86 protein-coding genes and 2 pseudogenes (1 of these 88 running past the window's edge) are annotated in these 115,343 nt (G+C 61.8%); 58 read left to right on the top strand and 30 right to left on the bottom strand.

Going from position 1 to position 115,343, the window contains the following annotated elements:
• From H7B90_RS25195 to H7B90_RS25140, 12 genes are all read left to right on the top strand, one after another.
• Nucleotides 1-136 carry the 3' portion of a hypothetical protein gene (locus H7B90_RS25195; protein ID WP_185138658.1) on the top strand. The gene continues 113 nt to the left of window position 1, outside the view, so the window shows 136 of its 249 coding nt (coding positions 114-249); its start codon lies beyond the left edge, outside the window; its stop codon occupies nucleotides 134-136.
• Nucleotides 133-1,905, top strand: coding sequence for an ABC transporter ATP-binding protein (locus tag H7B90_RS25190; protein ID WP_185138657.1), 1,773 nt, complete (start codon nucleotides 133-135; stop codon nucleotides 1,903-1,905). Before H7B90_RS25195 ends, H7B90_RS25190 begins: the two co-directional genes overlap by 4 nt.
• 237 nt (nucleotides 1,906-2,142) lie before the next feature.
• On the top strand, nucleotides 2,143-2,688 hold the full coding sequence (locus H7B90_RS25185; RefSeq protein ID WP_221482157.1) for a DoxX family membrane protein: 546 nt from the start codon (nucleotides 2,143-2,145) through the stop codon (nucleotides 2,686-2,688).
• Nucleotides 2,689-2,850: 162 nt separating this feature from the next.
• Nucleotides 2,851-3,558 (top strand): metallophosphoesterase family protein, encoded by a 708-nt coding sequence (locus H7B90_RS25180; protein ID WP_185138656.1) that lies wholly within the window; start codon nucleotides 2,851-2,853, stop codon nucleotides 3,556-3,558.
• Nucleotides 3,559-3,628: 70 nt separating this feature from the next.
• Entirely contained in the window at nucleotides 3,629-5,314 is a 1,686-nt protein-coding gene (locus H7B90_RS25175) for an SWIM zinc finger family protein (protein WP_185138655.1), read from the top strand.
• A 200-nt stretch (nucleotides 5,315-5,514) separates the two neighbouring features.
• Complete coding sequence (locus H7B90_RS25170) at nucleotides 5,515-6,069, top strand: TetR/AcrR family transcriptional regulator (RefSeq protein ID WP_185138654.1); 555 nt, start codon at nucleotides 5,515-5,517, stop codon at nucleotides 6,067-6,069.
• A 12-nt stretch (nucleotides 6,070-6,081) separates the two neighbouring features.
• Nucleotides 6,082-6,504 (top strand): DUF3995 domain-containing protein, encoded by a 423-nt coding sequence (locus H7B90_RS25165; protein WP_185138653.1) that lies wholly within the window; start codon nucleotides 6,082-6,084, stop codon nucleotides 6,502-6,504.
• A gap of 969 nt (nucleotides 6,505-7,473) precedes the next feature.
• The gene (locus H7B90_RS25160; RefSeq protein ID WP_185138652.1) at nucleotides 7,474-9,597 is read left to right on the top strand and encodes an alpha-glucuronidase family glycosyl hydrolase; all 2,124 of its coding nucleotides are present in this window, start codon (nucleotides 7,474-7,476) and stop codon (nucleotides 9,595-9,597) included.
• Between the two features lie 226 nt (nucleotides 9,598-9,823).
• A complete protein-coding gene (locus H7B90_RS25155) occupies nucleotides 9,824-10,798 on the top strand; it encodes an ABC transporter permease (protein ID WP_185138651.1) in 975 nt (324 codons plus the stop codon).
• Between the two features lie 15 nt (nucleotides 10,799-10,813).
• On the top strand, nucleotides 10,814-11,686 hold the full coding sequence (locus H7B90_RS25150) for a carbohydrate ABC transporter permease (RefSeq protein ID WP_185138650.1): 873 nt from the start codon (nucleotides 10,814-10,816) through the stop codon (nucleotides 11,684-11,686).
• Nucleotides 11,687-11,802: 116 nt separating this feature from the next.
• Nucleotides 11,803-13,482, top strand: coding sequence for an ABC transporter substrate-binding protein (locus H7B90_RS25145; RefSeq protein ID WP_185138649.1), 1,680 nt, complete (start codon nucleotides 11,803-11,805; stop codon nucleotides 13,480-13,482).
• Between the two features lie 132 nt (nucleotides 13,483-13,614).
• Nucleotides 13,615-17,043, top strand: coding sequence for a glycoside hydrolase family 2 TIM barrel-domain containing protein (locus H7B90_RS25140; protein ID WP_185138664.1), 3,429 nt, complete (start codon nucleotides 13,615-13,617; stop codon nucleotides 17,041-17,043).
• Between the two features lie 501 nt (nucleotides 17,044-17,544).
• Here the strand turns inward: H7B90_RS25140 and H7B90_RS25135 are convergent.
• Nucleotides 17,545-21,978: an AAA family ATPase gene (locus H7B90_RS25135; RefSeq protein ID WP_185138648.1), complete on the bottom strand. Its 4,434-nt coding sequence runs from the start codon at nucleotides 21,976-21,978 to the stop codon at nucleotides 17,545-17,547.
• A 252-nt stretch (nucleotides 21,979-22,230) separates the two neighbouring features.
• On the opposite strand from H7B90_RS25135, the gene H7B90_RS25130 reads away from it, so the two are divergent.
• Nucleotides 22,231-22,410, top strand: coding sequence for a hypothetical protein (locus tag H7B90_RS25130; protein ID WP_185138647.1), 180 nt, complete (start codon nucleotides 22,231-22,233; stop codon nucleotides 22,408-22,410).
• Nucleotides 22,411-22,433: 23 nt separating this feature from the next.
• A complete protein-coding gene (locus H7B90_RS25125) occupies nucleotides 22,434-28,100 on the top strand; it encodes an invasin domain 3-containing protein (RefSeq protein ID WP_185138646.1) in 5,667 nt (1,888 codons plus the stop codon).
• Nucleotides 28,101-28,203: 103 nt separating this feature from the next.
• On the opposite strand, the gene H7B90_RS25120 is transcribed toward H7B90_RS25125, so the two are convergent.
• The 6 genes from H7B90_RS25120 to H7B90_RS25095 form a co-directional block, all read right to left on the bottom strand.
• Nucleotides 28,204-29,970 carry a sensor histidine kinase gene (locus H7B90_RS25120; protein WP_185138645.1) on the bottom strand — a complete coding sequence of 589 codons (1,767 nt, stop codon included), beginning with the start codon at nucleotides 29,968-29,970 and terminating at the stop codon, nucleotides 28,204-28,206.
• Nucleotides 29,971-29,990: 20 nt separating this feature from the next.
• The gene (locus tag H7B90_RS25115; protein ID WP_185138644.1) at nucleotides 29,991-30,809 is read right to left on the bottom strand and encodes a response regulator transcription factor; all 819 of its coding nucleotides are present in this window, start codon (nucleotides 30,807-30,809) and stop codon (nucleotides 29,991-29,993) included.
• An 87-nt stretch (nucleotides 30,810-30,896) separates the two neighbouring features.
• Nucleotides 30,897-32,525 (bottom strand): extracellular solute-binding protein, encoded by a 1,629-nt coding sequence (locus H7B90_RS25110; protein ID WP_185138663.1) that lies wholly within the window; start codon nucleotides 32,523-32,525, stop codon nucleotides 30,897-30,899.
• A gap of 36 nt (nucleotides 32,526-32,561) precedes the next feature.
• Complete coding sequence (locus H7B90_RS25105) at nucleotides 32,562-33,455, bottom strand: carbohydrate ABC transporter permease (protein ID WP_185138643.1); 894 nt, start codon at nucleotides 33,453-33,455, stop codon at nucleotides 32,562-32,564.
• A 25-nt stretch (nucleotides 33,456-33,480) separates the two neighbouring features.
• Nucleotides 33,481-34,341 (bottom strand): ABC transporter permease, encoded by an 861-nt coding sequence (locus H7B90_RS25100; protein WP_185138662.1) that lies wholly within the window; start codon nucleotides 34,339-34,341, stop codon nucleotides 33,481-33,483.
• Nucleotides 34,342-34,459: 118 nt separating this feature from the next.
• A complete protein-coding gene (locus H7B90_RS25095; protein ID WP_185138642.1) occupies nucleotides 34,460-35,602 on the bottom strand; it encodes a family 10 glycosylhydrolase in 1,143 nt (380 codons plus the stop codon).
• A 263-nt stretch (nucleotides 35,603-35,865) separates the two neighbouring features.
• Here H7B90_RS25095 and H7B90_RS25090 point away from each other — a divergent pair, with 263 nt between their 5' ends.
• From H7B90_RS25090 to H7B90_RS25055, 8 genes are all read left to right on the top strand, one after another.
• Complete coding sequence (locus tag H7B90_RS25090) at nucleotides 35,866-36,666, top strand: formate/nitrite transporter family protein (RefSeq protein WP_185138641.1); 801 nt, start codon at nucleotides 35,866-35,868, stop codon at nucleotides 36,664-36,666.
• Between the two features lie 103 nt (nucleotides 36,667-36,769).
• The gene (locus H7B90_RS25085; RefSeq protein WP_185138640.1) at nucleotides 36,770-37,684 is read left to right on the top strand and encodes an L-lactate dehydrogenase; all 915 of its coding nucleotides are present in this window, start codon (nucleotides 36,770-36,772) and stop codon (nucleotides 37,682-37,684) included.
• Nucleotides 37,685-38,218: 534 nt separating this feature from the next.
• Complete coding sequence (locus H7B90_RS25080; protein WP_185138639.1) at nucleotides 38,219-39,169, top strand: cell wall hydrolase; 951 nt, start codon at nucleotides 38,219-38,221, stop codon at nucleotides 39,167-39,169.
• A 686-nt stretch (nucleotides 39,170-39,855) separates the two neighbouring features.
• Nucleotides 39,856-41,610 (top strand): methyl-accepting chemotaxis protein, encoded by a 1,755-nt coding sequence (locus tag H7B90_RS25075; RefSeq protein WP_185138638.1) that lies wholly within the window; start codon nucleotides 39,856-39,858, stop codon nucleotides 41,608-41,610.
• Between the two features lie 134 nt (nucleotides 41,611-41,744).
• Nucleotides 41,745-42,284, top strand: coding sequence for a sigma-70 family RNA polymerase sigma factor (locus H7B90_RS25070; protein WP_185138637.1), 540 nt, complete (start codon nucleotides 41,745-41,747; stop codon nucleotides 42,282-42,284).
• 5 nt (nucleotides 42,285-42,289) lie between these two features.
• On the top strand, nucleotides 42,290-43,354 hold the full coding sequence (locus H7B90_RS25065; RefSeq protein WP_185138636.1) for a DUF4179 domain-containing protein: 1,065 nt from the start codon (nucleotides 42,290-42,292) through the stop codon (nucleotides 43,352-43,354).
• Between the two features lie 85 nt (nucleotides 43,355-43,439).
• Nucleotides 43,440-43,748, top strand: a complete 309-nt coding sequence (locus H7B90_RS25060; protein WP_185138635.1) for a DUF3817 domain-containing protein — start codon at nucleotides 43,440-43,442, stop codon at nucleotides 43,746-43,748.
• Nucleotides 43,749-43,853: 105 nt separating this feature from the next.
• Nucleotides 43,854-44,366 (top strand): acyl-CoA thioesterase, encoded by a 513-nt coding sequence (locus H7B90_RS25055; protein WP_185138634.1) that lies wholly within the window; start codon nucleotides 43,854-43,856, stop codon nucleotides 44,364-44,366.
• A gap of 73 nt (nucleotides 44,367-44,439) precedes the next feature.
• Here the strand turns inward: H7B90_RS25055 and H7B90_RS25050 are convergent, their stop codons facing one another.
• From H7B90_RS25050 to H7B90_RS25035, 4 genes are read right to left on the bottom strand one after another with little or no spacing between them, the layout of a single operon-like run.
• Entirely contained in the window at nucleotides 44,440-45,228 is a 789-nt protein-coding gene (locus H7B90_RS25050) for a PHP domain-containing protein (RefSeq protein WP_185138633.1), read from the bottom strand.
• Between the two features lie 26 nt (nucleotides 45,229-45,254).
• Nucleotides 45,255-46,064, bottom strand: a complete 810-nt coding sequence (locus H7B90_RS25045; protein WP_185138632.1) for an energy-coupling factor transporter transmembrane component T family protein — start codon at nucleotides 46,062-46,064, stop codon at nucleotides 45,255-45,257.
• Nucleotides 46,039-47,964 (bottom strand): ABC transporter ATP-binding protein, encoded by a 1,926-nt coding sequence (locus H7B90_RS25040; protein WP_221482156.1) that lies wholly within the window; start codon nucleotides 47,962-47,964, stop codon nucleotides 46,039-46,041. The genes H7B90_RS25045 and H7B90_RS25040 overlap by 26 nt, the downstream gene beginning before the upstream one ends.
• Nucleotides 47,957-48,838: a DUF8171 family membrane protein gene (locus H7B90_RS25035; RefSeq protein WP_185138631.1), complete on the bottom strand. Its 882-nt coding sequence runs from the start codon at nucleotides 48,836-48,838 to the stop codon at nucleotides 47,957-47,959. The genes H7B90_RS25040 and H7B90_RS25035 overlap by 8 nt, the downstream gene beginning before the upstream one ends.
• Before the next feature lie 197 nt (nucleotides 48,839-49,035).
• Between H7B90_RS25035 and H7B90_RS25030 the strand changes: the two genes are divergently transcribed.
• Nucleotides 49,036-49,878 (top strand): MurR/RpiR family transcriptional regulator, encoded by an 843-nt coding sequence (locus H7B90_RS25030; RefSeq protein ID WP_185138630.1) that lies wholly within the window; start codon nucleotides 49,036-49,038, stop codon nucleotides 49,876-49,878.
• A gap of 8 nt (nucleotides 49,879-49,886) precedes the next feature.
• Here H7B90_RS25030 and H7B90_RS25025 read toward each other — a convergent pair.
• The 4 genes and pseudogenes from H7B90_RS25025 to H7B90_RS25010 all read right to left on the bottom strand — a co-directional run.
• A pseudogene (locus H7B90_RS25025) lies at nucleotides 49,887-50,297 on the bottom strand (transposase family protein); the annotation flags it as partial.
• Between the two features lie 19 nt (nucleotides 50,298-50,316).
• Nucleotides 50,317-51,498, bottom strand: coding sequence for an MFS transporter (locus tag H7B90_RS25020; protein WP_185138629.1), 1,182 nt, complete (start codon nucleotides 51,496-51,498; stop codon nucleotides 50,317-50,319).
• Nucleotides 51,499-51,571: 73 nt separating this feature from the next.
• Complete coding sequence (locus H7B90_RS25015) at nucleotides 51,572-51,862, bottom strand: ArsR/SmtB family transcription factor (protein ID WP_185138628.1); 291 nt, start codon at nucleotides 51,860-51,862, stop codon at nucleotides 51,572-51,574.
• A gap of 66 nt (nucleotides 51,863-51,928) precedes the next feature.
• Nucleotides 51,929-52,435: a hypothetical protein gene (locus H7B90_RS25010; protein ID WP_185138627.1), complete on the bottom strand. Its 507-nt coding sequence runs from the start codon at nucleotides 52,433-52,435 to the stop codon at nucleotides 51,929-51,931.
• Nucleotides 52,436-52,585: 150 nt separating this feature from the next.
• On the opposite strand from H7B90_RS25010, the gene H7B90_RS25005 reads away from it, so the two are divergent.
• The 10 genes and pseudogenes from H7B90_RS25005 to H7B90_RS24960 all read left to right on the top strand — a co-directional run bounded on the left by H7B90_RS25005 (nucleotide 52,586) and on the right by H7B90_RS24960 (nucleotide 62,968).
• Complete coding sequence (locus H7B90_RS25005; protein WP_185138626.1) at nucleotides 52,586-53,284, top strand: hypothetical protein; 699 nt, start codon at nucleotides 52,586-52,588, stop codon at nucleotides 53,282-53,284.
• The gene (locus H7B90_RS25000; RefSeq protein WP_185138625.1) at nucleotides 53,277-54,617 is read left to right on the top strand and encodes an oligosaccharide flippase family protein; all 1,341 of its coding nucleotides are present in this window, start codon (nucleotides 53,277-53,279) and stop codon (nucleotides 54,615-54,617) included. Before H7B90_RS25005 ends, H7B90_RS25000 begins: the two co-directional genes overlap by 8 nt.
• Nucleotides 54,614-55,819, top strand: coding sequence for a glycosyltransferase family 2 protein (locus tag H7B90_RS24995; RefSeq protein ID WP_185138624.1), 1,206 nt, complete (start codon nucleotides 54,614-54,616; stop codon nucleotides 55,817-55,819). Before H7B90_RS25000 ends, H7B90_RS24995 begins: the two co-directional genes overlap by 4 nt.
• Entirely contained in the window at nucleotides 55,816-56,724 is a 909-nt protein-coding gene (locus H7B90_RS24990; protein ID WP_376701759.1) for a decaprenyl-phosphate phosphoribosyltransferase, read from the top strand. The genes H7B90_RS24995 and H7B90_RS24990 overlap by 4 nt, the downstream gene beginning before the upstream one ends.
• A gap of 466 nt (nucleotides 56,725-57,190) precedes the next feature.
• Nucleotides 57,191-57,967, top strand: a complete 777-nt coding sequence (locus H7B90_RS24985) for a pirin family protein (protein ID WP_185138622.1) — start codon at nucleotides 57,191-57,193, stop codon at nucleotides 57,965-57,967.
• Nucleotides 57,968-58,056: 89 nt separating this feature from the next.
• Nucleotides 58,057-58,203: pseudogene (locus H7B90_RS24980) on the top strand (oxidoreductase); the annotation flags it as partial.
• Between the two features lie 155 nt (nucleotides 58,204-58,358).
• Nucleotides 58,359-59,159: a hypothetical protein gene (locus tag H7B90_RS24975; RefSeq protein ID WP_185138621.1), complete on the top strand. Its 801-nt coding sequence runs from the start codon at nucleotides 58,359-58,361 to the stop codon at nucleotides 59,157-59,159.
• 63 nt (nucleotides 59,160-59,222) lie between these two features.
• On the top strand, nucleotides 59,223-59,834 hold the full coding sequence (locus H7B90_RS24970) for a flavin reductase family protein (protein WP_185138620.1): 612 nt from the start codon (nucleotides 59,223-59,225) through the stop codon (nucleotides 59,832-59,834).
• 139 nt (nucleotides 59,835-59,973) lie between these two features.
• Complete coding sequence (locus H7B90_RS24965) at nucleotides 59,974-61,284, top strand: family 43 glycosylhydrolase (RefSeq protein WP_185138619.1); 1,311 nt, start codon at nucleotides 59,974-59,976, stop codon at nucleotides 61,282-61,284.
• Nucleotides 61,285-61,579: 295 nt separating this feature from the next.
• Complete coding sequence (locus H7B90_RS24960; RefSeq protein ID WP_185138618.1) at nucleotides 61,580-62,968, top strand: MATE family efflux transporter; 1,389 nt, start codon at nucleotides 61,580-61,582, stop codon at nucleotides 62,966-62,968.
• Between the two features lie 83 nt (nucleotides 62,969-63,051).
• Here the strand turns inward: H7B90_RS24960 and H7B90_RS24955 are convergent, their stop codons facing one another.
• The 3 genes from H7B90_RS24955 to H7B90_RS24945 form a co-directional block, all read right to left on the bottom strand.
• The gene (locus H7B90_RS24955; RefSeq protein WP_185138617.1) at nucleotides 63,052-64,047 is read right to left on the bottom strand and encodes an aldo/keto reductase; all 996 of its coding nucleotides are present in this window, start codon (nucleotides 64,045-64,047) and stop codon (nucleotides 63,052-63,054) included.
• Nucleotides 64,048-64,629: 582 nt separating this feature from the next.
• Nucleotides 64,630-65,691 (bottom strand): BadF/BadG/BcrA/BcrD ATPase family protein, encoded by a 1,062-nt coding sequence (locus tag H7B90_RS24950; RefSeq protein ID WP_185138616.1) that lies wholly within the window; start codon nucleotides 65,689-65,691, stop codon nucleotides 64,630-64,632.
• Nucleotides 65,688-66,989 carry a 6-phospho-beta-glucosidase gene (locus H7B90_RS24945; protein WP_185138615.1) on the bottom strand — a complete coding sequence of 434 codons (1,302 nt, stop codon included), beginning with the start codon at nucleotides 66,987-66,989 and terminating at the stop codon, nucleotides 65,688-65,690. The genes H7B90_RS24950 and H7B90_RS24945 overlap by 4 nt, the downstream gene beginning before the upstream one ends.
• 295 nt (nucleotides 66,990-67,284) lie before the next feature.
• On the opposite strand from H7B90_RS24945, the gene H7B90_RS24940 reads away from it, so the two are divergent.
• From H7B90_RS24940 to H7B90_RS24850, 19 genes are all read left to right on the top strand, one after another.
• Nucleotides 67,285-68,148: a MurR/RpiR family transcriptional regulator gene (locus H7B90_RS24940; protein WP_185138614.1), complete on the top strand. Its 864-nt coding sequence runs from the start codon at nucleotides 67,285-67,287 to the stop codon at nucleotides 68,146-68,148.
• A 658-nt stretch (nucleotides 68,149-68,806) separates the two neighbouring features.
• The gene (murQ, locus tag H7B90_RS24935; protein ID WP_185138613.1) at nucleotides 68,807-69,721 is read left to right on the top strand and encodes an N-acetylmuramic acid 6-phosphate etherase; all 915 of its coding nucleotides are present in this window, start codon (nucleotides 68,807-68,809) and stop codon (nucleotides 69,719-69,721) included.
• Nucleotides 69,722-69,893: 172 nt separating this feature from the next.
• Nucleotides 69,894-71,366, top strand: coding sequence for an ABC transporter substrate-binding protein (locus H7B90_RS24930; protein ID WP_185138612.1), 1,473 nt, complete (start codon nucleotides 69,894-69,896; stop codon nucleotides 71,364-71,366).
• A gap of 79 nt (nucleotides 71,367-71,445) precedes the next feature.
• Entirely contained in the window at nucleotides 71,446-72,348 is a 903-nt protein-coding gene (locus H7B90_RS24925; protein ID WP_185138611.1) for a carbohydrate ABC transporter permease, read from the top strand.
• Nucleotides 72,349-72,364: 16 nt separating this feature from the next.
• Nucleotides 72,365-73,228: a carbohydrate ABC transporter permease gene (locus tag H7B90_RS24920; protein ID WP_185138610.1), complete on the top strand. Its 864-nt coding sequence runs from the start codon at nucleotides 72,365-72,367 to the stop codon at nucleotides 73,226-73,228.
• A complete protein-coding gene (locus H7B90_RS24915) occupies nucleotides 73,225-74,427 on the top strand; it encodes an anhydro-N-acetylmuramic acid kinase (RefSeq protein ID WP_185138609.1) in 1,203 nt (400 codons plus the stop codon). Before H7B90_RS24920 ends, H7B90_RS24915 begins: the two co-directional genes overlap by 4 nt.
• 6 nt (nucleotides 74,428-74,433) lie before the next feature.
• Nucleotides 74,434-75,405, top strand: a complete 972-nt coding sequence (locus H7B90_RS24910; RefSeq protein WP_185138608.1) for a GNAT family N-acetyltransferase — start codon at nucleotides 74,434-74,436, stop codon at nucleotides 75,403-75,405.
• Nucleotides 75,402-76,106 carry a PIG-L deacetylase family protein gene (locus H7B90_RS24905; RefSeq protein ID WP_185138607.1) on the top strand — a complete coding sequence of 235 codons (705 nt, stop codon included), beginning with the start codon at nucleotides 75,402-75,404 and terminating at the stop codon, nucleotides 76,104-76,106. Before H7B90_RS24910 ends, H7B90_RS24905 begins: the two co-directional genes overlap by 4 nt.
• A 29-nt stretch (nucleotides 76,107-76,135) precedes the next feature.
• On the top strand, nucleotides 76,136-77,287 hold the full coding sequence (locus H7B90_RS24900) for an exo-beta-N-acetylmuramidase NamZ family protein (RefSeq protein ID WP_185138606.1): 1,152 nt from the start codon (nucleotides 76,136-76,138) through the stop codon (nucleotides 77,285-77,287).
• A gap of 350 nt (nucleotides 77,288-77,637) precedes the next feature.
• Nucleotides 77,638-79,332 (top strand): glycoside hydrolase family 3 N-terminal domain-containing protein, encoded by a 1,695-nt coding sequence (locus H7B90_RS24895; protein WP_185138605.1) that lies wholly within the window; start codon nucleotides 77,638-77,640, stop codon nucleotides 79,330-79,332.
• An 87-nt stretch (nucleotides 79,333-79,419) separates the two neighbouring features.
• Nucleotides 79,420-80,346 (top strand): N-acetylglucosamine kinase, encoded by a 927-nt coding sequence (locus H7B90_RS24890; protein WP_185138604.1) that lies wholly within the window; start codon nucleotides 79,420-79,422, stop codon nucleotides 80,344-80,346.
• A gap of 492 nt (nucleotides 80,347-80,838) precedes the next feature.
• Nucleotides 80,839-81,939, top strand: coding sequence for a glycosyltransferase family 2 protein (locus H7B90_RS24885; protein WP_311772809.1), 1,101 nt, complete (start codon nucleotides 80,839-80,841; stop codon nucleotides 81,937-81,939).
• The gene (locus H7B90_RS24880) at nucleotides 81,936-82,571 is read left to right on the top strand and encodes a glycerol-3-phosphate acyltransferase (RefSeq protein ID WP_185138603.1); all 636 of its coding nucleotides are present in this window, start codon (nucleotides 81,936-81,938) and stop codon (nucleotides 82,569-82,571) included. Before H7B90_RS24885 ends, H7B90_RS24880 begins: the two co-directional genes overlap by 4 nt.
• 184 nt (nucleotides 82,572-82,755) lie before the next feature.
• Nucleotides 82,756-83,181: a YvaD family protein gene (locus H7B90_RS24875; RefSeq protein WP_185138602.1), complete on the top strand. Its 426-nt coding sequence runs from the start codon at nucleotides 82,756-82,758 to the stop codon at nucleotides 83,179-83,181.
• Nucleotides 83,178-83,735 (top strand): TetR/AcrR family transcriptional regulator, encoded by a 558-nt coding sequence (locus H7B90_RS24870; RefSeq protein ID WP_185138601.1) that lies wholly within the window; start codon nucleotides 83,178-83,180, stop codon nucleotides 83,733-83,735. The genes H7B90_RS24875 and H7B90_RS24870 overlap by 4 nt, the downstream gene beginning before the upstream one ends.
• A 166-nt stretch (nucleotides 83,736-83,901) precedes the next feature.
• Nucleotides 83,902-85,161, top strand: a complete 1,260-nt coding sequence (locus tag H7B90_RS24865) for an ATP-binding protein (RefSeq protein WP_185138600.1) — start codon at nucleotides 83,902-83,904, stop codon at nucleotides 85,159-85,161.
• A 984-nt stretch (nucleotides 85,162-86,145) separates the two neighbouring features.
• Nucleotides 86,146-87,258 (top strand): slipin family protein, encoded by a 1,113-nt coding sequence (locus tag H7B90_RS24860; protein ID WP_185138599.1) that lies wholly within the window; start codon nucleotides 86,146-86,148, stop codon nucleotides 87,256-87,258.
• A 195-nt stretch (nucleotides 87,259-87,453) separates the two neighbouring features.
• Nucleotides 87,454-88,830, top strand: coding sequence for a dipeptidase (locus H7B90_RS24855; protein WP_185138598.1), 1,377 nt, complete (start codon nucleotides 87,454-87,456; stop codon nucleotides 88,828-88,830).
• A 268-nt stretch (nucleotides 88,831-89,098) separates the two neighbouring features.
• Nucleotides 89,099-96,106 carry an Ig-like domain-containing protein gene (locus tag H7B90_RS24850; protein ID WP_185138597.1) on the top strand — a complete coding sequence of 2,336 codons (7,008 nt, stop codon included), beginning with the start codon at nucleotides 89,099-89,101 and terminating at the stop codon, nucleotides 96,104-96,106.
• Nucleotides 96,107-96,230: 124 nt separating this feature from the next.
• Here H7B90_RS24850 and H7B90_RS24845 read toward each other — a convergent pair whose 3' ends face one another.
• The 5 genes from H7B90_RS24845 to H7B90_RS24825 form a co-directional block, all read right to left on the bottom strand.
• Nucleotides 96,231-97,016, bottom strand: coding sequence for a glycosyltransferase family 2 protein (locus tag H7B90_RS24845; RefSeq protein WP_185138596.1), 786 nt, complete (start codon nucleotides 97,014-97,016; stop codon nucleotides 96,231-96,233).
• Nucleotides 97,013-97,954, bottom strand: a complete 942-nt coding sequence (locus H7B90_RS24840) for a Gfo/Idh/MocA family protein (protein ID WP_185138595.1) — start codon at nucleotides 97,952-97,954, stop codon at nucleotides 97,013-97,015. The genes H7B90_RS24845 and H7B90_RS24840 overlap by 4 nt, the downstream gene beginning before the upstream one ends.
• On the bottom strand, nucleotides 97,947-98,537 hold the full coding sequence (locus H7B90_RS24835) for a dTDP-4-dehydrorhamnose 3,5-epimerase family protein (protein ID WP_185138594.1): 591 nt from the start codon (nucleotides 98,535-98,537) through the stop codon (nucleotides 97,947-97,949). Before H7B90_RS24835 ends, H7B90_RS24840 begins: the two co-directional genes overlap by 8 nt.
• Before the next feature lie 170 nt (nucleotides 98,538-98,707).
• Entirely contained in the window at nucleotides 98,708-101,719 is a 3,012-nt protein-coding gene (locus H7B90_RS24830; RefSeq protein ID WP_185138593.1) for a DEAD/DEAH box helicase, read from the bottom strand.
• Nucleotides 101,716-103,326, bottom strand: coding sequence for an SWIM zinc finger family protein (locus H7B90_RS24825; protein ID WP_185138592.1), 1,611 nt, complete (start codon nucleotides 103,324-103,326; stop codon nucleotides 101,716-101,718). Before H7B90_RS24825 ends, H7B90_RS24830 begins: the two co-directional genes overlap by 4 nt.
• 137 nt (nucleotides 103,327-103,463) lie before the next feature.
• Here H7B90_RS24825 and H7B90_RS24820 point away from each other — a divergent pair, with 137 nt between their 5' ends.
• Complete coding sequence (locus H7B90_RS24820; protein ID WP_185138591.1) at nucleotides 103,464-104,516, top strand: SGNH/GDSL hydrolase family protein; 1,053 nt, start codon at nucleotides 103,464-103,466, stop codon at nucleotides 104,514-104,516.
• Nucleotides 104,517-104,594: 78 nt separating this feature from the next.
• Here H7B90_RS24820 and H7B90_RS24815 read toward each other — a convergent pair whose 3' ends face one another.
• Genes H7B90_RS24815 through H7B90_RS24795 form a run of 5 tightly spaced genes read right to left on the bottom strand, consistent with a single transcriptional unit; the run spans nucleotide 104,595 to nucleotide 107,853 of the window.
• Nucleotides 104,595-104,993, bottom strand: a complete 399-nt coding sequence (locus H7B90_RS24815; RefSeq protein ID WP_376701758.1) for a DUF350 domain-containing protein — start codon at nucleotides 104,991-104,993, stop codon at nucleotides 104,595-104,597.
• Nucleotides 104,981-105,697: a hypothetical protein gene (locus H7B90_RS24810; protein WP_185138589.1), complete on the bottom strand. Its 717-nt coding sequence runs from the start codon at nucleotides 105,695-105,697 to the stop codon at nucleotides 104,981-104,983. Before H7B90_RS24810 ends, H7B90_RS24815 begins: the two co-directional genes overlap by 13 nt.
• On the bottom strand, nucleotides 105,698-106,894 hold the full coding sequence (locus H7B90_RS24805; RefSeq protein WP_185138588.1) for a glutathionylspermidine synthase family protein: 1,197 nt from the start codon (nucleotides 106,892-106,894) through the stop codon (nucleotides 105,698-105,700). It lies immediately after the preceding gene.
• Entirely contained in the window at nucleotides 106,891-107,610 is a 720-nt protein-coding gene (locus H7B90_RS24800) for a hypothetical protein (RefSeq protein ID WP_185138587.1), read from the bottom strand. The genes H7B90_RS24805 and H7B90_RS24800 overlap by 4 nt, the downstream gene beginning before the upstream one ends.
• A gap of 18 nt (nucleotides 107,611-107,628) precedes the next feature.
• A complete protein-coding gene (locus tag H7B90_RS24795; protein ID WP_185138586.1) occupies nucleotides 107,629-107,853 on the bottom strand; it encodes a hypothetical protein in 225 nt (74 codons plus the stop codon).
• 151 nt (nucleotides 107,854-108,004) lie between these two features.
• Between H7B90_RS24795 and H7B90_RS24790 the strand changes: the two genes are divergently transcribed.
• The 3 genes from H7B90_RS24790 to H7B90_RS24780 are packed head-to-tail and all read left to right on the top strand — an operon-like array spanning nucleotide 108,005 to nucleotide 110,984.
• On the top strand, nucleotides 108,005-108,364 hold the full coding sequence (locus H7B90_RS24790) for a MerR family transcriptional regulator (protein WP_185138585.1): 360 nt from the start codon (nucleotides 108,005-108,007) through the stop codon (nucleotides 108,362-108,364).
• A 2-nt stretch (nucleotides 108,365-108,366) separates the two neighbouring features.
• The gene (locus H7B90_RS24785; protein ID WP_185138584.1) at nucleotides 108,367-108,696 is read left to right on the top strand and encodes a thioredoxin family protein; all 330 of its coding nucleotides are present in this window, start codon (nucleotides 108,367-108,369) and stop codon (nucleotides 108,694-108,696) included.
• Between the two features lie 47 nt (nucleotides 108,697-108,743).
• Nucleotides 108,744-110,984 (top strand): helix-turn-helix transcriptional regulator, encoded by a 2,241-nt coding sequence (locus tag H7B90_RS24780; protein ID WP_221482155.1) that lies wholly within the window; start codon nucleotides 108,744-108,746, stop codon nucleotides 110,982-110,984.
• Here the strand turns inward: H7B90_RS24780 and H7B90_RS24775 are convergent.
• Nucleotides 110,931-112,163 carry a DUF418 domain-containing protein gene (locus H7B90_RS24775; protein WP_185138583.1) on the bottom strand — a complete coding sequence of 411 codons (1,233 nt, stop codon included), beginning with the start codon at nucleotides 112,161-112,163 and terminating at the stop codon, nucleotides 110,931-110,933. The two genes, H7B90_RS24780 and H7B90_RS24775, sit on opposite strands and share 54 nt — an antisense overlap.
• Before the next feature lie 198 nt (nucleotides 112,164-112,361).
• On the opposite strand from H7B90_RS24775, the gene H7B90_RS24770 reads away from it, so the two are divergent.
• Together H7B90_RS24770 and H7B90_RS24765 are read left to right on the top strand one after the other, a co-directional pair.
• Entirely contained in the window at nucleotides 112,362-113,039 is a 678-nt protein-coding gene (locus tag H7B90_RS24770; protein ID WP_185138582.1) for a response regulator, read from the top strand.
• A 129-nt stretch (nucleotides 113,040-113,168) separates the two neighbouring features.
• A complete protein-coding gene (locus H7B90_RS24765) occupies nucleotides 113,169-113,756 on the top strand; it encodes a hypothetical protein (RefSeq protein ID WP_185138581.1) in 588 nt (195 codons plus the stop codon).
• A gap of 60 nt (nucleotides 113,757-113,816) precedes the next feature.
• Here the strand turns inward: H7B90_RS24765 and H7B90_RS24760 are convergent, their stop codons facing one another.
• The gene (locus H7B90_RS24760) at nucleotides 113,817-114,884 is read right to left on the bottom strand and encodes a ParB/RepB/Spo0J family partition protein (RefSeq protein ID WP_185138580.1); all 1,068 of its coding nucleotides are present in this window, start codon (nucleotides 114,882-114,884) and stop codon (nucleotides 113,817-113,819) included.
• Between the last annotated feature and the right edge of the window lie 459 nt (nucleotides 114,885-115,343).

Below are 115,343 nucleotides of genomic sequence, written 5' to 3'. Positions count from 1 at the left end.
CGCGCTATCGATCGGCTGGGCGCTGTCGGGGACCGCCTGCGCAGTCGGCGCGGCGGACATCGCGTATTCGATGATCCGCAGAAGAAGGACCCCGAAGCCGCAGCCGAAGCCGCCCGGGGAGGAGAAACCCCGATGAAGGAGATGCGCGCCTTCTGGCCGTACGTCCGGCGCGAGCGGAAGCTGTACCTGCTCGGGTTCGCCGGCAGCCTGTTCCGCTTCCTTATTCCGCTCTCCGTGCCGCTCGTCGTCAAATACCTCTTCGACGACCTGCTGCGAAGCGACTCGCTGACCCGGTCCGACAAGCTGGGGCAGCTGCTGCTCGTCGCGGCGATTATGGTCGGCGTCTTCTTCGCGGTTCGAGCGCCAATGGAATACGTTCGGCAGTATTGCATGAACCGGGCGAACAACCGGATTCTGACGGCGCTTCGCCGGGACGCATTCGCCAAGGTGCACGCCCTGGACGCCAAATACTTCGCCGACAACCGAAGCGGGGAGATCGGCGCCCGGTTCTTCGACGACGTCGAGAAGATCCGCGGCTACATGACCGCCGTCTTCTCCAACGTCTGGATCGAGACGATCGTCCTCGGCTGCGTCGTCGGCGTGATGGTGACGCTGAACGGGCAGTTGACGGCGTTGTCCGTCCTGCTTGTCGGCGTTCAATTCGCGCTGGCCCACCTGCTGTCGAAGAAGGTGAAGGCGGCGACGCGGAGCCTGATGGGCTATCGCTCCGTGATGAGCGGTTTCGTTTTGGAAAAGATTCAAGGAGCCCTCTGGGCCAAGCTGTTCCAGGCGGAGAAGCGCGACCGCGAGCAGTTGGACGGCCACCTGGAGCATTACGATCGGCTTGCGGACCGGCAGGCCTCCCGGCAGGCGCTCTCGCTCGCCTCCGTCAACGTGCTGAGCGATATCACGCCCTTCCTCGTCGTCGCGGCCGGCAGCCTGTTCGTCATCGACGGCTCCCTGTCGCTCGGCAGCCTGATCGCGTTCTTCGCCTACGTGGACCGCATGCGCGCTCCGGTGGCGGCTCTCGTTCAAGCGTTCCCGATCGTCGCCGAAGGGGGCGTCGCGCTCCAGCGCATCTTCGACTTCCTGGCGATTCCAGTCACCGTCGCGGAGAAGGAAGGCGCCCGAACGCTCGGGCGGTTCGCGGACGCGATCTCGTTCGAGCGGGTCTCGTTCGCCTACAACGGGAAGGACAAGGTGCTCGATAACGTCTCCTTCCGCATCGAGCGGGGGAAGACGTACGCGTTCGTCGGGGAGAGCGGCGGGGGCAAGAGCACGGTTCTTCAGCTCCTGACCCGAATGTACGACGCCGACGAGGGGACGATCGCGATCGACGGCATCGATATCAAGGATCTGTCTCTGGCGAGCCTTCGCGAGCGAATGGGCGTCGTGACGCAGGACAACTTCCTCTACAGCGTCTCGATCGCGGAGAACATCCGGATGGCGAAGCCGGACGCCTCGGAGGAGGAGATCCGGGCCGCCGCCCGGCAGGCGTACGCCCACGACTTCATCTGCGCCCTTCCGGACGGATACGAGACGGAAGTCGGAGAGAGAGGCGTGAAGTTGTCCGGAGGGCAGAAGCAGCGGATAGCGCTGACTCGCGTCTTCCTCAAGAACCCGGACGTCGTTCTGCTGGACGAAGCGACCAGCGCGCTGGACAACGAGAGCGAGAAGCGGGTGCAGGAGTCGATCGAGAGGATGCGCCGCGGCAAGACGATCGTCATGATCGCCCACCGGCTGTCGACGGTCGTGCATGCGGACCGGATTTTCGTCCTGAAGCAGGGGCGTATCGTCGAGAGCGGCAACCATCGGACGCTGCTGCAGGCGAACGGTTATTACAAGGAGCTGTACGAGAAGCAGAACGCGGAGCGCCCGTCTCCGTCGGAGAGCCGCGTGTCGTAGACAGTCGGCGAGGGGGATTGGTTTACTCGCTTGAGGTGGAGTTATCGAATAAAGGGCAATAACGGGAGTGTCGTGCCCAAAGTCAAGGACCACCGGAACTTAAGTCAACTTTGTGTCTAAATTCACAAACTATCCAATATTGTGATCTATTTCACATTTCTCGATCGCGGAATGCGCCATAATGAGGTCGTAAGGTTAACGAAGCATCCGATGGATGACAAAAAGGAGATGGCCATCATGCTTAGATGGTTCCGGGAAAACGTATGGGTCGCCGCCGCGATTACTTTGCTCAGGATCTATGTCGGTTGGCAGTGGATGTATCATGGGTGGGAGAAATTGACCGACGGCTTCGACGCGGGAGGCTTCCTGAAGAACGCCATAGCGAACCCGGTTGCCGACCGGGCGACGCAGGAAGTGCTGTTCCCCAACTACACGTACTTCATCGAACACTTCGCGCTTCCCAACGTGAAGCTGATCAACTTCTTGATTCCGCTGGGCGAGTTCCTGATCGGGGTCGGTCTCATCCTCGGCGGGTTGACGCTGACGGCCGCCTTCTTCGGAATGCTGCTTAACTTCCTGTTCCTCTTCGCCGGAACCGTAAGCACGAACCCGTGGCTGCTGGCGCTGGGAGTCGTCATCTTCACGGCCGGCGCGAACGCCGGACGGTTCGGACTCGACGGCTACGCAATGCCTTTCGTACGCAGAGCCTGGAATCGTATCTTCCATCGGACGGATGGCGAACCCGGCGCGGCCGATGCCGGCGGCAAGTTCGCCGCCCGATAACGGGATGGGGCCGTTCTCCAGTCATCGCAGATGACATGGGGGACGGCCCCTTCTTCATGGCCGGGCACTATCGGGCAAAAAGGGGGATTCCCGTCTCCGTCGAATAACTATATAAATGAAGGAACAATTTCGTTTTGCAACGCGGGGCCGGGGGATTCTTCGATGAGGAAGCTGTTTATAACCGATATCCATGGAGAGTTCGAGGGAATGCGGAAGCTGCTGGCGCATGCGCGCTTCGAGCCGGGAGAGGATCAGCTCGTGATCGGCGGGGACCTGGTGAGCCGCGGACCGGACAGCGCCCTTGCGCTCGAGGAAGCGATGAGTCTGGCGCTGCGGCATCCGGAGCATGTCCGGGTCCTGACCGGCAACCATGAAGAGATGATGGTCTGGCATTACGAGGGCAAGTCGGACCTGTGGCTGTCCCACGCGGGAAGCCGGACGATCGACGGCTTGAACCGGCTGCGGGACCGCGGCGCCGACCGTTGGCGGGACGTTCTGGATTGGTGCCGCGGACTTCCCCTGCTTTTCGAAGATGACGAGTTCGTGTATGCGCATGCCGGGCTGGACCCGCATAGCCCCTTGACGGAGCAGGATCGCGAGACGCTCTGGATGCCGGAATCGGACTTCTACGGGTACCCGCGGGAGCTCGTCCTGGAACGTACCGGGGGGAAGCCGGTCGTTCACGGACATACTCCATGCGAGTATATCTATTGCGACGGGGCTCGCATGAATTGCGATCTGGGGGCTCACACCTACTCGATCGAAGAGGAGAGAGCTCTGGCGTTGGTCGATCTGAGCAACCGCGTTTACTATGTATACAAGATTGCGACCGGCCGGATCTCCGAGAGGAGAATCTCCTTCTGGGGCTAGACGTTCGATCGGTTATAATGAATGGACGGAAAAAATAAGCAAGGGGCATGAAACCATTGGAGGCGGCGACATGAAGCTCGATGAACTGGAGAAAGCGATACCTTCCGTCATCTTGAAGAGAGGCCAAGCTTATCGTCTGGACGATCGTATCGCGGAGCTAGAGGAAGTCGAAGAGGGCGATTATCGGGCGGAGGTGGAAGGCAGCGAGCTCTACATAGTCGAGGTGCGGATCGGAGCGGAGGGCGAGATCGAATTCTCGAGCTGCGATTGCCCTTTCGCTATGGAAGCTATCTGCAAACACCAGGCCGCCGTGATGCTGGAGATCCGGGATCGGCTGCCAGCACCGGCTTCAAGCGGGAAGGGCCGGTCCCGTCAGCCGAAGAAGTCGCTGGCCGACCGGTTGGCCGCCTTAAGCAAGGAACAGCTGGTCGGGCTGCTGTCGGAATATGCGAAGGAGTTCCGCGAGGTCAAGAGCAGGCTGGAACTCTTCTTCATGAACGCGGAAGGAACGGTCGACGAGAAGCAGTTGATCAAGCTCATTCGCGGCTACGTGAAGAGGTACTCGGAGAGGGACGGCTTCGTTCCTTACCGGCATGTTCCGCGTGCCGTCGAAGGCGCGAGGATCGTGCTGGAGAAGGCGAGAGCGGCATTGGATCAAGGCAATGCTCTTCCGTCCATTCGGATAAGCTTCTGCGCGTTGAGAGAGCTGACGGACCTGATCCACTCCTGCGACGACTCCGACGGAATTGTCGGCGGGCTGGCGGAGGATGGATTGGAGCTTGTCGGAGAGGCCGTGGAGGAGATCGCCCCGTCCCTGACGGCGAGCGAGAGAAGAGATCTCTTGCGTTCGATTCTGCGGGAGACCGAGCTTCCGTTGTTATCAGATTGGCTTCTGGATTTGCTGCGAATCTCTCTTCAGCTCGTTAACGACGAAGAGACGAGAGCAATATGGGAAGCGAGCGCCGGGAAGCTGGAAGCGGAATATGGCGATTCCTATTCGGCATCCTTCTTCGCGAGAGAAATGGCTCCGATGAAGTACGATTTGGTCCGGCGGTTCGACGGCGAAGCGCGAGGGGCAGAATTCCTTCGGGAGAATATGGAAGTGCCCGAGATTCGCGAGAAGGCCATTCGGGAAGCGATCGAGAGTTCCCTCTACGAAGAGGCGCTAAGACTTGCCCGGGAAGGGGAGGACGAGGATGCCCGTAGGGGCTATCCGGGGCTTGTAGACCGTTGGCGGAAGCTAAGGTTGGAGGTCTATCGTCTGACGGGCGAACGGCAGCTGCAGCGCGAGCTGACGGAGGAGTTCGCGGTCTCGGGAGATTATTCGTATTACGAGGAGTTAAAAGGCTTGTACTCTCCCGAAGAATGGCCCGAAGTGTATGCCCGAGTATTGACGGCACAGGAGCAAGGGGGAGGTTGGAGAGCGCAGGCGATGTATGTCCGGTTGCTCGTCGAAGAGAAAGAGCATGACAAGCTGCTGGAGTACGTCGAGATCTCCCCCGGCCGTATCGTTCCGTATTATAAGGAGCTGGTCGGGCCCTATCCGGAAGAGACGTACCGCCTCTTCGAGCGGCATATCGAGGCCGAAGCCGCGGACGCTTCCAACCGGAAGCAGTACAAGCAGGTGTGCAAGATCGTCAAGGAGCTTCTGAAGGCGGGAGGCCGGGAGACGGCGGAGCGGATCGTAAGCGGATTGCGACGAACATACTCGAAGCGCCCTGCGATGCTGGAAGAATTGGACAAGCTGGGCCTGTGACGCCGGAACGCCATGATGACGAATGGGGAAAAGGAAGGAACAAGGGGCGCCGGGAACTCCCCTCATAAACGAGGGGGGGCGGCTGCCCTTCTTTGTCGCTTGACGATTTTCTGAACGATACCGTACAGACGTGACGAGCCCTATCGTTATGCCATATAATGGACCTATCTAGACGATATCGTACAGAAAGAGAGATGGGGATGCCGAAGATCGTGGCGACGGAAGAGCAGTGGATCCGGCTGGGGGCGGAGCGGTTCGCGGAAGGAGGGGCCGACGCTCTGGTCGTCGAGAGCATGGCGGCGGCTCTGAAGTGCAGCAAGAGCAGCTTCTACTGGTACTTCGCGAACCGCGGAGAGTTCGTGCGGAGAGTCGTGGACTACTGGGCGGGCAAGACGACGCGGGATGTCATGGCGGCTTCTTCGCGGCCGAAGACGGCGGAGGAGAAGATCTCCGAGCTGCTTCAGCAGATGTTCTCGGTTACGGGGAAGGGGGACTTTCTCTTCTATTTAAGACGTCTGGCCGAGAGGGAGCCCGAATACCAGCCCCTGATCGACGAGATGGAGCAGAGCCGGATGCGGTTCGCCGGGGAGTTGTTCATGGAGGCGGGCTCGACCGCCGAGGACGCCGGGCGCAAGGCCTGGCTTCTCTATCACTACTACCTCGGTTGGTACGAGAGGCACAAACGGACGGCCTTGACGCGCGAAGAGGTTCAGGAGCACGCGACTTGGCTTTGCGAGCATCTGATCCGACGATAAGGAGGAAGACGGATGGCGGAAGGATTGGCCTGGATGACGGGAATCGTCTTGTTCGCGTTAAGCGGGGTTCACGTCTATTGGGCGGCCGGAGGGAGGAAGGGGTTCCGGATCGCGGTCCCGACCCGCGGGGAAGAGCCGCTGTTCCGGCCGTCCAAGGCGGCTACGGCGATTGTCGCCGCTCTGTTGGCGATGGCGGGCGCCTTCGTTCTGCAGTTGGGCGGGATCGGAGAGCCGCTGCTGCCCGGTTGGCTGTTCGCGCTTGGGGGATGGGCGCTGGCCGCCGTGTTTGTCCTGAGAGCGATCGGGGATTTCCGATGGGTGGGATTATTCAAGAGCCGGAAGGGAGCCCCGTTCGCGTACTGGGACAGCGTCTTCTATTCGCCGCTCTGCCTGCTGCTCGGAATCAGTCTGATCTGCATTCGATCGGCCGCCTGACGGTCGAAGTCCGCCGCGTTCCTTCTCTTGCGGGAGAAGGGGCGCGGCTTTTTTTCTATGGTTGACCAACTCGCATACAGACTTGTGATCCGGGCTAGAGCCTCTTTGTGGAGTTTATGTTGCGTTGGGCTTCTATATTTCGCTTGGTTTCGTTTAGCATGGTTTCGCCTGGCTTCCGTCTCGATTGGGGGGGGACGGCTAACGAATCGAGGAGACGCTATTTGGTTGAAAATCGTGAATTTTCGGTTCTAACGAATCGTATAGACGCTATTTCGTGCTGGAAGCCCGTTTTTACCCTCGAAGGACCTAAATAAGATCGCTGGGGTTCGTTAGGGGTTTCAAAATGGGCTTTTGACGCTAAATAGCGTCTCCTGGGTTCGTTAGAGAACATGGGCCTACGAACCGGCGCCCTGTGATTCGGATTGAAACCAGGAACTAGACTTCCAAACTTCCCTATTCCCCAAGCGCTCGCAACTTCGCCGAATCTGCCTCAACCGCTGAGTCTCTTTGATCGCATAACCGCAACTTCACCGAATTTACCTCAGCAGCTGAGTCGCTTTGATCACATATCCGCAACTTCGCCGAATTTACCTCAACCGCTGAGTCACTTTGATCGCATAACCGCAATTTCGCCGAATCTACCTCGACCGCTGAGTCGCTTTGGTCGCATAACCGCAACTTCGCCGAATCTGCCTCAACCGCTGAGTCCCTTTGATCGCGGATCGCACCTCCACAGCGCGTCGGCAGGGCCCTGGCAGAGAATAAAAATACACCGGAACATGTTGAATAATTACAAATATTATTTAGTTGCTCTATAGAAAGTGTAAACGCTTAATTTTATAATATCCTCATAACATTGTAGCTAAATCAACGGGTCCGAGGCTTTCCGGAGGAGAACGCTCATTATTATCAGGAGGCCCAGTCGTTAAATAGCCGATTAATTGTTACAAGTGTCCCTGGAGGATTGAAATGAATAATAACACCAAGATCAAGAACGAGACGACCTCTCTCGGCGGGGTGCCGGCGGTTGGCGACGCTTATCGGGCGTGGCTGCGATACGCTCCGCTGCTTCCGGACCAAGCGAAGGAATATGCTCCATGGTGCGGGAAGATCGTCGTCGCCTCTTCCGGGACGGCGCCGTTGTTAGCACCGGCGGTCGAAGAGCTCGCGGCCGGCCTCGGCTCGATGCTCGGACGCGAGCCGAGGCGAGGGCAGGCCGCGGACGGCGAAGGCTGCCTCGTCGTCGGCACGCTGGACAGCGCGGAGCTTCAAGGCGTCGCGGACGACGCCGAGGCGAAGGCTCTGGGCGACGAAGGATACGTGCTCCGTACCGTCGACGAGCCCGGACGCCGCTTCATCGCCATCGCCGGACGAACGGACAGGGGCGCGCTGTACGGAGCGTTCCATTTTCTGAGGCTGCTGCAGACCGGTCGACCCATCGCCGATCTGCGGATCGCGGAGAAGCCATCCGGCAAGATAAGAATGATCGACCACTGGGACAACATGGACGGCAGCATCGAACGGGGGTACGCGGGGGAGTCGGTGTTCTTCCGCGAGGGAAGGTTCCTGGAAGACCCGGAAGACCGGAAGCGGCTCCGCGATTACGCCCGGCTCATGGCGGCGGTCGGCTTGAACGCCGTCGCCATCAACAACGTGAACGTCCACGAGATCGAGACGAAGCTCATCACGCCCGAGCTGCTGCCTTCGGTGGCGAAGGCGGCCGACGTTTTCCGAGAATACGGAATCCGGCTGTATCTGAGCATCAACTTCGCGAGCCCGATCGAGATCGGGGGGCTCTCGACCGCCGATCCTCTGGACCCCGAGGTGAAGAGATGGTGGGCCGAGCGGGCGGCCGACGCGTACCGGCACGTTCCCGACTTCGGCGGGTTCCTCGTGAAGGCCGACTCGGAGTTCCGGCCGGGTCCGTTCACGTACGGACGCGATCACGCGGACGGCGCGAACATGCTCGCCGAGGCGCTCGAGCCTTACGGCGGCATCGCGATCTGGCGCTGCTTCGTGTACGACTGCCTGCAGGATTGGCGCGACCGGACGACCGACCGGGCCCGGGCCGCATACGATCACTTCCGGCCGCTCGACGGGAAGTTCCGCGACAACGTCATCCTTCAGATCAAGAACGGCCCGATGGACTTCCAGGTTCGAGAGCCGGTGTCCCCGCTCATCGGCGGCATGCGGCACACCAACCAGCTGCTCGAGCTGCAGATTACGCAGGAGTACACCGGGCAGCAGAGACATCTGTGCTACCTCGTTCCTCAGTGGAAGGAGATCCTCGACTTCGACACGCACGCTCTCGGCGAAGGCTCGACGGCGGCGAAGGCGGCGACGGGGGAGCTGTTCGGCCGGCCGCTCGGCGGATTCGCCGCGGTGGCGAACATCGGCAGCGACCTCAACTGGACGGGACATCTCCTGGCGCAGGCGAACTACTACGGCTACGGCCGCCTGACCTGGTCGCCGGAGCTGACGAGTGAGCAGATCACGGACGAATGGGCGCGGATCTCGTTCGGCCACGATCCCGTCGTCATCGGAACGATCAAGCGCATGCTGCTCGAATCCTGGAGCATCTACGAGAGCTACACGTCGCCGCTCGGGATCGGGTGGATGGTCAATCCGGGCCATCATTACGGCCCGAACGTCGACGGCTACGAATATTCGAAGTGGGGCACCTACCACTTCGCCGACAGCAAGGGCATCGGAGTGGACCGCACCGTCGCCACGGGAACCGGATTCGCCGGACAGTACCACGACGTTCCCGCCGCCCGCTACGAATTGCCGGAGAGCTGTCCGGACGAATTGCTGCTGTTTTTCCACCACGTCCCTTACCGACATCGGCTGAAGTCCGGCAAGACGGTCATCCAGCATATCTACGACTCTCACTTCGAAGGAACCGAGAAGGCCGAGGAACTCGTGAAGGCGTGGCGCTCGCTGGAAGGCAAGATCGACGAAGAACGTTACGAGAGCGTGCTGGACCGCCTCCAGCTGCAAGCGGCGCACGCAGCGGAATGGCGCGACGTCATCAATACGTACTTCTATCGGAAGACCGGCATCCCCGACGAGCACGACCGGAAGATCTATTAAGAGCCGCGCGATCGCGGGCCCTGTCGGCCCGAGAGAAGAAGCAGATAAGAGAGAGGAATGGATAGATGAAGGCGTGTGCGTCGCGCTTTTTCTTTCACATCGAATGTAAGCGTTACCGGCAGGCATCGATTTCCAAGTGGTGATCCGGCCGGATTTGAGATAAATTGAAGCATGCAGCGGATTCATAGATTCGCAGGCGAATCTCCCGGAAGGAAGCGGTGAGGATATGGCAGCTGAAGAGCAGGCGCTCCAGGCCCCAAGATCGTACAGGAACTCTCTCTGGAAGCATGTTAGGAAGGAATGGAAGCTTTATTCGTTTATCGTGATCCCCGTCGTCTATTTTCTCGTCTTCAAGTACTTGCCGATGCTGGGGAACATCATCGCGTTCCGCAAGTACAGAGGCGGTCCGAACCTGTTCGGCACCGAATGGGTAGGGCTTCACTACTTCCGCATGTTCATGAAGGACCCCACCTTCTGGAGAGCCTTCTACAACAACCTGTTCCTGAGCATCACGTATTTGATCGTCCGGTTCCCCCTGACGCTGATCTTCGCCCTCTTGCTGAACGAGATTCGCAAGCTTCGGCTGAAGAAGTTCGTCCAGACGGTCTCCTACTTGCCCCACTTCATGTCGATGGTCATCGTGGCGGGCATGGTGAAGGAGATGCTCAGCTTGACCGGCCCGATCAACTCGCTGCTGGGGAACCTCGGCATGGAGAAAATTCCGTTCATCACGGTCCCGGAATGGTTCCCGGCCATCTATATCGGCTCCGGCATCTGGCAAGGACTCGGCTGGGGCACCATCCTCTACCTGGCGGCGATGACCGGCATCAACACCGATCTGTACGAGGCGGCTAGGGTGGACGGAGCGAACCGGTTCCGGCTGGCGTGGCACGTGACGATCCCCGGCATCCTGCCGACCATCATGACTCTGCTTATTCTGGACATCGGCGGCATCATGGGATCGAACTTCGAGAAGATCTTGCTGCTGTACAATCCGCTCACCTACGAGACGGCCGACGTTATCTCGACCTACGTGTACCGGATGGGGATCGGCGGCGCGAGCGGCGGCTCCAACGGAGCGGCGGGCGGGAACTTCAGCTTCGCGACGGCGGTCGGCTTGTTCGAAGGCATCATCGGTCTCATCCTGGTGACCACCGCCAACTTCATCTCCAAGAAAACGACCAAATCGAGTCTCTGGTAGGAAGGAGCAGATCCCATGAAGGCGACCCCCTCTTATCGGGCGTTCCAAGTATTCAACGCGCTCGTCATGACCCTCGTCGTGCTGCTGACGCTATATCCGTTCGTCTATCTGGTCGCGCAATCGTTCAGCTCGGAAGCGGCCGTGTACGCCGGGAAGGTCTCCTTCTTCCCGGTCGAATTCACGACGCAGACGTACGAGCTCGTTCTTGGCAAACCCGACTTCTATCGGTATTACGGCAACACGATTATGTACGCCGTGCTCGGAACGCTCATCTCGGTAACCGCGACGGCCGTTCTCGCGTATCCGCTGTCGAAGGAAAAGCTTCGCCTGAACAAGTTTTTCATCCCGTTCGTGCTGTTCACGATGTACTTCAGCGGCGGCCTCATTCCGAACTACGTGCTGGTCGCCCAAGGACTTCATCTTCGGGATACGATCTGGGCGCTCATTATTCCCGGCGCCATCAGCGCCTTCAACGTCATCCTGGTGAAGACGTTCTTCTCCAGCCTGCCGAACGAAGTGGAGGAAGCGGCGACGGTCGACGGGCTCGGCGTATACGGCATCTTCACGAGAATTACGCTGCCCTTGTCCAAGCCGATTCTGGCGACGATGGTGCTGTTCAGCATGGTCGCCATCTGGAACGACTGGTTCAGCGCCTCGCTCTTCCTTCAATCCAAGGAGAAGTGGCCGGTCGCCCTGTACTTGCGCCAGATTATCGACAGCGCCGTCAATTCCACCGAATTCGGGGCGACGGACGCTTCGTACGCCCAGATCGCGGCGACGATCAAGTCCAGCGCCATGCTGCTCACTTCCTTGCCGGTCATCTGCATTTATCCCTTCGTGCAGAGGTACTTCGTGCAAGGGATGATGATCGGAGCCGTCAAAGGCTGAGGCGGTGTATTTCAGAAGGGCTGCGGCAGCTTCTTACCGATAATTCCAGACATCCGCGAAGCGGCCCGTTCTGTTATATAAACTAAACAAATTATAAGGAAAGCGGGAGGTACGGTATGAACAGAATGACAAAAGCAACCGGGGTCATCTTGGCGGTATCGATGGCTGCGGGACTGACGGCGTGCTCCGGCAACGACAACGGCAACAACGCCTCGTCGTCCCCATCGGCCGGCGCCTCGGCGGGAGCGAGCGGGACGGAAGCGGCGGCCCTCGACTACACGTTCGGCGAAGGCCAGACGTTCCACGCGAACTCGCCGGTCACGTACTCCATGATGTTCAGCGACAACGAGGGCTACCCCTACAAGAAGGACTGGAGGCTGTGGAGCGCGATCACGGAGAAGACGAACGTCTCCTTCGACCTGACGGTCGTCGCCCGCGCGGAATACGAGAACCAGAAGTCGCTCCTGGTCAACAGCGGCGACGCTCCCTTCATCATTCCGAAGACGTACGAAGAGAGCGCCTACGTGGCCGGCGGCCAGATCGTGCCGATCAGCGACTGGGTGCAGTACATGCCGAACTACATGAAGGCCGTCAAAGAATGGAACATGGAAGACGACCTGAAGATCAAGATGCAGGCGGACGGCAAGTATTACGTGCTGCCGGGTCTGTGGGAAGTCGCGGGCGGCGGTTATTCCTTCATCATCCGCAAGGACGTGTTCGAGGCGGCCGGCGTAGACGTGACGGGCCAGGAAGGCAACTGGACGTACGAGGACTTCTATGAAGCCATGAAAAAGGTGAAAGCGCATACCGGCGCGAAGTACGTCATGTCCGACCGGTTCAAGGGCGACGCCACGCTGAACATCGCGGCCGTCCAATACGGCGTCACCGGCGGATGGGGGCTGTCCAACGGTCTCGTGTTCGACCATGACAAGCAAGAGTTCGCCTTCGCCGAGACGACGGATAACTTCAAAGCGTACGTCACTTACTTCAACAAGCTGATCAAGGACGGCATTCTCGATCCCGAATCGTTCACCCAAGACGACGATACGGCTCAAGCCAAGTTCTTCAAAGGCGATACCTTCGTCATCAACGGCAACTATCAGAACCTGGCCGACATGAAGGCGAAGATGCAGGTGCCGAACGCCGACCTGTACATGATCGTTCAGCCGGGCGGACCGAAGGGCAAGCTGCAGATCGAAGCTTCCCGCCTGGAGAACGGCGTCATGATCAGCCAGAACGCGCTCAAGAAGCTGGGCAAGGACAAGTTCATCGAGATGCTGCGCTTCGTCGACTGGCTGTGGTATTCGGACGAAGGCCAGACGCTCAGCCTGTGGGGCGTCGAAGGCGAGACGTACACGAAGGACGCGAGCGGCGCCATCAAGCTGAACCCGGACATCACGTACAACGGGCTCAACCCGACGGCTACGAAGAAGCTGAACGTGGACTACGGCTTCGGCGGCGGCGTGTTCGCTTACGGCGGCTCCAAGGCGCTGAAGATGTCCAAGATGACCGACGGCGAGAAGGACTACAACGACCGCATCCTCAAATACCGCGAGCCGCGCAAGCTGAATCCGCCGATCATGGCGACTCCGGACGAGAGCGAAGAGATGAACCTGATCTCCAAGCCGCTCATGGATTACGTCAAGACGATGACGCTGAAGTTCATCACCGGCCAAGAGAACATCGAAGCCGGCTGGAGCAACTACGTGGCTCAAGCGGAAGCCAACGGCAGCACCCGCTACACGAAGATGGCGAACGACATCTTCGCGAAGACGAAGAGCACTCTGGGCTACTAAGATTAACGCAGAGGGATCCGCGGCCCGGCCGGGCGCATTGGCCTGCGGCCGCGGGCCCTTCTTGCCATTTCACCGAGGAAAGCGGGTGTTGCGACCGTGAACAAGACCGAGAACAAGACCGAGAACAAAACCGTGAACAACAAGATTCTGTTTAACGACGGCTGGGAATTCGCCAAGAGCGGGCTCGACGCGGCGGATGCCGAATCGCTCTCCTTCGAGCCGGTGGACCTTCCCCACGACTGGCTTATCTACGATACGCTGAACCTGTACGAAGACGGCATCGGCTGGTACCGCAAGCGATTCACCTATACGGAAGAAGCCGATCAGGTCCTGCTGCATTTCGACGGGGTGTACATGGACTCTTCCCTATACGTGAATCGGCGTCTCGTCGGCGAATGGAAGTACGGCTATTCCTCGTTCGAGCACGACATCACGGACGCCCTGCGGCCAGGGGACAACGAGCTTCTCGTGAAGGTCGTCCACCGAAGTCCGAACAGCCGCTGGTATTCCGGCGCCGGCATCTACCGGAACGTCTGGCTGAAGACGCGGGGGCGAACCCATCTGGCGACGGACGGCGTCTATGTCTCCGCGCGGCAAGAGGAGGACGGCTGGAAGCTGGAGGTCGACACGGAGCTGAACGTCCATGAAGACGCGCTCCTGTCCCAGACGCTGCTGCATGGGGATCGGGTCGTCGCGACCGTCTCGGCCCGGGTCGCCGCGGGGGACGAACCCGAAGCGTTCCTGTCGCAGACGATGTCAGTGCACGATCCGTTGCTCTGGAGCCCGGAAGAGCCGAATCTCTATCGGCTGGTCACCCGGCTGCAATCGGCCGACGGGCAGGCGGTTCTCGAGACCGCAGTCCGGAACGTCGGCTTCCGGACGATCGAGTTGGTTCCCGAGCGGGGGCTTCTGCTGAACGGCGTCCGCCTGAAGCTGAACGGAGTGTGCGAGCATCACGACTTGGGGGCTCTTGGCGCGGCGTTCAACAAGGAAGCGCTGAGAAGGCGGTTCGCGATTCTGAAGGAGATGGGGGCAAACGCGATCCGGACGGCGCACAACATGCCGGCCCCGGAGCTGATGGACCTGGCGGACGAGATGGGCTTCCTGGTCGTCTCGGAGGCGTTCGACATGTGGGAGAGGCCGAAAACTCCCTACGATTACGCTCGCTTTTTCAAGGAATGGGCCGCCGTCGACGTGAGGAGCTGGGTTCGCCGGGACCGCAGCCATCCGAGCTTGCTGCTGTGGAGCATCGGCAACGAGATCTACGACACCCACGCGGACGAGCGGGGGCAGGAAGTAACCCGGATGCTCATGGAGGAAGTGCGGAAGCACGACCCGAAGGAGAACGCGAGAGTCACCATCGGCTCGAACTACATGCCTTGGGAGAACGCCCGGAAGTGCGCGGATATCGTCAAGGTGGCGGGCTACAACTACGCGGAGAAGTATTACCGCCAGCATCATGAGGAGCATCCGGACTGGATTATTTACGGCAGCGAGACGGCATCGGTCGTGCAGAGCCGGGGCGTGTATCATTTTCCGTTCGAACGGTCGATTCTGACCGACGACGACGAGCAGTGCTCGGCGCTCGGCAACAGTCCGACGAGCTGGGGAGCGAAGTCGGCGGAAGCCTGCATCATCGCCGAGAGGGACGCGCCGTTCTCCCTAGGCCAGTTCCTGTGGACCGGCTTCGACTACATCGGCGAGCCAACGCCGTACCATACGAAGAACTCATATTTCGGACAGATCGATACCGCTACTTTTCCGAAGGATTCGTACTACATCTATCAAGCCGCCTGGACGGATTACCGGACGAAGCCGATGGTGCACCTGTTCCCTTATTGGGACTTCAACGGCGGGCAGACGATCGACGTCCGGATCTGCTCGAACGCGCCGGTCGTCGAGCTTCTGTTCAACGGCGTGTCGCAGGGGAAGCAGAAGCTGGACCGGGAGACGGGAACGCATCTCGTCGGCTGGTGGAAGATCCCCTATGCGGAGGGAGAGCTGAAGGCGATCGCCTGCGACGAGACGGGCGCCGTCATCGCGACGGACGTCCGCCGATCGTTCGGGGACGCGAAGAACATCCGCCTGCGCGCGGACAAGGCCGGCCTGACGGCGAACGGAACGGATCTGCTGTTCGTCGAGATCTCGATGGAGGACGAGAAGGGCAACCCCGTCGACAATGCCAACAACCGCGTGCGCGTCGAGGTGACGGGAGCGGGGCGGCTGCTCGGTCTGGACAACGGGGACAGTACGGACTACGACCCGTACAAGGGACTGAGCCGGAGGCTGTTCGGCGGCAAGCTCATGGCCATCGTGGGTGCGGCCTTGGAGCCGGGGAGCGTGCGGATCGAGGTGTCCTCCGTCGGCATGGAGACCGCGGTTTTGGAGCTCGAGTCGGTACCGGTCGGGGATGCGGCGGCCCTAGCCGGCGTCTCCGCGCGGACGAGGAACCGGGAGATGCCTTGCGTCATGGGCTCGGAGCAGGGGGAAGTGCCTCTTCGGAAAATCGAGATTGTCAGCCCGGACGGCCAGTCGTTCGACGAGTCGAAGCGGGAGCTGGTCGTCGGCGCCCGGCTCCATCCGGCGAATACGTCCTACCGGGAGCTCGAATGGAGCGTCGTCAACGACGCCGGCATCGCTTCGAACATCGCCAAGGTGGAGGCGAACGGCCATGAGGCGAAGGTTACCGCGCTGGGCGACGGGGACTTCCGGCTTCGCTGCATGAGCAAGAACGGGACGGGCAAGACGAAGCTGATCTCGCAATTGGAGTTCAAGGCGACCGGTCTCGGCGTGGCGTACAAGGATCCGTACGGCTTCATCTCCGCCGGGCTGTACGACTACAGCAAGGGCGAAGTCGGCAACGGCAACGAGAGAGGAGTCGCGACGAGCCGGGACGGCGAGACGCAGGTCGGGTTCCGCGACATCGACTTCGGCCCGTACGGATCGGATACGATCACGATTCCGATCTTCGCGCTGATGAGCGAGGAATACGCCTTGCAGATCTGGGAGGGCATGCCGGACGAGGAAGGCAGCGCTCTGCTGGCCGACGTCGTCTACCAGAAGCCGTCCCGGTGGAACGTGTACCAGGAGGAGACGTACCGCCTGTCCAAGCGGCTGCGCGGAGTGAGCTCGATCTGCTTCGTCCTGCGGCAGAAGGTGCATATCAAGGGCTTCTCCTTCGAGCGGCAGAGCCGGGCGTTCGCGCTGAACCGGGCGGCGGAGTGCGACCGCGTGTACGGGGATACGTATGAGGTGGCGGGCTCGAGCGTCGAGGGGATCGGCAACAACGTCTCCCTTGAGTTCGAAGGGATGGACTTCGGGGACGAAGGCGCCTCGAAGCTGGTCGTGTACGGCCGGTCTCCGATCGACAAGAACACGATTCACGTCCGGTTCGAGGGGCCGGGCGGGGAGCCGAGCAACCAGCTGATCGAGTTCCTGCATTCCGACGGTTACGAGGAGCGCGTTTTCGAGCTGGAGAGGGTGGCGGGAGTGCGGAAGGTTACCTTCATCTTCCTTCCGGGAAGCCGGTTCGACTTCGGCTGGTTCCGGTTCGAGCGGTAGGGCGCGGCAGAACTGCGGTAGGACCGTGGAAGGATCGCGGAAGAACCGCGGAAGAACCGCACAAACGGAAGAGCCGTAGGCGGAGGGACCGCGGCAAAATGGAAGAGCCATAGAAGGACCGCGGAAGTACCGCAGAAGTACAGTGAAAGGACAAGCGGCAGAGCCGGAAGGTCCGTGTAAATTGGACAAAGGGGCCGTCCCGACAGTCATCAGCGATGGCTTCGGGTCGGCCCCTGCTTATTGGACCCCGATGCTCTAACGAACCCAGAAGTCGCTATTTGGCGCGAAAAGCCGATTTTGAAAATCTAACGAATCACAGCGACCTTATTTACGTCAATCGAGGGAAAATACAGGCTTCCGGAACGAAATAGCGCTTCTACGATTCGTTACAATTCCAAATCGCTTGATTTCATACAAATAGCGTCTCCTGGATTCGTTAGCCGCGTGAACCTTCTGATTAGGGAAAGAAGCCCATGGTCGAATTCGTAATTCGAGGCCGCGCTATTCCAGCAGCTTCAGCTCCGTCGCCTGCGCGATCGCGTTGATGCGGCGGTTCACCTTCAGCTTGGCGAAAATGTTCCTCACATGCACCTTCACCGTACCCGAGGAGATAATGAGCCGCTCGGCGATCTCCTTGTTGGACAGCCCCTTCGCCAGCAGGGAGAGCACCTCGAGCTCGCGATCCGTAAGCGGTTCGTCCAGCGCCCGCGGAGCGGAACTCGAGGCGGCGGGTTGGCCCGGCGGCTCCTCCGTCTCGTGCCCCGGTTCCAGGGAGGAAGTAGGCTCGGGCGCGTTCTGCAGCACGCACATGAAGATGCCGTTCGAGGCCATCGCCCGCAGCACGGCCGTCCGGTCCGGCGGGAAGACGCCGGCGGCCAGCTTGTTCTCCAGGTAGAGCACGCCCAGCATCGCGCCGTGAACCGACACCGGAATGCAAAGAGCCGACTGGGGACGTTCCCGCGCGATATACGGATTGTGGATGAGCCAGCTCTCCTCGCCGCCCGAGTAGCGAACGTCTTCTTGCGTCCGGAAGACGTAGCGGATCAAGCCGTCGGGCAGCGGCGAACTCTCGTTCAGCTCCCGCGGGGAGGTCGCGATCGGGCTCTCCGAGGCCGCGTAAGCCTGCACCCAATAGACGTCCCTGTCGTTCCCCGTGATCAAAGCGCCTTTATTCGCTCCGGCATAACGCAGAATGGTTCCCAAGATCTCCGCGAGCACCGAATCCAGGTCCATTCGGTCGTTCATGGCCCGCGTCGTCCTCAGAATGGCGGCCAGATCGATATTTTCCCAGAGCTCGAAGGTTCCTCGTTCGCCTCCCGGCCCCCCGTCTTCCCATCCCGCAGCCGTCTCCTGCTCCGCCCGACTCTCCTCCGCGGAACCCGCTGCCGCTTGCTCCGGACGAAGCAGGTTCTGCAATCGAACCGCCAACCGGGCAGCTCTCGCCTCCAACCCCCACCGTTCGAAGCCTTCGATGGCCAGCCGCAGATAATGGGCCGCGGCCGCCTGCCTGCCCCGCTTCTCGTAATAGTCGGCGGCCAGCTCGCCGGCGAGCGCGGCCGCGTGGAGATCGTCGCGCTCGCGCGCTTCGCGCAGCGCCCGGTCGTACAGCTCCTCCGCCGTCCGCTCTTGGCCCAGAACGCGGGCGTGCTCGGCTTCGAGAAGCCGCAGCCGCGCCTCGAAGTTGGCCGGGCCGGATGCCGCCCATCTGCGATAACGCCCCAGATGCCGCTTCAGCCGCTGCTTGTCTGCCGCGTCCTTTCCGGGCCGGTCGGCGTCGTGGACAGCCAGCATGGCCAGCGTCTCATAGAAGATACAGTACGGCAGATGGGGCAGATGCGTGGCGTAAGCCTCGTAAGCCTCCGCTTGCTTCGCCCAGCCGATAGCGTCTTCGTACCAGCCGGACAGGTAGCAGAGCTGGGTCTTGTACGCATGGTATTGATAGTTGGTCGTCGCCGCGGTCTCTTCCTTCCCGATCCGGCGCAGGAACTCCGCCTCCGAGAAGCCGGGCCCGTCGAACGAATCCGGAGCGTCCGTCCTCTCCCGCAGAGCCAGGATCAATCTCTGGTAGAGATAGAAGTTCTGGCGCACGAATTCGTCGTTCGTCGTGTCGAGGGCCGCCATGGAGTCGGCGATCGCCCGGGACAGCTCGCTTAAGGAGGCTCTCGTATAGAGGGAATTGACATAGCCGCCGAGGGCGTAGCTGGCGAACACGTAGTCCCCCGATTCCAGGCCGAACCGCAGCGCTTGCTGCAAATAGCCGTCACCTTCGCGCGCGTCCCCGGCGAATTGGCACAGCACGGCGCCGAAGACCGTATAGACCTTCGTCTTGACCGAAGCGATGTCGTATCGTTCGGCCAACTCGACGCCGGCCTTGGCCAAGGCGAAGCCCCTCTCGTAATCGGCGGAGCCGGTTCCGAGGAACATGCCGTAGGCGGAATAGACGGCCGCGGATACGGCCGTATTGCCGTATTTGAGCGACAGCTGGACGGCTTTGCAGGTCAGCAGGAAGAACACCTTTTTATTGGTGAAAAAGGTGGAAGGAACGATCGCGAAAATGAGGTTCATCGCCGCGATCCGGTCGGCGTCCGACATCTCTTCCATCCGCGCGATCCGATCGTGTCGGTCTCTCAGGATCAGTTCCGTGCGGAGGGCCTCCAGCTTGAGCGCAACCGGGGCGGGCTCCTCGGCGATGAAGATCCGGTGCTCCCGCAGGCTCGCCAGCCCGAGAGCGGTTCCCTCCAAATATTTGCCTTGATTGATGTGCTGCATGATCCGAATGAGCCGGGCCCGGCTTCGTTCGACGGCGTTGCGGGCCCGGCCGAGCAGGATGTCGACGGCTTCCCCGGACGCCTCGTGACTTCCGCACAGGAAGAGGCACTCCGCCTGCTGGGCGCGAAGCTCGAAGACGAGATCGAACTCGCGGTCCCATTCTTCCTCCGGCAGCCATTCGGCGCCCTTCGCGTAATAGCCTAGCGCGACGTCGTACGCCGAGGACGACTTGGCCCGGTTGCCCGCGTCGAGGTTCAGCCGGGCCAGCCATAGCAGCTCCTCCCGATCGGCCGGGTTCCGGATTCCCCGGTTTAACTGATTGATCGCGTCGAACGCGCTCGCCCCGTATTCCGCTTCCCGGCCGATCATCAGCCGGCCGATGCGCGCGTGGGAGTCACCCTTCACCTGATCGTCCAATTGGGCATACAGGAACTTCTGCACGTTGTCGTGCGCGAATCGGAACTTGTCCGGTCCGAAGGGCACGAGCAGTCCCGCGTTCTCGGCTTCGGACCATGCGGCGCCAAGATCGTCCCCTTCCCGGCCCGCCGCGCTTGCGATCAAGCGGATATCGAAGACGCTTCCGACGCAGGCAGCCAGAGGAAGCAGCTCGCGAATCTCTTCCGGCAGACGGCGCAGCCGGTGCCCGATCAGCTCGGACAAGGCATACTCGGGTCCCAGTCCGATCAATTGCCCCTCGTCCCACCGCCAGCGCCGAAGCCCGCTGTCATAGCGAAGAATGCGGTCTTCCTGCAGGCGCAGCAAGAGCTGCTTGAAGTGGAACGGGTTGCCGCCGGACGGGCTAAGCAGCAGCTCGGTCAAGGCCAGCGTATTCTCGTGCGTGCCGTTAAGCGTCTCCGCGGCGATCCGGCTCAGCGCCTCCAGTTCCAGCGGAGAGAGCCGAATCTCTCGAACGACGGCCTGTCCGGCGATGAAGCCGTCCGCTTCATAGCCCGGCAGCCGTCCGCGGTCGGTCTCGGCGGGCCGGAAAGCACAGACGAGCAGCAGATACTGGCATTCGGGATCTCCGAGCAGAGAATGAAGCAGCTCCAAGGAAGAGGCGTCCGCCCATTGCAGGTCGTCGATGAACAAGACGAGGGGCTGCTCGCGGGAGGCCAGCGCCTGAACGAACTTGCGGAAGGCGTAGAGGAACCGCTTCTTCGCTTCCCCCGCCTGCAACTCTTCCGAAGGAGAGACGCCCCCCATCAATAGCCCGGCCTCCGGAACGAGATCGGCGATGACACTGGCGCTGGCGCCAAGATTCTCCCTCAGCTTCGCCCCCCAGCTCTCGGCCTCCTCCTTCCGCAGGCTGAGCAGATGCCGCATCAGACCCCGGAAAGCTTGAAGGATCGGATAATAAGGACTCTCCCGCGGAATCTGTTCGAACTTCCCGGCGATAAAGTAGAACGGGCTCGAAGGCCGCTGGCGAAGGAACATCTCCTCGATCAGGCTGGTCTTGCCGATTCCGGCCTCTCCCGACACGTAGATCATCTCCGTCGATCCGAAGCAGGCGGAATAGAAGGCCTGGGTTAGAACGGCGAGCTCGCGGTCTCTTCCCTGAATGCCGGGTTCCGCTATGACGGCTTCGGGGGAACTTCCGATTTTGTCCAGATCGGCGATGAGCAAGCCGGCATTCGAATAGCGCCTGTCCGGATTCTTCTCGAGCAGCTTCAGGACGACGGCTTCATAACCTTCCGGCAGCTTGGCCGCGCGGCCGGTCATCGGCTCGGGGGGCTGGGTCAGATGCTTGTACACCCATTCCAGCGGATTATCGGCGGCGAAGGGCAAACGGCCGGTCAACATCTCGTAGAAAATGACGCCAAGAGAATACAGATCGCTCCGCTCGTCGACGCATCGCTGCATGCGGCCGGTATTCTCCGGCGCGCAATAAGGCATGCCCTCCGGGGAGAGGCTTAATCCCGCCGGGCGCGCGTTGCCGTCGGCCGTATGCCGGACGGCCAGTCCCGAATCGAGTAGATCGGCATCGCCGACGGCGCCGGGAACCGCGATTCGCTCGGGGCGCAGGTCAAGGTGAAGCAGCTGACTGCGATGGAGGGTCTCGACTCGGGCGGCGATCGTCCGGGCCAGTTCGAGGAACGCTTCCGCGCCGAGGGGCGCGTGGCGATCGATATATTTTCTTAGCGTGCCGGTGGGAGAGTGGGCGTTCATTGCGGGGTATCGATTCCTCCGAAAACTAGTAATTTGCATTTTATTGTAAGGGAAGTCGTTCGTCGGATACAGACAAAAAACGGCACCTCGATTAGGTAATTGGTCTCATTTTTCGCCAAGAGGGAGGCATGGAGGAGGATGCCGGCGTCGCGTCCTCAACAAATTACCCCTTTGTAGGTATGGAGCCGCGAAGGCTTTTTGTTTACTTTTGTTAACGTCATGAAATTATTCGGAGAGGCTGGCTGGAGTACGATGTATAACGGCTTTATCGGATTTATCAGCATTCTTATTCTCGGCGGCGTCATCTACGCCAAGCTATGGTGGGACGGTTCCGGAATGAGCTGGAAGTTCACCAAGTGGTATTCCCTTCTATTCCTTATCGCGGCGTTGGCCGTCGGGATCGGCATCTGGGTTACGGGGTCTGCCATTTGAACCCGGGGAGGAGGAGACGACTGGTGAAGGCCTTCTACGGAATTCGACGCGGGCTGGTGATGCTGCTCGCGCTTCTGCTGGTTATGGAGACGTTGCCGGTCGGGCACGCGAGGGCGGACGGCACGGCCGTCCTGGATCAGGCGCAGGAGAGCTATTACGGCAACGTGTGGGTTAATGCCGATACATCGCGCTATCAGACGTTTACCCCGGCGATTGCCGGGACTTTAAGCCGGATTGAGATTGCCGTGTTTGACAGCTTCGGCGCGCCCGGCGACATCAAAGTGTCGCTGTATAAGGAGAGCGATCAATCGACGGCGATCGCAACTGCTCAGGCGGCGATGCTTGGCCCCGGCTGGACGTCGGTCGACTTCGGCGGGAATGCGCCGTACTTAAAGAGAGGAACGATGTACCGGATGGTCGTCTCCACGCAGAACGGCGGTTCAAGCGGCATCGGATGGTATTTGAGCAGCAGCGACGTGTATGCCGGGGGTTTCTCCGCCGCTTTCGGCAGGGACTTCGCCTTCCGAACGTATATGGTTCGGGACGATTCCCTGTCGCTGACGGAGAGTGCGATAGCCAGTTCTTCGCCAAGCCTTGCGGCGGACGGAGCCAGCACCGCTACGGTTACGGTAACGGTGAAGGATGCGCAGGGCAACGTCATGACGGGGGGCGGGGCGACGGTCGTCATCGGCACGGATAAGGGAACGATCGGCCCGACGACCGACAACCATGACGGCACGTATACGGCGACGCTGAAGGCTCCGACGACGCTGGGCACCGCGACGGTGAGCGCGATGGTGAACGGGAGCGCTCTCGCATCGACGGCGAGCGTGGCGTTCGTGCCGGGACCGCCTTCGGCAGCGAAGAGTACGATCGAGACGGCCGATACCTCGCTGGCCGCGGACGGCGTCAGTACGACGTTGGTTACCGTGCGGCTGAAGGACGCGCAGGGGCATGCGTTGACGAGCGGCGGAGCGGCGGTCGTCATCGCAACGGACAAAGGCACGATCGGCCCGACGACGGACAACCACGACGGCACGTACACGGCGACGCTGAAGGCTCCGACTACGCTGGGAAGCGCGATCGTGAGTGCAAAGGTTGGAGGTACGGCGCTGACGTCGACGGCGAGCGTGACGTTCACGGTCGGTGCGCCATCGGTTGCGACGAGCACGATCGAGGCGGCTGACGCGGCGTTGGTCGCGGACGGCGTCAGTACGACGTTGGTCACTGTGCGGCTGAAGGATGCGCAGGGACATGCGTTGACTAGCGGTGGCGCATCGGTCGTCATCGCTGCGGATAAGGGTACGGTCGGTCCGACGGCGGATAAGGGCGACGGCACGTATACGGCGACGCTGAAGGCTCCGACTGCGTTGGGAAGCGCGATCGTGAGCGCAAAGGTAGGCGGTACGGCGCTGACGTCGACGGCGAGTGTGGCGTTCACGGTCGGCACGCCGTCGGTGACGACGAGCACGATTGAGACGGCTGACGCCGCGCTAGTCGCGGACGGCGTCAGTACGACGTTGGTCACTGTGCGGCTGAAGGATGCGCAGGGACATGCGTTGACTAGCGGTGGCGCATCGGTCGTCATCGCTGCGGATAAGGGTACGGTCGGTCCGACGGCGGATAAGGGCGACGGCACGTATACGGCGACGCTGAAGGCTCCGACTGCGTTGGGAAGCGCGATCGTGAGCGCAAAGGTAGGCGGTACGGCGCTGACGTCGACGGCGAGCGTGGCGTTCACGGTCGGCACGCCGTCGGTGACGACGAGCACGATTGAGACGGCTGACGCCGCGCTAGTCGCGGACGGCGTCAGTACGACGTTGGTCACTGTGCGGCTGAAGGATGCACAGGGTCATGCGTTGACAACGGGTGGTTCATCGGTCGTCATCAACGCGGATAAGGGCACGATCGGCCCGACGGCGGATAAGGGCGACGGCACGTATACGGCGACGCTGAAGGCACCAACGGAGCTGGGAAGCGCGATCGTGAGCGCAAAGGTAGGCGGCGTGGCGTTGACATCGACGGCGAGCGTGACGTTCACGGTCGGTTCGCCGTCGGCAATAACGAGCTCAATCGAAGCTGCCGACGCCGAGCTAACGGCGGACGGAACGAGCACGACGACGATCACTATCAAGCTGAAAGATGCGCAAGGCCACGACCTGACGGCGGGCGGCGCAACGGTCGTCATCGGCACAGACAAGGGCGCGATCGGGCCGACGACCGATAACCACGACGGCACGTATACAGCGACGCTGACGTCCCCAACGGAGCTGGGAAGCGCGATCGTGAGCGCAAAGGTAGGCGGCGTGGCGTTGACGTCGACGGCGAACGTGACATTCACGGTCGGTACGCCGTCGGTTGCGGCGAGCACGATCGAAGCGGCGGATTCCGAGCTAACGGCAGATGGAACGAGCACGACGACGATTACCGTCAAGCTGAAGGACGCGCAAGGCCACGACCTAACGGCAGGCGGAGCGAAGGTCGTCATCAGCACGGACAAGGGCACGATCAGCGTAACAACGGACAACCATGACGGCACGTATACGGCGACGCTGACGGCGCCCACCAATCTGGGCATCGCAACGGTGAGCGCCACGGTGGGTGGTACAGCTTTGACGTCGACGGCGAGTGTGACATTCACGGTCGGTGCGCCGTCGGTAACGACGAGCACAATCGAAGCAGCCGACGCCGAATTGACGGCGGACGGAACGAGCACGACGATGATCAGCGTCAAGCTGAAGGACGCGCAAGGCCACGACCTGACGGCAGGCGGCACGAAGGTCGTCATCAGCACGGACAAGGGTACGATCAGCGCAACGACGGACAACCATGACGGCACGTACACGGCGACGCTGACGGCTCCAACGGAGCTGGGCACCGCAACGATAAGCGCCACGGTAGGCGGCGCGGCCTTAGATTCCACGGCAAGCGTAACGTTCACGGCCGGCGCGCCGTCGGTAACGACGAGCACGATCGAAGCCGCCGACGCGGAACTGATGGCAGATGGAACGAGCACAACGACGATCACCGTCCAACTGAAGGATGCACAAGGCCATGACCTAAAGGCAGGCGGCGCGAAGGTCGTCATCAGCACGGACAAGGGCACGATCAGCGCAACGACCGACAACCATGACGGCACGTACACCGCGACGCTGACAGCTCCGACAACGATCGGGATCGCGAAGGTAAACGCTGCGGTTGACGGTATCGCGCTTACGGCGACGGCCGAAGTTCGCTTCGTCGCCGGCCTCCCGACCGAAGACGGCTCGATCGAAGCCGTCGACGCCGAGCTAACGGCGGACGGAACGAGCACGACGACAATTACCGTCAAACTGAAGGATGCGCAAGGCCACGACTTAACGACAGGCGGAGCGGCGGTCGCCATCAGTACGGACAAGGGGACGATCAGCACGACCGCCGATAACCAAGACGGCACGTACACGGCGACGCTGACGGCGCCTACAGAGCTAGGCACTGCGACAATAAGCGCGTCGGTTGGCGGCGCTAAGCTGAAGGCGACGACGGAGGTCCGGTTCGTTCCTGGTTCCCCCAGCTCCTCAAGCTCGACGGTGACGGCAAGCGATCTGGTCGTTCGGGCGGACGGCGTGAGCAAAGCGGAGATTGTCGTCACTCTTAAAGACGGCTACGAGCATGCGCTGCCGGGCCAACGGGTGAAGCTGCAAGCGCAGGGCGGAAGCTCGGTAACGGACCCCGAGTTCCAGCTCACGGACGAGAACGGCCGGGCCGTCTTCACGGCAACCGATGCGATAGCGGAGGAAGTGACGTTCGCCGCGATGGAGGAGACGAGCGCAACGGCGTTGGAGCAGACCGTTACGATCCGGTTCGCGTACGATGTGCCGCCGGTCATCGACTTCTCCATCGACCCGGCCGAGCCGACCTTCGGCGCCGTGACCGTAACCGTAGCGGCTTCGGTCTCCGGAGAGAGCAATCGCCTCTCCGCGCTGAAGTGGGCGCCGGGCAGCCAGTCGCTCGCCTTTTTCGAATCGGGGGGAACGGCCTTCGAAGACCGCTTCGTCGTAACGGCGAACGGGATCTACTCCGTCTATGCGGCGGACGCGGCCGGCAACGCCAACGTGCGGACGATCGAGATCGGCAATATCGTTCCTCTTAGCGGGGACGCGAATTTGAGCGGGTGGCAGCTAACGGGGACGGGCGGAACGATCGCATTCGAGTTCGATCCGGGGGCTGCGTCCCAGACGGCGAAGGTACGTCCTTCGATCCGAGGGTTGAAAATGCTCCTGACGACCGCGAACGATTACTCCGAAGTGTTCGTCAACGGGGAGCGGGTCGACGCCGGCGAATGGACCGGAGAGTATGCGCTGAAGACGGGTAAAAACAAGTTCGAGGTCGCGGTCCAAGCGCAGGACGGTACCTCCAAAACGTATCTGCTGACCGTCGTTCGCGCGCCGGCGGCCACGGGCGGTTCCTCTCCCGCAACCGAGAGTCCGCCTCCGGCCAACGATTCGTTCGTCATTACGATCAACGAACTGGGGGTATCCGGGACCGCCAAACGGAACGCCGGAGAAGGAGGCAGGACCACACTTGAAGTCCAGGCGGATACCGCTTCCTTGAAGAAGGCGCTCGAAGCGACGGCGGCAGGCGGAACGGGCGACTTCGGATTCTCGATCGGTGAAGCGGCGGACAGCATCGTCCTGACGCTGCCGGGCGAAGCCGTCGCGCTTCTCTCGGAGAAGGCGCGGGCGATCGTCTTGAACACCCGGGACGGCCAATACAAGCTGCCGCTGGAAGAGCTCGGCCGAATCGGCGGACAAGGCGCGCAGCTGGCGATCGAGATCGGCCGGGACGCGGCGACGGCCGGCTTGCGGGAGGCCGCCGATAAGGAGGGCATTCGGCTGTTGTCGAATCCGGTTCATTTCCGCGTTTTCTCCGGCACCGAAGAGATAACCGGGTTCAGCCGCTACGCGACGAGCCGGATCGATGCGGCGGCCGACGGGAATCCCGCCACGACGGTCATGATCTGGGACGAACGGCTGGGCATGCGTCCGGTTCCGACCGAGTTCGCCGAAGCGGGCGGGCGGAAGGTCGCCATCATCCGCAGCCTGGCGAACGGCGAATTCGTGCTCGTCGCGAAGCCGTCCGCGCTCGTCGACATACAAGGACATTGGGCCGCGGAGGAGATTCGCGATTTGAACGAGAGGATGATCGTTCAAGGCGCGGACGGCGGCCGGTTCGTCCCCGATGCCGAAGTCACGCGGGCGGAGCTTGCCGCTATGCTTGTCCGGGCGCTTGGATTGCCGCAAGGAGAAGCCGGGCAACCATCCTACGGCGACGTCGGCGAGTCGAGCTGGTATCGCGGCGCCGTGGCGGCCGCCGGCCGATACGGCGTCATGGGCGGGCTGAGGGACGGCACCTTCGCTCCCGAACGGGAGGTAACCCGGCAGGAAGCGGTCGTGGCCTTCGTTCGGGCGCTTAAGCTGGCGAATCCCGATTCGTTGGCCGGAGAGAGCGGGAAAAAGGTTAGCCTGTCGGCCTATGCCGACGGCGGCAAGGTAGAAGGCTGGGCGAGAGAGGCGTTCGGAATCGCCCTCGAAGCGGGGCTCGTGAACGGCTACGGGGGCGAATTGCTTCCGGACAAGCCGCTGACCCGCGCGGAGACGGCCGCCTTGCTCTACCGCCTGCTGCGTATAGCGGGATTCATAGACGGATAACCGTCGCGCGGAAGACGAGCCGAGAGGCTCGTCTATTTTTCTGTGCGCCCCCTTCGAACTTCGCGCGGTGTGAGCTGCATATGGCGAGTCCTTATCCTGAGGCCTAAGCCAAGAGCCGCGCCTTGCTTGTCGCCGGAATGCGAATCTCCACGCAGGTTCCGCCTCCGATCCGGCTCTCGATCGCGACCCCGTACGGGTCTCCGAAATACAGCTTGATCCGCTGCTCGACGTTGCGAATTCCATAACCCAGATACACCCCGTCGCTGGGCGTGAAGATCTGGGCGATCGTCTCCTCGCTCATCCCGGAGCCGTCGTCGAGGATGCGGAACACGATAAGGCCGTCCTCCATGGCGGCCCGGATCGTCACGCGAAGAGTCCCCTCTCCGCTCCAGGCGTGTTCGATGGCGTTCTCGACGAACGGCTGCAAAATCAGCTTGACCGTGTCATGGCTTAAGACCGACGGATCGACGTCGAAGTCGGCGGACAGCCGGTCCGTCAATTTGATCCGCTGGATCTCGATATAAGCCTTCACCTGCTCGAGCTCCTTCCCCACGGAGATCAGCGTCTCCCCGTTGTTGAGCGAATACCGATAGAACTTGGACAGCTCCATCACCATAAGCTTCAGCTTCTCCAGCTCCCCGAACTGGGCCAGCCGGCTGATGGAAGAGAGCGTGTTGTACAGGAAGTGGGGGTTGATCTGGGCCTGCAGCGATTCCAGCTCCAGCTCCTGCTTCTCGATTTTGCTCAGGTACGTCTCCTTGATCAGCCGGTTCATATGCTCGCCGAGCTGATTAAGCGCGGACGCGATATAGGCGAATTCGTCGCCGCCCCGGTACCGGATCCGCTTGTCGTATTCGCCCTCCTGGAACAGACGGAGCAGCGAGACGACCTTGCCGACGCGCTTCGAGAACACGCGGGAGATGAAGATGCTGGCAACGATACAGAAAGCGATGCTGACCAGGCTCACGAACACCGTCCAGTTCGCGAGCTTCTTCGCCTTTTTCTCGAGCGAATGAGTCGGGATGATCGCCGCCAGCTTCATGTTGATGCCCGGAATGTCCTGGGTGATGACGATCTTGTTCGGCGAAGGAGCGTCGGTCCAGGCCCGCTGGACGAAGCCTTCCTCCGAGGAGTACAGGATCCGGTTCTGGTTATCGATCGCGTAGACGATCGTGTCCGCGCCTAGCTTCCGGTAATCGAGACTTCGGAAGATTCCCGAGATCTTCGTCGTGATGCGGATGAAGCCGATCTGCTCGTGCGTGAACGGATCGCTCGAATCGACGAGCCGCCGCAGGAAGGAGATGTTGCCGTGCTCGCGGTCGTCGCCGATCTGCTGCCAGGACATCGTCAGGCCGAACTGCTCCTTGGGAAAATTCTTGTACCATTCCTCGTTCTCGATGCGGCGAATGTTGTACATCTCGAAGGAGTGCTTCTGCGAGACAAGCGGATCGATTCTCGAATCGGACTTCCCGTACACTTCGGGGAACGCCGGATTGTTCAGGTAGACGGTCAGCTGGATGTCTTGTCCGGTCGCGTTGATCGTGCTCTGAAACTTCGGAATCACGTACTTGACGGTGCTCTCGTAGCTCTCCCAGCCCATGTTGAAGTTCTGGATATCGCCCGCGAGAGTGTAATCGTTGTAGAGCAGATCGGAGATGCGGCGGATATCCTCCAGCTTGAAGGAGACGTTGTCCCCCACCTGGCGGAGCGTGTCGCTCATCGCGTCCCGGGTCTGCTCCTTCATGGAATTCATGTACGTGAAGTACGAGAATAAGCCGATCGCGAGGATCGGAACGAGACAGATCGCGATATACGAGATTAATAGTTTATAGCCGAAAGGAATATAGCGGCGGTTCCGTACGTCTTCCATCTGCCATTCCTGCCTTCCGATCAGCTTTGTCTTCTGAATTCGAGGGGGGACAGCCCGAAGCTGTCCTTGAACTGCTTGCTGAAGTAGTTCAAATTCCGGTAACCGACCCGGTCGGCGATCTCGTAGATCTTCAGGTTCGTGTCCCGGAGCAGCTCCTGCGCCTTCGTCAGCCGCGCCTGAATCACGTAATCGGTGAAGGAGATGCCCGTCTCCTCCCGGAACATGAGACCGAGATAGTTAGGGGTATAGGAAAAGGCGTTGGCGGCGTTCCGAAGCGTGATGACCTCTCCTAAGCGGGCGTGTATGTAGTCGATGATCTCCTGCGCGAGCTTCGAATTCTTCTTGGGCTTCCGATCCGAATCGGGGGGCCCGGGCTGCGGCTCGGACGGGGGAGGGACGGAATCCGGTTCGCCCCGCCGGCGAATGAGCTCCAGATAAGCCTGCTCCGTTCGCTTCCGCTCGCGCTCGTCGTCCAGCGACTCCTTCGCCTTCCCCAGCGCTTCGAACACTTCTTCATCGTTAACCGGCTTCAAAATATATGAGCAAGCGTTCAGGCTCAGAGCCTGCTTCGCGTAAGAGAAGTCTTCGTAGCCGCTGATGAACAGAATCCGCAGGCTCTTGTTCCTCTCCTGCGCCAGCTTCGCCAGCTCCAGCCCGGACATCCGGGGCATGCGAATGTCGGTCACGAGCACGTCCAGATCCGCTTCCGCGACGTACTTGGCGGCGGCCACCGCGCTGTTCATCGCGACGACCCGCATGTCCAGCCTCTCCCAGGGAATGAATCTCCGCAGCGCTTCCAAGTCCAGATCTTCGTCGTCCACCAGCAGCACATTGTACATTCGGATCCCCCTCCGTCTTCCGTCATAGGCAGAAAAGAGCATACTAGACACTAGTCTAGCATACTCTCTCCTGCCGTATGGATGGGTTTATTCGCCGCTCATTTTTTTCAGATTCGCCTGCCATCGGGCGGTCTCGTAATCGAGCAGCTTCTGGTAGCCGGCCTTGTTCGCCGCGGCTTCTCCGTCCGCGATGATCTTCTCGACCTCCGCGTCGCTGCCGGCATAGAGCGACTTGGCGATGACGCTCGTCTCGATGTCGGCGACCTTCTGCAGCGCTTTGCCTTCCGCGGTAGAAGAATCGGGCGCAAGGTTGGAGAATTGCGTCGTGTTGTAGGAGGTTTTCCAAGCGATCGTAAGCTGCGCTTCCGCGGCCCAGTCCCGCTGGTCCTCCGGAAGCTTCATGTTGTTGCTGGCCTTCGAGCCGTCGATGAAGCTCGTATTGCCGGCCCATTGGAAGCTGTCCGTGATCGCCATGAACTTCGTCCGTTCGTCCACGTCGGTCTTGAACTTCTCCGTCCAGTTCGGGGCTCCGTTCTCGTCCGTGCCCTGCCAGTACAGGCCTTCGGGCCCCCAGAAGATGACGCGCTCGCCTTCCTCCCCGGTCAGCCAGTCCAGGTAGGCGAAGATGCCTTCCGGATTGTCGGCCGCGGTCGTGATGACGTTGACGTTCCAGCCGATCGTGTCGTAGTTGTTCGGGTACACCTTGTTCGGGTCCACGCCCTCCTTGCGAAGCGGCCAGATCATCTCGTACCCGGCTTCGGGATCGCCCTTCTTCAGCTCGACCGTAGCCTGGCTGCCCAGATCCGAGGTGTCGTACGAGGCGTAGACGGCGACCTTGCCCGTATTCAGCTTCTCGACGACCTGGTCTCTCGTCTGCGTCAGCGCGTCCTGGGTGATGAGCTTCTCCCGGAACAGGGAGCTGGCGAACGTCAACGTCTCCTTGAAGGCCGGGTCGGAGAACAGGGAAGTCAGCTTGTCCCCGGACGGGACGAATCCGTAGGAGGTGTAGGCGCCCGTGCGGTCCTCTCCGAACCCGGAGAAGAGGATGCTGATGCCTTGGGTTCCGTAGCCGATGTCCAGCGGCACGATGTCCGGATACTTTTCCTTCACCTGCTTCAGATAACCGCGCAGATCCTCGAACGTCTCGAGCTTGGGGGAGCCGAGCTCCTTGTAGATCTTCTTATTGACCATATAGCCGCCGTTGCCCATCGGGGTCGACGTGTACCAGTTCGGGAACTGATAGAGCTTGCCGTCGTCGGAGCGGAGCATGTTCAGCGTCTCTTCGCCGGCGTACTTCTTCAGATTCGGATACTTGTCGAGATACGGATCGAGCGGAACGAGCTTCCCGGCTTGGCGCAGCTTCTCCACGAGCGGGCCGCGGTCCATGAAGAGGACGTCGGGGAGATCGTCGGAGGCGACCATCGTATTGAACTTCTGGACGGAAGCGCCTTGCGCCGGAACGGGGGTGACGGTAACCTTCTTGTTTTCCTTGATCCACTTGGTGGCGGGGTCCTCGCCCCAGGGCTGCATCGTGTACCAGTCGTAATTCCCATAGAAGGAAAAGGATAAAGGCGTCTCGCCGAACACGAAGGAGTCGTTCGCCGGGGAGGCGGAACCGTTCTCCTGCTTCTTGTCCGAACAGCCCGAGACGACGGCAGTAATTCCTAGCGTTAGGGCCAGCAGGCCGGAAGCGCGGCTTTTTTTCTTCCATAACATCGACATCCCTAGACACCCCTTCGATTCCCGATGTGATTATTCCTTAAGCGAGCCGACCATGACGCCCTTCACGAAGTACTTCTGCACGAAGGGGTAGACGAGAATGATCGGAATCGTGGCGACCATCATGGTCGCCATGGTCAGCGACTTGGTCGTGACCGAATGCGCTGAAGCCATGTGGCTCTGGGCGGCCGAGTTGGTCTGCATCATCTGCTCGGACATGATGTTTGAGCTGAGAATCTGCTGAAGCAGCGTCTGGATCGGGAGCAGCTTCGTGTCCGAGATGTACAGCGTCGCCGTGAACCAGTCGTTCCAATGGCCGACGGCCGTGAAGAGGGACAGCGTGGCGACGACCGGGCCCGAGATGGGCAGAACGATCCGGAACAGCGTCTGCCAATACCCGCACCCGTCGATACGGGCCGACTCTTCGAGGTTGTGGGGCAGCTGCTGGAAGAACGTCCGGAAGACGATCATGTTCCAGATGCTGACGAGGCTCGGGATCACCATGACCCAGAACGAGTTCATGAGGCCCAGCGAGCGAATCAGCATATAAGAGGGGATGAGCCCCCCGTCGAAGTACAAGGGAATGATGCAGAAAATCATGTAATACTTGCGTCCGACGAGCTCCTTCTTCGACATTCCGTAAGCGAAGACGGCGGTCGCCGCGATGGAGAGCGCCGTTCCGGCGACGGTCCGCAGAACGGAGACGAAGAAGGCTCGGAGCAGCCGGCTGTCCTGGAAGACGATCTCGTAATTGTCGAACGTGAAGTCCCTCGGCCAGAACGTGACGCCTCCAAGAGAGGTGTCCGAGCCGGTGTTGAAGGAGATGACGGCCGAGTTCCAGAAAGGGTAGAACGTGACGAACGCAAGCAGCGCCAGCAGCGCATAGATGACGACGGACGACATGCGTTCACCGTACGATAGTCTCATCGGGTTATCTCCGCCTTCGAATAAGTTACCATAAGCTGTTGCCGGACCTCCGGGCGAGCGCGTTCGCGACGGTCAGCAGGATGACGCTGACGACCGCCTTGAACAGGCCGACCGCGGCCGCGTAGGAGAACAGCGAATTTTTGATGCCGACCCGGTACACGTACGTGTCCAGAACATCGGAGACGTCGCGGACGATGTCCGATTGCAGCAGCAGAATGTCCTCGAACCCGGCGCTGAGCAGGTCCCCGATCGCGAGAATGAGGAAGATCGAGACGACCGGCATGATGCACGGAATCGTGATGGAGAAGATCTTCCGGAAGCGGCCGGCCCCGTCGATCGAAGCCGCCTCGTAGAGCTCCGGGTTGACTCCGGCGATCGCGGCGAGATAGACGATGGAGCCGAAGCCGATCCCCTTCCATAGGCCGGTCGCGATCAGGATGGCCCAGAAGTAATTCGGGATCGTCAGCCAGTTGACCGGTTCGTCGATCAGGTTCAGCTTCTCCAAGGCGATGTTCAAGCTGCCGTAATCGGCGGAGAGCATCGTGAGCACGAACCCGGACACGATGACCCACGACAGGAAGTGGGGCAGATAGCTGATCGTCTGAACGACCCGCTTGAAGATCGGAATTCTCACTTCGTTCAACATCAGAGCCAGTACGATCGGGGCCGGGAATCCGATCAGCAGCTTCAGGAAGCTGATGCCGAGCGTGTTGCGAATGACCGTCCCGAATTCGTCCGCATGGAGGAACTCCTTGAAGTTGTCCAGTCCGACCCACGGGCTCGAGGCGAAGCCTTGGAAGATGTCGTAATCCTTGAACGCGATCAGAATGCCGGACATGGGGATATAACTGAAGACGAAGATGAACATCAGGGCCGGTACCACCATCAATTGCAAATCCCATTGACGGATGATCGATTGTCTAGTCTTCACGCTGCGGCCCTCCTTGGGCGGCGCGTCCCGCGGGGCGAAGCCCGCCGCCGCGGAACGCGAAGAGTACTGTTCGTTACCAGTTTTTGCGGTTATCGATCTTCTTCAGGTCGTTGTCCGTCCACTTGCCGTAGAGGAAGAAGGCGAGATTCTGGACCTCGGCCTGCTGAGTACGGATGCCCGAGTAGATCTGATGATACTGCGCGTTGGTCCACCATACGTCGAGTCCGGGAATGATCTCCTTGTCGCCGACCTTGCTCCGGGTTTGGGCGAGAATCCCCGTTCCGTTATAGACCCAGGAGGGATCGAACCCCCAGTCGGCGAAGTAAGCCATAGGAGAGACGAAGTCGACATAATCTTTGAACTTCCCTGCATCCTGCCCGACTTCGGCGAATTCCGGGGGCAGAATGTAGACGCCGGTGAAGAGATCCGGAACGAGGCGATCGATGTCGTTCGCCACGTCCCTCACGTATTCGCCGATCCGGGTCGTCCGCCAGTCGTTCCACTGCCGCCTCTTGGCGTTGTCCGTCGCGAAGTCGATCGCGGCGGGGTCGTATCCGTAAGTGGCGCTGTACGCTTGTCTCGTATAATCGCTCAGATCCATGTTGTAATCGTCGAAGCGAAGCCAGTCCAATACGACTCCGTCGACATCGTAATTGGCCACGATCTCCCGGATGATCGAGCGTTCGTACGCCTGGACGTCCGGATGAAGGGGGTTCACGAAGTATTCGTTGCCGTTCGAGCCGGTGAACGGCGCGATCTGGCCGTCTTTTAAAGCCATCATTCTCCAGGCGGGGTCATGATCGAAGGCGGCTCTGTCATGGAACTGCGGAATCCAGGCCCGGACTTGGATGTCTCTCGCGTGAGCTTCAGCGATGACGTCGGCCAAGGCGTCGAACTGGGCATACCCGGGCGCGACCGGGGCGATCGAGCTGTCGTAGAACACGTAGCCGGAAGGGACCGCATCGTCCTCGTCTTCCTTGACGTTCAGATTGATGACGGAGACGTGGCGGTTCGCGGCGCTGTTCATGAACTTCACGACGTCCGAATGGTTCTTGAAGTTCTCGACCGTTCGGACGATCACTTCGGTCACGAACGCGCCGTCCGCCGCCTGGGCCGCATGCTGGCCCGGAATGCCGGCGGAGCTCGCCGCGATGACGGCGGCCAAGGCCAAGGCCAAGGCAAGTCTGGAGGAAGCTCTCCAAGTTCTCCTAACCATGTTCGGGAATCCTCACCCTCTCATCGATTTCGACCGGTCGATGCCTTAATCGTAAGCGTTCTCGCGGTTGAAAACCACAGCAATAACCAACAAAAAGTGCAAGAAATCAACGATGATGACAGTTAAAGTGACATGCCGGATCGCCGGCCGATGTGAGGAACTTCTCGCGCGAATTCGCGCGGTGTGACTTCCATCACAGCTAGAGACGGCTGCGATCGATAGTATCTTCTTCAAGAAGCTTAATGGTGAAGGAGGGGAGTCCGATGGAAGTCGCCGCGCTCGAGAAGGTCGAACAGCTGGCTCTGAAGAAGATCAAAGTCTTCAAGCAGAGCCGACTCCGGTATATCGCGCGTTCCGCCTTGGCGAGCATGTTCATCGGCTTCGGCGTCATCGTGGCGTTCAAGACCGGCAGCTTCTTCTACGGCGAGCATTCTCCGCTCACGTACCCGATGGCGGCGCTGACGTTCGGGGCGGCCATTATCCTTATCTCTTACGGGGGAGGGGATCTGTTCACGGGCAACACCTTCTATTACACCTACGCCGCCCTGCGCGGCAAGGTCCGATGGCCGACCGTGCTGAAGCTGTGGCTCTACACGTATGCGGGCAATCTGATCGGGGCGGCTTTTTTCGCCTTCCTGATCTTCACCACCGGGCTGTTCTCCGAATCGTCCGTGAACGGGTTCCTGCTCAGCGTCGTGGATAAGAAGATGAACCTGCCGACGATGGAGCTGTTTTTCCGCGCGCTGCTCTGCAACTGGCTCGTCTGCCTCGCCTTCTTCATCCCGCTCTCGCTGAAGGGAGACGGCGCCAAGATGTTCGCGATGATCCTGTTCGTGTTCTGCTTCTTCATCTCCGGCTACGAGCACAGCATCGCCAACATGTGCACGTTCGCGATCGCGCTGGTGCTGCACCATCCCGGGACGATCTCCTTGGGCGGTGTGCTTCACAATCTCGTGCCGGTTACGTTGGGCAATATCATCGGCGGTGCGGTGTTGATGGGATTTATGTATGATTATGTAAACAAGCCCTACCTGGAAGAACAGGAACTGGAACAGGAACCTTAACAGGAACCGGAACAGGAACAAGAACTGGAACTGGAACTGGAATTGGAATTGGAATTGGAATTGGAACGCCACCCATCCCATCCCCATACGGAGGTTGAAGAGAATGAGTAAAACGAAGATCGTCATTATCGGAGTCGGAGCCGTCGGAGCGACGACCGCCTACACGCTGCTGCTGAGAGAGCGCGCGGACGAGCTGGTGCTGATCGACGCCAACCAGGGCAAGGCGAAGGGCGACGCCATCGACATGAACCACGGCCTTCCCTTCCTCGGGAAGACGAAGGTATGGGCGGGCGATTACGAGGATTGCCGCGGCGCGAACATCATCGTCATTACGGCGGGAGCGGCGCAGAAGCCGGGCGAATCGCGGATCGATCTGCTGAAGCGGAACGCGGCCATCTTCGAGAGCATCGTCGGCGAAGTGCTGAAGGTCAATCAGGACGGCATTCTGCTGATCGCGTCGAACCCGGTGGACATCATGAGCTACCTCACTTGGAGAAAATCGGACTGGCCCGCGAGCCGCATCGTCGGCTCGGGCACGCTGCTCGACAGCGCGCGCTTCCGCTATCTCATCGGCGAAGAGCTGGGCATCGATCCGCGAAGCGTGCACGCCCACATTATCGGCGAGCACGGGGATTCGGAGCTGCCGGTATGGAGCCTCGCCAACGTGGCGGGAACGCGCATCGCCTTCGACGAAGAGCAGAAGGCGCGCATCTTCGAGAGCACGAGGGATGCGGCGTACGAGATCATCGCGGCCAAGGGCGCGACCTACTACGCGATCGCGCTGGCGCTCGACCGGATCTGCACCGCGATCCTGCGCGACGAGGGCGCCGTGCTGAACGTCTCGACGCTGCTCGACGATTATCACGGCGTATCGGACGTGTACCTCGGCGTGCCGTGCGTCGTCGACCGGACCGGCGTCCGCGAGGTGCTGAAGCTCGAGATCTCGGATTCCGAGCGGGAGCTGCTGCACCGTTCGGCCGAGAAGCTGAAGGGGCTCATTCAATCGCTCGAGGCTTAGCGCGCGTTGTTGGGGGCGCGTGCTTGGACGACTTCTTTTCCGCAATCTCGCGGGGGAAGTCGTCTTTTTTTCTGCTAAAGATCATCTCGCTAACAGACTTTTTGGGATATGAGGAGGGGGAAGTCTCGTTCATGGTTGCCATCGGAATCGGCAATCGAATCCGGAGTCACAGGGTTCCGGTCCAGAGGCCCTGTTCTGTAACGAACTCAGAAGACGCTATTTCGCGTCAAAAGCTCATTTTGAAACTCTAACGAACTCCAGCGATCTTATTTAGGTCCATCGAGGGTAAAAACGGGCTTCCAGCACGAAATAGCGTCTATACGATTCGTTAGAACCGAAAATCCACGATTTTCCGCAAAATAGCGTCTCCTCGATTCGTTAGCCGCCTCCCCCAACCGAAACAGGAACCATGAGGCGATTCCCGGATTCGTTCCCTCCCCTTCGATGAAAAAACGTTAATTTTTAAAATTTTCCTCTAACCAGCATGTATAATAGCGGACAGTAGGACGTTATGACTATCTTCCGTCAAAGGGGATGAACGGCATCAAGCAGTGGATTCGAATGGCCGCATTGACTCTCGCGTTGCTGGCGGCGGCGGGCGCAGGCTCGGCGTTCGCGGGTACGAACGGCGGCGGACTGTATATAGAAGATCAGAAGTCGGACTTGGGCCGACAATTGTGGCTTGCGGACGGGATGACATACGCTCCGGTCAAGGAGCTCGCGGAAGAGTTGGGCTGGACGCTGTCCTATGACGCCGACTCGGGCAAGATCGCCGTGAGCGACGAGTGGGGCGACAAGCTCGCGTTCCGGCCCGGACAATCGGTCATAACGTATAACGGCGAGATGTACGATATTCCGCAGGCGGTCAAAGTCCGGGATGGGAACGCTTACCTGCCTCTGCGCCTTCTGGCCGAGTCCATGCACGCCAGCGTGGGCTGGCAGAACGAGGAGCAAGCCTCCGTCGTCCGGCCCGTGGAGCCCTATGTCGTCCAGAGCGGCGACACGCTGGCCGGCATCGCGCAGGCCTATGGCACGACGGTTAAGGCGCTCATGGCTCGCAACGGGCTGGAGAGCCAGAAGGTCGAAGAGGGGCGGAAGCTGAAGGTAATCGTGCCAGAGTTCCTGGACCCGACCACCGCCGATCTGGCGCTGCTCGCCAAGATCATTCAGGTGGAAGCCGGCTACGAGCCGTATGAAGGCAAGCTCGCTATCGCCAATGTCGTCTTGAACCGCGTCAACAGCGGCAAGTTCCCCGATACGGTGCGGGGCGTCATCTACGCGGCGGGTCAGTTCCCTCCGGCGCTGAACGGGGACCTGCTGACGGAGACGGCGTCCGCCGAGTGCATCCAGGCGGCCCGGGCCGCTCTGGACGGCGAGAATAACGTGCCGGGCGCGCTGTATTTCTTCAACCCGAAGATGGAGCCGGCCAAGGCGAAGAAGGCCAAAGCCGTCAAGACGATCGGCCACCACATGTTCACGAAGTAATCGAATAGGCGAAGGCAGTGGAGTGAAGCATCGTGCGATATAGTACCGGAACGCGAAGAATCGTTTGTCCTTGTTGCCAGAATGACACTTTTGACAAAGACTATAGGCAATTAAATACAAGCGGCCTTTCCTTTTTCGGACTGGACTGGGCGAACAAAAGCGCGACCATCCTTGTGTGCAAAGAGTGTACCCATATATCTTGGTTTATGAAGGAACCGATGGCGATTAAAAACGATTAGGGCTGTTGACTATTAACTGAATCGGAGACCTCCGCGGAGGAGAGGCGCTGCAGCCCTGCTGCAGCCCTCTCCTTTTTTGCGTTTTACTTTCCGTTAGAGTTGGCGTTAACGCGTCTTAATCCAAAGTGGAACGCGATGGAATGACCGAGAAGAGGATGATCCCCTCCACGATAGAGTATAAGTCTCGGTCTGAATGAGATGAAGATTGCTGCGAGGCCTACCGTTCACGGGCGATCTCCTTCATCGCGTATCGCCATTCGTCGGCATCGCGTGCCCACTTCCAATCATCGGAGGACCCCAACCGCCTCGATTTGTTCAAAACTAGGAAAACATCCGGCAGGAAAACGTTAACAGTCTGTCGAATTTTGTAGACTTCATAGGAAATTCGAAGCACCCTATTGCACGCCGTTCCCAGAACCGTCACCCCAAAAAAGGAGAAAGAACTTCATGTCGCGATTCGGAAGCCGCTTGGCTTGGAAGCTGTCCACGATGATTTTGGCCCTGCTCCTCATTCTGTCTACCGTCCTGATATATATGCAGATCCGGAACACGAAGCAAGCCAGCCAGGAGGCAATCGGCAGCTTCAGCATGCGCCTGGCCGAGTCGTATGCCGGGCAATTCGACCTGAAGCCGTACGAGCAGTTCCTCGCGGACCCTCAAGAGACGGATCTGTACTGGAGCCTTCGCGAAGAGCTGAACCGGTACCGGGAACGGATCGGCGCCATGTACGTCTACACCGTGAAGATCGACGACAAGGGCGAGCCTATCCTTCTGATCGACGGCCAGCCCCGCGATTCGGATTCCGCCTCCCCGATCGGCGAGGTGACGGATATGCCGAAGGAGGCGGTCGAGGCCGTCCTGAAGGGACAATCCGCCAAGTCCGGCATCATCCGCAACCCGGAGTACGGCGATTATATCTCCTCCTACGCCCCGCTGCGCCGAGCGGACGGGACGGTGATCGGGGTGCTGGGCATCGATACCGGGGCGTCCGTGGCCAGCACGATTTTCCGTGACGTCATGTCCGCCAGCGTCCCGGCGTTCGTCGCCATGGGAGCGCTGACCCTGCTCGTGTTCCTGCTCATCGCCTGGTTCCTGTCCCGCGCCCTGCGTCCTCTCGGCACGGTCGTCCGCGGAGCGGAGGCCATCGCCCGAGGCGATCTGGCGGAGGCCAAATCCCGCCTCGGCGCCCGGAAGGTCCGCTCGAAGGACGAGATCGGGCAAGCGTACGCGGCGATGGACAAGATGATCGAACGTCTCGGCGTCACGCTCGGGGACGTCGTCCGGGACATGACGGCGACGACGAAGAGCCTCGTCGAATCGACCGAACGGTTCCGCTCCGAGACGGGCCGGATGGTCGGCTCGACCGAGCGGCTGGAGCACGCGGCGGCGGGATTGGCCGAAGGGGCCGAGCATCAGCGGACCGGGGCCGAGGAGAGCGCCAAGTCGATGGAAGAGATCACGGCGGCGATCCAGCGCGTCGCCGAAGCTTCGGCCAGCGTCTCGGGCGCTTCCGGCGAAGCGCTGGAGACGGCGGAGCGGGGAAGAAGCTCCATCGGATGGCTCCGGGAGCAGGTGGATCATATCGCGGGCGCCGCGAAGGAGACGACGGAATCGGTGCGGGTGCTAGGAGGCTACATGGAGGAGATCGAGCCGGCTCTCCAAGCGATTACGAGCATCGCGGACCAGACCAAGCTGCTCGCGCTCAACGCTTCTATCGAAGCCGCGCGGGCGGGCGAGCACGGAGCCGGCTTCGCCATCGTCGCCGGCGAAGTGCGCAAGCTGGCCGAAGCCTCGGCCGAATCGGTCGAGCGGGTCGCTTCGCTTCTGGAGCATATCCGGCAGGAATCGGCCCGGATCGGCGAGCGAATGGAGAAGGAGAGCGAGGAGATGGCGCGGGGAACGGAGCTGTCGAGCGAAGCGGAAGCCTTGTTCGGCCGCACGGTGGACAGGTTCGAGCTCGTGAACGGCCAGATCCGGGAGATCTCCGCCGCGGCGGAACAGATTCTGGCCGGCTCCGAGGAGGTGGCCGCGTCGGTCGAGCAGATCGCTCAGATCTCGGCCGCGTCCGCGGACCACACCGCCTCGATCCGGGAGATGTCCGCCCGCCAGCTGGAAGCGGCGAAGCTTATCGCCGAAGCGACGGAGCGGTTGGCGGAGAGAAGCTCCGGCCTGGAGGCGGCGGTGGCCAAGTTCAAGCTGTAAGGAACGACGAAGAGAGAGCCGTCCGGCCGGCGGGCGGCGGCTCTCTTTTTTTGTCCCATCCGATAGATTGTCGCCCTTGGATTCGTATTAACTTATAGGTTCGAACCGGCAACGAGTTAGGAGGGCGGCCGTCCGTGGTCATAACGGAACACAATGTCGCAGATCAGATCCGAGCCCGCAACGAGAAGGCCATCGCCTTCCTCATCGAGACGTACGGAGGGCTGCTGTCGGCCATCATTCGCCGCCACGTTCCCGACGACGAGCGGGAGGTCGAGGAATGCCTGGACGACGTGCTGCTCGCCGTCTGGCAGCATATCGACGAGTTCGACGGCAGCCGCACCTCGCTGAAGCAGTGGATGGCGGCCATCGCCAAGTATCGGGCCATCGACTATCGGCGGAGGATAATCAAGAACCGGCAGCGATTCGTCCGGGCGGACATCACCGACGAGCTGTACGGGAAGCCGCCGCCGGCATCGTCCGAACGGGACTTGGAGGAAGTGTTGGCGCACCTCTCGCCCGAGGAGAGGAGCCTGTTCGAGAAGTACTATCTGGAGGGCGTTCCGTCCCGCGAGATGGCGGAGCGGATGAACGTCAAGGAGTCTTGGATCCATAACAAGCTCTCGCGCGGGCGCAAGAAGTTAAGGAAGATGTTTATCCCGGAAAACGAGGTGTAAAACCGATGTCCTTCTACCAGGAATTGAACGACCTGAAGCTTGACCTCTCCGAATACGGCGAAGAGCCGCTTACGGAAGGGGAACGCCAACGCTGGAACAAGCGCGTGCTTCGGAAGCTCCCCCGCCGCCGCGCTGGCAGCCGCGCCCGCATCCGGCTTGGAATCGCCGCCGCCGCCGTCGCGGCCGTCCTGACGCTGGGGCTGGCGATGCCGTTCGGCCAGGCGACTCTCGCCCGGATCCCCTTCGTGGCCGGTCTGATCGAGCGCTATATGAACGGGGAGAACCCTCCTGATTATTCGCCCTATAAGACGGCCGTCGGCGAGACGGCCGAGAACGCCTTCGGCAAGCTCACCTTGAACGAAGTGCTCGTCGAAGCCGACCGGCTGCTTATCGGCTCGACCTTCGAGCCGGCCCCGGGCGTCCGCTTCAATTACCGAACCCATCTGACGCCGCGCGTGCTCGTCAACGGGGAAGACCTTCAACTGACGAGAGGTTCGCAATCGGTGAAGGAGAGCGACGGCCGGTATACGATCTACGGAGACGTCCAATTCCGCGACCTGCCCGGCGAAGGGCCGCTGAAGCTTCGAATTGCGTACGATACTCTCAGCACGCCGTCGCACAAGACGATCGCGATCGAAGAGCCATGGGTATTCGAGGTGGAGGTATCGACCGATTCGATCGCGCGGGATACGAGAACGATCGAGCTGAACCGAACGATCGAGCTCGAGAACGGGGAACGGGTGACGCTCCTGCGGGCGATCGTCTCGCCCGTGTCCACGCTGGTGTCCTTCGACGCGACGAAGGCCTCCGATTCGATCGGCTTCAAGCTGGTCTCCGCCGGCGGAGAGGAGATTCCGTATCGGGAAGCTCACGTGTTCGATGAGGGCGATGAGCTCTCGTACGTCCGGTTCGGGCCGATCGACGCGGAGGCGAAGAAGTACTCGCTCGTTCCGATCCGGACGCTGGAGCGCGATAAGGCGATAGGTCCCGCCGTGCCCGTCGAGCCCGTTAAGCCCGCCGCGCCCCTCGAGTTCGGCAAGCCCCTCGAGCCAAACGAGGCAATCGGGTAACCGATCGTCGCCGGCGAACGGGAACGGCTCGTCCCCCTGTTCCGTATAAGATAAGGGCTTAGATGAACAGGGGGAGGATTCGTCCATGAGAGCCGGAACGGCTTCCGTATTTCGCGTCGTTAGTTATTTAGAGGGTTTATCGTTTCTCGTCCTGCTGCTGATCGCCATGCCGCTCAAGTACGCGGCGGACATGCCCGAAGCGGTCGCCATAGTCGGAATGGCGCACGGCGTGCTGTTCGCGTTATTCCTGGCCGGCGTCGCGGTCATGGCCGTCCTGTTCCGCTGGAGGCTCGCGCGCATCGCCGGCGCCGTGGCGGCGGCCTTCCTTCCGTTCGGCCCGTTCGTTCTGGAGCGGCGAATCCGGAAGGACGGGAAGGAAGGGGAGGAAGGGTAGGAAGGGAACGAAGGCTAGTCCGACGCCGCTTCGCCCAACGGACATAAAAAAACGCCTCCCCGGGTAAAATTCTCCAAGAAGAACCGAGAGAGAGCGTGAACCCGATTGGAGAGCAAACGCGTGACGGAGACCCGCTGCTTCAAGGTGGCGAGAGTGTTCCCGACGGACGTAAACAACCATAATACGTTGTTCGGCGGCAGGCTGATGTCCCACATCGACGACATCGCGTCCATCTCCGCCTCGAAGCTGTGCCGCGTGACGGCCGTCACGGCCTCGACGGACTCGGTCGACTTCCTGCACCCGATTCGGCCGACGGATTCGGTGTCGCTCGAATCGTTCGTGTCGTGGACGGGCACGAGATCGATGGAAGTGTTCGTCAAGGTGATCCGCGAGGACCTGCGCACCGGGGAGAGACGGATCGCCGCGACGTCGTTCCTCACCTTCGTCGGCTTGGGCGAAGACAACAAGCCGATTCCGGTGCCGCGGGTCATCCCCGAGACGGAAGAAGAGAAGAAGCTGTTCGAGACGGCGGCTCACCGCAAGGAGATGCGGCGAATCCGGCGGGAAGAGAGCAAGAAGTTCGCGGATTATCTGCTGACGAAGTACCCGTGGGAGTAATCGGGCGACAACGGGAAGAGTCCCGGCTGCCGGAAGAGGCGGTCGGGACTCTGCTCTTTTCCTATAGGGGTTGTTACATGGCCCCCGCTGCCGCCGCCGTCTCGGCTTCGAACCGGGCGAGCTTCTTCAGCAGCTTCTTGAGCATGACGGACGCCTTGACCTTGATCGGCAGCTCGTCGGAGATCCGAATCCGGTACGCTCCCCGCCGAATCGCCTCCTTCAGCTCGGCGACGCTGCCGCAATCCGCGTCCAGCTCGTTGTACACGCTGCCGTATTGCAGGCATTGGTGCGTGTCGCTGCCCGCCGTCACCGGCTTGCCGAGCCTCGCGGCCAAGCCTTCCACCCGCTCCCGGTTCGCCTCGCGGCCGTATTCGTACAGGTCCTTGGCGTTCAGATCGAAGGCGTCGAGGCGGGACAGCTGGGCGTCGGACAGGTGATGGAGCGGGGTGCTCTCCCGGAACGGGTGGGCTCCGATTTTCAGAAGCGGCAGCGAATCGGCCAGATCCATCAGCTCGTCGAAAAGAATAAAGGAATCCTTGTCCGCATACCCGTCCAAGCGGCGGCGGGCTTCCAGAACCGTCTCCCTTCTTCCGATCAGCAGAATGTGGCCGGTCTCCCGAATATCCACTTCCATGCCCGGGAAGATTTTAAGCCCGTTCGCTTCGTAATAATCCCCGTTGTAAGGGAACATCCGATCCAGATTGTCGTACACCTCGTAGAAATTGCGAGTATTGAAATGCTCGGTCAACGCCAGCGCGTCGAGCCCGCTCTCCAGCGCCTCCCCGATCATCTCTTCGTAATAGGCCGCCGAGAAATCCGACGCCTTGGACAGCTTCGCATGGGTGTGCAGGTCGATCTTCATGGGAACACTCCTTGGTCTCTATATAATCAGCCGATCCAGAACAGCAGCGCGACGTATGCCGCCGTTCCGGACAGGAACGCGATATCCCGCGCGGCGACGCGCAGGTGGGACAGCTTCAGCTTCTTGGAAGCGGGATTGCGCATGCCGTAGGAGAAGCCGCGGGTCTCGAGAGCTTCCACCGTCGTCCGGGAGCGCTTGGCCGTGGCCAGCATGAGAGGGAAGAACGCCATCGTGAGCAGCTTCAAATAATAGGCGGCCATCCGCCAGTAGAGGAATCCGGGCCGCTCCGGCGACTGGCCCCGCAGCCGGTAGGAGAGCAGGACGTTGCGGAACTCCTCGAACAGGACCGGAAGAATGCGGTAGCCGTACGAGAGACTGAACGAGATCGAGGCCGGCAGCCCGAGCGCGAGCAGGCCGTCGCTGATCTTCTCGGGATCCATGCCGGAGAACACGGTGATGCTCGCGAGCGAGACGACGGACAGCTTCAAGGTCAGCTTCAGCAGCGGCAGCGCCGAGCCGACGTCCCCGCCGAAGAAGAGGGAGAGGACGAACAGCCATCCGACCTGCCCGATCAGTCCGAGGCACAGGACGACGATAACGAAGGGCGTCACCCGCGACAGGACGGTCGTGGCCGCCGTCAGCAGGAACAAGCCGGCCAGCACGACGAAGCTCGACAGGAACCAGGGCACGATGGCGAAGAACAGATACCAAAGGAGCAGGCAGCGGGGATCCAGCCTGGAGAGGGAGGCGTGCCCGCTGCCGTAGGCGGTGTTCATGAGCTCCAGTTGAATTCTCTCCAGCGAGATCCGGCTAAACCAATTGCGGACGAGCTGCATGGCTGTCGTTCTCCTTCCCGTGAGCGAGCATCCCGTAGATTCGCCCGGCCAGCTCGGCGGGCGAGGCGCAAGCCGGCTTCAATCCGAGCCTGGCCGATAAGTCCATGATCTGCGTCGGGGCCAGCCCCGCCCGGCGGATCAAGTCGGCGTCCGCGAAGACGTCGGCGGGAGCGCCGTCGCCCGCGACGACGCCTTCGTTCAGCACGACGACGCGGGTCGCCCACTGCCGGACGAGCTGCATGTCGTGCGTAGCGATGACGACGGTGCGAACGTGCGCTTCCAGCTCCTTCAGCGTGCCGATCAGCTCTTCGCGGGTCGCCAGATCGAGATTGGCCGTCGGTTCGTCCAGCAGGATGATCTCGGGACGGATCGCGGCCCCGATCGCGAGCGAGACGCGGCGCTGCTGGCCTCCGCTGAGAAGACGGGCGTCGCGGTCGCGCAGCGGCTCGAGCCGGAAGGCGCGCAGCATGCGCTCCGCCGTCTCCTCGGCCTGCGGGTACCGGCGGCGCTTCAGGCAATAGGCCACTTCCTTGTACACCGTGTCCTCGATGAACATGTCCTCCGGATTCTGGAACACGTAGGCGATCCGGGCGGAGATCCGCTCGACGGACAAGCCCTTCGCGTCCTCGCCCAGAACGCGGACGTCCCCGCCCGTCGGCCTCGCGATTCCGGCGATCAGCTTCAGCAGCGAGGACTTGCCCGCGCCGTTGTTGCCCACGAGCGCGATCCGTTCGCCTTCGTTCAGCGCGAGATCAAGGCCGCGCAGCACCTCGCGCTTCTCCTTGCGGACGGTGCGGTAGCTAAGCTCCGTTCGGCGGAACTCGATCGCCGGACTCGGATTCGAGGGCGGGGCCTCGCCGGCGGACGCCCCTCCCCCGGCCTCCTTCCCCGGCGAACCGGTCTCCGCGGCCCTCCGGCGCAGGATGGCCCCGAAGTAGGCTTCGGCGTCGTCGGCCGTGACGGGGTAGGACGAGGCGGCGGACGGCTTGCCCAGCAGCTCCGACAGCTTCGCCGCCGCTTGGGTCACCTCCGGCGGCTGGATGCCGAGGCGATCCAGATCGGCGAGCCGGTTCAGCGCCTCCGCGGCAGGGAGCTGCCACAGCACGCGGCCCTGCTCCATCAGGCACACTTCCTCGCAATAGTCCGCGATGAATTCCGTGTGGTGCTCGATGACGATGATCGTGATCCCATGCTGCCGGTTCAGCCGCCGCAGCACCTCGTACGCTTGGCGGGCGTGGCGGGGATCGAGCTGCGACACCGGCTCGTCGACGACGAGGACGTCCGGCTCCAGCGCCAGCGCGCCCGCCAAGGCGAGCAGATGCTTCTGGCCGCCGCTCAGCTCCCAGACGTAGCGGTCATGCAGATGCGAGATTCCGCACAGCTCCAGCGCGCGCTGTCCCATGGCCCGGTACTCGGGCAGCCCGTAATTGAGCGGGGCGAACACCGCTTCGTCGAGCACGGTCGGACGGACGAGCTGATTGTCGAAGTCCTGGTACACGTAGCCGACCTGGCGGGAGAGCTCGGCGACGCCGCGGCCTTCGGCCGGCCTGCCGCACACCTCCACCGATCCGGAGAATTCTCCCGAATAATAGTGGGGGATAAGCCCGTTGAACAGCTTGCAGAGGGTGGACTTGCCGCAGCCGTTCCCGCCGGCGATCGCGGCGAAGCTCCCCTTCCGGATCGCGAGGGACGCTTCGCGGAGTACCGGCTGCTCCGAGCCCGGGTAAGCGAAGGTGACGTTCGAGACGCGAACGGCGAATTCGCCGGCGGACGGGGCTGCGGAAGCGGCGAGCGATGACGCTGAAGACGGTGAAGATAATGAAAACTGTGAAGATAATGAAGACGGTGAAGATGAAGAAGACGATAGGGCCGGCGAAGACGGGGAGATCGGCTTAGACATAAGGCGACTCTCCCGGCGCTTCGGCTTGCGGCCCGCGGTTCTTCCTCATCCGGAAGAAGGCGAGCACGACGAGGGCGACGAGAGCGGCCGCAGCGATGCTGATCCAGATCGCGCCGGTGCCGAAGCGGTCCTCGAAGCCGCTGTCCCATTCGGCGAAGTTCCAGTCCGTCTTCGACAGGGCGGCCGCGCCGAACGAGACGACGGCGAGGAGAATGCCCGTCGCGACGATCTTGGCCGACACGCCGCCAGCTTCGTAGGCGGCTTTGCCGCGAGGCCGGATGCCGAGCAGCGGCTCGATTTTCCCATACAGTCTCGGTACGAGATAAGCCGTCGGCAGCAGGGCGAACAGAATGCCGGAGAACAGCACGTCGTTCAGGAAGCTGAAGCCTTCCACGACGACGACGCTCTCCGCCAGTCCCGGGATCGTGTCGAAGTCGTCGACGCCGACCCATACCTTGCCGATGTCGATCAGCGAGCTGCACGCCTGATGGATGATGACGCCGGCGATGGCCGCGACGCCGACCTGGACGCGGTTCAGCGGATCGCGCACCATGCGGCCGGCGACGTACATCGCGAACGAGAACGTCAGGAACTTCTCCAGCTCGCCGAGTCCGCCGAATTGGCCCAGCATCAGCTCGCCGAAGATGACTTCGCCGAGAGCGGCTCCCACGGCGGCGTGCAGAGGGGAGAACAGCATGCACAGGGTGAGGGGGATGAAGGCGAAGTACTCGACGGACAGCTCGACGGGCCCGATCCGGAACTCCGGGATGAGCTCGGTGAACATGTTGGACAAGCCGTACAAGGACATCGACAGGACGAAAATCATCATTTTCTGCGAAGAGGTCAGGGTGATTGCTCGCGAATGGCTAGCCATGGCGTTGGCCTCCTTGATAAGGGATTTGCCCTCATTGTAGGAGGCGATTATTAAAACCAGCGAGGCAATGTGTCAACGGAATGTAATATTTTTTACATTCGATTAATCATGAAAGAAAATTTACATAACAATCATGAGGTAGGATGGAGACGGAATCGAATTCGAGAAAAGCGTCTATGTAAAGGAGAGCGACCCGCATGATGAGCCTGTTCGCCGACAAATCGGGATTCTCGCCCAGCCAGCTGAAAATCGCGGATTTCATCGAACGATACCCCGAAGAGATGCTGTTCATGACGGATCAGGAGATCGCCGACCGGCTCGGCACGAGCATCGCGACCGTCTCCCGATTCTGGCGCTTCGCCGGGTACGACAACGCCAAGGCGTTCAAGCAGAAGCTCCGCGATCCCTCGCACCCGACGCCCGCCGTGAAGCTGGCCGAGACGATCTCCCGGATGGATCCGGGCAGCCTGCCGCTTCGGATGCTGGAGCAGGCGATCCGCCATCTGCAGGATACGGCGGACAAGATTCATCCGGACGAGCTGGAGCAGGCGGCCGGTCTGATGGCGGGCGCCCGCCGGGTATACGTCTACGCGCCGGGGCCTTCGCTGTCGCTGGGCCATCTCCTGTCGTACCGCCTGTCGCGGTTCGGCCTGTCGATCCGGATCATGGCGGGGAGCGGCCACGAGCTGCTCGAATCGCTGGCGAACGTGACGCGGGAGGACGCCGTGCTCGTCTTCAGCTTCGCCCGGATGCTGCCGGAGACGGAGGTCATCCTGGACTGCGCCGGCCGGGTCGGCTGCCCCGTCATCCTGGTGGCGGATCGGGAGGACTTCCGGTTCGGCACGTCGGCGCAGGTCTCGTTCTACGTCAGCCGGGGCGACATGGGCGAATTCCATTCGATGATGACGCCGCTGCTGCTGGTGGAGCAGCTCATCCTGAGCATCGGAATGCGCAACAAGGAAGAGGTGCTGGAGCGGCTCGGCTACCTGGGCGAATTGCGATCCCGGTATGCCGACAAGCTGCCGCGGGGCAAGGCTTGAGCGGATGATAGACGATTTAGGTAATCTCGATAAATGTTGCGTATCGTTTTCTCATGCAATCCAACTTCCTCGGATAGGCTGACGAACGTGCGGGTAAGGCTTTGCTTCTCGATATAAGACAACAAACGCTTGGTGCAATTCCGCTTCTCGTCCAGGGTGTGGTCCAGGTGCTCCCAGAAGGTTCGATGGCAGTCTCTGCAGCGATATCTCCGCCGCTTGATAAGAAGCCCTACGCGCTTGCCGCGAATCGGCAAGTCCATGCAGATCTGTTCCCTGCTGGCGTGCTTGTAAAGGTTGGCTCTGCATCCGCAATGAGGACAAGACAAAGGCGGAGAGTTCGGCGCCACTTGGATGAGAAACTCGAATTCATTCTCGCGAATACTTAGGACGTTGAATTTCGGAAGATTTAGACTATCCATCTGAGATTCTTCCATGGATTTAGGCTGCGGTCTCCTTCTTTGTTCTCGCATCGCCGGCCAAAATACCGCTGAATATAAACAAGAACAGCGAGCCGGCAAAGCAAATAGCGGCAAACAAGCCAACGGCGGAAAAACCGTTAAAAGACGCGTAAATCAGACCCGCGATCCAAGAACCGAGCGTTGTCGCGGCGTACATGATCGAATTGGCCAAGCTGGAGATCGTGCCGCGAATGGCCGGGTTTAAAGAAGTCAGCAGTCCCAAGATTAGCGGAAAAGCGATCCCCATGGTAACGAATATGAAAAAATAAACGCTTTCGAAAGCCGCAACCGATGGCAAGTGGGGCAAAACGATAAAACAGGCAATAGAGACAAGGAAGCCCGCAGCCAGCGTGTTGAAACGGTTCCATTTTTTGATCGCATAGGCACCGCCGAGGCTCCCGACTATATTCCCGAGACCGAGAAAAAACATCGCATATCCCGCTTGGTCGATCGACAGGTCAAAGCGATCCGTCACCCATTTGCCGATGAAAGAGAAGGAGGCAAAGAATCCGCATTGAAACAGGAAATGAGCGAAGAAAGCTCTTCTCGCCATGGGGCTCTTCATTAGCGGAATGTATCTGCCGAAAATAGGAGATTTGGTTATTTGGCCTTGATCCGGCTTCATCTCGGGCAAGGCATAGTAGATGAATAGGGCCACGAATAACGCGGCTGCTCCGATTGCAAAGAAAGAATAAGACCAATGGATGGAGGCGAGCAGACTTCCGATAGGGATGCCGAACGCTTGGGAAGAAGCCACGCCGGCCATGACGATTCCGGATACTTTGGCGATCTTCGGCGTCGGGATCAGGGCGGGGATGGAGGCCCAGACTTGTGGAGCCGTAAATGCCGCGCTGACTCCGGCCAACCAACGGAATAAGAACATCGTCCAAAAATCGGCGGCAAAGCCGCATAACAGGGTTGAAACCGCGAAGGCTGTCATGCCGTAAAGCATGACCTTCTTGCGATCCCAACCATCGGATAGCGGTCCGGCAATCAGCGCGAACAGGGCATAACCTAAAGCGTAGGCTCCGACCATCCAACCGGCAGCTTCGGTCGGGATATCGAACAATTGCTGAAGCGTGGGGATGAGCGGAGAGATCAAGAAAGTATCCGTGCCGATGACGAACATGACGAGGAAAAATAAGATCGTTAATCTGAACATGGGACCCGTCCTTTTCATTCTTGTTCTAAAGTTCAATAACATTTGAACTAATGAAGAAAAAAGAGATTTCCTTCTACAGCGTATCCAGAAATCCAGGCAAATAAGTTTGAAAAGTCTCCAAATCTAGACTCGTATATTTGATTTGGGCATCTTTGCGTACGTTGATTAATTTCGCCTCCTTCAAAGTGCGCAAGTGATACGAAGTATTCGATTTGGAAGTATCGCGAATGTTGCCTACTTCTCCGCAATTCATTTCCTTCTTGCCGGCGTATAGAGCCCGTATGATGTCCAATCTGGTTTCATCGGCTAGCGCCTTGAAGATTTTGACTCTGAGCTCATCGCTTGTTATTTTTGGAGTAGTCATAAAACTATTGTACTAAGACGGCGTTGCAAATCAAGTCTCTAGAACAATTCCACCACATTCTCCGATTTAGTCGGGCCGCGGCTGCAGCTTATACTCGCTCCAGGTCGAATACCCGTCGATATTGTCCGCCGAAGTGTCCGACGCGTCGAACGTCTTGTAGTAGCTCGCCCCGTACTTCCGATAAGGCTCGTCCCGGGATTCGTCGTACAGGACGAGAATCACCTCGGAGATGCGGTCGTTCCACTTCACCGACTTGGCGATCTCGTCCATCGCCTCGACCGTCGCGAAGTCCTTCGCCCGCGCCAGCACGGCATCGATCGTCTCCTCGCCGGGGCTGTCCGTCTCCGTCTTCACGTAGATCGTCAATTCCGGCCGCGCAAAAGAAAAGTCGACCTTGCGGACCGCCTCCACCTCGGCCAGCCGCTTCGAGAGCGCCTCGGCAGCCGGCGTCCGGACGGAGTGCCGGACGCTGCAGCCCGACGCGGCGAGGACTGCCGCCAGCAGAAGAAGAAGTACGAGGCCGAAGCGGAGCCTCCGTACATATTCTCCTTTTCCGCGAAATCTTGGGTTCATGCGGTCATCTCCTCCAAATCCGAATGACAAACGAACATTTCCCCTTAAATATACACGAATGGCCGGTCTGGAAGAAGAATGGGAATGAGGGGTCAGGCATAATCTGATGAGGTGTTCTTAAAGTTATTCTAAAATTTAGGAGGGACTTGGATGGAGTTGATTCGCAAACGGTTGTGGCTCTGGTTCTTGCTGCTCGGGATCGTCGGCTTCCTGTACGTCTGGCTGGCCATTCCCCGGGAGCCGGAGATCGAGAAGCTGTGGCATCTGTACGTCAAGCTCGCCAGCTACGGCTGCATTCTCGGCTGCATCGCTTTCTTCCCTAACAAGCTGAAGCACGGTCATTTGTTAGTGTATTTGCCTTTCCTTGTTTTCCTCGGTTATCTCATCCCCCGCGTCAGCTTCTTCGGCGTCACCGGCAACGTTATCGTCACGAACTTCGAATCGGTCGGGGAATGGTACACGCTGCTCTACCTGCTGGTCGTGCAGATGATCAACTTCTCCGTCTCCTTCGCTTACCGGATGGGAGGGGGGACGCCGGGCCGGACGATCAAGATCTCGCTGCTGGCGACGATCACGCTGTTCTCCGGCTTCCTCGATCTGGCGTTCTACACGATCAATCCGGTCGAGATTCCCGAAGGCGGGCTCATCTACGCGCATCATATCATCGTGTTCCTCGGCCATGCCCCTTCGTACGACCAGACGATCTGGTTCGCTCTCTGCCACATTCCTCTCTTCCTGCTCGTCCTGTTCGCCCCGTTCGACAAGTGGTTCGAGCGCATCTCGCGGCGGGTGCAGGACCGTCATCGGCGGAAAACCGACGCGATGGCGACGATCGCGAACCGTGGATGAGAACGGCGCGTCCGCGACCGGCCTCATCGGGCGACTGACCGCCGCCGCGGGGAAGGGCGCGATGGGGGCGAGAAGCCCCGGAATCGCTCGGTTCCTCCGGAACATCGGCGTCACCTTCGTGTTCAAAGCCGGTTCCCTGCTGCTCACGCTGGTCGTCTACGTTCTGTGCGCCCGCGAGCTCGGAGCCGCCGTCTGGGGGCAAGCCGCCCTGATCGTCAGCGCGGCCAATCTCGTCGTCATTCCGCTCACGTTCGGGCTGTACAACGGAGTCGTCCGCTTCGTCCCCGCCTCGACCGAGGAGGAGAGCCGCGAATGGATGGGAACGGCGCTCGCCGCCAACCTGATCCTCTCGTCCGCGCTCGCCGTCCTGCTCGGCCTCTCGGGACCGATAGTCGAGCGGCTGATCGGGTTCCCCGTCTCTTCCTGGCTTCCGGCGATCGCCATCGCGATGAGCGTCAACCTGTACATTCTGACCGAATCGTTCCTGCGCGGTCGGCAGCGATTTTACCGATTGGGCCTCTACAAGCTGCTAGGCTCCTTCGTCTTCCTGGCGGGAGCGCTGCTCGGCCTGTACGGGCTCGGAGCCAAGTCGATGTACAGCTACTTGATTCCTCTGGCCGGCCAGAACCTGGTCTTCTTCGCCGCCGTTCTGCTCGGAGGCGGACTGGGCCATCTGCGCGCGACGATGAGGACGCTGCGGCGGCTGTTCCTGTTCGGCTTCTTCATGATGCTGTCCTGGCTGATCTCCGCGCTTCTGTTCACGAGCGACCTGTTCTTCGTGGCGCGATTCGTCCCGGACGATACGCTCGGCGTCTATTCCGTCTACCAGAACACGATCCGCGGGCTGTGCACCGTGCTGTTCCACGACGTGTTCGCCGTCGTGTTCGTGCCGATGATCGCTTCGCTCGACAAGCGCCGGATCGACCGGATTCTCGCTCGCTATTCGATTCCGATCGCCGCATGCATCGCCCTTGCGGCCGCCGCGATGACGACCGCGCTCGTGCTGCTGTACGGCGAGGCTTACCCGCTCGATTGGCGCTACGTCGGACTCACTTCGTGCGGAATCGCCTTGAACATGCTGTACTTGCTGTACACTTCGGTGCTCGCGCTGGAAGGGGCCAAGGCGGCGCGGCTGACGTTCCTGGCCTTGCTCGTTCCGATGCCGGCGCTGCTGCTCATGCAATACCTGCTGGCCAGGCAGTGGGGGATGACCGGCGGCATGGTCTCGGTCGTCGCGCTGAACGCCTGCCTGCTAATCGCCTACCGGCTGGCGATCCGATGGTTCTATCGGCTGCCGTCGGCCGAGGAGAAGGGAGCGCTGTCTCATCGATGAAGTACTCCTTCGTCATTCCGACGTACAATAACAAGTCGCTGCTCCGCAATACCCTCGAATCCCTCAACTGCCAGATCGGCTTCGAGCAAGGCGGCTACGAGGCGATCGTCGTCGACGACGGCTCGGACGACGACACGCTTGGCGCCATCCGGGACATTCCTCGAACGTACGAATTCCGGTATGTCTATCTGGAGCGATCCGCCGATTCGTGCCGGGCGCGCGTACGCAACATCGGATGGAGGGAGGCGCGGGGGCGCTTTATCGTTTTTCTCGATTCCGACATGATCGTGAACCGCGACTATCTTCGAGAGCTCGACCGTTATCTGGATCGGGATCCGGAGCTGCTCGTCGTCTCCTTCCGCTACATGCTGCAGGAACCGGTCGCGTACGAGGACGTCCGGTCGGGCCGTCTGTTCGAGAGAGACTTCACGGAGTTCCGCTCCATCCGCTTCATGGAAGCCCGCCACTTCGACTGCCAGGTGCACTCGTTCAATCTGTCGGCCCTTCGTCATCCATGGCATTGCGTGCATTCGTGCAACATGGCGCTGTCCAAGGAGAAGCTGGAGGCGCTGGGCGGGTTCGAGGAACGCTTCAAGGGCTGGGGCTTGGAGGACACCGATCTCGGCTACCGGAGCCACCGGCTCGGAATCCGGACGGCGCTTCATCTGGGAGCCGAAGCTCTGCACCAGTATCATGGCGAGGTGTTCGGCGACGCGAGAACGTTGAAGAAGATGATCGAGTGGGACCGGAACATTACGCTGATGTACAAGATCCGCCCCGACCTTCGCCGGGAGCTGCCCCGTTGGCGCATCAATGCGGCTTACTTCACCCGGCGGGTTCCGCAGCTGCTCATGAGGCGGGAACGGAAGCGGACCGAGCATCGGTTCGTCGTTCGGCGGGAGGAGGAGATTCCGGCGTTGAAGGAGCGGATCGCGGCCTTATCGGCGGAGCCCGGGAACCTGATCGTCGTCCGGGACGAACTGGAATCGGCGGACTTCCATCTCTGGGTTCAGCGGCTGGGCTTCACGCCGGGCGAGATCCGTTATTTTCCGAATTCCTATACGCTCGACCGCCGGGAGATCCGACGTTACTTCGGGGAGGTCTTCACGTGGCGCAAAAAAATCGTCATTCTGTACCGAAGCCTGCGGCTGCTCGGCCGCAAATTCGCCCGGTCCCTGCATCCGGCCAAGGAGGCGGGATGAGAATGGAAGCGGGCGAGGAACCCCTCCGGCTGCCGAAGAGCCCGGCACCGCCCGGAGAGACGCTGCGGCTGCTGTTCCTTCAGCTTCGGCCCCGCCAGTGGACCAAGAACCTGCTCGTGTTCGCGGCGCTCGCGTTCTCGGCGGACCGGATGAGCCTGGAGAGCGCGGCGGCGATCCTGACCGCGTTCCTGCTGTTCTGCTTCGTGTCGGGCTGCGTCTACATTCTGAACGATTACGTGGACCGGGAAGCCGATCGCCAGCACCCGGACAAGGCGAGGCGCCCAATGGCTTCGGGAAGGCTGAAGCCCGCGCTCGCGCTGTCGTTCGGCGGCGTCCTGCTGGCCGGCTCCCTGCTCGCGGGATGGTACCAGAACCGGCTGTTCGGGCTGCTGCTGCTCGCTTACTTCGCGATGAACGTGCTCTATTCGCTAAGGCTGAAGCACATCGTCATCCTGGACATCATGGTTATCGCGGCCGGCTTCGCCATGCGGGCGGTGGGCGGCGGACTCGCCATCCGGGCGGGCTTCACCTCGTGGTTCCTGCTGTGCGTGTTCTTCCTGTCGCTGTTCCTCGCGATCGGCAAGCGCAGGCACGAGCTGCTGCTGCTGGAGCACAACAAGGGCTTGCACCGGAAGGTGCTGATGAATTACTCGGAGCCGCTGCTCAATCAGCTGTCCAGCGTCGTGACGGCGATGACGATCGTGAGCTACTCGCTCTACACGTTCCGGGACGGCCAATCCGCCCCCCTCATGTGGACCATTCCGTGCGTCATTTACGGCCTGTTCCGCTACCTGTACCTGATTCACGTTCTGGGCAAGGGAGGCAAGCCGGAATCGCTCCTTTACGAGGACAGAGGCATCCTGGCGTGCGTGCTGGTGTTCGGTGCCGCCGTCGTTCTCATCTAGGCGTCGAATCGCCGAATGGAGGGCCGAATGAGGGCTTGATGGAGAGACGGAGAGATGGAGAGATGAAGAGATGGAGAGGGTCCATGGCGAAGCGTTTCGTTCGGCCTGGATGTAAAACGTTTTCCGTATCGGCATGAAGGTAAACGCGAGAGACCCCGGCATACAAGGCCAGGGTCTCTCGCCGTTACGGCAATTGCCGGCAATGGGAGTCGATGGTCTCCGCGAGTTGCTGAAGTTTTGCATGCGGATTCTGCATGGTTCGAGCTATATGAGGATATGGACTTGAACATGCGGCACAGATTCCGAATGTGAATGGGGCCAATGCAGAAATACGTGAAGTTCCCGTTGACAAAGATGTAATCATGGTATATATTTATCTCAAATTAAAGATAATAAATTTCGAGATAACAGGCGGGCGCTGCCATTAAACGGCGACAGATCCGCTTCCTAAAGGAGAGTGTTCCGCATGCAAGCCATGGTATACACCCCCGCGATGCAGGGGGCGGGCGAGTTCGACGGCGGGAAGATCAAGGAGCGCAAGCCGATCGGGTTCTCCGGCGAAGGCTCGGTGATCAAGCGGGTGGGCCCGCTGTTCTATTGGGCTTGGGCTTCGGCGAGCGAGGAGGCCCATATCGGCCTGCACCCCCATCAGGCGTTCGAGATTATGACCTACGTGCTCGAAGGTCATTCCCATCACGGCGATACGCTCGGGACGTCCAGCACGGTAGGCGCCGGAGGGGCGCAAGTGATGCAGACCGGCTCGGGAGTCAGCCATCAAGAGCATCTGAGCGCCGGGACGGAGATGTTCCAGATCTGGTTCGAGCCCGAGTATCTGGAAGCGGTGAAGCGGCAGCCGACTTACCGGCAATACGAGCACGAGGATTTCCCGGAAGCCGTCGACGAGGCGGGCAATCGCGTCAAGACGGTGATCGGAGACGGCGCTCCCGTCGAGCTGGTCGCGGACGTGCGGATGTGGGACGTCGAGATTCCGGCCGGCGCCGTCTATCGGCATCCGGTCGCGAACGGAGATGCGCTGACGGCGGTAGCCGTGCAAGGGCGGGGAACGTGGGGCGAAGCCGGTTCCGGGATGCCTTCGGCCGCTTTCCGCCAGAAGGACTTCATCGTCGCTACCGCCATATCGGATTCGGAAGCGGAGATCGCGAACGCCGGCGAAGACCCGTTGCGCCTCGTCTTGATCCAGGTTCCGACCGCTCCGGGATACCCGCTCGTTCGGAAGAGGTAAAATTCGGAGGTATCGCCTCCGGCGCAGCTCGTATAGAATTCACGCGCTGCATATCTTAATTTTAAGATTTGTACCCTGATAAAATGCTGGCCGGATTGGCGGAGCTGCTCGGCGGCGCCTGGTTCGCGGTCGGGCTGTTCACGCCGCTGGCCGCCGTGCTGATCGCGGCGGCGGTCGGCATCGCCCTGTCCGGCGCGGGCGATTATTCGCTGGACGCTCTGCTCGGGATTTTCTGAAGCGGATATTGAATCGGCCGGTCTATCTCCGCCATTGCCGGTCGTCTCTCTCTCGATGAGCATCCTTCGGCAAAATAAGCGGAAGCCCGAACGCTTGTCCGCCGCAAAAAGTGGTAAACTGGTGCTATATGAGGATAGAAAGGCGGAATCGTACCATGGCGTATTCGTTCGTCATCGAACCTCCTCCGCTCTTTATCGAATTCGATAACGAGACGGAGCAGCTGGAGAAGTGCAAGGAATGGGGCCTGCTGTCGGAGAAGGCGACCAAGACCAAGACGTTCTACTACAAGGGCAACGGCCTGAACGAGCCCTGCCGCATTATCGGGTACGTCGACCGGATGACCGCCGTCATCGAATTCGACAACAAGCGGCAGCACTGCATCCATCCTTCCTATCTGAAGGAGATGCAGGCTTCGACTTACGGGCAGAGATACGGGGCCCGGGCGGATTCCGAGGAGGAAGCGGCGGCTCCGGACGAAGCCGAAGTCGCGGCGCCGGTCCCGGCGGACGAGGAGACTCCGGCGGCGGCGGTCGTCCCGGACGAGGAGCCCGCGGCGGCGCCCGAGCCGGCGGAGGCGAAGCCGGAAGCCGAGCCCAAGCCGAAGGCGGCGGAACCGGAGAAGCCCAAGGCCGCGAAGGGCAAGTCCAAGAAGATCGAGCTCCCGGAGGAAAAGGTGAAGATGACCGCGACCGTCAAAGAGTTCACGACGGTGCCGAACCACTTCTCCGACAACGACGACGAGGTCGTCATCTACGAAGCGGCGACTATCCTGGAGCCGGAGCCGATCGAGCTCGGCGACGCCTGGTCCAGCTACAGCGCCACCTTGAAGAAGCTGGAGCTGGCCGTCGGGGACGCGATCGCGTTCGAAGCGAAGGTCATCGCCAAGAAGCTGACGAAGCATCCGGTGCCCTACAAGATCAACAACCCCTCCAAGATCCAGAAGGCGGAAGCGTAACCCGCGGCCCGCGAATCGTTAAGTTCGAACCGGACAGAGTCGGAAAAAAATGGAGGGGCAGACATGGCCGTTATCGATCCATCGAACCAGAGCGAGAGTGACAACTACAAGCTGCTGATCGGAAGCATTCTGCCGCGGCCGATCGCGCTCGTGACGACCCTGTCCGAGGAAGGCGTCGTGAACGCGGCTCCGTTCAGCTACTTCAACATCGTCTGTTCGAATCCTCCGATGATCTCGGTGGCGGTGCAGCGCAAGAACGGCGTTCCGAAGGACACCTCGCGCAACGCGATGTCGGCGGGAAGCTTCGTCGTTCACATCGCCGACGAGTCGAACGTCGGGGCGGCGAACGAGGCCGCGGCGCCCCTACCTCCCGACGAGAGCGAGCTTCCGGCAGCCGGGTTGACGCAGGTGCCGAGCGAGAAGATTCCCGTGCCCGGCGTCGCGGAGGCCAAGGTGCGAATGGAATGCGTGCTGGAGCGAAGCCTTCCGCTCGGAGGAACGGAGGGGACGCCGCAATGCGATCTGCTGATCGGCCGGGTCGTCTGCTTCCACGTCGCGGACGAGCTGCTGCACAACGGCCGAATCGACGCCTTGAAGCTGCGGCCGGTCAGCCGGCTCGCCGGCAACAACTACGCGAAGCTCGGCGAGATCTTCACGCTCGACCGGCCGGAGTAGACGAAGTTATCGATTCGCCTGGATTGTTTAATATCGCCTCATGGCAGCCTCTTGGCCGGTCGGGGTATGCTTGAAGCGGGCGGAGCTGGCGCGCCGCCGCTCTGCATCTCGATTCAAGGAGCACAGGAGGAACTTGGCGATGAGCGATCCGGGCATCCCCGCCGGCAAGCGGAAGACGGCTTCCGGCAACCCCGTTATGACTTCGATTTATACGGCCGACCCGTCCGCCCATGTATGGGAAGACGGGAAGGTCTACGTGTACGCCTCCCACGACATGGACCCGGCCCGCGGCTGCGACTTGATGGACCGGTACCACGTGTTCTCTTCAACCGACATGGTGCATTGGACGGACGAAGGAGAGATCCTTCGCTCGGACGACGTGGCATGGGGCCGGCCGGAGGGCGGCTTCATGTGGGCGCCCGACTGCGCGTACAAGAACGGCACCTACTACTTCTATTATCCGCATCCGAGCGGCTCCGATTGGAACGACACGTGGAAGATCGGGGTCGCGACGAGCGACAAGCCCGCTTCCGGCTTCGTCGACCGGGGCTACATCGAGGGGCTCGGCGGCTTCGCGATGATCGACCCGTGCGTGTTCGTCGACGACGACGGACGAGCCTACATGTACTACGGAGGAGGCGGCCGCTGCGAAGGCGGCGAGCTCGGCGAGGACATGATGTCGATCAAGGGCGCCATGCGGGAGATGGAAGGTCTCGAGGACTTCCACGAAGCGGCCTGGGTGTTCAAGCGGAACGGCCTCTACTACTTGACCTACGCGGACAACCTCGAAGAGAACAACCGGATGAGGTACGCGACCGGCGAGCATCCGCTCGGCCCGTGGACGTACCGGGGCATCTTCCTCGAGCCGACCGGCTGCTCGACGACCCACGGCTCCGTCGCGGAATTCAGAGGGCAATGGTATCTGTTCTACCATAACCAGGCGATCTCGGATCAAGGCAACCTGCGAAGCGTGTGCATCGATTACCTGGACTTCGAGGAGGACGGCTCGATCCGGACCGTCGTCCAGACGAAGGAGGGCGTGAGACCGGTCGGATCGCCCCCGGAACCGGACCTCGGCGAGAGGACGTATCCGGCTTCGGAAGCGGAGGTCGGCGGCGGCGCGGAGGTCGACGAGACCGGCATCGCCGGCCGGCTGTCCGGGGCGGGCGCGTATTGCCGGTTCGGCCGGGTAGACGGCGGAGCGGGCGGACGGGCGGCGATCGCCGTGCGCTACGCGACGGCGGAACGCCTCGCCAAGCTTCGGCTTATCGTCAACGGCCGCGATTATTCGCTGCTGAACGCGCTCTCGACCGGAAGCGCTTCCGCCTTCGAAGGCTGGACGACGCTGACGGTGCCCCTGCGCCCGGGAGAGACGAACGCGATCCGGCTCGAGGGCGGGCATGGGGACGTTCGCGTGGAGAGCCTCGTCGTCCGTCCGCTCGGGGACTGACAAGGAAGCATGGGGATGCTTGCGGCATTCCCATGTTTTTTTGCGCTCTTTTCCCCATTCCGAGGATCTTCGAGCAATCCCGCCTTATCCGGAGCTATCCGCGGGAGGGCCCGGCTCCGGCCGCGTATCGGCGAATTCCGCCTTCTAACCGGCGTTGACAGCCCCTCACCCCGGTGATAGTATCTAACCCGAAGTCAACGGGCTTCTTCGCGATTGGCCGCACCTTCATAAGACAACTAGCAGAGCTCTTCTTACGGAAGAGTTCTTTAACTTTCAGAGAAGAGAATGTGATGATGTGGTTCCGTCCAAAGGGTTAAGCCGCAAGCAAGCGTTCCTGGACAAATACTTGTCCGGAGAATCGACCGATTACCGGCAGATCGTGGCGTTATTCCTGCCGATTCTGATCGACCAGGCGTTCATCGTCGGTCTGAACCTGCTGAACACCGCCATGATCAGCTCGTCGGGAGTGGCCGCGGTCGGCGCCGTGAATATGGTCGACTCTCTTAATATTTTTCTGATCAGCGTGTTCGTGGCCATCTCCACCGGGGGGACGGTCTTGGTCGCGCAGTACAAGGGCAGCGGCAATCCGCAGATGGTGTCGAAGGCGGCCGCCAGCACGGTGTCTTCCGTCTTCCTGTTCGCCGCCGCCATCAGCCTGCTTATGATCGCGTTCCACGGACCGACCTTGAATCTGCTGTTCGGTTCGGCGGCTCCGGACGTTCTCGCCAATGGCCGGACGTACTTCATCGGAAGCTGCGCGTCCTATGCCGGGATCGCGATCGTGGAGGCGGTGTGCGGAGCGCTGCGCGGAATCGGGAAGTCGCGCGCGTCGCTGGCGCTGTCCTTGATCATGAACCTCACTTACGTGGCGCTGAACGTCGTGTTCATCAACCTGCTGCATATGGGCGTTCTCGGGATGTCGATCGCCGTGAACGTCTCCCGCTATGCGGCGGCGGTCTGCGCGATCCTGTACCTGGTGCGAATGGACGCGAGCCTGCGCTTCCGAATTCGGGACGCGTTCTACGTCAATCTGGCGATGTTCCGGAAGATCCTGTCGATCGGACTCCCGTTCGCGGCCGAGCAGATGTTCTTCAACGGGGGCAAGCTGCTGACCCAGGTGTTCATCGTCAGCATGGGCACGAACGCGATCGCGACGAACGCGATCTGCTCCTCGCTGGCCGGCGTGTTCCAGATCCCGTCCAACGCGCTGTCGATCGTGACGATCACCGTCGTCGGGCAGTGCATGGGAAGCCGGAACGTCGCCGACGCCCGCAAGTTCACGAAGTCGTTCCTGTGGACTTCTTCGCTGTTTTTCACGGCGATGCTGCTCGTTCTTATGCCGCTGTTCAAGCCCATCGTCGGCTTGTTCCATCCGCCGGCCGAGATCGTGGACGACATCTTCACGGTGACGCTTATTAACGCGATCGCCCAGATTCCGCTCTGGGCCGTCAGCTTCCTGCTGCCGTCGGCGCTTCGCGCGGCGGGCGACTCGAAGTTCACGTCCGTCATGTCGATGCTGTCGATGTGGCTGTTCCGGATCGTGCTCGGCTACATTCTGGGCATCGTGCTGGACTTCGGAATCGTCGGCGTCTGGCTGGCGATGAACTGCGAGTGGGGCGTGCGCGGGCTGATCTTCCTCTGGCGCTTCCGCGGGGAGAAGTGGTACCGGCGACGGCTGGTTTAGGGCGAATGCAGGAAGAAGGAGAAGAGCCCCATGATCCCTGGGTAGGGACATCGGGCTCTTTTTTTTGTTGCGAAGATCGCCGGCTATTTGAATCGATAGGCGCGGGGCTCCTGGAACCAGAAGCTGCCGTCCTGCGAGAAGTCCCGGTAAGGACTCGGGGACACGAGGTCGACCTGCCGAAGATCCTCGTCCGTCAGCTTCGCCTCGAGCGCTTGAAGATTCGATTCCAGCTGCGCCTCGCTGCGGATGCCGACGATCGGAATGACGTTCTTCCGCAGCAGCCAGGCCAAGGCGAACTGCCCGAGCGTCATCCCGCGCGATTCCGCCCACTCCGCGAGCCGTTCTACCTTCTCCAGCTTCGCCTTGTTCGCTTCGGAATCGACGTCCATGCGCTCTCCGCGGGAGTTGTCCGGAAGGGGACGCCCGACCCGATACTTGCCCGACAGCCAGCCGCCGTCCAGCGGCGAGTACGCGAGCGTGGCCAGACCGTGCCGGTCGCACGCGGGAAGAATCTCTTGTTCGATGTACCGGTTGAAAATATTGTAGCTCGGCTGGTTCGAGACGAACCGCTCCAGGTTCATCCGGTCGCTGACCCAGAGGGACTCGACGATTCGCCACGCCTCGAAGTTGGAGCAGCCGATGTAGCGGACCTTGCCTTGGGTCACCAGGTCGTCCAGCGCCCGCAGCGTCTCGTCCAGCGGCGTGTACGGGTCCGGCCGGTGCACCTGGTACAGGTCGATGTAGTCGGTGTTCAGCCGCTTGAGGCTGGCTTCGACCTGCCGCATAATGCGATAGCGGCTGGCGCCTTCGCCGTTCGGGCCTTCCGCGGTGCGGACCTTGAACTTCGTGGCGATAATGACGCGGTCCCTGCGGCCTTGGATCGCTTTGCCGATGATCTCTTCGCTCGTTCCTTTCCCGTAGGTGTCGGCGGTATCCAGGAAGTTGATGCCGGAGTCGAGCACCCGGCCGATGATCGACAGCGACGTCCGTTCGTCGAGGTCCCAGTCCCCGTACGTCATCGTGCCGAGACACAGGCGGGACACCTGCAGGCCGGTCCGGCCCAGATAGGTGTATTCCATGATGGCGAATCTCCTCCTCTTGGCTAGGGTGGACATGCGTTCGAATCCTATTATAGCGCAGTTCGGGAAGGAGGATGGGAGGGCGAGGACCGGCAAGCGGCGATCTTGGGGATGGGATTGGAGAGTGGTTATACGCTTCGGCGGGGGAGCGAGTGGAAGAATCCGACTTGCCGAGGCTGCGGGAAAAGGGATTCTCGATTAGGGCGGCCTTTTATTGCCTTCTAAATCAGCAACCCCGCGACAGCCCCGGCTTACCGTCTTCCGTTAGTGCCTTTTTATCAGTAACTTCGCCTCATCCTCTCCTCTCAGTCTCCACGTTAGTCCCATTGGCTGAGACACTTGAGCGGGAAAACGGGGGGGAGAGGGCGAAAGTGACTCAATGGCTGAGGTAAATTAGCGGGAAAACGGGGGAGAGGGCGAAAGTGACTCAATGGCTGAGGTAAATTGGCGGGAAAACGGGGAAGTGGGCGAAAGTGACTCAATGGCTGAGGTAAATTGGCGGGGTTGCGGGGCGCGTGCAAAAGGAAAAGCCCATCCCCGGGGATGGGCTTTAAAATGAAACGGCCATAGGCAAAGCGGGCCTTACAGACCGAGCCGCTCGACGGCCTGGATGACCCGGCGGCGCAGCGCCGGGTCCAGCAATCGAGCGGGAGCGGCGCCCCCGCGGGGCGAGTCCGCGTCCGCCGGCAGGCCGCGCGCGAGCTCGAGCGCCCACAGCACGGCGCCGGTCGCCGGGGGCACGCGCAGCGTCACGAACCGGCAACGCCGGCCGGTCAGCGAAGCGACGTGCTTGCGGTAGAGATCCGCGAGCACGGGGCTCTCCGCCTTGGCCCAGACGGAGCCGGCCAGCACGACGTCGACCTCGGAGTCGCCGAAGTCGAGGCCGTTCAGGCAGCCGACCGTGGACAACGCGAGCTGGCGGGCCGAGTGGTCGACGATGCCGAGAGCCGCGGCGTCGCCAGCTTCGGCGGCGGCCAGCAGCAGCCGGATGAGCTCGGTCGTCGGGAGCGTCCGCTCGATCAGCCCCTCCACCGCGAAGTCGATGAACAGCTCCTCCGAAGGAACGCCGAGCAGCCGCATCACGGGTTCCGCCAGCCTTGTGGCCGGGCCCAGCCGGTAGAACGAATCGTACACGGCGCGAAGCGTCCTTCTCGCCAAGTAATAGCCTCCGGCTTCGTCGCCGGACAGATCGCTGCCGACGCCGCCGACCTGCAGCCTCGCTCCGCCAGGAGAGATGCCGCCGGTCACGGTGCCGGAGCCGTTCACGGAGCAGATGCCGAACCCTTGCTCGCTTCCGGCCTTGATGCCGAGGAACGAGTCGTTGTCCACCGCGTACCGCGAGAACCCGATCCGCTCGACCACCCGGCGCAGATTCCGCTTCTGGGACGCGATGTCGGCGCCGGCGAGGCCGAACGCCCCGGCCGCCACCTGTTCCATCGACAGCCCGTTGCGCTCCAGCAGCCGCCGGATCTGCTCGTCCATGATCCGATACGCGCTCTCGTAGCCGTCCGGGAACCGCTCATGGCTGCATGTGCCGGACCGGATATGGTCGACGAAGCTCCCCTCCGCGTCGAACAGAAGGTAGTCGGTTTTGCTGTTGCCGCCGTCGACACCGATGACATACGACGCCGATGACGCGGTCATGCCGGGCTCGTCTCGCCCTTGAAGAATTGGGGAAGATACGCCTTGTGGGCTTCCTTCAGCTCCCGGAAGCAGGCGAGCGCCGTATCGTAGTCGCCGACGAGCGGGTTCATCATCAGCGCGCGCATGGCGGCTTCCTCGCTGCCGGTGACGGCCGCCTGGACGGTCTCGCGCTCGTAGGCCTTGACCATGCGCATGTAGTCGATGATATGCCGGTTGGCAAACCCGGGCAGCGCAATCGGCTTCGCCCCGTCCTTGCCGATGACGGCGCCGATCTCGACGGCGTCGGTGTCCTCCATGAACTCCAGCGCCCCGCGGTTCAGCAGGTTGACGACGTGTACCTCTTGCTTGTCGTTGTAGATGGCGTCGACCAGGCTGATCGCCACCTCCGAATAGTTGGCCCCGCCGCGGGACGACAGCAGCTCCGGCTTGACGTGAAGCTCGGAGTCCGCGTAGATGCCGAGCAGCTCCTCCTCGATCCGGATGCACTTCTCCCCGCGGGACAGCTCGCTCTCCCGAAGGATTCGCAGCTTCTTCTCCTTGAAATAATAGTATTCGAGATAAGAGGACGGGATGGCGCCGACCGTCTGGATCAGCTCCCGGCTAAATCCGCTGGACGGAATGTTCTTCATCGCTTCGCTATTGAGTCCCATCGCGAGAGCGCCCTGGAGGTAATCCTTCCCGTCCTGCTCGATCGCCGTGATCCAGCTCAGATGGTTAAGCCCGACGTAGGTGATCTCCGCCCGCTCGAGGCCGAGAGAGGACCGGATACTGCGGAACATGTTGTACGGAACGTTGCACAATCCGAGCATCTTCACGTCGGAGTGGTTCAGCAGCGCTTCCGTGAGAATGCCGGCCGGGTTGGAGAAGTTGATCAGCCAAGCGTCCGGGCACAGCTCCTTCATCCGCTTCGCGATGTCCAGCATGACCGGGATGGTCCGCATGGCCTTGAAAAAACCGCCGATTCCGCACGTCTCCTGGCCGATAAGGCCGTAGCGAAGCGGAATCTTCTCGTCCAGCACGCGGGCCGGCAGCTTGCCGACGCGGATCTGCCCCAGCACGAAGTCGGCGCCCTCCAGCGCCTCGTCCAGATTCTCCGTCAGCACGACGCGGCACGACAGGCCGGCGGCCTTCAGCATCCGGGCGCCCAGCTCGCCGACGATGTCCAGCTTGCGCCGGTCGATATCCATCAGCGCGAGCTCGGTCAGAGGGAGAACGTCCTTCCGTTTGATGATCCCTTCGATCAGCTCCGGGGTATACGTGCTGCCGGAGCCGACGATCGCGATTTTCAGCTTCTTCATCGGTCTTAACCACCTCTCGCGATTGCGCGACTTGCGCTTCCAGATGCCGTCATTATAGCACGGGCTTCAAAATTGTAACAATAAATTTACAAAATAAAATTTCATGATGATAATATTGTTTTAAAATAAATAATCATATTCTTGCGATTCGATTGCCAATATTTATCAAGAGCTTTCTTGTGTTTTCAGAGAATTGCGCTTAAGATTAAAGTGATTTTGCTAAGAGAGACGGCTTATTCAGACCAGTCATCCGCGGAGAAGGCGAATAAAATACGAGGACGAGTAGGGGCACGAGATGGCGATCCATAACAACATTCTGATCAAGATCCGGGACATGAGGGACAGCTTGACTCCGGTGGAGAAGCTGGTGGCGGACTACGTGCTGGCGAACGTGGAAGAGGTGCCGCACCTCTCGGTCAAGGCCCTGGCGCAGCTGAGCAAGACGAGCGACGCCTCGGTGCTCCGGTTCTGCAAGACGATGGGCTACAGCGGCTACCGCAGCTTCATCGTCAGCATATCGGCGTCGCTCGGCTCGATGGAGGAAGAGGAGCGCGACCAATACACCGACATTCGTCCGGGAGACGACCTGTCCGTCATCATCGCGAACATCGCGCTGAACAACAGCAAGTCGATCGAGGACACGCTCAGCGTCATCGACCGCAAGGAGGTGGCCCGGGCCGTGGAAGCGATCCGGTCCTGCAACCGCCTCGTGCTGTTCGGCGTCGGCGCGTCCGGGATCGTGTGCCGGGACGCCGAGCAGAAGTTCACGCGCATCAACAAGATCTGCCACGCCTATACGGACGGCCACAGCCAATTGACCGCCGCGACCCTGCTCGGGAAGGGGGACGTCGCCGTCTTCGTCTCGAATTCCGGAAGCACGGCGGACATCCTCGATTCGCTGGAGATCGCGAAGAAGAATCGCGCCGTGACGATCGCCATCACCAAATACAACAAGAGCGAGCTCGCCGACAAGTCGGACATCGTGCTCGGCATCTCGACGCCGGAGCTGACGTTCCGGAGCGGGGCGATGGGGTCGCGCATCGCGATGCTGACCGTCGTCGACATGCTGTTCGCCGGAGTGGCCAGCGCGGAGTACAAGAACGTGAAGAAGCATCTGACGAAGACGCACAACGTCCTGGCGGGCAAGTACCGCAAGTAGGTTCGCAAGCGACATTATCGTGCTTCCGCGAGCCCCGTTCGCTAGCTTCGGGAGTCTAGTTCACGGGTTTCGATCCGAATCGCATCGTTCCGGTTCATAGGTCCCGTTCTCTAACGAACCCAGGAATCGCTATTTCGCGTTATAAGCGATATTTTGAAGCTCTAACGAACTCCAGCGATCTTATTTAAGGCCATCCGGGGGAAAAACGGGCTTCCGGCACGAAATAGCGTTTATACGATTCGTTAGAAACGAAAATCCCCGATTTTGGGCAAAATAGCGTCTCCTCGATTCGTTAGCCGTCCCGCCGTTAAGCGCCCCCTCCCCTAACCGGTACGGGAACCGGCTGCGAATGAAGAAGCTCTGCGCTGCACGCCCCCTAAAGATAAGCGATTCCGAGCCCGCAAGTCCGTATATGAGCGGGGCGGTTTTGGGCGAAATACCGCAAACATCGGTCAGCTAGCGGCCGATGTTTTTTATTGTCTTTTCATAAATGTTTACTCCAAAAAATATATTCACAATAAAATTAAATTTCAAAATGTATTGACGATCCGTTGATCTCCCCTTAATATGGACCTAACAACCAAGACGACGTTGCACAGCGGCCGCGATAGACGAGTGCACGACCGACAACTAACTTGGCAGGAGAGAAGGGAACGACATGAACGAATATCTCGCCGGACTGGTGACGGAAGAGATCAATCCGAACACGCGGATGATTGACGAATGCACGACCGAGGAGATGCTGAGGCTCTTGAATCGCGAGGATGCCAAGGTTCCGGCGGCGGTGGCGGACGAGATTCCCCAGATCGTGAAGGCGGTAGACATTCTGCACCGGCTGCTGAAGAACGGTGGAAGAATGTTTTATATAGGGGCCGGCTCTTCGGGACGGCTGGGCGTTCTCGACGCCTCGGAATGCCCGCCCACCTTCGGCGTGGATCCGTCGCTCGTGCAAGGACACATCGCCGGCGGGGACATCGCGCTAAGGGTAGCCGTCGAAGGCTACGAAGACGACGAGGAGGAGGGGATCGCCTTAATCGAGCGGTGCGGGGTGACGGACAAGGACGCCGTCATCGGGATCTCCGCCAGCGGCAGCGCGGCGTTCGTCATCGCGGGGCTGCGAAGGGCTTCCGAGCTCGGGGCCGCGACGATCGGGGTCGTGAACAACAAGAATTCGAAATTATCGGAATTTTGCGATGTGTGCATCGCCCCCGTGGTCGGCCCGGAAGTGATCATGGGCTCCACCCGGCTGAAGGCGGGCACCGCCCAGAAGCTCGTGCTCAACATGCTGACGACGGGCACGATGGTGAAGCTCGGCAAGACGTACGACAACCTGATGGTCGATCTCAAGGCCAGCAACAACAAGCTGTACGACCGCTCCGTCCGAATTATCCAGGCCGCGACGGGCGTGGGCGAGGAACAGGCGGCCGACTACTTGAACCGGGCATCCATGAGCGCCAAGCTGGCGATTCTGATGATCCGGACCGGGCTGGAAGCTTCGGCGGCCGAGGAAGCGCTTACGCGGCATGACGGCAACCTGAAGGCGGCGATTCGCGCTTACGCGGGCTCCGTCTGATCGGCGGGAGCGCGCCGGATACGCGTCTAAGCGAAGCGCGAAGCAAGAAGTGCGAAGCAAGGGGCAAGGGGCAAGGGGCAAGAAGCTTGAAGCACGAAGCAAGGGGCAAGATTGCTAGAAGCAAGATGCAAGACCGTGGCAGATGGACAATCAAAGGGGAGGATGATTGGCAATGGCAAAGAAACGTCTTACTCTGGCATCCGTACTGGCATTCACCTTATCCGTATCCGCATTGACCGGCTGTTCGTCGGGAGGCGGCGACAACGAGAAGAACGCGTCCCCGAGCCCCTCCGGTTCGGCGAGCGCGCCCGCTTCGTCCGGCGCTTCCGGCGAATCCGGCGCCAAGGACACGATCACGGCGCTGCTGCCTCCGGTCTCCGCGACGTATCAGGACAACTTCGAGCAGATGGCGAAGGACTTCAACGCCCTCTATCCGAATCTGACGCTCAAGATCGAGCCGGCCAGCTGGGAGGACATGACGCAGAAGCTCGACACCCAGGTGAACGCCGGCAGCCCGCCGGACATCGCCTTCATCGGCTCCGACGGCATCTCCAAGTACGTGCAGCAGGGCATGCTGATGGACATCAGCGACACGGCGACGCCGGAGATGATCGCGGACTACGAGCCGGCCCCGCTGGAATATATGAAGAACGGCAAAGGTCTGTACGGCTTCCCGGCCTACATGGAGATCCACGCGATCGGCGGCAACAAGCAGTTCCTCGAGGAAGCCGGCATCGACTGGAAGAACGTGCAGAAGAACGGCTGGACCTACGACGAGTTCCGCGAGGCGATCAAGAAGGGCGTCGTCAAGGAAGGCGACAAGACGAAGCGGTACGGGTTCGTCTTCGCCACCGCCGGCGTCGCGTCCAAGGATTACCTGAACATCCTCGTCAAGAACGCGGGCATGCCGTCGGCGTTCACGAAGGACCTTAAATACGCTTATACGAGCAAGAACTACCTGGAAGTGCTGAAGGACGTGCGCCAGCTGATCGACGACGGCTCGATGCCGAAGGAGCTGAGCTCCATCGACGCGGGCAAGCGCTGGAACATGTTCCTGACCGGCCAGACGATGATCACCGGCAAGGGGCTGGCGACGTTCGAGAACTCCGCGAACAAGAACAACTCGAAGATCGACGCCAACGACGGAAGCGCCGTGGAAGGCAGCATCAAGGCCGACTACATCGTCCTGCCCGTGCCTTCGTTCCTCGGCCAGCCGGCCGTATCGACGCCGGCGGTGGACGGCTACGTCACGTTCCGCGGCAAGAAGGAGCCGACCGCCGAGCATAAGGCGAACGTCGTCAAGGCGGCCTACTTCCTCGCCAGCGGCAAGATCGCGGCCCAGACCAACAACGAGCTGTTCGTCGCCCACATCACGAAGACCGGCAAGGAAGCGGCCGCCAGCATGACGGTGAACCGCAACCCGGACAACCAAGCGGCCGTCGAAGTGCTTCTGTCCCACGCCGCCCCGGCCCGCCCCGACATTCCGACGGAGCTCGGCGCCAAGGCGATCAAGCTGGAGGACGAAGTCATCATTCCGAAGCTTCAGGCGCTGCTCGCGAACGAGATCAAGCCCGAAGACATGTACGAGGCGGTCAAGAGCGCCGCGATCAAGGAATTCGGCCAGGACGGCGTCGTAACGGATTAACGAGAGCCGGCTCCGGGCGGCCGCGGCACCCCGCGGCCCTCCGGAGCCCGCTTCGGAACGGGGAAAGGAGTCAGGCCCTATGGCACGGCTGGCCAGAACGAACAAACGAAGAATCTTCCATGCGGACGGGGCTTGGGCCTACGGCTTCATCGCGGTCGCGCTGCTCGTCTACGCGATGTTCACGGCCTATCCGGTCGTCAGCGCCTTCTTCATCAGCTTCCAGGAATACAAGCCGCTCGGCTCCGTCTACGTCGGCCTCGACAACTACAAGAACACGTTCGGCGAATCGCTGTTCTGGAAGTCGATCCGCAATACGATCGTCTACACGGCGCTGACGGTGCCGATCTCGCTTCTGATCTCGTTCGCGATCGCGATTCTGATCCTGCCGTTCAAGAAGCGCCTGCAGACGGCCTTCAAGGCGATCTATTACTTGCCGGCCGTCGCCTCCGGCGTCGCGATGTCCGTCGTCTGGCTGTGGATCTACGATCCGCTGCCCTCCGGCCTCATGAACCGGCTGCTGGACGTGTTCGGCATCCCGAACCAGAACTGGCTCGGCTCGAGCGCCACGTCCATGTTCTCCCTCGTGCTCATGGCCTGGCTGTCCAGCCACGGCACGAGCATCATCATCTACCTGGCCGCGCTGCTCGGCATCGACAACAGCTACTACGAAGCGGCGGACCTGGACGGCGCCTCCTTCTTCCAGAAGCTGTGGCACATCGTCCTGCCGTTCCTGAAGCCGACGACGCTGTTCCTGCTCGTCACCGGAGTCATCGGGTCGTTCCAGGTGTTCCAGAACGCGTACCTGATGACGGGCGGAGGCCCGGATAACGCGACGACGATGGTCGGCCTGCTTATTTTCAACAACGCCTTCAAGTACTTCGAATACGGCGAAGCGGCCGCGCAGTCTCTCGTGCTCGCGCTTATCATCGCTATCGTCTCGTATTTCCAATTCCGATTCCTGGGCAAGGACGTCGAATATTAGGGGAGGAGCGAACGGCATGGCGCTATACAAACAACATTCCGGCGGCAGACCGGCCGCCCGGGTCGCTCGGAACTCCGCGATCGCGGTCGTCCTCCTCGTATTCGCGGCGGCGACGCTGTTCCCGATCTACTTCATGCTCATCTCTTCGTTCGGCGATCCGATCGAAGCCGGCGCCGCCAGCTATCGGCTGTGGCCGGGCAAGTTCACCTTCGCCTCCTACAAGTTCTTCTTCGACTTCAGTCCGCATTCCTATCGCTGGCTGCTCAATTCGATCATCGTGGCCGGATCGGTCATGGTCACCAACGTCGTCTTCGCCAGCCTGGCGGGCTATGCCTTCTCGAAGATCCGCTTCGCGGGACGCAACGTCCTGTTCTCGCTGCTGCTGAGCGCGATGATGATTCCGTACCAGGTGACCCAGGTGCCCCTCTACATTCTGATCGTGAACGTCTTCCACATCGAAAATACGTACAGCGCCTTGATTCTTCCCGGCCTGGTGACGGTATATAACATTTTCCTTGCGAAGCAGTTCATGAGCTCCATCCCGAACGAGATCATCGAGAGCGCCAAGGTGGAGGGATGCAGCCAGTTCCAGATCTTCACCAAGGTGATCGCGCCTCTGTCCAAGACGGTATTGGCCGTCATGGCGATTCTGACCTTCATGGACAGCTGGAACACGTTCTTCTGGCCGTTCCTCGTCACGAACTCGATGGATATGCAGACGATCCAGGTCGGGCTCAAGAACTTCCGCTTCGCCAACACGACGTACTTCTCCCCGATGATGGCGGGCGCGGCCATCTCCGCGATTCCGATGTTCATTCTGTTCTTCAGCCTGCAGCGGTACTTCCTCGAAGGCGTGACCGTAGGCGCGGTGAAGGGATGAAGACGGCGACGGAGGACACTCGCGGGCGGCGGCGCTATGCTGTCGGGCTCATGTCCGGCACGTCGGTGGACGGCATCGACGCGGCGGTCGCCGAGATCTCGGAGGACGAGGGCGGACGGGTTCGGGCAAGATTGCTGTCATTTGAAAATAAGCCGTACCCCGCGCCGGTCCGGGAAGAGATCTTCCGGCTGTTCGAGCCCCGGGAGGCGACGGTCGACCGGGTCGGACGGATGAACGCGCTGCTCGGCGAGCTGTATGCCGAGGCCGCGCTGTCGGCGATCGCGGCGGCCGGACTCGAGCCCGGGGACATTGCGGTCGTCGGCTCGCACGGGCAGACGATCTATCATTCGCCGGAGCCGCAGAACGCCGAAGGCTACGAGCTGCGCTACACGGTGCAGATCGGCGAAGGCTCCGTCATCGCGGCTCGCACGGGCATTCCGTGCGTGACGGATTTTCGCGCGGCGGACATGGCGGTCGGCGGGCAAGGGGCGCCGCTCGTTCCGTTCACGGAGTATCTGCTGTACCGGGAGGAGATGAGGACGCTGCTGCTGCAAAACATCGGCGGCATCGGCAACATCACCGTTCTCCCCGCGGGCTGCGCGCCGGAAGAGGTGATCGCCTTCGACACCGGGCCGGGCAATATGCTCATCGACGGGCTCGTCTCTCGGTTCTGCCCGGGCAAGGCGATGGACGAAGGCGGGGCGATCGCGAGAAGCGGGAGCATGGACGAAGCGTTGTTGGAAGCGCTTCAGCAGGAGCCGTACTATCGGCTGCCGCCTCCGAAGTCGACCGGCCGCGAGCTCTTCGGCGCCGCTTACGTCGACAAGCTGCTGGACATGGGGCGCGAGCGCGGCCTGAGGCCGGAGGATCTGATCGCGACGGCGACGCAGCTGACGGCCTGGTCGATCGGCGATGCGTACCGCCGCTTCGTTCTCCCCCGCCATCCGGCGGAGGCGATGATCGTCGGCGGCGGGGGGAGCTACAACCCGGCGCTGCTGGACGGGCTGAAGCGGGAGCTGGAGCCGATGGGCGTGCGCGTCCTGACGCAGGAGGAGGCCGGCCATCACAGCGACGCCAAGGAGGCGGTCGCGTTCGCGCTGCTTGGGTTATGCGCATTGGACGGCAGGACGGGCAACCTTCCTTCGGTGACGGGAGCGAGCCGGCCGGTCGTCCTCGGCAAACTATCGGACTCGAGGTGAAGCCGCATGATCGCGTCGTGGAACGACTCTTATATAGAAGGAACGATCGCGCTATGGAACGGGGAAGCGACGAAGGACGGCTATAAGGAGATGACGGCGGAGAGCTTCCGCCGCGTGATCCTGGATCACCCGTACTTCGATCCCGAATCCGCGTTCGTGCTGCTGGCGGACAGACGGGTGAAGGGCTTCGCGTGCGGCTGCGCGGGCGACGATCTGCCTCTCGGCGACGTCGCGGGTTATATCACCTGCATCGTCGCCTCCGAAGACGTTCGCGGCGAGGAGACGTACGGCCTGCTGCTGGACGCCCTGGAGCGCCGCTTCAAGGAGCTGGGCAAGCGGCAGGCGGACGTTCTTTTTTTCAACCCGATGCAGCTCCCCTGGTACATCCCGAATACGCCCGGGCACGAGCATAACAATGCACCCGGCGTACCGGTGGACGGACCGCTGTATCCGTTCCTGCTCGGCCGGGGCTACGTCGAGCGGGCCCGCGAGAACGCGATGTACTTGCCGCTGGCGGAATTCTCCCTGCCGGCCGAGACCGCCGCGAAGGAAGCGAAGGCGGCCGCGGGCGGGTACGAGGTCGGGCTGTACGATCCGGCGATGCACTCGGGGATCGAGGAGATGCTGGACGGATTGAACAATCCGTTGTGGCGAAGGGAGATCGCGGCGTGCGCCCGGGAAGGGAAGCCCGTCGTCGTCGCGTCGAAGGGAGGGCGGGCCGTCGGCTTCGCCGGCCCGGTCATCCGCCAGGAGAACGGCCGCGGCTATTTCTCCGGCATCGGGGTGCACCCCGACCACGAAGGGCACGGCCTCGGCACGATTCTGTTCTACCGGCTGTGCGAAGCGTTCAAGGACATCGGAACGACGTACATGTCGCTGTATACGGGCAGCACGAATCCGGCTTTGCGGATCTACGAGAAGGCCGGGTTCGCTACCGTCAAACAATTCGCGGTTCTGCGGAAGGAGCTTCTAGGATGAGCGAGCATAAGCAAACGATATTGGCGATCGGCGGGCATGTCGGGGATATGGAGCTGACGGCGGGCGGAGTGCTGGCGAGCCACTCGCTGAAGGGCGACCGCATCGTCACGCTGGCGCTGACGGCGGGGGAGCGGGGCGTGCCAGAGGGCCGCGAGGTCGGCGAATACCGGCGGCAGAAGGTTCGGGAAGCGGAGGAGTTCGCGGAGCTGCTGGGCGGCGAGGCGATCGTTTTCGACGTTCCCGACGGGGAATTGCGCAACGACGAAGACATGCGGCTTCGCGTCTGCGACGTCATTCGGCGGGTTCGGCCGAACGTCATTATTACTCATTTTAAAAGCAGCATGCACAAGGACCACAACACGACCCACCTGATCGTGAACGACGCGCGTTATTACGCGGGTCTGAAGCCGCTGGAGCGCGAGCGGCCGGCCCACTTCGCTTCGCGTCTCTACTACGCAGAGAACTGGGAGGACGCGGTCGATTACAAGCCGTACCTCTACGTCGACTTCGACCAGGAAGCGTATGACCTGTGGGTGAAGGCCGCCTCCCGGCACTGGTTCGTGACCGGCAGCAAGTCGTTCCCGTACCTGGAATACTACAAGCATCTCGTCCGGGTTCGCGGCATCGAAGCGCGCAAGGCATACGCCGAGACGTTCATGATTCCGCCGGAGACGATGCGCGTTCTGAAGTCGGAGCTATAGGACGGGACGGGAAGGGGCTGGGGTGTCCGATGACCGCGAGGGTGCGCAACGGGATCGACAATATCGGCAAGTACGGGCGTCTGTTCGAAGGCAAGCGGATCGGGCTGATCACGGCGCCGACGGGATTGAACGCGGACTTCGTTCCGACGATTCAAATCCTGCACGAGAACTGGCGTCTTGAGGCGCTGTTCTCCCCGGAGCACGGGGTGCGCGGCAACATCGAGGCGGGCGGGCTGGTCGATACGTACATCGATCCGCACACGGGCGTGCCGGTGTACAGCCTGTACCGCCCGGATTCGAAGCGGATGACGGCGGAGATGCTGGACGCGGTCGACATCGTCGTCTACGACATTCAGGACGTGGGCGTTCGTTATTATACTTTTATCTATACGATGTTGTATGCGTTGGAAGACTGCGCGAAGGCGGGCAAGGAATTCGTCGTGCTCGACCGGATCGCCCCGCTGGACGGAGTGACGGTGGAGGGCAACGTGCTGCGGCCGGAGTATCGTTCGTTCGTCGGCAACTATCCGCTGGCAGTGCGCTACGGGCTGACGGCGGGGGAAGTGGCGACGATGGCGAACGACCGGACGGGGTGGAACGCCAAGCTTCACGTCGTTCGCTGCGAAGGCTGGGAGCGGAGCATGCGGTTCCCGGACACGGGCCGGCTGTGGGTGCATCCGTCGCTCGGCATCCCGCGGTACGAGACCGCGTTGCTGTACGCCGGGACGTGCCTGTTCGAGGGGACGAACCTGTCGGAGGGCCGGGGCACGACGTTCCCGTTCGAGATGATCGGCGCTCCGTTCGTCGAGCCTTATCGGCTGGCGGACGAGATGAACCGTCTGGGGCTGCCGGGCGTCCGGTTCCGGCCGGTCTACTTCAAGCCGACGACGTCCAAGTTCCGGGGCGAGACGTGCGGCGGCGTGCAGCTGTACGTGACGGACGCGCTGGCGATTCGGCCGCTCGAGACGGGGCTCTCGCTTCTGTATACGATTAAGCGGGAGGTTGAGGGGTTCGCTTTTCTGCCGCCCATGAAGGAAGGTTCGCGCCCGTTCATCGATCTGCTGTGCGGGGACAGCCTCTATCGGGACGAATCGGTCGGCCTGGCGGACGTGCTGGAGCGGTTCCGCGAGGAGAGCCGGCGGTTCGCGGAGGAGAAGCGGCGGTATCACCTGTACGAGTAGCGCGGGGCGATTGTGGAGGCTAAACCGGAAACGATGCGGCGGCTCTAACGGATTCAGTTGACTCTATTTTGGCCGAATGGCCTGTTTTGAACGCGTAACGGACCGGAAAGATCTTATTTGCCGGATTCCATGGTTTTTTGGGGCGCCTTGGGTGAAATAGCGATTCTCCAGTCCGTTAGCCGCCGGTAAACGGGCGCATGAGCACAAATAGCGATTCTGGAGTTCGTTACGACAGGCCGGATCGGGAGGAGCCGCCGCCGAACGGAGATGGGGACAGGAATCTGCACGATAAGACGGGCCGGTACCTGCCGACATTCGTCCATACATTATAGAGGCTTGGAGAGATCGGAATGGGAGCACGGAGAGACCTAACGCTGCGGGAGAAAATCGGCCAATTGATCGTCACCGGCTTCCCCGGCCCGGTTCCGGGGGAGGAGCTGCGGAGCCTGATCGCCGATTACGGGATCGGCAACGTCATCTTGTTCTCGCACAACGTGGAGAATGCCGCGCAATTGAAGGCGCTGTGCGACGGACTGCGGCGCGAGATCGGGGAGCGCACCGGTTATCCGCCGCTGATCGCCATCGATCAGGAGGGCGGCCGGGTGACCCGCCTGCCGGCGGACGCGACCAACGTTCCCGGCGCGATGGCGATCGCCTCGACCGGCCGCCCGGAGCATGCATATGCCGCGGGAAGGCTGACGGCGCGCGAGCTGCGGGCGCTCGGGATCAACTTCAATCTGGCGCCGGTGCTGGACATCAACAACAATAAGCGGAATCCGGTTATCAACGTCCGCTCGTACGGCGATACGGCCGAGACGGTGGAGCGGTACGGCTTGCATATGCTTCGGGGGCTTCGGGAAGAGGGCGTTCTGGCTTCTGTGAAGCATTTTCCGGGGCATGGGGATACGGCGGTCGATTCCCACTTGGGGCTTCCGGCGATCGGGAAGACGCTGGAACAGCTGCGCGAGCTTGAGCTGAAGCCGTTCGCGGCGGCGTTCGCGCAGGGAGCGGAAGCCGTCATGACGGCGCATATCCTGTTCCCGGAGATCGAGCCGGAGCGGGTTCCCGCCACGATGTCGCGGACGATCGTCACGGAGCTGCTGAAGAAGGAGCTCGGGTTCGGCGGGCTCGTCGTCTCCGATTGCCTGGAGATGGACGCGATCCGGAAGTTCTACGGAACGGCGGAGGGCGCGGTCGGGGCGCTGAAGGCGGGCGTCCACTTGCTGTTCGTCAGCCATACGCCGCGGCTTGTGAGGGAAGCGGTGGAGAGAATCGAGCAGGCGGTACTTGGCGGCGAATTGCCGATGGCCGTCGTGGATGAAGCGGTGGAGAAAGTTCTGTATTATAAGAAGAAATATGGAGAGAACGGGGCGGGCGAAGCAGGCGAGGAGGAAGCGGAGGCGGGGATTGGCGATAGCGGCGCGGGTTCCTCGGCGGCTCGCCTGGCAGTTCTCTCGGCAGCTTCCATGGGAGCTTCCTCGGCAGCTTCGGATTCGGATTCGGCTTCGGGGCTTGCCGTTGTCGGCTGCGAGGCGCATCGCCGGACGGCGGAAGCGATCAGCTTGGAGAGCGTCTGCCTCGTCGGCGGGAAGCTCGAGCCCTTGGCGAAGGGGGCCGGGGATACGCTCTTCGTCGGCTGCTCTCCGTACCGGGCGGACCAGGCTTCAAGCGGCGCCGGGGGAGCGTTCTCCTTCCCGGCCGCGATGGGAGAGGCGTTCGGGGCGGCGCATCGGGTCACGGGCATCGACCCGGACGAAGAGGAGATCCGGCAGATCGCGGAGCAGGCGCAAGGCTATGTGCGCGTCGTAGTCGGGCTAGCGAACGGACGGGATTATCCGGGTCAACTGAAGCTGCTCGAACGTCTGCGGGCGGACGGCCGCCGGGTGACGGCGGTCGCGCTCGGCAAGCCCTACGATCTGGAAGGGTTGGGCGAGGACGTCTGCGCTCTCGCGGCTTTCGAGTATACGCCGCTGGCGCTTCGGTCGCTCGCGAGGATCTTGAGCGGGGAGACTGTGCCCGTCGGGAAGCTGAGCTTATCGCTCTGAGTCCGACCGCCGGATGACCGGGACTGATCGCGGCGTGATCGGAAGGTTGACGCGGACCATGGGGAACGATGAGGAAGGGATGAGACCATGAAGTATGTGGCCGGGCTGGACGGAGGCGGGACGAAGACGGCGGTCGCCGTGGCCGATGGGGCGGGAAGGATCGTACGGACGTTCGAGTCCGGGGCGATCAACTACAACGGCCGGGACGAGGAGAGCGTCCGCACCAGTCTGCGGGAGATGATGGCGGCGATCGCGGACATCTGCGGCGGCCTGGCGAACTGCGGGCACGTCTGCATCGGCGCGGCCGGCGTCAGCAACCCGACGGTCGCCGCCCGGCTGACCGCCGAAGTCCGCGCGTCCGGCTTCGAAGGCGGCCTGACCATCACGGGCGATCAGGAGACCGCGCTGCAAGGCGCGCTCGACAGCCCGTTCGGCGCCGTTCTGATCGCGGGCACGGGCTCGATCTGCTACGGCCGCAACGAGGCCGGCGAGACGCACCGCGCCGGCGGCGGCGGCCATCTGCTGGACGACGGCGGCAGCGGCTACGCCATCGGCCGGGACTTGCTCGCCGCCGTGCTTCAGGCGAGCGACGGACGAATTCCGCCGACGGCGATCGCGGAGCTCGTGTACCGGCGGCTGCAGGCCGATTCGGTGCGGCAGCTCATCGGCTTCGTCTACGATCCGTCGACGAGCAAAAGAGACATCGCGGCGCTCGCTCCGCTTCTGTCGGAAGCCTGCGAAGCCGGCGACCGGGCCGCTCTCGCTATCGCGGAGGCGAGCGCCCGCGCCTTGTTCGCGCTGGTCGTCCCCGTCGTCGGGAGGCTGCGTCTCCAGGACGGAAGCCTGGCGCTCGCGGGAAGCGTGCTGCGCAACAACGCGCACGTGCGGAATGGCTTGCTCGGCCTGCTGGCCGAGAGCTATCCCAAGCTCCGCACGGTCGTTGCTGCGCCGGACGCCGCATCGCTCGGAGCCGTGCGAATCGCCCTGCAAGAGAGCGGTCCCCAAGGGTCATAAAGCCCGGGGAACCGCTCTTTTTTACGCTGCATTCGCCTGCATCGCAGCAGGTCCGCCTAAGCGCCCCCTAATTTTAATCATGGAGGGAAAATAGAGGTTTCTCGATAGCCTGACGAGATTACTCACATTCGCAGAATTCCGAAGTCCGGGTCAAAAGAGAGGAACGCGGTTACTCACATTCGCAAAATTCCGAGGTCCGGGTCGAAAGAGAGGAACGCGGTTACTCACATTCGCAGAATTCCGAGGTCCGGGTCAAAAGAGAGGAACGAGATTACTCACATTCGCAGAATTCCGAGGTCCGGGTCAAAAGAGAGGAATGAGGCCCACTGATATGCATTTCGCCCGCATGCCGCAAGCGAGAAGGCTGAGCCGCCGTTCGGCCGCTGCCGAATCCCCTCTGCAATTACCCATATCCGCCCGAACTTCCCTTTGCTAAAATAAGGATGTCTGAATATTCTTACTTACATAAGGGTATGAGGGGGAAGCGGCGTGGTGGAGACGGTAGTGGCGACGCTATTGGCGCTTGGGTGTGCGGCAGGGTTCGTTCTGTTCCGAAGAAGCACGGTACCGCTCGCAAGCCGCTCTCCCTCCGCCTCGGAGAGACTGTCGGTCATTATTCCGGCCCGCAACGAGGAGGGGAACTTGCCCCACCTGCTGGAATCCCTTCAGGCCCAGAGCCGCCGGCCGGACGAGGTCATCGTCGTCGACGACTGCTCGGAGGACCGGACGAGGGCCGTCGCCGAGAGCTACGGGGTGACGGTCGTCGAGGGGACGCCTCCGCCTCCGGGCTGGACGGGCAAGAACTGGGCGGTGTGGAACGGCTATGCCTGTTCGACCGGGGATCTCGTCGCCTTCCTGGACGCCGACGTCCGGCTGGCTCCCAAGGCGCTGGAATCGCTGCTGGCCGCCAGAGAACAGGCGGGAGGCGTCGTCTCCGTCGTTCCCTACCACTGGACGGAGAAGTTCTACGAGAGGCTGGCGCTCATCCCGAACATTCTGGGCATCTTCGCCTTCACCTCGCCGTTCGAGGAGGCCAATCCCCGGAAGGGGCTGTACGGCTCCTGCATCCTCGCGACGAGAGAGGATTACGAGAAGGCCAAAGGCCACGAAGGCGTCCGCTCGGAGCTGCTGGACGACCTGAACCTGGGAGCCCGGTTCACGGAGTCCGGCGTCCCGGTCCGCAACTTCATCGGCCGCGGCCTGGTGAGCTTCCGAATGTACCCGGGCGGCATCCGCAGCGAAGTCCAGGGCTTCGGCAAAGGCGCCGTCCTCAGCACCGGCAAGCTGTCCGCTTGGACTATCGCGCTCGTCGCGGCCTGGCTGGTCGGCCTGATCGTCTCGGAAGCGGCCCCGTTCCTCCTCGGCACGGCCCTGGCGCTTCCCCTCGCCGTCGGATACCTGCTTTATACGCTGCAAATCTTTTACTTCGTTAAATACGCGGGCCGCTTCGGCGCCGTTTTGCCGGTTCTGCATTTGCTGAGCACGGCTTTTTTCCTCTACGTCATGCTGTACTCGCTGTATCGGGTGTCCGTCACGGGGCGCGTCGCTTGGAAGGGCAGGCATATCGAAGTGGGAGGCAATCACGACCGATGACGATCATCCTATGGACGGCCTTATCCTTCTTGTCGGGTTCCCTCATGTTCTCTTACTGGCTCGGTCTCATCGCCCGGCGCAACCTGAGGATGGTCGGCGACGGCAATCCGGGAGCGCTGAATCTGTGGCGGGCCGCCGGCTTCGCGTATGGACTAACCGGCATCGCGCTCGACTTCCTCAAGGGCTGGGCGCCGGTCTTCGCCTTCTCGGCCGTTCAAGCCGATCCGCCGGGCTACGGCGTCATTCTCGTCGCCTTGGCCCCGATCGCCGGTCATGCCTTCTCGCCGTTCCTGCGCGGGAAGGGCGGGAAGGCGATCGCGGTCACGTTCGGCGTCTGGAGCGGGCTCACCGGCTTCGCCGCCTCGCTGGCCTACGCGATCATCTTGGCCGCGCTGCTGGCGACCGCCCGTTGGCTGGTGAACAAAGGCAAGCCGACGTCCTCGGAAGCGGACGCTTTCCAGGTCGTGTTCGGCATGCTGCTGCTCTCGGTCTACCTGCTCGGAGACGGATATTCGGCCGACGTGCTCTGGTTCTGGCTGGCGAACTTCCTGCTGCTCGTCTACACGCACAGGCGGGGGCTGCGGCTGTTCCTGAAGCGCGTGCCGGCGTACCGAAGCAAGCCGAAGCCATAAGCGGCAGGCCATAGATCATAGATTCGGAGAGAGACGGAGGTCCCTCTCGCCGCCCGGCGGGAGGGACCTTCGCGCGTTCTCGCGTTGACTTCCGGAAGGATCGGGGTTAAGATGTTGGAAAACATAGAAAACAAATTGTTTTCCAATGTTTCCGCGAAAAAATGCGCCCCGAGGAGGAGAGAGCTTGAGCAGAAGCTTGAAAGGATTCATGTGGGCGACGGACATCGGGTTCATCGTCTATTGGCTCGTCACCGCCAGCCATCTGCTTCCGGCGGAATACTTGTACCAGGATTACGAGAACGAGCTGCTCGTCGCCTGGAACTGGTCGTTCGTTCCGCTCGATCTGGCGATATCCGCGACAGGGCTCTGGAGCTTGAGCCTCTACCGGAGAAGGAACCCGGCATGGCCGGCGCTCGCCGCCCTGTCGCTCGCCCTTACGTTCTGCTCCGGGCTGCAGGCTATCGCCTTCTGGGCGATCCGGGGAGACTTCGATCCTCTCTGGTGGGGCCCGAACCTCTTCCTCCTGATCTACCCTCTGTTCTTCCTTCCGGGCTTGATTCGAGTACAGAGAGAAGGAATCCGGACTTCGGAGAGGGGGCCGGCCCAGTGAGGGAGAGAATCGCGCAAGCGGCGGCCGAGGAGATCGCAAGCCGCGGCCTCCGCTTCTCGATGCGGGACGTGGCGGCTCGGCTCGGCATCAGCACGAAGACGCTGTACCAGCACTTCGAGTCGAAGGAGCGGATCATCGAAGAGCTGATCGACCGGGCGATCGGGGAGATGAAGGAAGCGGAAAACCGGCTCGCGGCCGATCCTTCCTTGACCGTCAAGCAGAAATTCCGTCAAGCGCTCGTCATCCTGCCGCGGGGATTCGCCTACCAGACGATGACGGTGCTAAGCGAGCTCCGAACGCGCTATCCGGAATCCTGGGCGAAGGTCGACGCGCACTTGAACGAGGGATGGAACCGGATCCGGCTGCTGGCCGAGGAAGGAATGGCGAGCGGAGAATTCCGGCCGTTCGATATCGAACTGTTCATTCAAGCCTACGTCGGCGCCTGGTACCGGCTGATGGAAGATCGCCCGACGGCGGGCCGCGCGCTGTCGATGGGGAAGGCGCTGGAAGGGCTGGCCGACCTGCTGACGGAAGGCGTTTACGCTTCCCGATAGACTTGCGAAGACGGCCGATAGGACTTTGGAATCGGCGCAATCCGCATCCGTTTTCCCCCTCTGCCCGGACTCTTTTTATAGTATGATAGAGAAGATAAGTACACGGTCCGCAAGCCTGGGGAACCAGCGTCCGGGGGGAGCTATGCTCGCGCATATCAAGGATTTCATGTTGAATATCTTTATTATTTTCGCCCCGCTGCTGCTGTACCCGCATCTTCTGAAGCTGAGGAACAAGCCGAGGGTGCAGAGGTTCCTGGTGTTCGTCCTCTACGCCGGCGCCCTCGTCGCCACGATGTCCTTCCCGATCCAGCTGGACGGCGCCACCTACGACTTCCGCTCCATCCCCCTGACGGTCGGCGCCTTATACGGCGGGTGGCCCGTCTCTATCATGCTCTACGCGACGCTCCTGGCGATCCGTTATTATTCCGGGGCGCCGCACATCCTCCTGTACTGCCTGTCGCTCCTGCCCACGTTCCTGCTCGCCTTCCTCGCCGTTCGCCGGTTCGGGGAATTGCGTCTCGTTCCGAAGATAGCCGTCGCCGTCGCGCTATGCACCCTGATCAAGCTGGTGGCGTTCATCATCTACTTCTCCGGAATCGGCCAGCTTCGCACGTTCGCCTTCCACTTCTGGGAGACGGCCCAGACCTACCTTCTTCAAGGCGTTATCGTCGCCCTGTGCGTCTATCTGATCGAATCTCTCGATCGTCACCAGCAGATACAAGAAGAGCTGATTCGCGGCGAGAAAATGAAAATCGTCGGGGACATGGCAGCCTCCGTCGCCCACGAGATCCGCAACCCCCTGACGACCGTCCGAGGCTTCATTCAATTGCTGGCGACCGTCCCGCTGACCGAGACGAAGAAGGCCGAATACAAGAATCTGTGCCTGGAGGAGCTGAACCGCGCCGAACGGATCATCTCCGATTATTTGTCGCTCGCGAAGCCCGATCCCGAGCAGATCGAGACGATCGATCTGAACGAGGAGCTCGATTACCTGTCTAACGTTCTTCTGACCTACGCGAACTACAACGATATCCAGATTCGGGTTCACGCGTCGAGAGAGAGCGGATTGACGGCGACCGGCGACCGCTCCAAGTTCCGTCAGGCTCTCGTCAATATCGGCAAGAACGCGATCGAAGCCATGGAGAACGGAGGTACCTTGGAGCTTCGGACGGACAAGCGGAGCGACGGCCCCGCAATCGTTGTCAGCGACTCCGGGGTCGGCATGACCGCGGAGCAGATCAAGCGCCTGGGCACTCCCTACTACTCGACCAAGACCAAAGGCACCGGACTCGGGACGATGGTGTCGTTCAGCATCATCAAGAAGATGAACGGACGAATCCGCATCAAGAGCGACGTGGGCAGAGGGACGGAATTCGCCATCGTGTTCCCGGAACGATCGTGGAGCGAAGAACGTCAATCGGGTTGAAAAGCACAATCGTAAGCGCCGCCGACCCCCGGCCGGCGTTTTTTTTCTTGGGATGACGATTTGACTAACGGAACTTGTCCCGGAATCGTTGGATTCGGATGCCAATATCGACGTTACTATCGGAACCCATCCCACGGGTTCGTCGGTACAAGCTCTAACGGATTCAGGAGTCGCTATTTAGCGCCAAAAGCCCATTTTGAGAATCTAACGGACTCAGGCGTTCTTATTTCGGCCAATCGAGGGGAAATGCGGGCATCCGGAACGAAATAACGTCTGTACGATCCGTTAGAATTCAAATTCGCCCATTTCCAACGAATTAGCGTCTCCTGGGTCCGTTAGCGCACGTTAGCGCCTGCCGCCCGCCTTCGGAAACCGGAATCGACAGAATCCCGTTGGACCCCGCCAATCTGTATGTGAATTGGACATTCGCAGTTTTTTTGCGAGCTGCCGAAGCCCGTTCGCCATACTTCCGCCATGTTCGGATGCTCTCGAATGAGCGATGATAGGAACGGGCCGACGAGAACGGCCATCCTGCGAAGCTTGGGATCTCGGAACGGTCCCGCGGTGCCGGGGCGATCGCCTTCGGCATGCCGCAGAGATGGGCGGCGCGGCTCTACCATATAGGAGGTTCGACTCCTCCGTCACTCTGTCAAGTGAAGCCGTGGCAGGCACTCGATTAGGGATCGAGGAATTATTTTGCGAAGCGCCACGCCCCGGAATCCTCGGCGGCCCGCCTTCGGGCGGCCGCGCCCGCGCCGAGCCTTGAAGTCCGCGAACGCCGGACGAAGCCGAAGCTCTTCCTTCCTCCGCTAGCGCCCCCTTGACGCCGCCGATTCGAAGTCGGAATCGGAGCGGCATGGGCAGCCTGCGGAACGTAGGCCGGGCCGAGCTTCCTCCCGAAGCGAGACTCCGCATCGCGCGCCGGGGAGGGTTCCGGCGCAAGGCCCCCCCTATTTTCCGCTAATGAAAGAGAAGGTGAAGAAGATGACCAAGTTCATCATACGCGAGGACGAGAGAGGCCTCCTGTTCCGGGAGGGGCGCTACGTCAAGCCGCTCGCCCCCGGCACGTACCGGTTCTGGTCCTTCGCGAACCATGAGATCGCGACGCTCAAGACGAACCAGCCCTTCCGCGTTCCCGAACGCGACATCGAGCCGTTCCTGCAGGACGATCGGCTGCGCGCCGAGCTGACCGTCGTCGACGTGCCGGATTACGAATACGCGCTCCACTTCGAGGACGGCAAGTTCGCGAGGCTGCTGACGGCGGGCAAGCACGCGTTCTGGAACGTCTGGAAGCGGCACGAATTCGTCCGGGTCGACGCGCGCGATCCGGAGATTCCGCCGGAGGTCGACGTCTCGGTGCTGACCCGCATCGGCTCGGCTTACGTGCAGAGCTACGAAGTCGCCAGCCACGAGGCCGGCCTGCTGTTCATCGGCAACGAGTTCGAGCGGACGCTGAAGCCGGGCGTCTACCGCTTCTGGCGGGGTCCCGTGCCGGCGCTCGTAAGGACGGTGGATATGCGCCAGCAGCAGCTGGACATGACGGGCCAGGAGATGATGACGGAGGACAAGGTGACGCTGCGCCTGAACTTCGTCTGCCAATACCGGATCGTCGATCCGCTCAAGTCGCTGGAGATCCGGTCGTTCGAGGATCAGGTCTACGTGCTGCTGCAGCTGATTCTTCGGGAGTACGTCGGCACGATGAAGCTCGACGAGCTGCTGCGCGCGAAGCAGGAGGTCGGCTCCTATGCGCTGGGCAAGCTGAAGGAGAAGGCCGGGGACTACGGCGTCGAATTCCTGTCCGCGGGAGTGAAGGACATCATCCTTCCCGGCGACGTGAAGGAGATTCTGAACACCGTCCTGATCGCGGAGAAGAAGGCGCAGGCGAATCTGATCACCCGCCGCGAGGAGACGGCGTCCACGAGAAGCCTGCTCAACACGGCCAAGCTGCTCGACGAGAACGAGACGCTGTACCGGCTCAAGGAGCTGGAGTTCATGGAGAAGATCTGCGACAAGATCGGCAGCGTCTCTCTCTCGAACGGGGGCAATGTGCTGGAGCAGCTGAACTCGTTGTTCTCGGTTCGGGGAACGAGGGGATAAGGGGGGCGACGGGGAATCCGCGCCCGCCTTTTTTTTTGTCCGCGCTCCGTTTGGAAGGCGGTTTGCTTGGGAGAGCGGCATGGGGCTTCCGGTTCGGCCTCGGGAGGCGCCGCTTCTTCTTCCGAAGGTTAGGCATTCGGGCCGCGCAGTGGTAAAATCGGGGAAGAAGCCCATTGAAGAAAGGAATCCATGCCCATGAGCAGCTATAACGAGTATTTCGCCGGCCGTCGCGACGAGCATCTGAACGAGCTGAAGGAATGGCTGTCCATTCCGAGCATCTCCGCCTTATCCGAGCACAAGCCCGACGTGAACGCCGCCGCCCGCTGGCTGGCCGACGCGTTGACCCGGGCCGGCATGGAGAAGGTCGAGGTCCACGAGACGAAGGGCCATCCGATCGTCTACGCCGAGCATCTGAAGGCGCCGGGCCGCCCGACGGTTCTGATCTACGGCCACTACGACGTGCAGCCCGTCGATCCGCTGCACCTGTGGACGACGCCGCCGTTCGAGCCGGACGTGCGCGACGGGAAGATCTTCGCGCGGGGAGCGACCGACGACAAAGGCCAATTGTTCCTGCACGTGAAGGCGGTCGAAGCGATTCTACGCCAGGAGGGCGAGCTTCCGGTCAACCTCAAGTTCTGCGTCGAGGGGGAAGAGGAGGTGTCCGGCGAGAGCCTGCCCGCCTTCCTCGAAGCGAACCGGGAGAAGCTGAAGACGGACGCGGTGATCATCTCCGACTCCTCCTTGCTCGAGCCTGGCAAGCCGTCGATCTGCACCGGCCTGCGCGGACTCTGCTCGCTGGAGGTGACGGTGACGACGGCCAAGACCGACCTGCACTCCGGCCTGTACGGCGGCGCGGTGCCGAATGCCCTGCACGCGCTCGTCGCCCTGCTGGACACGCTGCATGACGACCAAGGACGCGTAGCCGTGGAAGGCTTCTACGAAGGAGTGCCCGTGCTGAGCGAGCTCGAGAAGGCGGACCTCGCCAGCTACAACCCGGACGAGAAGAAGCTGGCGGCGGACCTCGGGCTCGACGCGTTGTACGGGGAGGAAGGCTACTCGTTCACCGAACGCACCGGCGCCCGCCCGACCCTGGAGCTCAACGGCGTATGGGGCGGCTTCCAAGGGGAAGGGACGAAGACGGTCATTCCGAAGGAGGCGCATGCCAAGATCACGTGCCGCCTCGTCGGCGCGCAGGATCCGCAGGCGACGCTGGACCGGATCGAGAGCCATCTGAGGAAGCACATTCAGCCGGGCGCGAAGCTGCGGATCGTGCAAGGCGAGAAGGCGCTGGCGTTCACGTGCGATCCGTCGGACCCGATGCTGCAGCTCGCGGCGGACGCCTACGAGGAAGTATACGGCGCCCGCGCGGTGTTCACGAAGGATGGCGGGTCGATTCCGGTCGTCGCCACCTTCGCCCGGGTTCTCGAGGCTCCCGTCGTCATGATGGGCTTCGGGCTGCCCGACGAGAACCTGCACGCCCCCGACGAGCACTTCAGCCTGGACAACTTGGACAAAGGGTTGCTTACGATCGTCAACTATTTGCATAAGGTCGGGCAAGGCGCTTCCAAGTAAAAGATGCGCGCGATCAGGCCCCTCCGCCCATGCCGGCGGAGGGGCTTTTTGGTCTTTCTGCAGGGTTGCTAACGATACGTTGTGTATATAGTCCTGGTTCTTACGGGCTAGAGGCGAACCGGCAGAAGAAGCGCGATATCCCGGACAAGCCCGGTCCTGACTAATCACGTGACCGTCACCTTGACCCCGGTCACTGGTCATATGACGTTACAGTTCGTTACATTCAAGTGGATATCCAATGCTGAACCTGCGGAGAGGAGAGCGTATCGTGTCGCGTCTCGTAAAATGGATTTTATGTTTATTGCTTCTTATGCCTTATGTGCCTTGGACGCAGGGAAGGCCGGCGTATGCTACGTCGGCGCTTCCCTGGATCGCGTCCGGCTATGTCAATAATCTGGCGATCAAGCCGGACAACTCGTTGTGGATGTGGGGCAGAGGCGATGCCGGACAGATCGGGAACGGCTCGAAGGCGAGCCAGACGCTGCCGACTTTCGTCATGCCGGACGTGGCGACGGCTTCCGGCGGCTCCTTTTTCACGCTGGCGGTCAAGACGGACGGAACGGTATGGAGCTGGGGGACGAACACCTACGGCCAGCTCGGGGACGGGAACGACACCGGGGTTCGGCTGACCCCCGGGCAGGTCATCGATCCCTTGGATCCGAGCGGATACTTGACCGGCGTAACCCAGGTCGCCACGGGAATGGACTATGCCGCCGCTCTGAAGGAGGACGGCACCGTATGGACGTGGGGCCGCAATGCGCTCGGCGCCCTCGGATACGACGGCGAGCAGCGGCGGACGCCGACTCAGGTGACGGGCAACGGGCTCGGTTCCGTGAAGGTGAAGCAGGTCGTGGCCAAAGGCTATACGCTGGCGCTTGACGAGCAAGGCCGCATATGGGCTTGGGGCAACAACTCGAACGGCATGCTCGCGGACGGAACCCGGAAGGAGCGCAGCACTCCGATCCCGATCGCGATGCCCGTGCAGATTCCGCCGCCGGGCAACGAGGGCAGCAACGGCGGGAGGGGACTGCAGGCGGGGGAGAACGAAGAACCGCAAGCGGAAGGCGAAACGGCCGACCCGACTGAACCGGCCAAACCGACCGAACCGGCGGAAACAGCCGACCCGGCGGAGAAGCCTTCCGAGGCGGCCGGGGAGATCCGGAATCCGGACTCGGAGACGCCGGCTCCGGACGGACAGAGGATGCCGCAAGGCCAAGAAGGAGAGACTTCGGCGAATTCTTCCGGCGATGGCGCCGACGACCAGCCGCAAGAATCCCCGGCAACGGGAGGAGACGACCAACCGCAGCCTTCTTCCGATCCGGACGAAGGGAACGAGCCGCAGCCGTCTCCGAGCCCGGGAGAGGAAGAGCCGCAGCCGTCTCCGAGTCCGGGAGTAGAAGAGCCGGTGCCGACGCCGCTTCCGGACGAGGAGCCTTCTTCGGAGGAGGGAATCGCATCCGCGACGGTCGAGGAGATGTGGACCGGCGTCGACGCGATCTCCGGCTCGCCGCATCACGTGCTTGCGTTGAAGGACGGATACGTCTATGCCTGGGGGTTCAACTTTACCGGCCAGATCGGCGACGGATCGGTCTACAACGACCATTTTCGGCCTACGCTGGTTATCGGAGGAGCTTCGGGAACGGAGCTTCTGGATCACGTGAAGGCGATCGCGGCCGGGGACGGCTTCTCTCTCGCCCTTAAGGAAGACGGGACCGTCTGGGGCTGGGGCGCGAACGGAGGCTATCAGCTCGGAGACGGGACGACCGCGACTCGCTTGTCTCCCGTAGCGGTGCGAGGACCCGACGGTCAGCCGCTGACCGACATCGTGGCGATCTCCGCCGGGAACGGCTTCTCGCTGGCGCTGCAATCGGACGGCACGCTGTGGGCGTGGGGTTCCAACGCGTCCGGCGTTTACGGCAACGGCTCCTGGAGCCAGTCGAACGTACCCGTCAAGGTGAAGCTCTATACGCAGAACGCGGATCTGAGCGGCCTGCAGCTGTCCGCGGGGACGCTGAACCCGGCGTTCTCCAGCGCGGTAACCGAGTATGCCGCCGAGGTCGGCAGCGACGTGGAGTCCGTCACGGTCACTCCGACGCTAGCCGACGCGGCGGCCCGCGCGAAGGTCGGCCGCGCCGGAGGCGACCTGCAGCAGGTGCCCAGCGGCCAGGCGAGCCAGCCGATCCCGCTGAGCGAAGGACCGAACGAGCTGGTCGTTCAGACGGCTTCGCAGGATTCGAGCCTGACCAAGACGTACAAAGTGACGGTGACCCGTGCGGCGGGGCCGAGAGGTCCGACGGCTTACGATTACCACGTGACTCCTACGGAGGGAATGGCGATTACGGACCGGTTCCTCGCCATTGACGAGGAGGGGGCTCCGTTAACCTTTACGATCGTCGATCCGCCCGCGCAGGGCACGCTTTACGACAAGAAGAACGGGACCTATGAATACACCCCCAAGAAGGGCGCGTCCGGGACGGACCGGTTTACGTACAAAGCTTATAACGGCAAGGCGTATTCCAATCTCGCCACGGTCACGATCGACTATCCGACGGACGGCAATCGGGAGCCTGCCGGCGGAGACCTGGATCTGCTCACGATCCGGGACGAACCGGTGACGAGCCGGCTGTACGGCTATGACTCCGACGGGGACGCGTTAAAGCATATTCTTTTGACCCAGCCGATCCATGGAACTCTCGATTTGGACGCGAATACCGGACTTGCGACATATACGCCCTCCGCGGGATACACGGGAACCGATTCGTTCGTTTATCAGGTATTTGACGGGAAGGCTTACTCGAAGACGGGGCTCGCGACGGTGAAGGTGGGCGAAGGACCGGACGAAGCGCCGACGGCCGCGGACATCAAGCTGGATGCGCAGACAGGAACGTCGGCAGCGGGGCGGCTGTCGTTCTCGGATCCGGACGGACCGGGCGAGGGCCATCAATACCGGATCTTGAGAACGGCCTCCAAGGGGATGCTTCTCATCTATCGAGACGGCAGCTTCACCTACGATCCGCGCCAGGGAGAGACGGGAACCGACACGTTTGCCTACCAGGTCTTGAACGGCAAGCGGATGTCTAATATCGCCACGGTCACAATCGAGATCGGGGCCCAGCCCGGGAAGGGGCCTCGGGCTTACGACTTCCACGAGACCACGCGCGGCGACGGCAGGGTGCAGGATTATCTGATCGGCATCGATCCGGATGGGAAGGAGCTCACGTACGAGGTCGTCGACCGGCCGACGAAGGGTACCCTTAACGCGAAGCCGGACGGAGGCTTCACCTATACGGCCCGAGAGGACGCGACCGGAACGGACAGCTTCACCTATAAGGCCTACAACGGAGAGGCTTACTCGAATTTGGCTACGGTCACGATCAACTTCCGGGACGTAACCAATCAGGCTCCCATCTCGAAGGAGAGCAGCACAAGGTGGACGATTCGGAACACTCCGCTGACGAGCCGGGTGGACGGGGTCGACCGCGACCGCGATCCGCTGAAGTATCTGGCTCTCACGCAGCCGCTGCACGGGAAGCTGGAGCTGGACGAAGGGTCGGGAACGATGACCTATACGCCCGATGAGGGCTTCTCCGGGGACGATCTTTTCTACTATCAGGTGTTCGACGGGCAGGCGTACTCCATCACGAGTTTAGTGATGATCCAGGTACATGAAGGTCCGGACGAAGCGCCGGTCGTACAGGATGTAACTTTAAAAACGAATGTGGACACGCCGATCGTTCATACGCTGACCGGCACGGATCCGGACCAACCGGCGGGGGAGCTTGGCATGGTCATCGTGACTTCGCCGCTGGGTACCCTCTCTACGGAGGATAACACGCTTAGATATACTCCTCCTCCGGGTTTCACCGGCACGGATACGTTCTACTACCAGGCGGAAGACGGGCAGCGAATGTCCAACATCGGGAAAATCACGGTGGAGGTAGCGCCGAATAACGGGAAGGCGCCGGTCGCTGCGGACTTCCACATCACGCCTATCGGGAACGACGCGTGGGAAGATAAGCTGATCGCGACGGACAAAGACGGCGACGCGCTGACGTACAGCATCGTGAATGCTCCGGTGAAGGGGACGCTGAACGCGAAGCCGGACGGGACGTTCACGTACACGCCCTTGTCGGGAGCGACGGGTACCGACAAGTTCACGTACAAGGCGTTCGACGGGAAGCAGTATTCGAACGTGGCGACGGTGACGGTCGTCTTCCGGGTGCCGCCGAACTTCCCGCCGGTCGCGTGGAGTCCGCTGCTGTACACGATCGCCGATACGCCGGTAACGAGCCGGATGAACGCCTACGACAGCAATCGCGATCCGCTTGCGTACTTGCTGCTGTCGCAGCCGATGCACGGAACGGTGCAGTTCGACCGGAATACCGGCGTCATGACGTATACGCCTGAGGCGGGATACATCGGCTCGGATAAGTTCTACTACCAGGTATTCGACGGTCAGGCGTACTCGGGGACGAGACCGGTGGAGCTCAGGGTAGCGGAAGGGCCGGACGAAGCGCCGGTCGTCCAGGACGTCAAGTTGAAGACGAAGGAAGGCACTCCGTTCGAATACACGCTGACGGCCACGGACTCGGATTCCCCGGCCGAGGCGCTGTATCTCAAAGTGATCACGATGCCGTATAACTTCAAGTACACGCAGAACGGCAACAAGGCTACGTTTACGCCGAACGAGGGCTTCTCGGGCACCGAGACGTTCTACTATCAGGCGCACGACGGCAAGCGGATGTCCAACGTAGGCGCGATCACGATCGAGGTTACGCCGACGAACACGAATGCGCCGGTCGCGGCAGACTTCCACACCACGCCTATCGGGAACGACGCGTGGGAAGATAAGCTGATCGCGACGGACAAAGACGGCGACGCGCTGACGTACAGCATCGTGAATGCTCCGGTGAAGGGGACGCTGAACGCGAAGCCGGACGGGACGTTCACGTACACGCCCTTGTCGGGAGCGACGGGTACCGACAAGTTCACGTACAAGGCGTTCGACGGGAAGCAGTATTCGAACGTGGCGACGGTGACGGTCGACTTCCGGGTGCCGCCGAACTTCCCGCCGGTCGCATGGGTCTTTCCGCTATACACGATCGCCGACACGCCGGTGACGAGCCGGATGAACGGCTACGACAGCGAGCGCGATCCGTTGACGTACCTGATACTGGCGCAGCCGACGCACGGGCTGGTACAGCTCGACCGGAGCACGGGCGTGGCGACGTATACGCCGGAGGCGGGATACATCGGCTCGGATAAGTTTTACTATCAAGTGTTCGACGGCAAGGCATATTCGGCCACCAAATCGGTAGAGGTCAAGGTAAGCGAAGGACCTGCCGAAGCTCCGGTCGTGAAGGACGTAACGCTGAAGTCGAAGGACGGCAAGCCGGTCGAGCATACGCTGACGGCCACAGACCCGGATACCCCGGCGGAGTCGTTGTATATCCGCATCATCTCGATGCCTTACGACCTCAAATACAAGCTGGACGGCAAGAAACTTACGATTACGCCGAATGAAGGCTTCACCGGAACCGAGACGATCTATTACCAGGCTGAAGACGGCAAGCGAATGTCCAATGTGGGCGCGATCACCGTTCAGGCAGAAGCCGTCAACGTGAACGCGCCGACGGCGGCGAGCTTCCGGTTCACGGCGGAAGCGGCGAAGGCCTCGCAATTGACGCTGGCGGCGACCGACAAGGATGACAACGCGCTGACGTACAGCATCGTGAGTCCGCCGAGCAAGGGCAAGCTGGCGGATCTGGGCAACGGCAAGTACTCGTATACGCCGAACACGGGAGCGACGGGCACCGACAAGTTCACGTACAAGGCGTTCGACGGGAAGCAATACTCGAACGCGGCGACGGTGACGATCGACTTCCTGAAGGACCCGAACCAGGCGCCGATGACCGGACTGGCGGGCATCCTGCTCACGACGAAGAACAATGCGGCCTCGTCGATGCTCAACGGGTGGGATGCGAACGGCGACCGAATGACGTTCGCGATTGTGGCCCAGCCGGTACACGGGAAGCTGAAGGTGGATACGTCGAAGGGCACCGTAACGTATACGCCCGACAAGGACTTCACGGGTACCGACCGGTTCTATTACCAGATTTACGACGGGAAGGCCTACTCCTCGCCCGGCGCGTTCAGCGTGCTGGTGTCGGACGGAGCGAACCAACCGCCGACCGTGAAGGACTTGACGCTGGAGACGAAGGAAGACGAGAAGGTGTCGGTGGAACTGAAGGGAACGGACCCCGAAGGGGAGGAACTGATCCTGCGCGTCGTGAGGTACGCGGATGTGGGAGGCACCTGGACGAACGGCAATACGATTACGTATGAGCCGCCGAAGGGATTCGCGGGCACGGCGACGTTCTACTACCAAGCCTTCGACGGGACGCGGTCTTCGAATGTCGGGAAGGTTACGGTGACGGTGAAGGCCGTCAACGTGAACGCGCCGACGGCGGCGAGCTTCCGGTTCACGGCGGAAGCGGCGAAGGCCTCGCAATTGACGCTGGCGGCGACCGACAAGGATGACAACGCGCTGACGTACAGCATCGTGAGTCCGCCGAGCAAGGGCAAGCTGGCGGATCTGGGCAACGGCAAGTACTCGTATACGCCGAACACGGGAGCGACGGGCACCGACAAGTTCACGTACAAGGCGTTCGACGGGAAGCAATACTCGAACGCGGCGACGGTGACGGTCGACTTCCTGAGGAGCCCGAACGTGACGCCGAATGCGGGGACGGCAAGCCTGCTCACGACGAAGAACAATGCGGTCGCTTCGATGCTGAACGGATGGGATGCGTATGGGGAACGGTTGAGCTACGTCATCGTGACGCAGCCGGTACACGGGAAGCTGAAGGTGGATACGTCGAAGGGCACCGTGACGTATACGCCGGACCCGGGCTTCACGGGCACCGACCGGTTCTACTACCAGTCCTACGACGGGAAGGCGTATTCCCCGATGGGCGTGGGCAACGTGCAGGTGGTAGACGGGGTGAACCAACCGCCGAGAGTGACGGACCTGGCGCTGGAGACGAAGGAAGATACGAGCGTGTCCGTGGAGCTGAAGGGAACGGATCCCGAAGGGGCGGCGCTGATGCTGAGGGTCGTGAGGAACGCGGACATAGGCAACGCCGGGACGACGGGCAAGACGATGACGTATACGCCGCCGAAGGGCTTCACGGGCACGGCGACGATCTACTACCAGGCCCTCGACGGGGCGAGAATGTCGAACGTCGGGAAGATTACGGTGAAGGTGACCCGCTGAGGAGCAGGTTTTCCGGGTTTAACGTTAACGAAGTTAGTTATTCGCCTCTTTAAACATCTATTGATACACAAACGAACGACAACCCCCTGGACGGACGCGAAGGCGTCCCGTCAGGGGGTTGGCTTTATTCGGAAGACGGCGAATCCGTATCATCTCCGCCCCCGGGATGGGGCGAGACCTCCGCCTCCCGGAGGATGTCGCGGATGGCCGGAGAGACGATGAGCTCGGCCCAGTAAGCGGTCTCCTTTTCCCGTTGCTCAAGGGTCATGGAAGGTCGCAGGGATGAGGGGAAGCTTACGGACGTGATCTCCGGAACCGTCGACAGGACGACGTGTTCCAATCGCAGGAACTTCCGCCACATGTTCAGATCGCTCCACACCCCTTCCGGACCGGGAGCCCAACCCTCGGGAAGGCGAAAGTACGTATCCAGCCGGTGCGAGGCCGCGGTCGGACCGAAAATATTGAAGGGCTGCTCGAGCATCAGCTCTCGAATCGCCGGATCCTCCAGCGCATTCCGGAAGACGGACAACCTGCCGCCTTGGAAGAAGGCGTAGAGGCTGTGGACGAATTCGGCGCGCTCCAGCGCTTGCCCCATTCGCCGCAAGTGGTCGGGAAGCCACAGATCGTCGTCGCATAAGTACCCGACGTATCGCCCTCGGGCTGCGAGCAGCACTTCATGCCGGTACGCCTCTCCGTGGCGGGCGCCCTTGGGACGGTCGAGCACGCGGAACCGGGAATCCCGCCGCGCGAATTCGAAGGCGATCTCGCGTCCCTCTTCGACGGCGCTGTCGCAGACGACGAAGACCTCATAATCCGAGAGGGACTGATTCCGAACGGAATCGAGCGCGTAACGAAGCAGGCGGCCATTGCGGTAAGTCGGCACCACGATGCTGAACAAGGGAGCCGTCACGCGTCTTCCCCGCAGTCGTAGAGCTTCTCCCGGACCTCGAAGACGCGGCGCAAGATCCGAAGCTCGTCTTCGATAGAGCTGAGCGGAGGAGGACCGCCGCGCAAATAATCGAGAAAGACGCGCAATTGCCGATGCAGCGGCCATTCCTTCGAGATCGGCCGAATCTCCGGAGATTCGCCTTGCCCGTAACGGTACAGGCGGATGGCATCCGAATAGCTGTCCGTCAAGCTCGCGACCCCCTTCTCGAATCCCGTCGAGAAGGAACGGACGTTGCCGGGAACGAGATTGTTCACGTCCAGGGCGACGCGGAGGTCCCGCTTCGGATCGAACAGGTTGGCGACGAATCCGAACCGGTTGGATCCGACCGGATTCGGGATCACGGTATCGATCGGCGGGAGATCGCCAAGCAAGTGAAGCGCGATAGACAGATCGTGAGGAAGAAGGTGAAGCGCGCAATCGACGTCCGGATGCTGCCTGCCCCAATTGGTTCGCTGCAAGCGAAGGCCCCTCAGCGCGCCCAATTCGCCGGAGCGGATCAAATCCGAGAGCGCCTCGATGCCCGGATGGTACCTCCACTTGTGCATGACCCGCACCAACTCGCGGGCTTCAGCCGCCAAGGCTTCCGCTTCCTTCAGGTCGATCGCTAGAGGCTTCTCGACGTAGATAGGCCGGCCCCGAGGCAGCAGAGCCCGGATATTCCCGACATGGGCGCTGGCAATGCTCGCCACGACGTAACCGTCGATGCTCTCCTCCAGCTCGTCGATAGAGCCGACGATCCGGTCGGCGCCATAGGTGAGAGCGTTGGCCCGGCTCGCCTCGGATCTCGCGACGACGCTGACTCTGGCCCCAAGCTGCTTGAGATCGCGTAGAACTAATCTTCCCCATCGTCCGCATCCGACCAAGCCGACGTGAAGGCCGGAGCCGGAATGGCTATTCAATAGAAGCACCTCCGCGAAGTGAGGGTACGTCCGAAGGAGGCTCGAGCAGCTCCAACAGGCGGGTCTGCATGTTCGCGAACGATCCGGCAGCCCGGTCCTTGTCGGACAGATATCTTGGCTCGGCGAACGGCCACGGAACCGCGACGCCCGGATCGTCCCAGCGGCACGATAGCTCGTCGGCCGGGTCCCAGTAACGGGTCACCCCGTACAGATGGGCGGCTTCGACCGCGAACCAGAAGCCGTGTCCGACTCCCGGCGGGATATAGACCAGCTGCGGATCTTCGGCGTCGATAACCGTCACGGCCGCCATTCCGTATGTGCGGGACCAGGGTCGCATGTCCTGCAGACCGAGATGCAGACGTCCGGCCAGAACGGTCAACAAGTCGTGGTGATTCGCATGCACGTGGAAGCCGCGCAGCGTTCCCGGGCGGCTGCGGCACGCGTTCCATTGCACGGCTGGCAGCCCAGCGGCGAACCATTCCGCGCGGTAGACCTCCGTCAGCGATCCTCTCGAATCTTCGATTCGGCACAGCGGCAGCTTGCGCACCCCATGGGGCAGGCCTGCCGGAAGGGCGTCGACCATCGTGGATCCCCCTTAGCTGTCGGGTTCGACCGGTTATCCGATTCCAACAATCACTATAGTAGATGCAGGCCAAGCCATCTTGATTGTCCAATGACCCAGCGCGGATCAAATAAAAAAAGGGGACGAGCCAAGCCCGAATGCCTGGTTCGTCCCGTATTCGCCGCCGGAGCTCACGACAGAGTCCGGCGAAGAGTGAAGAGATCCTTCAGCGCCTCCGTCGACAGCTCGGTGATCCAGCCTTCGGAGCCGGAGATGACGTCGTCGCTGAGCTGCTGCTTGTTCTCCAGCATCTCGTCGATCCGCTCCTCGAGCGTTCCGAGCGAGATGAACTTGTGCACCTGCACGTCCTTGGTCTGACCCATCCGGTAGGCCCGGTCGGTGGCCTGGTTCTCGACGGCGGGATTCCACCAGCGGTCGAAGTGGAACACGTGGTTGGCCGCCGTCAGGTTCAAGCCGACGCCGCCCGCCTTGAGCGAGAGGATGAACACGTTCGGCTGCTCGCCGGAGGGCAAGTCATGGGACTGGAACTGCTGGATCATGCGATCCCGCTGCGACTTGGAGGTGCTTCCGTTCAGGTAGAGGACGGGTTCGTTCAGCTCGTGCCGGAGGGCGGCCTGAATCATCCGACCCATCCCGAGATATTGCGTGAAGATGAGGCAGCGCTCCCCTTCCTCCCGCAGCTCCTTCACCATGGCGAGCAGCCTCTCGAGCTTGGAGGAGCGCGAGACGAGCGATTCGAGCGCCTCCCCGCCGAGTCCGGCCCAGTCGCCCGCCGTCTCGGCCTCCGGGCCGGACTCCTTGTCGAGCAGTACCGGGTGGTCGCAAGCTTGCTTCAGCTGGGTCAGGGCGGCCAGGATCGCTCCCTTGCGCTGGATGCCTTCGAGCTTCTGCAGCTTCTCGAGCAGCTCCTTGACGCAGCGATCGTAGACCGCCGCTTGTTCGGTCGTGAGATGAACGTAAGTCTTCATCTCGTTCTTGTCCGGCAGGTCCAGCTGGATGGCCGGATCCTTCTTCTTGCGGCGAAGCATGAAGGGCTTGATCAGCCGTTGGAGATCGGCCGTCCGCTTCGGATCGCGGTCCCGCTCGATCGGCGTCGCGAAGCGGTCCTGGAACGCGCGCGCTCCGCCCAGGAAGCCGGGATTCATGAAGTCGTAGATGGACCACAGCTCCGAGAGCCTGTTCTCGATGGGAGTACCCGTGAGCGCGATCCGGTGCCGGGCCGGGAAGCTGCGGACAGCCGCCGATTGCTTCGTCTGCGCGTTCTTGATGTTCTGCGCTTCGTCGAGACAGACGGCTCCCCACAGGAAGTCCTTGATCGTCTCCTGGTCCAGGGAAGCGGTCGCGTAGGAGGTCAACACGACGTCGGCTTCGCGCGCGGCGGCGCGGAAGGCTTCCCCTTCCAGGCGTCCGCTTCCGTAATGAAGCAGAACCCGAAGCGACGGGGCGAAGCGGCTCAGCTCCTTCTGCCAGTTGCCCAGCACCGAGGTCGGGCAGACGATGAGCGACGGCAGCCGCTCTCCGCCGGCTTCCTCCTGCGACGCCTTCGCGTGCAGCAAATACGTAATCAGCTGGACCGTCTTGCCGAGGCCCATATCGTCCGCCAGACAGGCGCCGAGTCCGAGCTGGCGGAGCCCGGCGAGCCAAGCGAAGCCGTCCCGCTGATAGCCGCGCAGCTCCGCGCGGAGCCCGGAAGGGATGTCCGGCTTCGGCCATTCCGCTTGCTGGTTCAAGCGGCTCATCAGCTTCGCCAGATGCTCGCTCAGCTCCACCTCGATCCGGACCCGCGCCGCTTCTTCTTCCGCTCGCAGGGCGTCCTCCGCGGAGAGCTCTCCGTCCGTCCCGCCGCTCGAGCTGCCATCCCCGTCTCCGAGCAGGTGCAGCTGCAGCACGTCCTGGAACGTCAACCCCTGCGACTTGTCCATCCCCTCCATCGCCCGGCGGATCTGCGCGAGCAGCTCCGGATCGAGAGCGATCCACCGGCCGCGGAACTTGACGAGCCTCTCTCCGCGGGCGACCAGCGCCAGGAACTCTTCCTCGTTCAGATCGGCGTCGCCGATGGCGATGCGCCAGTCGAAGCTGAGGATGGCGTTCAGCCCGAACAGCGACTTGCCGCCGCCTCGTTCCGCGCCCTGATCCTCCTTCACCTTGGCGCGCAGCCGCGGCTTCTTCTTCCGGGCGGCCTCCCACCAGGCCGGAAGCAGCACCTGCCAGCCGGTCTCCAGCAGGCGCCGGCTCTCCACGGTCAAGAACCGCCAGGCATCCTCGTCGCCCAGCGTCCCGGCCAGCACGTCGTCGCTCCCGGCGAACCGCGCAGCCGGCAGGCATGCCCGCAGCTGATCCAGCCAGCCGCGCGACCGCTCCCGCACCTGCGCCGTCCACTCGGGCGGCCACTTGCCGCGGGCTTCCCCGTCCGACGCCAGCCGAACCTTGTAGACCGTCGCCGCGTCCCGCTTGTCCTGCAGCACGAGCTTCAGCCGCCACCTCGGGAACTCCATCCCTTCCCAAGGCTCCAATAGCTGCAGCACGGGGCGGAACGGCGCGGTGTCCGTCTTCCAGCCGATCCGGACAAGCCAGGAACGGGCGTCGAGCCCGGCCGACGCTTGAACGGCGGCTTCGCCCTTCGCGAAGAGGAGAGGGAACTCCCGGCGCAGATCCGCCGCCGCTTCCTCCGTTCCGTAGCGGCGATGGAACACCGCGGCGGAGAAGGCCGCCCGCAGACCCTCGAGGACGGCTTCCTCCAATCCGCTCCCCTCCAACTCCGCCCGCCTCGGCTCCTCGAGCGCGTCCGGGTCCCAGATCCAGCGCAGCCTCCCGGCCCGGTACGCCGCCAGATCGGGAACGTATTTGCCGCCCTCCAGGCATTCCGCCAGCAGGGGGGCGAGACGAAGAAGCGTCTCGGCCTCGTCCTTCCAGATCCATTCCACGTGCTCGAGCCGCCGGCCGTCCGCGAGGAACGGAATCACTTCCTCGGAAGGAAGCAAGACGGCCTCGACCTCGCCGACCTTCCGGATCTCGAGCTCGGTGCCGTAGAAGGAGGGTTCGTGCCAGGCGAACAGCTTCTGCTTCAGCAGAAGCCCGGGCGACTCCTCGTAGGGGTCCGTCTCGGCGTAGAACAGGGCGTCCCCGTGTTCGCTCAGGACGATCCGGACGGCGAACGTGTCGACTTGTTTGCTAGCGATCATGGGATCAGCTTCCCCTTCCTAAGCTCCTCCTGAAGCGCCCGAAGCCGGCCGTGGCGGCTTGCGAACGCTTCGAGGAACGATTCCCAGCGTTGTTCCCGCTTCAGCTTCTTGTACAGCTTGGCCAAGCGCTTGAGCAGCTTCACCGCGAGCTTGTAGCCTTGCCTGTTCTTGGTCAGCACGTACCGTTCGACGGCTTGGTGGTAGAACGGAAGCAGCGTCTCGGGCGCCTCCTTCTCCAGCGGCTGCAGCTCCGTCGCCCGATAGTCGAGCGGATCGCTTCCGAGGCTGAGCTGGTAGTCGATCCACTGCTCCCACCGGCCGCGGGCTCTCAGCTTCTCTTCGTACAGATGGCCGGAGTAGGGGAGCTGGCCGGCGATCGCGTCCCACATCCTCTCCTCCGCCTCGGGCAGCCGCTCCACGACGGCTTCCCAATATTGCCCGTACTTGTCCTGGCTGCCGTAGCGGCGGCCGATCAGCGGCGCGGCGCATTCGGCCAGCCAGTCCGCCAGCCGCGGCCATTCGCCGGCTTCGGCCAAGTGCTGCAGCAAGCGCAGCACGTCGCCGTGGCGGAGCCGGTGCTTGTCCGCTTCCGCGAGCAAGCTCCACGCCTCGCGGTCTTCCTTCCGATACAGGTGCATCCAGCTTCGGGCGACGAGCAGGGCGAGCCGGGACAGGCTCGCTCCCCGCGCGCTCTCCTCCTCCCGGAGCATTCGCAGCTCTTCGGCGTAGATCCCCGGGTCTTGAACGTTCGGCCAGATCCAGCGCGCCCACAGCTCGACGTAAGTCTCCAGCAGGGAGGACTCCCCTTGGGTCTCCGTCAGCATGGCGCCGCGCAAGTACGACGCCGTCTCGAGCAGGCGGGCTCGCCCTTCGGGTTCGGAGGCGAGATCCAGCTCCTGCTCGAGGCCGTGCAGGATCGCATCCTTCGCGTCGGCGGCCGCGATGCTCGTGTAGTACCCCATGAACGTTCCGGCGGTTAGCTTCCGCAGGACGAACAGATAAGCGTTCAGCCCGAACAGCCGCTCGGCCGCCGGCGACAGCGAGGGCGTGGCGTCCCGAACGACGGAGAGGAAGTCCGTCACGTATCGGGGATTCAGGGTCGCGTTATCGAGACGATCGGCGCAGAGCGCGAACCATTCGTGCCACTCCGCGACGCTCATCGCGGGAATCGCCAGCGCTCGCCGGCGAATCTCGGGAAGCGGCGACGAACCGCCGCCCGTCTTGGCGGAGCTCGCCCGTACGCCGGCTTCCTCGGCCTGCTGCATGAGGAAGGTCGTCCTGGCGTTCGCGAGCGCATGAATCGATCGGCCGCGCTCGTCGGCGTACGCCATCAGGACGGCCGCCATATGCTTGCATGGACTCTCCGACGAACACTCGCATTCGCTCGCCCGCATATCGTCGAGATTCAACCGGACCGTGCAAGGCCCCGCGTCTTCGACGACGGCTTCGACGCGGCGGGGAGCCGCGACGTCGAGCGGGCCAACCAATCCTTTTTTGTACCATTGGAAGCCTCTCTTGATCGAGAGGTCGTCGAAGGCGTCCGCCGCATCCCGAAGCAGCTTGTTCCATTGGGCGTCGTCCAGCCTGTGGTCGGTGGGTATCGTCATGCTCTCTTCTCCCGGGCTCTTCGTTTATCTCTCCATTATACCATCCCAATCTTCGCGCCTCGCAAGACAAACGGACAAACCCCGAGCTCCCGGGCGCGATATATTGAGAGTAGAAGAGAGGGAGGGGGCTGGCCGCTATGGGAACCGGCTTCGACTTTGCAAGGGCGATGGCCCCGTTCTGGCTGTCGACGACCCAGTACGACGAATCGCTGCTGATGGTATCGGCGGGGGCGGGGCTGCCCGAAGCCCGCCTGCTGTTCAGGCCGGAGCAGATCGTGTCTCTCACCGATTCCGCGCTGAGGACCGAATACGTCTACGGAATCGATTGGCTGTACGACCCCGTCGCGAACGCGATCCGGCTCCCCGCGGGTTCGAGGGCCCCGTTCTTGACGGAAGACGAGCTGTATCCTCCGGTACCGGGCCCGGACACGCTGTACAGGACAGGGGGCGGACATATTCTGGGGAAAATGAGCGGAGGCTTCTTCCACGAGAAGCAGCTGGCCGTGACGTATCGGATCGCCTCGAACGATTGGGGAGGTCCCGTCCCCGTCTTCGAGCCGGGCCTCCTGCCCCGCACGATAGGCCGATTGACCGCGGGCAGCCCGCTGAAGATCGCGTTCTTCGGGGACAGCATTACCTTGGGGGCCGACGCGAGCGGTTATTTGAACGTCCCTCCCTTCATGCCGGGTTGGGAGAAGCTGGTGGAGAGGAAGCTGAACGGCTCGTATTCCTCGGCCGTCTCCACCGTCAATCTGTCGCTCTACGGCAAGAATTCCATCGTCGGCGCGGAGTCGGCCGCCGCCTTGGTCGCTCCCGAGAAGCCGGACCTGGTCGTCGTCGCGTTCGGCATGAACGACGGCGCGGTCGTCTCTCCGGACGCCTTCCGGAACAACATCCGGACGATCATCCAGGACGTGAAGGCGGGCCATCCGCCGGCCGAATTCATTCTCGTCTCCACCATGCTGCCGAATCCGGAGACCCCGTTTTACGCCATGCAAGCCAGCTACCGGGAGGAGCTCGCCAAGCTCGTCGGTCCCGGCGTCGCGCTCGCCGACATGACGCGGATCCATCAGGAGCTGCTGCTCCGGAAGCCCTACCGCGACATGACGGGCAACCATATCAACCACCCGAACGATTACCTGGTTCGCTGGTACGCGCAAGTCGTGTCCGCGCTGCTCGTGCCCGGATAACGGTCGGAAGCGCAGAGAACCCCGCCGGGGCGTCCCGGCGGGGTTCGTTCGCGATGCGCGCCGTGCGCGGCGCCGCGGTCACACGATAAGGCTGCTGATGGCGAAGCTCATGCCGATGAAGACGAAGCAGAGCAGAATGCCGACCGCCACGTTGCCGTCCTTCAGATGCTCGGACAGCTTCAGTCCGGGCGTCGCCAATTCCAGCACCCAGTAGGCGACGATCAGGCAGACGTAGCCGACGGCGAACCAGAGGATCATGTGCCAGATCGAGCTGTTCGTATACGCCGACACGCCCAGGATGATCGCCGTCCCCAAGAACTTGCCGCCGAAGGCGAGCCCGACGGCCGTATTGCCCTTCTTCAGCTCCTCCAGATCGTTGAAGGGAGTCATCCAACTGAAGACGGCCATTCCAAGCAGTTGCAGAACGATAATGACGATAATGCTGACGACGATGTCGACAACGATCAAGCGGCCCACCCCCGGAACTTGGCATATGCCATATCATAATTGCTGTAATCGTGCACTTCCTCGAGAACGACGCCGACCTTCTTCTGCGTCTTGAGCTTGGCGTATCGCTCCTCGTCGATCGGCTGCTTGATCTTCTGCCCCGAGGGGAGAGTCAGCACCGCGAATTCGCGGGTCTGGCCCTTGTACGTCGTCTTGTACACGCCGACGAGGTCGATCTCCGTCTTCAGGCTCAGCTTCAGCTTGGCGAGATCCGCCTCGGCCGCCTCCTTCGTCTTGAACGACTTGATCGGCTTCCAGGAGGTCAGCGTGACGTCCGTCCGGTCGTTCGCGTCCGTCTTCATGACGGCCCCCATGTATTGCAGCGCCCACACTTTGTCTCCGGTGGCGTAATTGTTGTCGTTCGGCAGCAGATCGTTGTCCGGCAGCAGCGTCATGTCTCCTCCGATGAGGTCGCCGACGGTGCCTTCCACGATCCGGTAATCCCACGGCACGGTATTCGAGCTCTGAGCCGTCTGGGAGCCGGACGAGTAGTTGGACGGGTTGTCGTCCGACCAGTAGACCGCCGAATCCTCCCACTGGCTTCCGCCGCTCGAGCAGGAGTTCACGAGGATGCCCAGGAAAACGATAAGCAGAATCCCGCCGATGATGATGGGCGCGATTCGGGCGGAGGCCTTCTCGTTCTCGTATCTCCTTCTTCGTTCGTAGTCGTTCATTCATCTCACTCCGATCGCCACAAAATGACTCGCGTTCCCCGTAATCGGGCCGCCCGCGCGTCCGAGCAAGCCGCAGGGAACGCCGTTGATCACGAACATCCCGGTCAGCAGGTGGAACTCCCCGGCGGCCAGCCGGATCTTCGCGAGCTCCGCCCGCTGCTGATAGACGAGCGGGAACAGCCGGCTCGTGTCGTAGCCGTCCTTGTCCTGGAGCTCCAGCCGTCCTTCGGCGTCGAACAGGGAGACGGAGCCGCCTTCCCGTCCGAACATCGACTTCGAGACGAAGCTGCCGTCGAACAGCGGCTTGTTGTAGGTCGGAAGCATATACCGGCCGATCGCCTCCCGCTCCTCCGGCCCGAACGCCAGCTGCAGCTCGTACAGGCCCCAGATCAAGGCTTGCATCCCCTTGGACTGGAGAAGAATCGCGTGAGGGGAGTTGAACAGCCGAAGCCGCTCCGTCTCGATGGCGTATGCGAGCGCGTCGCCGCCTTCGTCGACCGCCATCCATTCCTTCGGATACAGGGCGAACAAGCGGCGGATCTCCTCGCCGTCCTTGCCGCGAAGCGTCCCTTCGTCGACCCACAGGTCGAGGCAGTCGACGCCCTTCGTATCGAGGCCGCCGTGCCGAATCAGCAGGTCGACCGTCCCCGTGTCTTCCAAGTGCTCGCCGTAGGCGACGCAAGCCGCCGCGTCCGGCCGCCACTCGGCCCAGGCCGCCCGCACGAGCGACGGCATCTCCAGGTTCGCGCAGCGCGCTCCGTATTGCTCGCACATCCACGGCGTAGCGGCCGCCGCTTCCGCGTAGCCCGTCGGCGTATCCGCGTTCAGCTCCAGCAAGCGGATCTCGCCCGTCTCCGATACGGCCCAGTCGAACCGGGCATACCGGCTGATAAGCCCTTCCGGCTCGAGCGGAATCCGGTCGAGGCTCTCCCACAGCACCCGGGGGATGCCGATCATCCCGTACAGATCGTGCTTGCCGGCGACGAACCGGGCGGCCTTGTCGAAGATTCCCCAGAGAGCGGCGGAAGCCCGCTCCAGCTCCTCGTAGACGGCGCCGTCCATAACGACCAGCTGGTCGATCCAGTACGGATCGCCGTCCAGGTCCGCCCAGCCGAAGCCCATGGCTTCAAGCTCCTTCACGCGCGCGGCGCGGTCGGGACGGGGCGCTCCGAGCACCTCGAACGCCGGCCGGTTCATCCGCCGAACCCGCCGCCGCTCGACTTCGAAGAGCTCGAGGAGCTGAAGCCGCTCGACTTCCCGCCGATGCCGCCCGCGGAAGACGAAGTCGAGCGGCGCGTGATCGAGCCGGTCGAGCTCGAGGTCTTCGGCCGGACGGCGGAGCCGACGACCGGCTTGTTCTGGAACGCGTCCGTGCCGTAGCTGCGCGGCTTGTAGACTTGGCCGGTAGAGGCGTCGTACGCCGTCCGGCCGCCGTAATAAGCCCCGGAAGAATACGTATTCCCGTTGCCCATGATCATGTGGTACAACAGCAGATCGTCCCAGCCGAAGCCGGACGACGTATGAATGACCGTCGTGCCTCCGCCGGACCCGCCCGACCCGCCGGTGCCTCCGCCGGATACGCCGGCCGCCGCTTCCGTCGCAGGCGGCTCCTCCAGCTCTTCCTCGGTCAGCGGGATGTTCCAGTCGACCGAAGGATCGAAGTAGGCCTTCACTTCCTCCGACGACCATTCGGCCAGCACCGGGGCTTCCGAGGCGGCCGCGCCGGACGCCGTCGGCGAAGCGGACGGCACGGCCGTATCCGCCGACGCGGATCCCGGCGTTCCGGCCGAATACAGCGCGTTCGCCAGCAAGGCGATGCCGAGCGACGTCGACAATACCTTCAGCGGTTTGCCGTCCGGCGAGAACAGCTGCGGGAGCTTGGGCGCTTCCCCTTTTTTCTCCTGATCGCTCATCTTCTCTCCCTCTCTCGCTTAGAGCTTCATGACCGGCCGCACCTTGGTGAGCAGCAGCTCCACTTCTTGCGTGTCCACGTTCAGCCGGCCTTCCACCGTCTCGTACTCGACTCCTCCGACGGTGAGGTAATTGACGTGATGGAGAGCTTCCATCATATTCGCGCTCCACTCGCGCCGGTCGATCTCGCGAATGTCTCCGCCCGGCTGCTTCTCAAGCAGATGCACGACGATTCCCTTTTCCAAACGAACCCCTCCTCTTCCAGAAAAAAGAGCACCCCAATGATTACGTAACTTCCCGTCCCGTTGTTGCGCCCGTCGCGAAAAAAAATGTTGACTCTGACATTGATGTCAGGGTTTATCATTAGAGCATCGGCCGATTCGGGGAGGTGGCGCTATGAAGATCGGGGAGCTGTCGAAGGCGACGGGGGCCAGCGTGCGCTCGCTGCGCTATTACGAGCAGAAGGGACTGCTGACGGCTTCGAGGCAGGCCAGCGGCTATCGGGAATACAACCAGCTGGCTATCGAGCAGGTGAACACGATTCAGCTCTATCTGTCGCTCGGGCTCAGCACGGAGCAGATCGCGGGGTTCCTGCACTGCGTCATGATAAGCAAGGAGGCGTTCTGCGCGGAAGTGCTGCCCGTCTACGAGAAGAAGCTGGCCGAGATCGACGAGCAGCTCGCCCTGCTGACCGCCATCCGCTCGAACCTGATCGATAGAATCGCGTCCATACGCGAAGAACGAATGGAGGAATGAAGATGAGTCTTCAAGAGATAACGGAAGCCGGTTATCCGGAATTCGCGGGCCGTCCGGGAGTTGCGGTGCTCGAATTCGGGGCCGAATGGTGTCCGCCGTGCAAGGTGCTGCTGCCCATTCTGGAGGAGCTGTCGCAGGAATACGGGGAGACGGTCGCCATCGCGAAGGTCGACGCGGACGAATCGCCGGAGCTGGCTTCGCGGTTCGGCGTCATGGGCCTGCCGACCGTCATCGTGTTCAACGACGGGCAGCCCGTCGACAAGCTCGTCGGCCTTCGTCCGAAGGGCGTGTATCAGACGATTATCGAGAGATACAGGGAAGGAAATATCTGATAAAATAAACGGTATCACGGATTCGTCGGCAAGGGGATAGGAACTGCATGGGCCACGATTTGAGCCGGATCGAGCGAAGGGAAGACGACTTCCTGGTCGGCCGGGAAGGCGAGCTGGAGCGGTATCGCCGCTATCTGGACGGGGAAGCTCCGAACGGACGGAACGTATGGTGCCTCTACGGCACGGGGGGCGTCGGCAAGAGCACGCTGCTCGACGCCTTCCGGCGGATGTCCGTCCAGCGCGGGGCCGCGTTCCTCTATATGGACAGCCGGGACTTCCACCATTCGCCGGAGGAATGGGCCGAAGGGCTGCTTCGGCAGTGCTCGAGATGGCTCCCCGCGGGGACCGGAGAGGGCGAAGCGAGGGAAGGCTGGGCGGGCGAAGCCGGGGCCGAGCCGCTGCTGGCGGCTCTCGAGGCCATCTCCCGGACCCGTCCGGTCACGCTGGCCTTCGATACCTACGAGGAGATGGACGACCTCGACCCGTGGATCCGGGAGAGCCTCGTGCAGTGGCTCCCCGACCGCTGCCTCGTGCTGCTGGCGAGCCGGGTGCCGCCGAAGGGCAAGTGGAAGCTGTCTCCGGCATGGCGGGAGAGGGTGGAGCGGATTCCTCTCGGTCCCTTGGACCGGGAGGAGATTCTGTCGTACTTGGCGCGGTGCGGAATCTCTTCCCCCGAGGCTCAGGAGAAGATCCGGCGGCAGTCCAGGGGGCATCCGCTGGCGCTGACCCTGCTCGCCTCGGCGGCATTGGACGAGGAGGACGGGGAAGAGGAGCGGGAGAGCGGCTGGTTCGAGAGCCTCGCGGAGCGATGGCTTCGCGAGGCTCCGGATCCGAAGCTCCGGGAGCTCGTGGAGGTCGCCTCCATCGTCCGCCAGTTCGACTGCGAGGCGTTGGAGAGGATCGGCGGGGAAGCGGTCGACCCCGCCGACTTCGACCGGCTGTGCGGCTTGTCGTTCGTTCGCAAGTCGGCCCGCGGCTGGGCGCTGCACGACCTGATGCGGGACGCGACGAGCAAGCGGCTGCGGGAGAGGCAGCCTTCCCGCTGCCGGCTGCTGCTCGAGCGCAGCGTGCACGATTACCGCTCCCGGATCGCGGAAGCCCCGCGGGACGGGAGCGCGGCCTGGGAGATGGCCGAGTTGTTCTCCTACATCGGCAGCGCTACCCTGCGTTGGATGGTCGCCCCTTCGTCCGCGGGCGAGTATTATTGGGAGCCGCTGACGCCCGGCAATCTGGCCGAAGGCGAGAGCTACGCGGAGAACCGGATCGCCGGGGCCCGCCCGTACAGCCGGATCGGTCCCGATTCCGCGGGCGGCATCCGGCGGGCGGAGCGGGAGCTGGACCGGGAGACCGATATCGGGAAGCTGCGGGGCTTGGACCTCCGCTCCTGCCTGGACATCGGCGGGGGAGCGGCGAAGCTGCTCCGGAACCGGGAAGGGGAAGTCGTCGGCCTGTCCGTCGTCGTTCCGATTCGCGCCGAGACCCTGCCTTATCTGAGGAAGGATCCTCTGGCTTCTCCTTATCTCCGGAGCTTGACGCCGGAGCAGCTCGAGGAGCTGAAGGGGACGCCCCATCGCCCGGCCGGCTGGTTCATCCGGCTGATCGATATCGCGGATTCGGAGGATCCTTCCTTGGCGATGGAGGCTCTCTTCTTGATCTTCTCCTACATGGTATCCGACGGCATCCTGATCGCTTCTCCGCCGCCTCATCCGGCTTACGCGCGGGCGCATCTGGACATGGGCTTCGAGGTCGTGCCGGGCGTCGTCCATCGCTGGTACGACGGCGTCACCCCGACGCCGACCTTCCGGCTGGACACGAGGGGAGAGAGGCTCGGCGTCCTGCTCGACACCCTGCTCGAGCGAACGGGGATGAAGGGAGCGGGCTCCGGGGCTTCCTCCGGGGCTTCCTCCGGGACGACTTCCACTGGGAGCACTTCCCCTGGAACGACTTCCCCCGGAACGACTTCAGCCGGATCGGCTTCCTCCGGAACCGGCGCCTCTTCCTCGACCGGCGGTTCGCCGAGCGGATCGGCCGACGGGTCTTCCGCGGCGAAGACGGAAGCTCCCCCGGGACGCGGCGTTCCGGGGGAGGAAGACGAGAGGCTGTCGGTTCTGACGGAACGGGAGCGGGAGATTGCGCTGCTCGTTCTGCAAGGGCTGACCAACATCGAGATCGGCTCCCGCTTGTTCCTGAGCGAGATTACGGTGAAGAAGCACCTGAGCTCCGTCTACGAGAAGCTACGCGTCCGCAACCGCGTCGAGCTCCTTCGCCTTCTTCTCGCGAAGCCGTAGGGGCTGCGGCGCCAAGTAGGTGAACGTGCGCCACAGCCATTCCAGGGGGCCGAACCGGAACCGGCTCAGCCATAGGGCGCTCAGCGCGACTTGGCAGACGTAGATCATAAGGCTCAGAACGATCGCTTGGACGCTGCCGACCCCGTGAAGATGGAAGACGGTTCCGAGCACGATGCAGACGACCGTCTGGCCGAGGTAATTCGTCAGCGCCATCTGGCCGACGTACCCGATGGGGCGGAGCCAGGAGATCGGCTTGGGCCGCGCCAGAAGGAGCAGGAAGGTCAGGATGTAGAGCAGGCTCATCGTGATGCCGCTGAATTGAACGAGCACGGTGACGACGGCTTCGTGCCGGAATCCGAGATCGACGCTTCTCGTCAGGAGCAAGGCCAGAACCGCGACGATCGGCGCGTTGACCGTCAGGCTGACGAGCCATACCCGGCGGATCGTCTTCCTATTCGCGGCGAGGTTCGAGAACCAGTTCCGCTTGCCGGCATACAAGCCGACGAGGAACATGGCGAGGATGGCCAGCAGGAAGATCGGCTCGAACGCCGCGAGCGCGGGGGCCACCCACCGGAGCTGGTAATCGATCCACTGCGGATATGTCAGATTTTCCAAGATGGCGTTCATCCGAGGGAGCAGCTGCAGGCCTTCCGCCAGGCTCTTCTCAGCCTGCTCGGGAGTGCCGATGAACGATAAGCCGAACATGCCGAACCATACGACGACGAGCGAGACGATCCAGACGAGGATCGTCTTGTTCCGCCTTCTATAGAACAGAAGGAGAAGCAATCCTCCGATGCCGTAGAGGTGCAGGATGTCTCCCGTCCAGCCGAAGACGAAGTGCAGGGCCCCGATCAGAAGAAGCGCGGTTATCCGTCTCAGGTAGAGCCGGTTCGGGCGGGGCGACTTCGCTTCGGCCCGGCTCATGAAGATGTAGAAGCCGAGTCCGAACAGGAAGGAGAAGATCGTGAAGAACTTCCCTTCGACGAACAGCTTGACGAGGATGTCTCCGACCCGGTCCGCTCCCTCGGAGCCGGTCGGCACTCCGTATACCCCGTAAACGAAGCTCGGGTTGAAAAACTGGGGCAAATTCATAATCAGGATTCCGAGCAGGGCGAACCCTCTCAGGATATCGATTCCCACATTCCGTTCGTTCCGTTGAACGGGATTCGCATTTCTCATAAATCTTCTCCTTCGCTCTCTTATCCCTACTAACGATACAGCCGCATCCTCGGGCGCGGTATTATCCGCAAGGATAAATCGGAGGTATACCTGGGGGTGCGGCCTATAGGCGATTCGGTCTAACGGTAGAGGGAATCCGCGGTTCCGCATCGAAGTTAAGGGATAAGAAGCACTCGGGGGAGAAAGGAGAGTCGACGCATGCCGCTCGGTAACGAGTCCGACAACAAAAGGCTGCTGATCGTCGAGGACCATCCGATGTTCCGCGACGGCTTGGCGGCGGTGCTGCGGCCGCTGCCGGGGATCGAGCTGGCCGGCCTGGCCCGGGACGGCGAAGAGGCCGTTCGCCTGGCCGGCGAGCTGAAGCCGGACCTGGTCCTCATGGACATTCACCTGCCCGGGATCAACGGGATCGAAGCGACCCGCCGCATCGTATCGCAGCGCCCCGAGACCCGTGTACTCGTCCTGACGATGTTCGACGACGACCAGTCGGTGTTCGCCGCCATGAGGGCGGGGGCGCGGGGGTATCTGCTGAAGGAAGCGACTCCGGCGGAGATCGTGCGGGCCATCGACGCCGTCGGCCAGGGCGAAGCGATCTTCAGCCCTTCGATCGCGAGGCGGATGATGTTCTACTTCGAGACGCTGCAGCCGAAGGCCGATCCGGACGCGTTCCCCGAGCTGACGGAGCGGGAGCGGGAGATTCTCGGCTGGATCGCCAAGGGCATGAACAACTCGGAGATCGCGAAGCAGCTCGGCATCGCCCAGAAGACGATGCGCAACTACGTCTCCATCATCCTGAGCAAGCTGCAGGCGGCCGACCGCGCCCAAGCCATCGTGATGGCTCGCGAGGCGGGGCTGGGCGGGCGGGACCTTTCCTAACGGGAGGGTCTTTTTATTTCCCATAGGGGCGGGACACCGGTCACATGACGGCGGGAACGCCGGGATCGTATCCTTAGAATCGTGAAGTTCGAAGTTCACGACAACCTATTGGGGAAAGGATGTTTTATAGTGACTTTTAGCCAAGTCATTCGTTTTCTCGCCGTCTGCAGCATAATCGGGGGCTTCTTCCGGGCGGCCATGACGCCCTTCGCTCTTGCTCTAGGGCTTGACAGCATTCCGGAGCTCATCTGCGGGGTGCTCGGAACGTTGTTCATGGGCATCGGAATGTTCGGGGTGTACTTCCTGCATCTGAAGAAGTTCGGGAAGCTGGGCTTCGCCGCCTTCGCCCTCCATTCCGTGGGGAGCTTCCTGATTATGGCGCTCGTGTTCGATTCGCTGACGTTCAAGGTCTACGAGCCTTCGATGCTGCAGTCGCCGATGCCGCCATGGCCTGTCGCGGTCACGGGGATGACCTCGATGCCGATTATCATCCTGAGCATGATTCTGTTCCCGATCAGCATCTTCCGCACGAAGCTGTACTCCAAGCTGTCGGCGATTCTTCTGCTTCTGACGCCGGTCTTGAACTTCATGCCTTACGTGTCCGACGTCGGACCGCTGCTGTGGGGAGCGGCCTTCGTCCTCTATGGAATCGAGGCCTGGAAGCAAGCGGCTCCCGGCCGTACGCCGGAGCTGACGCTCGAGAGAGTCGGCGCATGACGAATAAGGCTGCACGCGGTCGCGAGGCGACCGGCGCGCAGCCTTTGCTCTTGTTGCGGATCAGTGGCCGGCGGATGCCGAAGTCGAGAGCGACTCCCGGATCCTTCTCCACTCTTCGAGGTGCTTCTCCAGATTGCCGATCCACTCGTCCACGCTCCGGGCGAACGGTTCCCGCTCCTCCGGAGGGATCGCTTCGACGCTGGACGCGACCGCGTCCGCCAGCGGGGCATGAGGAGGGAGAGAGGAAGCCAGCTTCCGAAGCTTGCCTTGGATGGCCGGTTCTTTGGGCGCGGCCGGCTCCTTCGTTTTGCCCGAATCCGGGTCCCCGTTCTCCTCGTCGTCCCCGTCGTCCCTGGCCGCCTCCTCCGCCGCTCTCCGCGCCTGTTCCGCACGCAGGGCTTCCTGCTTGGCGCGCTCCTTGCGGTTGTGCTCGAACGTCGACCACGTCTCCAGCAGCTCGTAGCCGGACTTGTAAAGCAGCTTGCTCTTAAGCCCGTCGGAGATGCTCTCGTCCTTGAACAGCTTGGCGATCCGTTTGATGTCGGTCACGGGCGTCTCGTCCCGGGCGAAGGTCAAGGCCAAGGTGTCGCGATATTCCAGCGGCAGATCCTTGAGAGGGAGCAGCTGGTCCTCCGTCAGCTTGTCCTTGCGGATCTCCGAGCCGGCGACGATCAACTTCCGGACGGCGTTCCCGAACTTGAGCAGCTCGCACTTGTTCTTGATGTAAGCTTCCGTCTTGCCGAGCTTGCCGGAGAGGAACTTGGTCGAGCTGCGGAACTTCGGGTCGTTCAGCAGCTTGTGGAACGCTTCCGCCTCCTCGATCGGGGAGAAGCCTTCGCGGGTCAGGTTCTCGGCGATCTGCTCGAGGTAGATCTCCATCTCGTCCGTCGCGTTCGACACGATGCACGGGATCGTCTCGCGCCCGAGCGTCTTGCAGGCTTTATAGCGGCGGTTCCCGTAGATGATCTTGTATCGTCCGCCGTCCGTCGGCCGTACCTTGATCGGGGACAGCAGGCCGAGCTCCTCGATGCTGTTCATAAGCTCCTGAAGCGCGTCTTCGTCGAACTGGTAGCGGGGCTGAGCCGTATCTTCGTCGATGAGGCCGATCTTGATCTCGACTATGTCCATGGGGCCGAATTCTCCTATCGTTCTCTCGAATGTCAGAATTATTATATAACAGAGAGTTTTGAGGTGGAAATATTTATGAAAAGGCGGGTGGCCGCCATCTTCTATTATACCAGACGCGGAACGGCGGCGGGATTATGGTCGGGCGGTCGGTTCGCCAACCCCGAAACAATCCCCTTTAGTCCTCGTTACAGTAACCAGTCCCCGTTAAGTGCCTCTCTAACCTCCAAAAATGGCGATTGCAGTAACCGAATCTCGCTCGAGTGCCTCTCTAACCTCCAATTTGGCGGTTGCAGTAACCAATCCTCGCTCGTGTGCCTCACTAACCTCCAAAATGGCGGTTGCAGAAACCAATCCTCGCTTGTGTGTCCCTCTAACCTCTAAAATGGCGGTTGCAGCCTTGGTTGTTAGAAGGAGCGGCATGCGAGACTTTGGCCGTGCAACGGAAGAAACGTAAGTTAG

Origin of the sequence: Cohnella xylanilytica (assembly GCF_014212175.1) — a bacterium.
GTDB lineage: Bacteria > Bacillota > Bacilli > Paenibacillales > Paenibacillaceae > Cohnella > Cohnella xylanilytica.
This window is presented reverse-complemented; position numbering and strand designations above follow the sequence as displayed.

Bases quoted from the DNA above. Each gene is read 5' to 3' on its own strand.
- H7B90_RS25010 (WP_185138627.1), bottom strand. From the start codon at position 52,435: ATGAACCCAAGATTTCGCGGAAAAGGAGAATATGTACGGAGGCTCCGC.
- H7B90_RS24995 (WP_185138624.1), top strand. From the start codon at position 54,614: ATGAAGTACTCCTTCGTCATTCCGACGTACAATAACAAGTCGCTGCTC.
- H7B90_RS25135 (WP_185138648.1), bottom strand. From the start codon at position 21,978: ATGAACGCCCACTCTCCCACCGGCACGCTAAGAAAATATATCGATCGC.
- H7B90_RS24955 (WP_185138617.1), bottom strand. From the start codon at position 64,047: ATGGAATACACCTATCTGGGCCGGACCGGCCTGCAGGTGTCCCGCCTG.
- H7B90_RS25020 (WP_185138629.1), bottom strand. From the start codon at position 51,498: ATGTTCAGATTAACGATCTTATTTTTCCTCGTCATGTTCGTCATCGGC.
- H7B90_RS25015 (WP_185138628.1), bottom strand. From the start codon at position 51,862: ATGACTACTCCAAAAATAACAAGCGATGAGCTCAGAGTCAAAATCTTC.
- H7B90_RS25095 (WP_185138642.1), bottom strand. From the start codon at position 35,602: ATGGTTAGGAGAACTTGGAGAGCTTCCTCCAGACTTGCCTTGGCCTTG.
- H7B90_RS25120 (WP_185138645.1), bottom strand. From the start codon at position 29,970: ATGGAAGACGTACGGAACCGCCGCTATATTCCTTTCGGCTATAAACTA.
- H7B90_RS24810 (WP_185138589.1), bottom strand. From the start codon at position 105,697: ATGAACGACTACGAACGAAGAAGGAGATACGAGAACGAGAAGGCCTCC.
- H7B90_RS24855 (WP_185138598.1), top strand. From the start codon at position 87,454: ATGAGCAGCTATAACGAGTATTTCGCCGGCCGTCGCGACGAGCATCTG.
- H7B90_RS24920 (WP_185138610.1), top strand. From the start codon at position 72,365: ATGGCGCTATACAAACAACATTCCGGCGGCAGACCGGCCGCCCGGGTC.
- H7B90_RS25005 (WP_185138626.1), top strand. From the start codon at position 52,586: ATGGAGTTGATTCGCAAACGGTTGTGGCTCTGGTTCTTGCTGCTCGGG.
- H7B90_RS24880 (WP_185138603.1), top strand. From the start codon at position 81,936: ATGACGATCATCCTATGGACGGCCTTATCCTTCTTGTCGGGTTCCCTC.
- H7B90_RS24820 (WP_185138591.1), top strand. From the start codon at position 103,464: ATGGGAACCGGCTTCGACTTTGCAAGGGCGATGGCCCCGTTCTGGCTG.
- H7B90_RS25115 (WP_185138644.1), bottom strand. From the start codon at position 30,809: ATGTACAATGTGCTGCTGGTGGACGACGAAGATCTGGACTTGGAAGCG.
- H7B90_RS25180 (WP_185138656.1), top strand. From the start codon at position 2,851: ATGAGGAAGCTGTTTATAACCGATATCCATGGAGAGTTCGAGGGAATG.
- H7B90_RS24975 (WP_185138621.1), top strand. From the start codon at position 58,359: ATGGCGTATTCGTTCGTCATCGAACCTCCTCCGCTCTTTATCGAATTC.
- H7B90_RS24825 (WP_185138592.1), bottom strand. From the start codon at position 103,326: ATGACGATACCCACCGACCACAGGCTGGACGACGCCCAATGGAACAAG.
- murQ (WP_185138613.1), top strand. From the start codon at position 68,807: ATGAACGAATATCTCGCCGGACTGGTGACGGAAGAGATCAATCCGAAC.
- H7B90_RS24990 (WP_376701759.1), top strand. From the start codon at position 55,816: ATGAGAATGGAAGCGGGCGAGGAACCCCTCCGGCTGCCGAAGAGCCCG.
- H7B90_RS24910 (WP_185138608.1), top strand. From the start codon at position 74,434: ATGATCGCGTCGTGGAACGACTCTTATATAGAAGGAACGATCGCGCTA.
- H7B90_RS25085 (WP_185138640.1), top strand. From the start codon at position 36,770: ATGAGTAAAACGAAGATCGTCATTATCGGAGTCGGAGCCGTCGGAGCG.
- H7B90_RS24905 (WP_185138607.1), top strand. From the start codon at position 75,402: ATGAGCGAGCATAAGCAAACGATATTGGCGATCGGCGGGCATGTCGGG.
- H7B90_RS24865 (WP_185138600.1), top strand. From the start codon at position 83,902: ATGTTGAATATCTTTATTATTTTCGCCCCGCTGCTGCTGTACCCGCAT.
- H7B90_RS25160 (WP_185138652.1), top strand. From the start codon at position 7,474: ATGAATAATAACACCAAGATCAAGAACGAGACGACCTCTCTCGGCGGG.
- H7B90_RS25060 (WP_185138635.1), top strand. From the start codon at position 43,440: ATGAGAGCCGGAACGGCTTCCGTATTTCGCGTCGTTAGTTATTTAGAG.
- H7B90_RS25080 (WP_185138639.1), top strand. From the start codon at position 38,219: ATGAACGGCATCAAGCAGTGGATTCGAATGGCCGCATTGACTCTCGCG.
- H7B90_RS25110 (WP_185138663.1), bottom strand. From the start codon at position 32,525: ATGTTATGGAAGAAAAAAAGCCGCGCTTCCGGCCTGCTGGCCCTAACG.
- H7B90_RS24790 (WP_185138585.1), top strand. From the start codon at position 108,005: ATGAAGATCGGGGAGCTGTCGAAGGCGACGGGGGCCAGCGTGCGCTCG.
- H7B90_RS24945 (WP_185138615.1), bottom strand. From the start codon at position 66,989: ATGAAGAAGCTGAAAATCGCGATCGTCGGCTCCGGCAGCACGTATACC.
- H7B90_RS25165 (WP_185138653.1), top strand. From the start codon at position 6,082: ATGGCGGAAGGATTGGCCTGGATGACGGGAATCGTCTTGTTCGCGTTA.
- H7B90_RS24800 (WP_185138587.1), bottom strand. From the start codon at position 107,610: ATGAGCGATCAGGAGAAAAAAGGGGAAGCGCCCAAGCTCCCGCAGCTG.
- H7B90_RS24900 (WP_185138606.1), top strand. From the start codon at position 76,136: ATGACCGCGAGGGTGCGCAACGGGATCGACAATATCGGCAAGTACGGG.
- H7B90_RS24805 (WP_185138588.1), bottom strand. From the start codon at position 106,894: ATGAACCGGCCGGCGTTCGAGGTGCTCGGAGCGCCCCGTCCCGACCGC.
- H7B90_RS25045 (WP_185138632.1), bottom strand. From the start codon at position 46,064: ATGCAGCTCGTCCGCAATTGGTTTAGCCGGATCTCGCTGGAGAGAATT.
- H7B90_RS25190 (WP_185138657.1), top strand. From the start codon at position 133: ATGAAGGAGATGCGCGCCTTCTGGCCGTACGTCCGGCGCGAGCGGAAG.
- H7B90_RS24860 (WP_185138599.1), top strand. From the start codon at position 86,146: ATGACCAAGTTCATCATACGCGAGGACGAGAGAGGCCTCCTGTTCCGG.
- H7B90_RS24830 (WP_185138593.1), bottom strand. From the start codon at position 101,719: ATGATCGCTAGCAAACAAGTCGACACGTTCGCCGTCCGGATCGTCCTG.
- H7B90_RS24965 (WP_185138619.1), top strand. From the start codon at position 59,974: ATGAGCGATCCGGGCATCCCCGCCGGCAAGCGGAAGACGGCTTCCGGC.
- H7B90_RS24915 (WP_185138609.1), top strand. From the start codon at position 73,225: ATGAAGACGGCGACGGAGGACACTCGCGGGCGGCGGCGCTATGCTGTC.
- H7B90_RS25040 (WP_221482156.1), bottom strand. From the start codon at position 47,964: ATGTCTAAGCCGATCTCCCCGTCTTCGCCGGCCCTATCGTCTTCTTCA.
- H7B90_RS24930 (WP_185138612.1), top strand. From the start codon at position 69,894: ATGGCAAAGAAACGTCTTACTCTGGCATCCGTACTGGCATTCACCTTA.
- H7B90_RS25185 (WP_221482157.1), top strand. From the start codon at position 2,143: ATGCTTAGATGGTTCCGGGAAAACGTATGGGTCGCCGCCGCGATTACT.
- H7B90_RS24985 (WP_185138622.1), top strand. From the start codon at position 57,191: ATGCAAGCCATGGTATACACCCCCGCGATGCAGGGGGCGGGCGAGTTC.
- H7B90_RS25030 (WP_185138630.1), top strand. From the start codon at position 49,036: ATGATGAGCCTGTTCGCCGACAAATCGGGATTCTCGCCCAGCCAGCTG.
- H7B90_RS24760 (WP_185138580.1), bottom strand. From the start codon at position 114,884: ATGGACATAGTCGAGATCAAGATCGGCCTCATCGACGAAGATACGGCT.
- H7B90_RS24895 (WP_185138605.1), top strand. From the start codon at position 77,638: ATGGGAGCACGGAGAGACCTAACGCTGCGGGAGAAAATCGGCCAATTG.
- H7B90_RS24775 (WP_185138583.1), bottom strand. From the start codon at position 112,163: ATGAGAAATGCGAATCCCGTTCAACGGAACGAACGGAATGTGGGAATC.
- H7B90_RS25130 (WP_185138647.1), top strand. From the start codon at position 22,231: ATGTATAACGGCTTTATCGGATTTATCAGCATTCTTATTCTCGGCGGC.
- H7B90_RS24940 (WP_185138614.1), top strand. From the start codon at position 67,285: ATGGCGATCCATAACAACATTCTGATCAAGATCCGGGACATGAGGGAC.
- H7B90_RS25170 (WP_185138654.1), top strand. From the start codon at position 5,515: ATGCCGAAGATCGTGGCGACGGAAGAGCAGTGGATCCGGCTGGGGGCG.
- H7B90_RS25155 (WP_185138651.1), top strand. From the start codon at position 9,824: ATGGCAGCTGAAGAGCAGGCGCTCCAGGCCCCAAGATCGTACAGGAAC.
- H7B90_RS24950 (WP_185138616.1), bottom strand. From the start codon at position 65,691: ATGACCGCGTCATCGGCGTCGTATGTCATCGGTGTCGACGGCGGCAAC.
- H7B90_RS25100 (WP_185138662.1), bottom strand. From the start codon at position 34,341: ATGGTGGTACCGGCCCTGATGTTCATCTTCGTCTTCAGTTATATCCCC.
- H7B90_RS24970 (WP_185138620.1), top strand. From the start codon at position 59,223: ATGGCCGTTATCGATCCATCGAACCAGAGCGAGAGTGACAACTACAAG.
- H7B90_RS25065 (WP_185138636.1), top strand. From the start codon at position 42,290: ATGTCCTTCTACCAGGAATTGAACGACCTGAAGCTTGACCTCTCCGAA.
- H7B90_RS24785 (WP_185138584.1), top strand. From the start codon at position 108,367: ATGAGTCTTCAAGAGATAACGGAAGCCGGTTATCCGGAATTCGCGGGC.
- H7B90_RS25090 (WP_185138641.1), top strand. From the start codon at position 35,866: ATGGAAGTCGCCGCGCTCGAGAAGGTCGAACAGCTGGCTCTGAAGAAG.
- H7B90_RS25175 (WP_185138655.1), top strand. From the start codon at position 3,629: ATGAAGCTCGATGAACTGGAGAAAGCGATACCTTCCGTCATCTTGAAG.
- H7B90_RS24770 (WP_185138582.1), top strand. From the start codon at position 112,362: ATGCCGCTCGGTAACGAGTCCGACAACAAAAGGCTGCTGATCGTCGAG.
- H7B90_RS25050 (WP_185138633.1), bottom strand. From the start codon at position 45,228: ATGAAGATCGACCTGCACACCCATGCGAAGCTGTCCAAGGCGTCGGAT.
- H7B90_RS25105 (WP_185138643.1), bottom strand. From the start codon at position 33,455: ATGAGACTATCGTACGGTGAACGCATGTCGTCCGTCGTCATCTATGCG.
- H7B90_RS25075 (WP_185138638.1), top strand. From the start codon at position 39,856: ATGTCGCGATTCGGAAGCCGCTTGGCTTGGAAGCTGTCCACGATGATT.
- H7B90_RS24890 (WP_185138604.1), top strand. From the start codon at position 79,420: ATGAAGTATGTGGCCGGGCTGGACGGAGGCGGGACGAAGACGGCGGTC.
- H7B90_RS24835 (WP_185138594.1), bottom strand. From the start codon at position 98,537: ATGGTCGACGCCCTTCCGGCAGGCCTGCCCCATGGGGTGCGCAAGCTG.
- H7B90_RS24780 (WP_221482155.1), top strand. From the start codon at position 108,744: ATGGGCCACGATTTGAGCCGGATCGAGCGAAGGGAAGACGACTTCCTG.
- H7B90_RS25035 (WP_185138631.1), bottom strand. From the start codon at position 48,838: ATGGCTAGCCATTCGCGAGCAATCACCCTGACCTCTTCGCAGAAAATG.
- H7B90_RS25150 (WP_185138650.1), top strand. From the start codon at position 10,814: ATGAAGGCGACCCCCTCTTATCGGGCGTTCCAAGTATTCAACGCGCTC.
- H7B90_RS24925 (WP_185138611.1), top strand. From the start codon at position 71,446: ATGGCACGGCTGGCCAGAACGAACAAACGAAGAATCTTCCATGCGGAC.
- H7B90_RS25145 (WP_185138649.1), top strand. From the start codon at position 11,803: ATGAACAGAATGACAAAAGCAACCGGGGTCATCTTGGCGGTATCGATG.